At 32.7% G+C, this 97,304-nt stretch carries 79 protein-coding genes, 1 tRNA gene and 1 other RNA gene; 36 read left to right on the top strand and 45 right to left on the bottom strand.

Going from position 1 to position 97,304, the window contains the following annotated elements:
* A partial coding sequence (locus ACNQGJ_RS07940; protein WP_417980333.1) for a beta strand repeat-containing protein occupies positions 1–3,287 on the bottom strand: 3,287 nt, incomplete at its 3' end.
* A gap of 558 nt (positions 3,288–3,845) precedes the next feature.
* On the opposite strand from ACNQGJ_RS07940, the gene ACNQGJ_RS07935 reads away from it, so the two are divergent.
* From ACNQGJ_RS07935 to ACNQGJ_RS07920, 4 genes are all read left to right on the top strand, one after another.
* Positions 3,846–4,331, top strand: a complete 486-nt coding sequence (locus ACNQGJ_RS07935; protein WP_417971798.1) for a SixA phosphatase family protein — start codon at positions 3,846–3,848, stop codon at positions 4,329–4,331.
* The gene (ppk1, locus tag ACNQGJ_RS07930; protein WP_417971796.1) at positions 4,328–6,415 is read left to right on the top strand and encodes a polyphosphate kinase 1; all 2,088 of its coding nucleotides are present in this window, start codon (positions 4,328–4,330) and stop codon (positions 6,413–6,415) included. The genes ACNQGJ_RS07935 and ppk1 overlap by 4 nt, the downstream gene beginning before the upstream one ends.
* A 97-nt stretch (positions 6,416–6,512) precedes the next feature.
* Positions 6,513–7,403: a Ppx/GppA phosphatase family protein gene (locus tag ACNQGJ_RS07925; RefSeq protein WP_417971794.1), complete on the top strand. Its 891-nt coding sequence runs from the start codon at positions 6,513–6,515 to the stop codon at positions 7,401–7,403.
* Positions 7,390–7,992, top strand: a complete 603-nt coding sequence (locus ACNQGJ_RS07920) for a TMEM175 family protein (protein WP_417971792.1) — start codon at positions 7,390–7,392, stop codon at positions 7,990–7,992. Before ACNQGJ_RS07925 ends, ACNQGJ_RS07920 begins: the two co-directional genes overlap by 14 nt.
* 21 nt (positions 7,993–8,013) lie before the next feature.
* On the opposite strand, the gene ACNQGJ_RS07915 is transcribed toward ACNQGJ_RS07920, so the two are convergent.
* On the bottom strand, positions 8,014–8,430 hold the full coding sequence (locus tag ACNQGJ_RS07915; protein WP_417971790.1) for a DNA polymerase III subunit gamma/tau: 417 nt from the start codon (positions 8,428–8,430) through the stop codon (positions 8,014–8,016).
* 7 nt (positions 8,431–8,437) lie between these two features.
* On the opposite strand from ACNQGJ_RS07915, the gene ACNQGJ_RS07910 reads away from it, so the two are divergent.
* The gene (locus ACNQGJ_RS07910) at positions 8,438–8,569 is read left to right on the top strand and encodes a hypothetical protein (protein ID WP_417971788.1); all 132 of its coding nucleotides are present in this window, start codon (positions 8,438–8,440) and stop codon (positions 8,567–8,569) included.
* 97 nt (positions 8,570–8,666) lie between these two features.
* On the opposite strand, the gene dnaX is transcribed toward ACNQGJ_RS07910, so the two are convergent.
* From dnaX to ACNQGJ_RS07885, 5 genes are all read right to left on the bottom strand, one after another.
* The gene (dnaX, locus tag ACNQGJ_RS07905; RefSeq protein ID WP_417971913.1) at positions 8,667–9,752 is read right to left on the bottom strand and encodes a DNA polymerase III subunit gamma/tau; all 1,086 of its coding nucleotides are present in this window, start codon (positions 9,750–9,752) and stop codon (positions 8,667–8,669) included.
* Between the two features lie 120 nt (positions 9,753–9,872).
* Complete coding sequence (locus tag ACNQGJ_RS07900) at positions 9,873–10,943, bottom strand: DNA topoisomerase IB (protein ID WP_417971786.1); 1,071 nt, start codon at positions 10,941–10,943, stop codon at positions 9,873–9,875.
* An 11-nt stretch (positions 10,944–10,954) separates the two neighbouring features.
* Positions 10,955–11,266, bottom strand: a complete 312-nt coding sequence (locus tag ACNQGJ_RS07895) for a hypothetical protein (RefSeq protein WP_417971784.1) — start codon at positions 11,264–11,266, stop codon at positions 10,955–10,957.
* Positions 11,267–11,546: 280 nt separating this feature from the next.
* The gene (locus ACNQGJ_RS07890; protein WP_417971782.1) at positions 11,547–12,659 is read right to left on the bottom strand and encodes a class I SAM-dependent methyltransferase; all 1,113 of its coding nucleotides are present in this window, start codon (positions 12,657–12,659) and stop codon (positions 11,547–11,549) included.
* A 73-nt stretch (positions 12,660–12,732) separates the two neighbouring features.
* Positions 12,733–13,041 carry a hypothetical protein gene (locus ACNQGJ_RS07885; RefSeq protein WP_417971780.1) on the bottom strand — a complete coding sequence of 103 codons (309 nt, stop codon included), beginning with the start codon at positions 13,039–13,041 and terminating at the stop codon, positions 12,733–12,735.
* 121 nt (positions 13,042–13,162) lie between these two features.
* Between ACNQGJ_RS07885 and rnpB the strand changes: the two genes are divergently transcribed.
* An RNA gene (rnpB, locus tag ACNQGJ_RS07880) (RNase P RNA component class A) lies at positions 13,163–13,482 on the top strand.
* Positions 13,483–13,610: 128 nt separating this feature from the next.
* Positions 13,611–14,540 carry a ketopantoate reductase family protein gene (locus ACNQGJ_RS07875; RefSeq protein WP_417971778.1) on the top strand — a complete coding sequence of 310 codons (930 nt, stop codon included), beginning with the start codon at positions 13,611–13,613 and terminating at the stop codon, positions 14,538–14,540.
* 2 nt (positions 14,541–14,542) lie between these two features.
* Here the strand turns inward: ACNQGJ_RS07875 and ACNQGJ_RS07870 are convergent, their stop codons facing one another.
* Entirely contained in the window at positions 14,543–15,139 is a 597-nt protein-coding gene (locus ACNQGJ_RS07870) for an RsmD family RNA methyltransferase (protein WP_417971776.1), read from the bottom strand.
* Positions 15,136–15,942, bottom strand: coding sequence for a DUF3822 family protein (locus tag ACNQGJ_RS07865; RefSeq protein WP_417971774.1), 807 nt, complete (start codon positions 15,940–15,942; stop codon positions 15,136–15,138). Before ACNQGJ_RS07865 ends, ACNQGJ_RS07870 begins: the two co-directional genes overlap by 4 nt.
* A gap of 191 nt (positions 15,943–16,133) precedes the next feature.
* On the opposite strand from ACNQGJ_RS07865, the gene ACNQGJ_RS07860 reads away from it, so the two are divergent.
* Complete coding sequence (locus ACNQGJ_RS07860) at positions 16,134–17,555, top strand: ATP-dependent DNA helicase (RefSeq protein ID WP_417971772.1); 1,422 nt, start codon at positions 16,134–16,136, stop codon at positions 17,553–17,555.
* A 250-nt stretch (positions 17,556–17,805) separates the two neighbouring features.
* Here ACNQGJ_RS07860 and ACNQGJ_RS07855 read toward each other — a convergent pair whose 3' ends face one another.
* From ACNQGJ_RS07855 to ACNQGJ_RS07795, 13 genes are all read right to left on the bottom strand, one after another.
* On the bottom strand, positions 17,806–18,813 hold the full coding sequence (locus tag ACNQGJ_RS07855; protein WP_417971770.1) for a hypothetical protein: 1,008 nt from the start codon (positions 18,811–18,813) through the stop codon (positions 17,806–17,808).
* Between the two features lie 84 nt (positions 18,814–18,897).
* Positions 18,898–22,764, bottom strand: coding sequence for a fimbria/pilus outer membrane usher protein (locus ACNQGJ_RS07850; RefSeq protein WP_417971768.1), 3,867 nt, complete (start codon positions 22,762–22,764; stop codon positions 18,898–18,900).
* 141 nt (positions 22,765–22,905) lie between these two features.
* Complete coding sequence (locus tag ACNQGJ_RS07845; protein WP_417971766.1) at positions 22,906–23,718, bottom strand: fimbrial biogenesis chaperone; 813 nt, start codon at positions 23,716–23,718, stop codon at positions 22,906–22,908.
* Positions 23,719–23,792: 74 nt separating this feature from the next.
* Positions 23,793–24,272 (bottom strand): DUF4402 domain-containing protein, encoded by a 480-nt coding sequence (locus tag ACNQGJ_RS07840; protein ID WP_417971764.1) that lies wholly within the window; start codon positions 24,270–24,272, stop codon positions 23,793–23,795.
* A 111-nt stretch (positions 24,273–24,383) separates the two neighbouring features.
* Entirely contained in the window at positions 24,384–24,902 is a 519-nt protein-coding gene (locus ACNQGJ_RS07835; RefSeq protein ID WP_417971762.1) for a DUF4402 domain-containing protein, read from the bottom strand.
* Between the two features lie 955 nt (positions 24,903–25,857).
* Complete coding sequence (gene pgl / locus ACNQGJ_RS07830) at positions 25,858–26,571, bottom strand: 6-phosphogluconolactonase (RefSeq protein WP_417971760.1); 714 nt, start codon at positions 26,569–26,571, stop codon at positions 25,858–25,860.
* Positions 26,555–28,099, bottom strand: coding sequence for a glucose-6-phosphate dehydrogenase (gene zwf, locus ACNQGJ_RS07825; protein WP_417971758.1), 1,545 nt, complete (start codon positions 28,097–28,099; stop codon positions 26,555–26,557). Before zwf ends, pgl begins: the two co-directional genes overlap by 17 nt.
* Before the next feature lie 17 nt (positions 28,100–28,116).
* Positions 28,117–29,523, bottom strand: coding sequence for an NADP-dependent phosphogluconate dehydrogenase (gene gndA / locus ACNQGJ_RS07820; RefSeq protein WP_417971756.1), 1,407 nt, complete (start codon positions 29,521–29,523; stop codon positions 28,117–28,119).
* A gap of 71 nt (positions 29,524–29,594) precedes the next feature.
* Positions 29,595–30,236 (bottom strand): 3-hexulose-6-phosphate synthase, encoded by a 642-nt coding sequence (gene hxlA / locus ACNQGJ_RS07815; RefSeq protein ID WP_417971754.1) that lies wholly within the window; start codon positions 30,234–30,236, stop codon positions 29,595–29,597.
* 42 nt (positions 30,237–30,278) lie between these two features.
* Complete coding sequence (hxlB, locus tag ACNQGJ_RS07810; protein WP_417971752.1) at positions 30,279–30,845, bottom strand: 6-phospho-3-hexuloisomerase; 567 nt, start codon at positions 30,843–30,845, stop codon at positions 30,279–30,281.
* 264 nt (positions 30,846–31,109) lie between these two features.
* Complete coding sequence (locus ACNQGJ_RS07805; RefSeq protein WP_417971750.1) at positions 31,110–31,892, bottom strand: AraC family transcriptional regulator; 783 nt, start codon at positions 31,890–31,892, stop codon at positions 31,110–31,112.
* Positions 31,893–32,636: 744 nt separating this feature from the next.
* Complete coding sequence (locus ACNQGJ_RS07800; protein ID WP_417971748.1) at positions 32,637–33,059, bottom strand: response regulator; 423 nt, start codon at positions 33,057–33,059, stop codon at positions 32,637–32,639.
* 84 nt (positions 33,060–33,143) lie between these two features.
* A complete protein-coding gene (locus tag ACNQGJ_RS07795; RefSeq protein WP_417971746.1) occupies positions 33,144–33,905 on the bottom strand; it encodes a LytR/AlgR family response regulator transcription factor in 762 nt (253 codons plus the stop codon).
* A 657-nt stretch (positions 33,906–34,562) separates the two neighbouring features.
* Here ACNQGJ_RS07795 and kdsB point away from each other — a divergent pair.
* Positions 34,563–35,288 (top strand): 3-deoxy-manno-octulosonate cytidylyltransferase, encoded by a 726-nt coding sequence (gene kdsB / locus ACNQGJ_RS07790; RefSeq protein WP_417971744.1) that lies wholly within the window; start codon positions 34,563–34,565, stop codon positions 35,286–35,288.
* A 1-nt stretch (position 35,289) separates the two neighbouring features.
* Here the strand turns inward: kdsB and ACNQGJ_RS07785 are convergent, their stop codons facing one another.
* Positions 35,290–36,000 (bottom strand): potassium channel family protein, encoded by a 711-nt coding sequence (locus tag ACNQGJ_RS07785; protein ID WP_417971742.1) that lies wholly within the window; start codon positions 35,998–36,000, stop codon positions 35,290–35,292.
* 104 nt (positions 36,001–36,104) lie between these two features.
* Positions 36,105–36,770 (bottom strand): spermidine synthase, encoded by a 666-nt coding sequence (locus ACNQGJ_RS07780; protein WP_417971740.1) that lies wholly within the window; start codon positions 36,768–36,770, stop codon positions 36,105–36,107.
* Positions 36,771–36,830: 60 nt separating this feature from the next.
* On the opposite strand from ACNQGJ_RS07780, the gene ACNQGJ_RS07775 reads away from it, so the two are divergent.
* Positions 36,831–37,382 (top strand): 1-acyl-sn-glycerol-3-phosphate acyltransferase, encoded by a 552-nt coding sequence (locus ACNQGJ_RS07775; RefSeq protein ID WP_417971738.1) that lies wholly within the window; start codon positions 36,831–36,833, stop codon positions 37,380–37,382.
* A gap of 154 nt (positions 37,383–37,536) precedes the next feature.
* Here the strand turns inward: ACNQGJ_RS07775 and ACNQGJ_RS07770 are convergent, their stop codons facing one another.
* Positions 37,537–38,013, bottom strand: coding sequence for a helix-turn-helix domain-containing protein (locus ACNQGJ_RS07770; RefSeq protein WP_417971736.1), 477 nt, complete (start codon positions 38,011–38,013; stop codon positions 37,537–37,539).
* Between the two features lie 310 nt (positions 38,014–38,323).
* On the opposite strand from ACNQGJ_RS07770, the gene ACNQGJ_RS07765 reads away from it, so the two are divergent.
* The 4 genes from ACNQGJ_RS07765 (at position 38,324) to ACNQGJ_RS07750 (ending at position 43,239) form a co-directional block, all read left to right on the top strand.
* A complete protein-coding gene (locus ACNQGJ_RS07765) occupies positions 38,324–39,478 on the top strand; it encodes a M14 family metallopeptidase (protein ID WP_417971734.1) in 1,155 nt (384 codons plus the stop codon).
* Between the two features lie 76 nt (positions 39,479–39,554).
* Entirely contained in the window at positions 39,555–40,034 is a 480-nt protein-coding gene (locus ACNQGJ_RS07760; RefSeq protein ID WP_072943262.1) for an Lrp/AsnC family transcriptional regulator, read from the top strand.
* Between the two features lie 93 nt (positions 40,035–40,127).
* Positions 40,128–42,713: a phosphoenolpyruvate carboxylase gene (locus tag ACNQGJ_RS07755; protein WP_417971732.1), complete on the top strand. Its 2,586-nt coding sequence runs from the start codon at positions 40,128–40,130 to the stop codon at positions 42,711–42,713.
* A gap of 10 nt (positions 42,714–42,723) precedes the next feature.
* Positions 42,724–43,239, top strand: coding sequence for a DinB family protein (locus tag ACNQGJ_RS07750; protein WP_417971730.1), 516 nt, complete (start codon positions 42,724–42,726; stop codon positions 43,237–43,239).
* 1 nt (position 43,240) lies between these two features.
* Here the strand turns inward: ACNQGJ_RS07750 and ACNQGJ_RS07745 are convergent, their stop codons facing one another.
* The 6 genes from ACNQGJ_RS07745 to aroB all read right to left on the bottom strand — a co-directional run bounded on the left by ACNQGJ_RS07745 (position 43,241) and on the right by aroB (position 50,165).
* Positions 43,241–43,717, bottom strand: coding sequence for a DNA-deoxyinosine glycosylase (locus ACNQGJ_RS07745; protein ID WP_417971728.1), 477 nt, complete (start codon positions 43,715–43,717; stop codon positions 43,241–43,243).
* A 10-nt stretch (positions 43,718–43,727) separates the two neighbouring features.
* A complete protein-coding gene (recQ, locus tag ACNQGJ_RS07740) occupies positions 43,728–45,839 on the bottom strand; it encodes a DNA helicase RecQ (RefSeq protein WP_417971726.1) in 2,112 nt (703 codons plus the stop codon).
* Positions 45,840–45,924: 85 nt separating this feature from the next.
* Positions 45,925–46,332 (bottom strand): DNA primase, encoded by a 408-nt coding sequence (locus ACNQGJ_RS07735; RefSeq protein WP_417971724.1) that lies wholly within the window; start codon positions 46,330–46,332, stop codon positions 45,925–45,927.
* Positions 46,333–46,340: 8 nt separating this feature from the next.
* Entirely contained in the window at positions 46,341–47,312 is a 972-nt protein-coding gene (locus ACNQGJ_RS07730) for a deoxyhypusine synthase family protein (RefSeq protein WP_417971722.1), read from the bottom strand.
* Between the two features lie 93 nt (positions 47,313–47,405).
* The gene (locus tag ACNQGJ_RS07725) at positions 47,406–48,809 is read right to left on the bottom strand and encodes a type III PLP-dependent enzyme domain-containing protein (protein ID WP_417971720.1); all 1,404 of its coding nucleotides are present in this window, start codon (positions 48,807–48,809) and stop codon (positions 47,406–47,408) included.
* A 288-nt stretch (positions 48,810–49,097) separates the two neighbouring features.
* The gene (gene aroB / locus ACNQGJ_RS07720) at positions 49,098–50,165 is read right to left on the bottom strand and encodes a 3-dehydroquinate synthase (RefSeq protein WP_417971911.1); all 1,068 of its coding nucleotides are present in this window, start codon (positions 50,163–50,165) and stop codon (positions 49,098–49,100) included.
* A 92-nt stretch (positions 50,166–50,257) separates the two neighbouring features.
* On the opposite strand from aroB, the gene ACNQGJ_RS07715 reads away from it, so the two are divergent.
* Positions 50,258–51,427, top strand: coding sequence for a proline dehydrogenase family protein (locus tag ACNQGJ_RS07715; RefSeq protein ID WP_417971718.1), 1,170 nt, complete (start codon positions 50,258–50,260; stop codon positions 51,425–51,427).
* A gap of 157 nt (positions 51,428–51,584) precedes the next feature.
* Here the strand turns inward: ACNQGJ_RS07715 and ACNQGJ_RS07710 are convergent, their stop codons facing one another.
* Positions 51,585–53,372 carry an ABC transporter ATP-binding protein gene (locus ACNQGJ_RS07710; protein WP_417971716.1) on the bottom strand — a complete coding sequence of 596 codons (1,788 nt, stop codon included), beginning with the start codon at positions 53,370–53,372 and terminating at the stop codon, positions 51,585–51,587.
* Positions 53,373–53,583: 211 nt separating this feature from the next.
* Here ACNQGJ_RS07710 and ACNQGJ_RS07705 point away from each other — a divergent pair.
* Positions 53,584–53,661 (top strand) — tRNA-Val (locus ACNQGJ_RS07705).
* On the opposite strand, the gene ACNQGJ_RS07700 is transcribed toward ACNQGJ_RS07705, so the two are convergent.
* From ACNQGJ_RS07700 to ACNQGJ_RS07685, 4 genes are all read right to left on the bottom strand, one after another.
* Entirely contained in the window at positions 53,618–55,174 is a 1,557-nt protein-coding gene (locus ACNQGJ_RS07700; protein ID WP_417971909.1) for a recombinase family protein, read from the bottom strand. The two genes, ACNQGJ_RS07705 and ACNQGJ_RS07700, sit on opposite strands and share 44 nt — an antisense overlap.
* The gene (locus ACNQGJ_RS07695) at positions 55,062–55,340 is read right to left on the bottom strand and encodes a hypothetical protein (protein ID WP_417971714.1); all 279 of its coding nucleotides are present in this window, start codon (positions 55,338–55,340) and stop codon (positions 55,062–55,064) included. Before ACNQGJ_RS07695 ends, ACNQGJ_RS07700 begins: the two co-directional genes overlap by 113 nt.
* Before the next feature lie 130 nt (positions 55,341–55,470).
* On the bottom strand, positions 55,471–55,827 hold the full coding sequence (locus tag ACNQGJ_RS07690; RefSeq protein WP_417971712.1) for a hypothetical protein: 357 nt from the start codon (positions 55,825–55,827) through the stop codon (positions 55,471–55,473).
* A 45-nt stretch (positions 55,828–55,872) separates the two neighbouring features.
* Positions 55,873–57,492: a hypothetical protein gene (locus ACNQGJ_RS07685; RefSeq protein WP_417971710.1), complete on the bottom strand. Its 1,620-nt coding sequence runs from the start codon at positions 57,490–57,492 to the stop codon at positions 55,873–55,875.
* Between the two features lie 173 nt (positions 57,493–57,665).
* Here ACNQGJ_RS07685 and ACNQGJ_RS07680 point away from each other — a divergent pair, with 173 nt between their 5' ends.
* The 15 genes from ACNQGJ_RS07680 to ACNQGJ_RS07610 all read left to right on the top strand — a co-directional run bounded on the left by ACNQGJ_RS07680 (position 57,666) and on the right by ACNQGJ_RS07610 (position 75,370).
* A complete protein-coding gene (locus tag ACNQGJ_RS07680; RefSeq protein ID WP_417971708.1) occupies positions 57,666–58,073 on the top strand; it encodes a helix-turn-helix domain-containing protein in 408 nt (135 codons plus the stop codon).
* A gap of 130 nt (positions 58,074–58,203) precedes the next feature.
* Positions 58,204–58,461 carry a hypothetical protein gene (locus ACNQGJ_RS07675; protein WP_417971706.1) on the top strand — a complete coding sequence of 86 codons (258 nt, stop codon included), beginning with the start codon at positions 58,204–58,206 and terminating at the stop codon, positions 58,459–58,461.
* 680 nt (positions 58,462–59,141) lie between these two features.
* Positions 59,142–59,534 carry a plasmid mobilization protein gene (locus ACNQGJ_RS07670; RefSeq protein WP_417971704.1) on the top strand — a complete coding sequence of 131 codons (393 nt, stop codon included), beginning with the start codon at positions 59,142–59,144 and terminating at the stop codon, positions 59,532–59,534.
* Complete coding sequence (locus ACNQGJ_RS07665; RefSeq protein ID WP_417971702.1) at positions 59,519–60,757, top strand: relaxase/mobilization nuclease domain-containing protein; 1,239 nt, start codon at positions 59,519–59,521, stop codon at positions 60,755–60,757. Before ACNQGJ_RS07670 ends, ACNQGJ_RS07665 begins: the two co-directional genes overlap by 16 nt.
* A gap of 217 nt (positions 60,758–60,974) precedes the next feature.
* Complete coding sequence (locus tag ACNQGJ_RS07660; protein ID WP_417971700.1) at positions 60,975–61,502, top strand: hypothetical protein; 528 nt, start codon at positions 60,975–60,977, stop codon at positions 61,500–61,502.
* Complete coding sequence (locus ACNQGJ_RS07655) at positions 61,492–62,877, top strand: NUDIX hydrolase (protein WP_417971698.1); 1,386 nt, start codon at positions 61,492–61,494, stop codon at positions 62,875–62,877. Before ACNQGJ_RS07660 ends, ACNQGJ_RS07655 begins: the two co-directional genes overlap by 11 nt.
* A 37-nt stretch (positions 62,878–62,914) precedes the next feature.
* Positions 62,915–63,955, top strand: coding sequence for a nucleoid-associated protein (locus ACNQGJ_RS07650; protein WP_417971696.1), 1,041 nt, complete (start codon positions 62,915–62,917; stop codon positions 63,953–63,955).
* A complete protein-coding gene (locus ACNQGJ_RS07645; protein ID WP_417971694.1) occupies positions 63,955–64,935 on the top strand; it encodes a hypothetical protein in 981 nt (326 codons plus the stop codon). Before ACNQGJ_RS07650 ends, ACNQGJ_RS07645 begins: the two co-directional genes overlap by 1 nt.
* Positions 64,936–65,376: 441 nt before the next feature.
* The gene (locus ACNQGJ_RS07640; protein WP_417971692.1) at positions 65,377–65,514 is read left to right on the top strand and encodes a hypothetical protein; all 138 of its coding nucleotides are present in this window, start codon (positions 65,377–65,379) and stop codon (positions 65,512–65,514) included.
* 129 nt (positions 65,515–65,643) lie between these two features.
* Positions 65,644–68,091, top strand: a complete 2,448-nt coding sequence (hsdR, locus tag ACNQGJ_RS07635) for an EcoAI/FtnUII family type I restriction enzme subunit R (protein ID WP_417971690.1) — start codon at positions 65,644–65,646, stop codon at positions 68,089–68,091.
* Between the two features lie 74 nt (positions 68,092–68,165).
* Positions 68,166–69,263, top strand: a complete 1,098-nt coding sequence (locus tag ACNQGJ_RS07630; RefSeq protein WP_417971688.1) for a PDDEXK nuclease domain-containing protein — start codon at positions 68,166–68,168, stop codon at positions 69,261–69,263.
* A gap of 102 nt (positions 69,264–69,365) precedes the next feature.
* Positions 69,366–70,802 (top strand): class I SAM-dependent DNA methyltransferase, encoded by a 1,437-nt coding sequence (locus ACNQGJ_RS07625; protein ID WP_417971686.1) that lies wholly within the window; start codon positions 69,366–69,368, stop codon positions 70,800–70,802.
* Positions 70,803–70,807: 5 nt separating this feature from the next.
* Positions 70,808–72,718 carry a restriction endonuclease subunit S gene (locus ACNQGJ_RS07620; RefSeq protein WP_417971684.1) on the top strand — a complete coding sequence of 637 codons (1,911 nt, stop codon included), beginning with the start codon at positions 70,808–70,810 and terminating at the stop codon, positions 72,716–72,718.
* Positions 72,719–72,867: 149 nt separating this feature from the next.
* Complete coding sequence (locus tag ACNQGJ_RS07615) at positions 72,868–74,946, top strand: GNAT family N-acetyltransferase (RefSeq protein WP_417971682.1); 2,079 nt, start codon at positions 72,868–72,870, stop codon at positions 74,944–74,946.
* Positions 74,930–75,370 (top strand): ASCH domain-containing protein, encoded by a 441-nt coding sequence (locus ACNQGJ_RS07610; protein WP_417971680.1) that lies wholly within the window; start codon positions 74,930–74,932, stop codon positions 75,368–75,370. The genes ACNQGJ_RS07615 and ACNQGJ_RS07610 overlap by 17 nt, the downstream gene beginning before the upstream one ends.
* A gap of 367 nt (positions 75,371–75,737) precedes the next feature.
* On the opposite strand, the gene ACNQGJ_RS07605 is transcribed toward ACNQGJ_RS07610, so the two are convergent.
* Positions 75,738–77,468 carry a DUF262 domain-containing protein gene (locus tag ACNQGJ_RS07605; RefSeq protein ID WP_417971678.1) on the bottom strand — a complete coding sequence of 577 codons (1,731 nt, stop codon included), beginning with the start codon at positions 77,466–77,468 and terminating at the stop codon, positions 75,738–75,740.
* Positions 77,469–77,692: 224 nt separating this feature from the next.
* Positions 77,693–79,306: a hypothetical protein gene (locus tag ACNQGJ_RS07600; RefSeq protein WP_417971676.1), complete on the bottom strand. Its 1,614-nt coding sequence runs from the start codon at positions 79,304–79,306 to the stop codon at positions 77,693–77,695.
* Between the two features lie 1,009 nt (positions 79,307–80,315).
* Between ACNQGJ_RS07600 and lepB the strand changes: the two genes are divergently transcribed.
* The 4 genes from lepB (at position 80,316) to ACNQGJ_RS07580 (ending at position 87,429) form a co-directional block, all read left to right on the top strand.
* A complete protein-coding gene (gene lepB / locus ACNQGJ_RS07595) occupies positions 80,316–81,923 on the top strand; it encodes a signal peptidase I (RefSeq protein WP_417971674.1) in 1,608 nt (535 codons plus the stop codon).
* Positions 81,924–82,659: 736 nt separating this feature from the next.
* The gene (locus tag ACNQGJ_RS07590) at positions 82,660–83,364 is read left to right on the top strand and encodes a response regulator transcription factor (protein ID WP_417971672.1); all 705 of its coding nucleotides are present in this window, start codon (positions 82,660–82,662) and stop codon (positions 83,362–83,364) included.
* Positions 83,365–83,464: 100 nt separating this feature from the next.
* The gene (locus tag ACNQGJ_RS07585) at positions 83,465–85,795 is read left to right on the top strand and encodes an outer membrane beta-barrel protein (RefSeq protein ID WP_417971671.1); all 2,331 of its coding nucleotides are present in this window, start codon (positions 83,465–83,467) and stop codon (positions 85,793–85,795) included.
* Between the two features lie 344 nt (positions 85,796–86,139).
* Positions 86,140–87,429, top strand: a complete 1,290-nt coding sequence (locus ACNQGJ_RS07580; protein ID WP_417971669.1) for a TPR end-of-group domain-containing protein — start codon at positions 86,140–86,142, stop codon at positions 87,427–87,429.
* A 951-nt stretch (positions 87,430–88,380) separates the two neighbouring features.
* Here the strand turns inward: ACNQGJ_RS07580 and ACNQGJ_RS07575 are convergent.
* Positions 88,381–89,832 (bottom strand): FAD-dependent oxidoreductase, encoded by a 1,452-nt coding sequence (locus ACNQGJ_RS07575; RefSeq protein ID WP_417971667.1) that lies wholly within the window; start codon positions 89,830–89,832, stop codon positions 88,381–88,383.
* A 520-nt stretch (positions 89,833–90,352) separates the two neighbouring features.
* Here ACNQGJ_RS07575 and ACNQGJ_RS07570 point away from each other — a divergent pair.
* On the top strand, positions 90,353–91,372 hold the full coding sequence (locus tag ACNQGJ_RS07570; protein WP_417971665.1) for a serine hydrolase: 1,020 nt from the start codon (positions 90,353–90,355) through the stop codon (positions 91,370–91,372).
* On the opposite strand, the gene ACNQGJ_RS07565 is transcribed toward ACNQGJ_RS07570, so the two are convergent.
* The 6 genes from ACNQGJ_RS07565 to ACNQGJ_RS07540 all read right to left on the bottom strand — a co-directional run bounded on the left by ACNQGJ_RS07565 (position 91,369) and on the right by ACNQGJ_RS07540 (position 97,211).
* Entirely contained in the window at positions 91,369–92,301 is a 933-nt protein-coding gene (locus ACNQGJ_RS07565; protein WP_417971663.1) for a transglutaminase, read from the bottom strand. The genes ACNQGJ_RS07570 and ACNQGJ_RS07565 overlap by 4 nt on opposite strands.
* A 21-nt stretch (positions 92,302–92,322) precedes the next feature.
* The gene (locus tag ACNQGJ_RS07560; protein ID WP_417971661.1) at positions 92,323–93,174 is read right to left on the bottom strand and encodes a substrate-binding domain-containing protein; all 852 of its coding nucleotides are present in this window, start codon (positions 93,172–93,174) and stop codon (positions 92,323–92,325) included.
* A gap of 114 nt (positions 93,175–93,288) precedes the next feature.
* Positions 93,289–94,413 carry an SDR family oxidoreductase gene (locus ACNQGJ_RS07555; RefSeq protein WP_417971659.1) on the bottom strand — a complete coding sequence of 375 codons (1,125 nt, stop codon included), beginning with the start codon at positions 94,411–94,413 and terminating at the stop codon, positions 93,289–93,291.
* A gap of 427 nt (positions 94,414–94,840) precedes the next feature.
* On the bottom strand, positions 94,841–95,710 hold the full coding sequence (locus tag ACNQGJ_RS07550) for a nucleoside phosphorylase (RefSeq protein ID WP_417971657.1): 870 nt from the start codon (positions 95,708–95,710) through the stop codon (positions 94,841–94,843).
* Positions 95,711–95,783: 73 nt separating this feature from the next.
* Positions 95,784–96,113 (bottom strand): translation initiation factor, encoded by a 330-nt coding sequence (locus tag ACNQGJ_RS07545; RefSeq protein WP_417971655.1) that lies wholly within the window; start codon positions 96,111–96,113, stop codon positions 95,784–95,786.
* Between the two features lie 147 nt (positions 96,114–96,260).
* On the bottom strand, positions 96,261–97,211 hold the full coding sequence (locus ACNQGJ_RS07540; RefSeq protein ID WP_417971653.1) for an isopenicillin N synthase family dioxygenase: 951 nt from the start codon (positions 97,209–97,211) through the stop codon (positions 96,261–96,263).
* Positions 97,212–97,304: the final 93 nt, after the last annotated feature.

Here is a 97,304-nt window from a genome sequence, read left to right as displayed (position 1 = left end):
TCGGTATACCAAGTAATGGTACCACCTGTTGCAGTAGCCGTTAGCGTTTGAATAGGAGATGCTTGACAAACGGTCTGGTTTCCGCCAGAAGTTGGAGCCACCGGAGCCGCATTGATAGTCAATGTAACCGGAGTTCTTGTACTACTGGAACAAGTTCCATTATCAGCTTGTGCATAATAGGTTATGGTTCCCACCGCATTAAGGGTAGGATTTGTTACCAATGTTCCAGAAGTTGCATCGGTATACCAAGTAATGGTACCACCTGTTGCAGTAGCCGTTAGTGTTTGAATAGGAGATGTTTGACAAACGGTTTGGTTTCCGCCAGAAGTTGGAGCCACCGGAGTCGCATTGATAGTCAATGTAACGGGAGTTCTTGCAAGACAGGAACAAGTTCCGTTAGCAGTTTGTGCATAATAGGTTACCGTTCCCACTGCATTAAGGGTAGGATTTGTTACCAATGTTCCAGCAGTAGCATCGGTATACCAAGTAATGGTACCACCTGTTGCAGTAGCCGTTAGCGTTTGAATAGGAGATGCTTGACAAACGGTCTGGTTTCCGCCAGAAGTTGGAGCCACCGGAGCCGCATTGATAGTCAATGTAACCGGAGTTCTTGTACTACTGGAACAAGTTCCATTAGCAGCTTGTGCATAATAGGTTATGGTTCCCACCGCATTAAGTGTAGGATTTGTTACCAATGTTCCAGCAGTTGCATCGGTATACCAAGTAATGGTACCACCTATTGCAGTAGCCGTTAGCGTTTGAATAGGAGATGCTTGACAAACGGTCTGGTTTCCGCCAGAAGTTGGAGCCACCGGAGTCGCATTGATAGTTAATGTAACGGGAGTTCTTGCAAGACAGGAACAAGTTCCATTAGCAGTTTGTGCATAATAGGTTACCGTTCCCACCGCACTAAGGGTAGGATTTGTTACCAATGTTCCAGCAGTAGCGTCGGTATACCAAGTAATGGTACCACCTGTTGCAGTAGCCGTTAGCGTTTGAATAGGAGATGCTTGACAAACGGTCTGATCTCCACCAGAAGTTGGAGCCACCGGAGCCGCATTGATAGTCAATGTAACCGGAGTTCTTGTACTACTGAAACAAGTTCCATTAGCAGCTTGTGCATAATAGGTTACAGTTCCAACCACACTAAGGGTAGGATTTGTTACCAATGTTCCAGCAGTAGCGTCGGTATACCAAGTAATGGTACCACCTATTGCAGTAGCCGTTAGCGTTTGAATAGGAGATGCTTGACAAACGGTCTGGTTTCCGCCAGAAGTTGGAGCCACCGGAGTCGCATTGATAGTTAATGTAACTGGAGTTCTTGCAAGACAGGAACAAGTTCCATTAGCAGTTTGTGCATAATAGGTTACCGTTCCCACCGCACTAAGGGTAGGATTTGTTACCAATGTTCCAGCAGTAGCGTCGGTATACCAAGTAATGGTACCACCTGTTGCAGTAGCCGTTAGCGTTTGAATAGGAGATGCTTGACAAACGGTCTGATCTCCACCAGAAGTTGGAGCCACCGGAGCCGCATTGATAGTCAATGTAACCGGAGTTCTTGTACTACTGAAACAAGTTCCATTAGCAGCTTGTGCATAATAGGTTACCGTTCCCACCGCACTAAGGGTAGGATTTGTTACCAATGTTCCAGCAGTAGCGTCGGTATACCAAGTAATGGTACCACCTATTGCAGTAGCCGTTAGCGTTTGAATAGGAGATGCTTGACAAACGGTTTGGTTTCCACCAGAAGTTGGAGCCACCGGAGTCGCATTGATAGTTAATGTAACCGCAGTTCTTGAACTACTGGAACAAGTTCCATTATCAGCTTGTGCATAATAGGTTACCGTTCCCACCGCACTAAGGGTAGGATTTGTTACCAATGTTCCAGCAGTAGCATCGGTATACCAAGTAATGGTACCACCTGTTGCAGTAGCCGTTAACGTTTGAATAGGAGATGCTTGACAAACGGTCTGGTTTCCACCAGAAGTTGGAGCCACCGGAGCCGCATTGATAGTCAATGTAACCGGAGTTCTTGTACTACTGGAACAAGTTCCATTAGCAGCTTGTGCATAATAGGTTACGGTTCCCACAACACTAAGGGTAGGATTTGTTACCAATGTTCCAGCAGTTGCATCGGTATACCAAGTAATTGTACCACCGGTTGCAGTAGCCGTTAACGTTTGAATAGGAGATGCTTGACAAACGGTCTGGTTTCCACCAGACGTGGGAGCCACCGGTAATGATGCAGAAGCAATAGTAACACTGGTAGAAGCTGTACATAAATTAGAATCTTTTACCTCAATCGTATATGTTCCAAAAGGTAAGTTATTAACTGTCGCTGTGGACCCTATTAAAACATTTGATGAGTTTTTCCATGAATAAGTGTAAGACTCTGTTCCTCCAAAAGCAGTAACAGATACAGATCCGCTATTTTGACCACTACAATTTGCATTTGTGGAAGATCCTGATACAGTAAGCTCGGCAGGGCTGTTAATTAATAATGAATATGTATTGAAAATACCCTTAGAATCAGTGACTTTTAGTTTAGCAGTGTTGTTAGATGTAGTATATGTATAAATAGGATTTGCTATAGTAGAATCGATTGTGCCGTTATTATCAAAATCCCATGCATAAGTGTACGGTGCTGTTCCTCCATTTGTGGTTGAAGTAAAATTGACTGTATTGTTTGTACCAACCTTACAAGCTTTATAAGTATATTGAACAGCTAGAGGTGCGGCAAAAAAAGTAGTTGTGCCAAATTCGCATTGTGAATTAGAATAGGTTTGACAACTATAAGTAGAGTTTGCATTAAGTTGTGCGTCACCATTACCTGGTTTCCAAACCACCAATACATTTGTAAAAGACAAAGTTTGACCACAAACCCAATTTACTGGAACGGTTGTCAATTTAATTTTCCCGCCAAGGGTACCTTTTGTAGAGGCTAAAGTTCCAACATATGTGTTAATCTGCATAGGTGCACCATCGCCAATGGACAATGTAGCAAATACTCTTGCATTTGGAATGTCACTAGTTTGATTTTGGGTGTAATTCAACCATATAGTTACACTATATGTATCCACTCCAGCAATGCAAGTAGGATAAATATCCTGCAGAGGAGTTCCATCGTTAGTAGTTGCACTAAGGTAAACGTTTTTAGCATTTACATTGCCAGAAGAACAGGAATAATTACACGATCTTAAATCAGGATGTTGGGAATCAAATTGTGAATATATAGTACTAACAAACATAAATAAGGTCAGTAAAAAAAGGGTAGATTTTGTTTTCATACAATCAAATTTTAAAGTATTGTTTGTAATATAATTTTATTCTAAATCATAGTTTGTATTTCAATATTTATCTATAAAATAGTATCATTTTTTTTGGCTTGCTGAGTATTTAAAATGATATTTTTTTTATTTAAATGCTTGAATTTTAAGCTAATATAATTAGAAAGATTTAATAATATTTTTTTTTTCTATCAACTACCTAAATACTCGTTGAAACGACATTTTTTGTTAATAAATATTAAACAAAAACGGATGTTTACTAAGTTTTACAATAATTTTTTTATATTTTTTAACATTTTAATTCTAGATTATAATTTATTATTAACAATTAAAAAACAAGATAAAACTTAATAATTAAATTAAAAAAATATTTTACGGAAATGAAATATTTCACATTGAGTGTAAATAATTCTGTTTAATTTTTATAAAAAACAGTAATTGTAAAAAATATTATTCCTCATTTCGATCTAAATAAGCAATTGCATTTAAAATTTATTTTGTAATTTGTAAGGCTCAAATAAATTGATAAAATGCCATTGACAGATAAATATTGTTAGCATGAAAAATCTAATTTTAGTTCGGCATGCCAAATCAAGTTGGGAAGTTCCAATACGTGATAAAGATCGTGGTTTGACTTGCAAAGGAATGAAAGATGCTCATCTTGTTGCTGCTCAAGCAAAAGATTTTATACCAAAAACATATATTATTTGGGCTAGTTCTGCCAAAAGAGCAACAAACACAGCGTTAATTTTTGCTCAAAATTTAGCTTATCCAGTAGAAAGTATCATTTACAAAGACGATCTTTATACCTTTGATGAAAAAAAACTAGAGGAAAGTATTAAAGCGTGCAGTAATCTTTTCGAAAGTGTTATCGTTTTCGGACATAATGGTGCAATTACAAATTTTGTTAATAAATTTGGGGATGATTATATTGATAATATTCCTACAAGCGGTTTTGTGTTCATAAAATTAGATACCGATGATTGGAAAAAAATTAAAAAAGGTACAATAAAAAAAATAATATTCCCCAAAGATTTAAGATGAATAAAGTATTAGAATATAAATACATTGATAGAGAAAAAAGTTGGTTAGCCTTTAATGCCAGAGTACTTCAAGAAGCTGGTGATAATGCAGTTCCACTATTAGACAGACTACGGTTTTTAGGTATTTTTTCGAATAATTTAGATGAGTTTTTTAGAGTTCGTTTTGCAGCCATCAGACGTTTAAGTCTAACTGGAATAACTGGCGAAAAATATCTTGGAGGGATTTCTGCACAACAACTAGTAAAGGATATAACTGAAATTGTAATCCAACAACAGTCAGAAAGTTTAAGAATCTTAAATATTATCGAAGGTGAACTAGAGACTGAAAACATATTTATTATCACTGAAAATGATATTACTATCGAACAGGAAATCTTTTTGAAAGACTTTTTTATTCAAAAATTAAGTCCTGAATTAGTAACTATAATTTTAAATGATTTAGCCGAATTTCCTTTATTGAAAGATACTTCGGGGTACTTAGCCATTAAACTGGTTATGAATAAAAACGCTGAGGTGCGTTATGCCGTAATCGAAATCCCAAAAACAATTAACCGATTTGTTGTTTTACCATCAAATAATGAAAAGCATTTTGTCATACTTCTGGATGATGTCATAAGACATAATTTGAGCAGTATTTTCAATATTTTTGACTATGAAAGTATTTCTGCACACATGATAAAAATCACCAGAGATGCGCAGTTAGACATCGATAGTGATTTAAGCAAAAGTATGATCGAAAAAATATCATTGAGTGTTAAAGATCGTAGAATTGGAGAGCCAGTTCGTTTTATTTACGACCAATTGATAGAAGAAGATACCCTGCAATTTTTTCTTGATAAAATGAAAATCGTTTCTACGGACAGTATTATTCCTGGCGGTCGATACCACAACAGACGGGATTACATGAATTTTCCGAATCTGGGGCGATTTGATTTATTGTACAAAACCAATGACCCATTACCAATTCCAGGATTAAGTATGGAAGGGAGTATGTTGGAAAAAATTAGCGAAAGAGATTATTTGCTTAATGCTCCTTACCAATCCTTTTCCTATCTGACTAAGTTTTTGCGTGAAGCGGCATTAGACCCAAAAGTAACTTCGATTAAAATTACTTTATATCGATTGGCCAAAAATTCTCAAATCATTAGTTCACTGATAAATGCAGCCAAAAACGGAAAAAAAGTAACCGTTCAAATCGAATTGCAAGCGCGTTTTGATGAAGCTTCTAACATTTCGTATGCCGAACAAATGCAAACAGAAGGCATTGAATTAATCTTTGGAATAAAAGGACTAAAAGTACACAGTAAAATATGTGTTATTGAAAGAAATGAGAATAATAAAGTTAAACGATACGGCTTTATTTCGACAGGAAATTTCAATGAATCTACAGCTAAGGTCTACACCGATGTAACTCTTTTTACGAGTCATCAACAAATTCTGAAAGATATTGTGCGGATATTTGAGTTTTTTGATATCAATTACAGAGTGCACCGCTACAAACACCTCATTGTTTCACCGCATTATACCAGAAGCCGATTTATAAAATTGATTGACAGAGAGATTACGCATGCGTTAGCAGGCAGAAAAACACATATAAAGTTAAAGATGAATAGCTTATCTGATTTTGAAATGATCGATAAATTATACGAAGCCAGTAGAGCAGGAGTGAAAATTCAGCTCGAAGTGAGAGGAATTTGTTCACTAATACCTGGAATTTCAGGAATGAGTGATAATATCGAAGCAATAAGTATCGTAGATAATTATCTGGAACATTCCAGAATTTATATTTTTGGCAATGCAGGACAGACAGAAGTATACATTTCATCAGCTGATTTCATGACCAGAAATCTGGATGGTCGTGTAGAAGTGACCTGTCCAATATATGATCAGGAAATAAAAAATGAGTTAATCGATAACTTTGATATCGGTTGGAAAGGGAATGTCAAAGCTAGATTTCATTCTTATAAATTAGACAATAAATATAGAATTCGAAATCATAATCCTGTTTTTAGGGCACAATTAGAAACCTATAAATATTATCAAAGTAAAGTTGAATTAGAGTCAAAAACGGAAAAAATAGTATAATTATTTGTTCGAGTTGAGTTTAATATTTTTAATAATTTTTTGATTTAGAATTAATATACAAATTAATTGCTAAAAAAATAAACGAATCAAATCCAAAATGATTAAAATAAAAAAATATGCAGCAATCGATATTGGTTCTAATGCCATGCGTTTATTGATTGTAAATATTGTTGAGCAAAAGGGAAAGGAGCCACAGTTTAATAAGAGTTCATTAGTGCGTGTTCCAATTCGTCTAGGCCAAGATGCCTTTACTGTCGGTGAAATTTCAGAAGAAAACTTGGAACGAATGTGCGATGCTATGAAAGCTTTTCATCTTTTGATGAAAGTACATAAAGTGGAACGTTATATGGCTTTTGCAACTTCAGCCATGCGGGAAGCCTACAATGCTAAAGAAGTAGTGGCACTTATAAAGAAAAAAGCCGATATAAAAATTGAAATTATAGATGGTAAAAAAGAAGCAGCAATAATCGCCTCAACCGATTTACATCATTTATTAAAAACGGATCAAACCTATCTTTTTGTAGATGTTGGTGGTGGAAGCACTGAGTTTACATTATTTTCTAATGGTAAAATGATAAATTCAAGATCCTTCAAAGCAGGAACTGTACGTTTATTAAATAATATGGTATGTGACGTTGTATGGGATGAAATTGAAAAATGGATCAAAACAAATACTGAAGATTGTGACGAAGTCATTTTGATAGGCTCTGGCGGAAATATTAATAAGCTATTCAAGATGTCGGGGAAAATACAAGAAAAGCCATTGTCATATATTTATATGAATTCCCAATACGCTTTCTTGAATTCACTTTCGTATGAACAAAGGATTTCTGAATTAGGATTGAATCCGGATCGTGCAGATGTAATTATTCCTGCTACAAGAATTTATCTAAATGCTATGAAATGGAGTGGAGCAAGAAATATTTACGTTCCTAAAATTGGACTTTCTGACGGAATTGTAAAAGCAATGTATTATGGTAAGGTATAATACTTATATGAATAAAAACAGATTAGAAGCTTTTAGCGATGGTGTTTTGGCTATAGTAATTACTATTATGGTACTTGAAATAAAGGTTCCGGAAGGGGGAAATTTTAGTGATTTACAATTGCTTTTTCCTAAATTTATAAGCTATGTTTTAAGTTTTATTTACATAGGTATATATTGGAATAATCACCATCACATGTTGCAAAGTGTTACTAAAATTAATGGTAAAATCCTTTGGGCAAATCTTCATTTGTTATTTTGGTTGTCCTTAATTCCTGTTTCTTCGGGATGGATGGGGGAGCATAATTTTGCCAAAGATACCATTACATTGTATGGAATAATTCTTTTTTTCGCAGCAATAGCCTTTCGGTTACTTCAAAATATAATTATCGCTAGTGAAGCAGACAATTCACTATTGGAAAAAGCAGTGGGAAAAGATTTTAAAGGGAAAATTACTGATGCTTTGAACCTAAGTGCAATAGTTATTTCTTTTTTTTATGAATTAGTTGCCGTTTCAGTTTATATTATTGCGGCAATGATTTGGCTTATACCTGATAAAAGAATTGAAAAAGTTATCGATTTAAAAAAATAAAATAATTCTTATCCTTTAAGATTACGCCTCTAAATCTAATCCAAATGTTGTTCGTAAAAGTTCAATGTTTGGATTTATTTCATGAAGTCTGTTATATCGATCTTGATCATTAAAGCTTTTTTTACTTTCAATACTTTCATTCACAATAACTTGTATCGTAATATCATGATTGTGCAAATGACCTTTTAAATGTCCCAAAAGACCATTTAATTCATTTTCAAAATCTAGTTTAGAACCTTCATTTGGTAATTCAATTGATATTGAAGTTCCATTTAGTTTAGGATCGTTAATGAGTAATAACGACTCCATAATTTTATACCCTTTATCTCCTAAACGTTGAGCGTATTTGTTCCAATGCAATAACATTTCTGTTTCAGTAAAAGATTCTGTTGGCAATTGCGTCATTACTTTTACAATTTTTCTAGCACTTTCTTCCAATGCTTTTTTGGCACGAATACTAGATAATGAAAACGCAGAAACCTTTGGTTCGGTAGATTGCGGAAGTTCAATTTTTGCTGCAGGAGCTGTAACTGGAATTGCAGGAGCAGCAACGAAAGCTTCTGGTTCTTTTTCTTGAACTATTGCTACAACTGGATTTTTTATAGTACTTTCTACTTTGGTTTTTGAATTTTCTACAATGGAGTAATCATTCTTTTTGAAATAAGTAGGTGGAATTATAAATTGGTTAACTTTTTTTTTTCTCCATCATAAGTGATAGAGGCAAGTTGCATCAGACAAAGTTCAACAAGAAGTCGTTGATTTTGGCTCAGTTTATATTTTAAATCACAATCGTTTGCAATTTCAATTCCCTTCAATAAAAAGTCTGGACTACATTTTTGCGCTTGTACGCCGTACATTTGTTGCGCTTGTTCACCAACTTCTAATAATGACAAAGTAGCAGGTGTTTTAGATACTAATAAATCTCTGAAATGAGACGCTAATCCGGATACAAAATGATGTCCATCGAAACCTTTGGCAAGAATATCATTGAAAGCGATTAATATATCAGGAATTTTATTTTCCAAAATCAAATCGGTGATATTGATATAGGTTTCGTAATCCAACACATTTAAATTCTCAGTAACTGCCTGACGGGTTAAATTTTTCCCGCAAAAAGAAACGACTCTATCAAAAATAGACAAAGCATCACGCATTGCTCCATCTGCTTTTTGAGCAATAATATGCAGCGCGTCATCTTCAAAATTTACCCCTTGACTCGTGGCTACTTCGGCAAGATGTTCTTTAGCATCTCGTACAGTAATTCTTTTGAAATCAAATATCTGACAACGGGAAAGTATTGTTGGAATAATTTTATGTTTTTCGGTCGTTGCCAATATAAAAATGGCATGTTTTGGCGGTTCTTCCAATGTTTTCAGGAAAGCATTAAAAGCTGCCGAAGACAACATATGAACTTCATCAATAATGTATACTTTGTACTGTCCCGTTTGTGGAGGGATACGAACCTGATCAATTAAATTACGTATATCATCAACGGAATTGTTGGATGCAGCATCTAATTCGAAAACATTAAAAGCGAAATCTTCATTTGGATCATCATATCCGGGCTGATTTATTTTTCGAGCAAGAATACGGGCGCAAGTAGTTTTGCCAACTCCACGAGGTCCTGTAAACAGTAGTGCCGAAGCTAAGTGATTGCTTTCTATGGCATTCAATAATGTATTGGTAATGGCTTTTTGTCCTATAACATCTTTAAATGTTTGAGGACGATATTTACGAGCCGATACAACAAATTGTTCCATAGAAATGAATTGGTCCACAAATATAGGTTTTGGTGCGCCAAATAACAAGTTCCCATTAACAAAATTTAAATCCAATTTAATTGAGTACACTTCGATAAATTAAAACTCGACTTGCTAGATTTAACCTAAAACGGTTGCTATTGTTTCTTTATGGAGTAGTTTCAACAGTGCGTATTCCATCGGTAAAAAATTAGTATTATTTTTAGTGGATTTATACTGCCAGATAGAACCTTTTTCAAATGCGGCTATTACGGTAGGATGAACATAATATTTTTTACAAACAGTTCTAGTATTACCTAATTTCAAAGCAACTTCATCAATTACTTCAATTATTTTGCGTTTAGATTCCGTTTGACTTTCGGGTGGTTGTAATTGTTGAAAAGCGCTTAATGCATTGACAGTGCCTGACCAAACACGAAAATCTTTTGCAGTAAAATCTTGATTTGTTATGTTTTTTAAGTAGTTGTTTATATCTCCCGAACCAATAGTGTGATGATTTCCTACTGAATCGTAGTACTGAAATAGATCTTGCCCGGGAATATCTTTACATTTTTTTACTAATGCCGCTAATTTTTTACTAATTAATTTAATTTTATGCGTCACGCCTTTTTTACCAATAAATTCAAATTGAATTTGTGCATTTTTAAACTTTGCATGCCTATCTTGTAAAGTAGTTAATCCAAAAGATCCATATAATTTTTTGTAAGCTTCATTTCCTATCCGAATATTAGTGGTTTCAATCAATTTTATTACAAGCGCAATAACTTTTTCGTAAGGCAAATTTTTCTTTTTTAAATCATGTTCTACTTGTTTTCTAATCATAGGTAAGGCTAATGCAAAACTCTGAATGCGATAAAATTTAGATTGATTTCTGATTTTATTCCATTGTTCATGGTATCGGTATTGCTTCCTACCTTTAATATCAATACCCGTAGCCTGCAAGTGACCGTTTTCATAAGGTGAAATCCATACATTTTCCCATGCAGGAGGAACTACTAACTTCAAAATTCGCGTTAGAATTTCAGAGTCGGTAATAGAATTTTGATTTTCGTCACTGTACTGAAATGCATTGTTTTTTTTGATTCGAAAATAACCTTTGCTATAATTAACGCAATACCGCAAACGAACAGCTTTGGCTGTGCTTAACGGATCTCTTCCAATTTTTTCTAACTTTGACTCTAAACGGTTCATATTGCGGTATTTTATTCAGGACGATCTTCTCTCCCTTTTATAGTCAATTCATTCAGAACCATAGCGGCACTATTATCAGCAAATGCTGATAGTCCAGCTACAAAAACACCTTTTTCACCAGTGCTGGATTTTATACCAAAAACCGTTGCTTCATCACCGGGATCACTCGCGCCTTCATACCGGTACAAATGCACAATTTCGAAATCATCAGGACTGTCAATTATCCTTTTTTCCTGAATGTTAAAATCAATTGTAAATCCTTTTTCTTTTAATTCTTCTAATGCTTTAGAAACAGTCGCATAATGATACATTCGCTTATCCATAATATTTTTTTTAAGGTTAATTTTATTTAAAAGATAGTAAATTGACAACAAGTATGACTATTTATGCAATTAATGGTAAGTATTGTGAAATTTTAAACTCAAAATTATTCGCCTTGCCAAAACAAAAATTAATTTTTTTAATCATCAAAGACAACAATAAAAAATTTACTATTTGCAACTGTAGAAGCGAAAGATTTTCATCTTTGACAATGAAATCTCTTAAATTAGAAAGTTATTTTTGCTTTTTTACTGATTTTGTTTGTTGCTAATAATTTTATTATCAGTTACTGATGCTTGTTGATAAATTTAAAAACTTTAGACCAGACAACGGGTATTTCTGTACTTCTTTTTGTTGAATTAATACTTTAAATTTCATTCCCATATCCACTAATAACTTATAATTAATAAGTGCTTCATGGGTCGCCGACTGCAAACTGCTTTTATTCTTAATTAAAGCACTATTTTGATACTCTTTAATACCTAAACCTAATAAAAAATGGGACTGATTTACCATTCCACAACTTTCTATTCCGTACTGTGATCCCCATTGAGATAAAGCAGAAAAATTTATATGTGTTGTAATATCTTGTTCGCCAATAAATTGATACGGGTTTTCATTTTTTTGATGTTTGTGATAACACAATAGCGTGCCGCAACCCCTTCGATTATTGTACAGCTCACTGGACAACGACCCATAGTCTATTGTAATAATATATCCTTTTTGTAGTGAACGCGAAACTTCCTTTATCCAGGATATTGCCTGCAAATTGACTTCTGTGCGAAACCCTTTCGGCAGTTGTACTTTTAATGTTTTAAAATAATGAATCAGTTTTTTATTTGCCGGCTTTAAAATTTCTATAAAACCCTCCTTATAGTCTACAAATATTTCCATGAGTTCCTCCTCCATAAATACCTGATGTACAGAAAAATTATCAACTAATTCATTTGATAAAATACAGCCATTAATTTCAGGAATATCGTGAATTGAGTTGTACCAGCTGACTTTTTCTTTCAGATGTCGTTTTTCAATTTCGCGCATGCGGACACTTTTTTCAATAATACAATAGCTTAAGGTATCATATAAAGCACTATTGTTTTTGAGATAAGCTAAAATATCATGACATAACAAACCCGTTCCAGCGCCATATTCAATAATCTTAAAAGGTTGTTTTGCTAAGTTTAGCCACATCTCTTCAATTTGGCGGCCGATCATGGCACCAAAGTCAGCAGAGATGCAAGGGCTGGTGTAAAAATCTCCATCAGCTCCAATTTTAGTTTGTGTTGCGTTGTAATAGCCTAATTCAGGATGATACAGTGCCATTTCCATAAAATCGTGAAAAGATAGGGGACCTTCTTCTTTTATTCGCTGTATTATTAGTTCGGATAACTGCATTGCGATTAAATAAATATTTTTTCGATACTTTTAAAAAGGATTTTTACATTATTACAAAAGGAATAGCGCAAAATTAGAGTTTGCATTGTCCGTCGCCACCAATACATAATTTTTCCAAATAAATCGCAGCATCATCATCCGAATTAGCTGAAAATCCCGCCACAAAAACTCCTTTTATGTCTGAAGCTGAAGTTATGCCATAAACCACTGATTCTTCTGCTGGATCAGTATCTCCTTCGTAGCGATATACATGATTTACTTCATAATTATGGGGATTTGTTTTAATATCATTTTGATGAATATTAAAATCATAGGTAAACCCTTTTTCTTTTAAATCCTCTAAAGCTTCTAAAACTGTGGTATAATGATAGGATGGTTTCATAAATAACGAGAGATTAATTGTGAAAGATAAAGGTAACTAATTTATTATTAAGTCGTTGTAAAATGGTTGTCAAAGTAAATTGTGTAAAATAGAGATACAGAAAAAAATAGTGTAATTTTGCACCGCAGACCGCCTTATCGCCGTTTTGAGTAATTAAAAGGGAGGAAAGTCCGGACACCACAGGGAAGCATAGCGGGTAATACCCGTCGGTACCGATTTATCGGGATTAGGACAAGTGCAACAGAAAGTATGTACAGGTAATGCTGTAGTGAAAACAGGTAAACTCTATGCGGTGAAATATCAAGTATATCAGTATTTAAGGGCTTCTCGTCCGTTGCTGAAGGGTAGATAGCTTGAGCTTATGAGTAATTATAAGTCTAGATAAATGATAAGGCTCCGATTTATCGGGGACAGAATCCGGCTTATAGGTCTGCATTTTTTATTAAAATATTTAATAAAATAGGGATTGTGAAGTCTAAAAGAAAAACCATCAAGAAATTTAAGTTTAATTAAGTCCCACGGCTTAATTTTCTGAATTTCTTAATGGTTTAATTTTTTAAATAGAAGTTATGAGAACAAGAATAGGTATTTTAGGATTGGGCGGGGTAGGTGGTTACTTCGGAGGATTGTTAGCCAAAGCTTATTTTGAATCAGATATAATTGAAATCGTACTTATTGCTCGTGGTGAAACTCAAAAAGCAATAGCCAAAAATGGATTAAAAATCAGTACTGATGTTACTGAAATAACTGTTTTTCCCAGTTTGGTTTCAAATAATCCAGATGAAATAGGGAAACTCGATTATCTCATATGTGCGACTAAAACCTATGATATAGAAACCAGTTTTGAATCCATAAAACGCTGTATTGCTAAAAACACGGTAATCCTACCTTTATATAATGGTGTCGATGCCACGGAACGGATACAAAAAGAATTTCCTGAAAATGCCATTTTGCAAGGTTGTGTTTATATCGTTTCAATGATTGAATCGCCGGGGGTTATCAAGAAAATTGGTCCGTATGAAAAACTATTCTTCGGTTCTAAAAATGGTCCGTTTTCCAAATTAAATGAATTGCAATCCATCTTCAAAAATGCCAGTATCGAAAGTTATCTTGTTGCGAATATTGACGAAACGGTTTGGGAAAAGTTTATTTTTATTTCAGCATTGGCATCAGCGACTTCGTATTTGGACCAGAATATTGGTGGAATTTTAAATAATCCTGAAAATAAAGCAATTTATATTTCACTTTTAAATGAGGTTACCGCTGTCGCTTTCGCAAAAGGGTTACCGCTGCCCAATGATATTGTGGCTCAAACAGTTGTCAAATTAGAAAAAACACCAAAAGACGCCACTTCATCAATGCACAGAGATTTTTTGGCAGGGAGAAATACCGAAATAGTTTCCTTGACAAAATATGTGGTAAATGAAGGTTTTAAATATGGTGTTGAAACTCCCGTTTACAAAAAAATAGGGGAGAAGCTGTCTCAAAAACTGATCTGAAATTATTCTTCTTCACCATCGTTTTGATCGGATTCATTTTCAGAATCTTCTTTATCATCAGAATTAATTTCAAAAAAACTAAAAATAGAACCACCGTAACTTTTCTGGAATGAAAAGTGAATCATGTGATCTAGTTTGGTATATTTCGAATGTTCGATTACCATCATTCCTTCTTCATTAAGCAATTCTTTTTCGAAAACTAACAAGATAATTTTCTCAAAAGTTTTTTGATCCAAGGCATAAGGCGGATCTGCAAAAATAATATCGTAGGAAGTTTTACATCGTTCCAAATAGGTGAAAACATCACTTTTTGTGGCCGCAATATTAAAATCATATTCGGATGCAACTTGTTTGATGAATTTTACACAACCAAAATCACCATCAACAGAGGTTATCGGCGTGCTTCCTCTTGAGGCAAATTCGTAACTGATATTTCCGGTTCCGGCAAACAAATCTAATATTTTAAGTCCTTCAAAACTGAAATGATTGTTCAAAACATTGAATAATGCTTCTTTAGACATGTCAGTTGTGGGACGAACGGGAAGTCCTTTTGGTGGAAAAATGCGTCTTCCTTTGTATTTTCCTGAAATGATTCTCATGAGTTAAAAAGTATAAAATGATTTCTGTTTTCGGCCTCAGAAAAATAATTGTTCCATCGCAAATCTTCCACTTCGATAAGTGAAACGTTGCGAATGTATTTGTAAGCGATTTTGAAATAATCACTTTCGGCATCAATATTTCCGATTAATTCCAATGGAAAATTTTCGGGATTTAAGTTCAATTGTTCGGCAGTAAATAAAATGTAATATAAGAAATCATCGGGCGTATTGTAATCAAAAGAATTGAAAAGCAATAATTTTTGATTCTGAACCACAATGATTTCAAAATGACCGGTATTAATATGTACAAACATTTTTTTCTCATCCTTATTTTTGGATGCAACCAAAAGTTTCGAAACCAAAATGCTATTGGCATGTTTATAATCGAAAGCACCAAATTGGTCAATGAAAAAATTATTGATATTCACATACGGAATATAAACCGCATTCATTTGATAGTTTGGAATTTCATCAAAAGCAAAAAAATCGGTTTCAAAAACCTTGGTATTGTATTGCAAATAACTGCCTAAAAAGTTTTCATCGAATAACGGTTCAGGAACAAAAGTTGAAAGATTGTTATTGTGAATCACCAGAATCTCATCATAGGAATCGTTTAATTCCGGATGATCTCGGAAAGCATTGGCAAACAAATCTTCAATTTTTGTGGATTTATGAAACGTATCAAAATGTACTTCGTTGAATGAAGTTACCGTGTTGTTTAGCGTATCAAAACAACAAAAAGATAGTCCTGTCAAGGAAACTTGAATGGAAAGTTTTTTATATTTTTTTTCGGCTATGTTCATAATACTATTGCTTTTTTCAACAGCGCAAACTTACAAATTTAAAAATCAATAACAATTGCAATGGTAAAATTCAATTGCAATGACAATAGCAATAACAATGGCAAAAATCAATACCAGTAATTGAAAATTGAAATTGCTATTGACCTTGAAATTGAAAAAACATTCTTTACTTTGCAGTCAAATAATACGAAATGAATTCCTCCCTGTTTTATAGTCTTTTACAAAAAAAGTTCCCTTTTCAACCCACGTACAAACAGGATATTTTTTTTCAGAAAATAGCGATTTTTTTAACCGAAAGCGATAATAAAACCATCTTCGTATTAAAAGGATATGCGGGAACGGGGAAAACAACCGTGATTTCTACGATTGTAAATAGTTTATTGGACATCAATAAAAAATATGTTTTGCTGGCGCCAACAGGTCGTGCGGCAAAAGTGATTGCTAATTATTCAAACAAACCCGCGTTTACAATTCATAAAAAAATTTATTTCCCTAAAAAATCTTCCGGTGGTGGTGTTTCGTTTACATTGCAACAAAACAAACATAAAAATACCATTTTTATCGTCGATGAAGCTTCTATGATTTCGGATACGAATTCGGATTCTAAGCTGTATGAAAATGGTTCATTGCTTGATGATTTGATTTCGTATGTATATTCAGGAACTAATTGTAAAATGATTTTGCTAGGTGATACCGCTCAATTGCCTCCGGTGAATTTGGATATCAGTCCCGCGTTGGATATTCGTACTTTGAGAATGAATTATGATAAGGAAATTGAGCATATAGAGTTGGACGAAGTGATGCGTCAGGAAGAAAATTCTGGAATTTTGCATAATGCTACCGAGCTTCGGGAATTATTAAAAGATTCCTTCATAGATGAATTTAAATTTGATGTCAAGAAATTTAAAGATATTGTTCGTTTGACGGACGGTTACAATATTCAGGACGCCATTAATTCGGCCTACAGTAATTATAGTATTGAAGATACTGCTTTTATTGTTCGTTCCAATAAAAGAGCAAATCAATATAATGAGCAAATCAGAACCAAAATCCTCGATAAAGAAAGCGAACTTTCCACAGGCGATTTTTTGATGGTCGTAAAGAATAATTATTTCTGGTTGAAAGATTCTGATGAAGCTGGTTTTATTGCCAATGGTGATATTATTGAAATACTGGAAATTTTCAATATCAAAGAATTGTATGGTTTTAAGTTTGCCAAAGTAAAAATAAGGATGATTGATTATCCCAATCAAATTCCATTTGAAACGGTATTATTAATGGATACCATAAAAAGTGAATCGCCATCGTTAACCTATGAAGAATCAAATAGATTGTATCAAGAGGTGTTGAAAGATTACGAAGGTGAAACCAAATTCAAGCAATTCCAGAAAGTAAAAGCCAACGAATATTTCAATGGCTTGCAAGTGAAGTTTTCGTATGCAATTACGTGTCATAAATCACAGGGCGGACAATGGAATACGGTTTTTATCGAACAACCCTATTTACCGGATGGAATCAATAGAGATTACATTCGCTGGTTGTACACCGCAATGACCAGAGCAAAAAATAAATTATATTTGATAGGATTTAAGGATGAGAATTTTGTGGAGTAAAACGGAACAAAAAAGGTATCGAGAACCGTTTTTAATACTAATTTTCTAGTTCTCGATATAATTTTATGTCGAAAATCACTCGAACTGACGAAAATTTCCATCAAAAACTAATTACACCCAACGGGTTATGTTATGTTATGTTATGTTATGTTTTTTTAATGAGATTTTTGAGCCTTCTTACAATAAAATTGAATGCTAAATTATGACCTTTAATGTTGAAATTTTAGTTTAAAGCCGCTTGTTTTGACACTTATTTGGGATACAATACAAATTTTATTTGCTTAGCAAGGTCTCCATCATTATCGTTGCCAATGGTGAATCGGAAAGAATCTGAATTAGAACCCATGTTAAAATAATCCAATTGCGTGCGATCTAAAACTGCGCTGTAATTTCCGGGACGTAACCCAAGAAAACTAAAATGACCATCGGATTTTGAAACTAACGAGGTAATAAAAATAGTGTCATCATCATAAATATTTATTTTAATTCCTCCAAGTTCGTATAAATCACCATTCATCTTCAGGGAAACCTCCCCGGTAGCTTCTTGCAAATTCATCCTCACCTCATTGTAAAAAGGGACTATAAAAGCATTTTTAATTCCGCGATTCTGAAGGTCTCTTTTTATTTTTCTTATTTCTCCCAGCGTATAGGCTTCTCCCCAAGTGTATTTGTACAAACCTTCATGTTGATACATTTCAATTCCTTTTAATGCTTTAAATAACGAATTGGAAAAAGATTGTTTATGTTTTGAAGCCATTATCTGGATCTTGAAAACCAGGCCTTTTTGAGAAGCTATTTTATTGTCGTTAGATTTTTCATCAGACGTTTGCTTTTTATTGTCTTTTGTTTCTAGGATAAATTCCAATTTAGCCTCAACATTCCCATTAAGATTGCTTATTCTGAATTTTTGAACGAGTGCTGTTGGTATCATTTGTGCTTTATCCAATTGTTCACTGTCTAATTGGGCAGTATAATCTCCCGGCTTTAAACCCAGAAGTGTAAAAGTTCCGTCGGCCTCTGAAAGGGTGGAGGTAGTTTTAGTATTATTGGAGTCATAGATAAATACTCTTATGCCGGCAATTCCATCTAATTTTTTGCTTTTATAGAACACTACTCCGCTGATTTTACCGGAGTTAATTCTCTCATCGTTATAAAAAGGCACTACAAAAGCATTATGAAATCCCTGATAACGCAGCTTGTTTCGTATGTCGTTGGCTTCCGCTATCGATTTACTGGTACCCGTTGTGTATTTATACATTCCTTTATGTCTATACTCTTTAATGTCTTTAAGACCTTTGAAAATCGGATCAGATAATGCCTTTTTCTTTTTTGAAGCTAAAATCTAATTCTCGAAAACCAATCCGTCTTCAGGGCTATTTTCATATTGGTCTTCTATACTAGCATCAGTGACGGAAGCACTGGAATTGGCTTGGTCTAATTGTGATTTTTGAAAAGCGGCTTCCAACAGATCAGCAGCATTCTTTTTATTGATTGCTTCGGCTTCTTGTAAGCTTGTCCTCTTATTGTGATAAAAAGGCACTACAAAAGTCCCGAAGAACCCTTGGGAACGCAGTTTGTTTTTAATTTTGTTTGCTTTCTTTAGCGATTTACTGATCCCCACAGTGTATTTATATAATTTTTTATGCAGGTACTCTTTGATGCCTTTCAAACCTTTAAAAATTGGATCAGTTAATGCTAATTTCTTTTTTGAAGCCAAAAGTTGGGTCTTGAAAATTAATCCTTCTTCTGAACCGCTTTGATACTGTTCTGGCACACTTCCAGTGATAATGGGCGCGTATGGGATTGAAATCTCAGACTGTAATTCTTGAGGAACAGTTACTAACGGAACAATCAACTTCTTTTTAATAATTGTTGTGATTTCTTGGGCATCTATCCTTTTATTGTCATTAAAAGGTACGACAAAAGCACCAAAGAATCCATTGGAACGCAGCTTGTTTTTATTCTTGTTTGCTTCGGCCATCGATTTATTTGTGCCAATAGTATATTTGTACAATCCCTTATGCAGGTATTCTTTAACGTCCTTCAAACCTTTGAAAAAAGAATCAGATAGTACCACTTTCTTTTTGGAAGCTAAAAGCTGAGTCTTAAAAATTAATCCCTCTTCCAGAGTGCCTCCATATTGTTCTTCAATACTTGCATCACTAATGGAAGTGTTGGGGGGGGAGATCCCGGGTTGTATTTTTCGAGATGTGGCTGCTAGTTGAATAGCGGCGTTCCTTTTATCAATTGCTTTGGCTTCTTGCCTGCTAATCCTTTTGTGGTCATAAAAAGGAACTACAAAAGCATCGAGATAGCCTTCCGAACGTAATTTATTTTTAATTTTGTTGGCTTCACTGCGTGAGGTGCTAGAGCCCCAAATATATTTGTAAACACCGCGATGTTCATATTCAACCATTTCGTTCTTGTTTTTGAACCAAGGATGATTTAACGGAAGTTGTATTTTAGAGGACAGCAGTTGCACGCTATAAATGACTTCTTTGCCATATTCTATTTGATCAGTCACTATTTCAGAAACTGCAAGAACTACTGTTTCACTTGGATTATTAAACGAAATAGTTTCATCTGATTTTTCAGTTTTTACCTTATCCAACATAAATTCAATATTGTCCACAATGGCTCCATCTACTCCGTTGTTAATTTCAAAAAATACGTTAGCTGGTTCTGCCTTCATTTGTAATTTTTGCAATTGCAGCGAATCTATTTTTGCTGAATACCTGCCCGATTTTAAACCCAAATAACTAAAATAACCATCGGGTTCCGAAAGAATACTGGCGATTAATGTACCGTGTAAATCATAAATAGCGACTTTTAGGCCTCCAGTTCCCAGAAGTTGATTATTTTCTTTTCGATACACCATTCCGGAAACTTCTCCCACAACCACAACCGGAATTTCAATTATTTTTAATTGATTGGGATTTAGTGTACAATTTAAAGTTTTGTTATTTATGCGCCAAGCAATAGAATTAACTTTGTCGGTATTAAGTTCTACATAATTTTTAATATAGGGTTCTAATCCGGTTATAATGGTGGTGCCATCGGGATTAACCAGCTGACGGTCACCACCCATTACTATGATCTGAACTCCTTTTACCAGAGATTCTTTAGCCTCTTTTTTTCCATTTCCATTGATGTCTAAAAACGGAACGAATTTTACACTCGCTCTGCCCACACTTATTCGGTTATTAAAACGTACAAAATCAGCTTGGGGTTCAAAGATTAAGCTTGCGCTGGCAGATTGCGAAAAAGAAGCACTATTTTTATAAAAAATACTTGAAAATCCAGTATTGATATGATTGAAATTATGTGTAAAACTAATTTGAACACTACTGTTTTGATTCTTAAAATTATAATCTAAGGAGGCTTGAATATAGCCTTTTTTAAAAATTGGCTTTCTCAATTGTGTTTGCAATGTCGTCATGGCATTGGCATCATATCCATAGCGCAATTGGGGAACAAGGACAAATCTTTTAGGAAGTTGGAATGATGTAGAAATATTGCTGTAGACCAATGGTTTTTGATTTTTGGTAAAAAAGGCATTGGTCGTAAAATTAAAATTAAATCCAAATGAATTTCCCGAGAGTAGAAATTCAGAAGTGGTAAATTTAGTAGTACTAAATAGGTTTTGTTGAATGGTAAATCGGGAAGTTCCCGAAAAAAAAGAACTGTGATGCGGCATGGAAATACTTGCTTTCCGCATTTCGGAATAATTGAATCGAACGGCTTGTTGGTTCTTATCGTATTTGCTATAATCAAAGTCAAAACGAAGGTTTTTGGGTGTGGTATAATTCAAATTGAGATCATACAGCACTTTTGAATAGTAGCTTGCCGTAAGAAATAATTGAGACGAGAGTCGAAAGGAAGAATTCAAAAACGGGATGCTTTTATTCGATTCTAAAGAGGAAATGTATTCCAGTCCACCACCCAAAGTGACGTGATTAGAAAGCCCATAATTTACTTTTGCACTGGTAAAAATACTGCCTTTACTATCCTCAATAATCCCGGAACTAATCGTGTATTCTACCTCCTTTTTTGGAAGAAAAAGAGCGGGAACTAAGAATTGATTGCTAAAAAACTGCTCTTCGCCCCAAGGTCCATAATACCGTAGCGCAACTTCGGTACGACCGTACATTAAAGGAACGTTGAACGAAAAGAAACCGTTGGCATCTGCCTGGAGATAATCGATTAATACATTGTTGATGTAGAGTTCCACCGTCCAATTGGCTTGGGTATGATCGCTCAAGATATACGTACCAAAAGATTTTCTGATTTGGGTAGAGGCATTCGTGATCTGAGCTCCGATAATGGGAAACAAAATTGTCGCTTTGGAAGAAGCTGAAAATTTTCCTAAAGTGAACTGCTTAATATATTTGTTTTCATTGTTCACATAGCGCCATCGATAAAATTGGTTTTTGGCCACTATGGGTTGGTCGCTAGTGTAATTTAGCGAAGTAGTCAATTCACCTCCAGCTACAATGCCGCCTAAATTAAGGAGTAATCGTTCTGAATGACTTCCTTCGGATTGTTGTATGGTATTAACAGCCCAATTTGCGGTTCCAAAATGAAGTATCGGTTTGTCAAGTACGATAGTTGTATCCGCTTTAAATTCCATTTTCATTTTGTTGATGTTATCGCGCATTGCTAGCAATCGGGCTTCTCTAATGGCGGGAAGTTCGAGTTTTGAGACCATTTCAACGGATAAACTCCTAAAGCTAAAATTATTTTCTAGCCCAAATATTTGCATGAAATAGGAAGCTTTCAGGAACAAATTGGTTGGAGTTCGGATCAAATCGCCCGGTTTTAGACGGATCACCTGCTCTTTGTACGTAATTTGGTTAATAATTTCATTTATTTTGAAGTTGTTCTTCTGATTGATGAAAAAACCTTCTATCGTGCTGTAAGTAGCATTAGTGGTATTCTTAATCTTTAAAAAATCAAAAACATCGGGTACCGAAAGATACGCTTCCTCGCCACAGATAATTGTAGGCAGCTCGGTACTGCCAATGTATTTCACCTGAAGCGACACCAGCACTTCATCACAGTCAAGTTCTTGTGCGCTGACAGAAGAATGCAAACTTGCTAGTAGGATAATGAATAGACATAAAAGAGTGCCGGACTTGTGCGTAAACAATCCGAAAAAAGAAGTCCATTTGCTAAGTGGAATATGTTTTTTTTGGATACGCTTACCCATTATATTTTCTAACATGCAACATGCGGTCTTCATTAAAACAGGTGGTAGCAATTAAGTAATTCATTCCAAGAACAGCTATTGTGGGCAGTAAAATAAATAAACGTACCTTAAAGGAATACATGGGTTATGTATTTTAGAGTGTTATAAACGGAGGGTGACTTCAGCATATTTCATGCCTTTGTCTTGTGTGGAATAAATGACCTGAAGCTGGCCTTTGGTGTAATCTATGTTCGGGGTGGTATTGAGTTTTATTTTGGTTCTGCGTAAATTTCCCGGAGCGTACACGGCAAAACCTTTTACGGTGGCTGCGCTGGTGGTAATTCCATCGGATGAAATATGGTTGACCTGTATGTCGCCATAACAGGACGTATTACCGGTTCGATTAAAATATAGGGAAAGCGCAATTCCCTCTTCGGACTGTTGCACTGCCAAATTAGAAAGTGTCACCGTTGTGGTAGATTCTCCTATGGTAATGACATTAGCAATCGAAATTCCAAAAACAGGCGTTATACTGATGCTCAGGCCTTCAGGCTTATGGGCGGATTCTTCTTTCTCCAAAACCTTGGTTTTAGGCACGGCACGGAAATAAAGATGGGAACGGTATTCCCCTTGTTGCAGTTCATTGGTTTTGATCAGCTGTATTTTTACGGTTTGCGATTCATTGGGAGCAAGAGTAACGATGCGAGGATAAAACCGCAAATATGGAGACGCAAAACGCTGGTCGGTTTCTGGCTCTTCAACAGAAATAAATTTGCCGTCCTGATCCATTTTTATCTCGCTGTACGACAGTTTATAAGTGGCGGTGTCTTTCCCGATATTGGACAGGTTAATATTTTGTGTCCTGTTTTGGATGCCGTCAAAGGCGATGCGTTTTGGAAAAATCATCAAATCCCCTTGCGCCATTAACGGACCGGCAAAGGGTAACAACAATAGCAGTATAATTTTCTCTTTCATCGGAATTCATTTGTTATTTTAGTTTTTAATTTTAGTATTTAAAGGGGATAAAATGATAATATATTCCCGTACGACTAATTATATTGTACAGTCACTTCAAAACCGGCGGCATTGGTATAGGAACCTGCGGTTTGAGCACCTGAAACATGTAGCGTTGCGCCAACAAGAACAGTTTCTGTACCGGTTGTTAAATTTAAAGTACCGGTTGCAGAAGGTGTTCTGGTAAAAGCGTTAACAGTCATGGTTGCAGGACCAACTCCGGATTCATAAAGTGTAAAATCAGTAGGTAACGTAATTGCATAAGTATAACCAGGATCACCAGTTACGGTAAATTGCGCCGCGCTAACAGTTCCATTAATCGAGGGCAGCATTATCCCGCCTGTAGCAAATCTTGATCCTGAAGCAGATAATACCACTGTACCACCAACGGAGGAAGCCGCTATTGTACCAAAATTCATGTCTGTGTTTTTCGAAATGGAGATAGGAACCTGCGCCATTAAATAACTGACAAAGGGTAAAAAAAAAAGTAACAGCAGTAAAATTTTCTCTTTCATGGAGTCCTTGTTTCATTGATTCCGCCTTGGGTTTTGCTAGGAAAAGCAACAATAGTAAAAAACTAAAAAAAAGGTTGTTCCATTTTTGGAACAACCTTTTTTTTAAGATTACTAGTTGTAATTTACAGTAATAGCCAATGCAGTACCATTGGTATAATTACCAGATGCCTGATTTGCAACCAGGGTAATTGTTGCTCCAACTATCAGAGTTTGTGTTCCCAATGCTAATGCACCTGTGGTACTCGGACTGCTAACAAATGTTCCAACGGACATTGTTGCAGGGGTAGTGTCAGAGTTACTTACATTAAACGAAGCAGGCGGTAAAGTAATTGCATAGGTGAAATCAGTTTCTCCAGTAACTGTGAATGAAGCGGCTTTCACAGTTCCGTTTTGTGTTCCTAGTAGGATTGCAGCATCACCAGTACGCGCCCCTGAAGTAGAAAGAGCAATAGCCCCACCAGCTACAGTCGCTACTAAATTTCCGAAATTCATGTCTACAACTTTTGTAATTGTAATTGGCTTAATCACTCTTGCGCTAGTTGCTGCCGTAGTCGTAGCTGTGGACTGAGCGACAACCTTAGTAGTAAATGCAATCATTAGGATTGCAGTTAAAAGTGTAATTTTTTTCATTGTAAAATAATTTGGGGGTTAAAATTAAGAAGCAAGTGCAGGTTTTGCCCTAATCCTTAATCAGTTTAAATAATATGTTTCGTAAATGCAGCTGTGCTAATTACTCTGCAAAGATATTTAGTAAGTTTTTATTTGTAAAATGCGAAGTAACAACTGTTACTTACGGAGTCATAAGTGAAAAAAGAGGTATCGAAACTATTTTAGATAAAAACTGTTAAGAGCATGAATTTTAGTATTTACTTATTTTTTAACGCTATTAAAAAACATTAAAAATTTAATTTTAACTAAAACGTCTTGAATTTTCAATAATTTAGACTTTTTAATAAAAGTGTTGTTGCTGCGTTTTATTTTATTTGTTGGCCTTTAAGAAGTTACAAAAGGCCTTTAAATCCCATTTTTAAAAACAGAAAATTAAAATTATTTAGGTATAATTCAATCTAGAAATTCTTTTGTAATCTGTTTTTGTTGATAGGAAACCACATTTGGATCCCTGCAAACACGGGCAATAGACAGATCTTTAAAACAATAAATACTTTAGATTTATTGTTTACCGTCAACGGTCGTTTGTATAAATGGCGGAAAGAGTTCAAGGAGTTTGAACGATGTTTTATTTTTCATTCCGAAAGAGGTGTTCAGCAGACTAACAAAGTTTGTAAATGTCTGTGGGTTTTAATAAAAAAAATAGTGATATGAGCTTAGAGCGCATTATTAAGATAAGGCTGTCGCAGAGCGCTCTTTTAAATTAGCAAAAACGAAATTGATTTATGCAAACAAACTGACTTTTAAAGAACAAATAAAACTGGAAATCTTAAAACCCACCGCATTTTTGACACAATAAAAAAAGAAGATATTCTACCTTGAATGGTACGATTGCAGAAGAATTTAACAATTAAGTTAATTACAAAAACGTAGTTCAACTAAATGTGCAGCTTTTGTTTGTATATCCAAATTATTTTTACTTATTTATCGCAGCCTGATCGGTCAAGAACAACAATTTTCCATCTAAAGGTTTAATTAGTTGCATGGGGTATTTTTCGGGATTATAATCGCCATATAAAACTTCGTTTAATGCATGGGCTTTACTTTCTCCGAAAGTTATTACCACAATTTCCTTCGCTCTATTAATGAAAGACGCAGTTAGGGTTATTCGATACAGACTTTGCGACTCGAGATAATAAGCCGATACCCATTTATCATTTTCATGCAATACCACTTCACCTGGAAAAAGTGATGCGGTATGGCCATCATCTCCCATTCCTAATAAAATAAGGTCAAATTGTCCATTTGCTCCTGTAAAACTTTTAATCAATTTTTCATATTCCAAAGCATATTCCTCCGGTGAAAAACCTTCCTTATACATTGGAAATACGTTGCTTTTTGGTATGCCAACATGATTTAGCAGGTGCTCGAATGACATTTTCGCGTTACTGCGTGCATCATCAAGCGCCACCCAGCGTTCGTCACCCCAAAAAACAAAAACATTTTCCCAATCTATTTTGTCCTTGTATTGGGGTGTTGCCAAAAGCTTGTAAATTAATACAGGCGATGAACCGCCGGTAATCGCTACCAAAAAGCGACCCCGTTTCTGTATTGCATTTTGTGCCGCAGCTACAAACATATTGGCTGCGTGGGCTGTTATTTCTTCTTTAGTATTAAAGATACTTACCATCTGCTACTTCTTTTTTTTCTAATTCTACGTCATTAAGTGTGTTTGATGCCCATTCATGTCCCTGGCGGCCCAGTAATTCATTTGCTTCTTCAGGACCCCAGCCCCCGGCTTCATATTTATATAAACTTGAAAACGTATCGTTTTCCCAAGCTTCCTGAATGGTTGTTACTACATCCCATGCTTCTTCAACCTGATCTGAACGCATGAATAATGTAGGGTCTCCCAGCAAAGCATCCAATAATAATGTTTCATAAGCTTCAGGTGATTGTGTAGAGCATGAAAAATAATCAAAAACCATCTCTGCAGGTTTCAGCGAAAGGGACAGGCCAGGTTTTTTTGTCATAAACTGTAACCGAATATCCATTGCAGGCTGAATATTTATAATTAAGCGGTTTGGCATCATCCCTTCTTTTCCATAAGAAAAAGTAGAATGGGGTACGGGCTTAAACTGTATTACGATAGAGGATTGTTTTTCTTGCATTCTTTTACCCGTTCGAACGTAAAAGGGAACACCCTGCCAACGCCAGTTATCAAGGTAAAATTTCATAGCTACAAATGTTTCTGTATTAGAATTGGCCCCAACTCCCTTTTCTTGCAAATATCCAGGTACTGGTTTCCCTTTTATCGATCCCTTATCATACTGACCCCGCACCGTGTAATGTTTTACTTCTTCGGGAGTTATGCGGCGTATTGCTTTTAAAACGTCAGCTTTACGGTTTCTAATCTCATCTGCCTGTAATGAGTTGGGAGCTTCCATCGCTACCATGGTTAAAATTTGCATCAGGTGGTTTTGTATCATATCCCTTAATGCTCCGGCATCTTCATAAAAACCGCCACGGTCTTCAACCCCAACTTCTTCAGCAACAGTAATTTGGACAGAATCAATGAAGTTACGGTTCCAGAGCGGCTCAAACATCGAATTTCCAAAGCGGAACGCTAGGATGTTTTGCACTGTTTCTTTGCCCAAATAATGGTCTATTCGGTATATCTGTTCCTCTTTAAAAGTTTGTGACAATAGCTCATTTAGCAGCACTGCAGAACTTTTATTGTATCCAAAAGGTTTTTCAATAATAATACGGTCCTGTGCAGGATTAGCAGCGAGATCCATTTTCTTGATATTGTTTGTAATTGTTTCAATGAAAGATGGCGCTATTGACAAGTAAAAAAGTCTGTTGGCACGTTCCCCAAAAGACAAATCTATAGCGTCTAACTTTTGTTTCAGTAGCTGATATGATTCTTCTTGATCTATATCATTTTGCAAATAGGTGATATGAGAAGCAAATTGCTGATAGGCTTCTGTTGAAACTATTTTATTTCTGGAAAACGCAGTCAGGTTCTCCCTTACATGGTTTCTATATAATACATCGCTTCTCTCTGCTCTTCCTAGCGCTAAGATTTTAAACTTTTCCGGCATGCGACCATCAAGGTAGAGATTATAAAAGGCCGGAAAAAGCTTTCTTTTTGCTAAGTCGCCCGTTGCCCCAAAAACAAGAATGATGGTTGGCCTTATAGTATCGAGATTATTCATTTTATTCCATTTAAAATTTAGTCATTCCACTCTGTGTGGAATATACCGTTAGTATCAATGCGCTCATAAGTATGTGCCCCGAAGTAGTCACGCTGCGCTTGTATAAGATTGGTAGGAAGTTTTTCGGATCGGTAAGCATCAAAATAGGCTAAGGAATTCATTAATCCGGCAACAGGTATCCCTTTTTGAACTGCAAATTGCACCGTAGTCCTTATACTGGATTGATTCTCGTTTATCATCTTGGCGATAGTATCATCGAGCAGTATGTTTTTCAATTCACCATTCTTGGCATAAGCCTGTCTGAAATCTTCAAGTACTACAGAACGAATAATACATCCGCCGCGCCAAATTTTAGCTATTGTCTCAAGGTTCAGGTCATAGTTATACTCTTGTGAAGCTTTGGTTAATAATGCTAATCCTTGGGCATAGGTAATTAATATAGAAAAATGTAAAGCTCCTTTAAGTGCTTCTATAGTGGAAGGCAGGTCAGTGTTACTTTGTTCTGCATCCCAAACTAATTTCGCGGAAGCTTGAATTCTTTCCAGCTTATTTTTAGACATATTACGCATTGAAACGGCAGCGTCTATAGTAGGAAGCGGTACTTCTAAGTCCATGGCATTTTGGGAAGTCCATTTTCCGGTCCCTTTAGATTTTGCCCAATCGGATATTACATTTATTAGCTTTTGGCCGTCGGTATCTTTTTTCTTTAAAATATGTCCTGTAATTTCAATCAAGTAGGATTGAAGCTCGGTGTCATTCCAGTCTTCAAATACTTTTTGAATTGTAGTATCGTCTAGTCCGTACCCTCGTTTCATAAGATCGTATACTTCTGAAATAAGCTGCATAATACCGTATTCAATTCCGTTATGAGCCATTTTTACGTAGTTACCTGCAGATCCATTGCCTAAATATTCTACACAAGGTTCCCCATCTACTTTGGCTGCGATGGATTCAAAAATAGGTCGTAACCTTTCATAAGCTTCTTTATTACCGCCGGGCATAAGGCTCGGACCAAATCGGGCTCCTTTTTCGCCACCGGAGATACCCATTCCAAAAAAGTGGATCCCTTTGGCAGATAATTCTGTAAACCTGCGCTCGGTATCCGTAAAGTAGGTATTTCCACCGTCGATAAGAATGTCTCCTTTATCTAAGTAGGGCAGTAGGTTTTGAATGACAGTATCCACAGGCTTACCTGCAGGTACTAATACCATAATAGCCCTAGGTTGTTTAAGAAGTTCTACAAACTCTTTTACCTCTGTTGTGGCCTTAATTTGGTGTAGGGAATTTGCTTCCTGCGTCAGGGATAAAACTTTTTCTGTATCCAAATCCAAGCCTGCAACAGCATGTTTTTGGTCGGCCATATTTAAGAGCAGATTCCGACCCATTACCCCTAGGCCAACTATACCAAAATCGAATGTTTTCATAATTAGTTCTAAATTTATTAATACAAAAAAAGGCTGGAATTTACAAATAAATTCCAGCCTTAATTCATCAATTACGCTACGGTTACGCTATTTATAGCTTCCTTCAATGCTTTAGCAGCAGCAGCGGGGTCTTCAGCGCCATATATGGCACCACCTGCAACAGCTACATGTGCACCAGCGGCTACAACATCTTTTATTGTTTCGATGTTCACGCCACCTGCAACAGAATAGGGAACTTTTGCCAGTCTTCCTTCGCTTATAAGTGTTTGTACAGAGTATCCTGCTAATGTTTGTTCGTCAAGACCAGCATGTAACTCTACAAAAGCAACTCCAAAAGCAGTTACTTCTTGAGCTCTTTTTACTCTATTTTGTACTCCAATAGTATCAACTACTACCTTTTTACCATGTTTTTTTGCAGCTTCTACAGCTCCTTTTATGGTAGCATTATCTACAGCACCCATAACTGTTACCAGATCTGCACCTGCCATAAATGCGATCTCTGCCTCTAGGAAACCAGTATCGGCAATTTTCATGTCTGCAAAAATTAATTTGTCAGGAAAAGCGGCTTTCATTGCCGTTACCACTTTAAGGCCTTCCGATTTGATTAACGGTGTACCTAATTCTATAATATCTACGTAAGGTGCTACTTTGTGAGCTAGTTCTAATGCTGCTTCTGTAGTAAGTAAATCAATTGCGACTTGTAATTTTGTCATGTTCAAATGTATAAAAAAAATTAATAATATTAAAAAAAATCGTTATTCCAGGTTGGCGTGTTTGGGCCATAGCGCTTCTTTAGTCAAACCTGATTCTTGCCATAAGGTCATAAAAACACCTTCTAGGATAAATAATGTAAATTGTTCAAAAAGGCTGCCTGCATATTGCTTAGAGACGGAAACACCGAAGTCTGTTTTTGTCGCAGCATTTATTAGTATGATACTGTCTGCCAATTTTGCTAATTTGCTTTCTGCATCAGCAGTAATAGCGATAACGGTAGCTTGTTGACTCTTAGCTTTCTCCGCTGATGACAGTACTGAGGAAGTAGTTCCCGAACCTGACGCTAATAGTAGCAAATCTCCTTTTAGAATAGCAGGTGTATTTGTTTCTCCTACGATGAATACAGTATATCCTAAATGCATGAACCGCATGGCCGCCATTTTTAATGCAAGTCCGCTTCTTCCAGCCGCCATAACAAAAATTCGTTTGGCTACTTTAATTTCGTGAACCAAAACCTTTATCTGTTGGGGATCCATTTGATTTACTAATTGTCTATTTTCCTCTAAAATAGCAAGCAGATTATTGTTTGTCAATGTATTCGTGTTCATATTTTTTTATTTTTAAATAAGGCCATACGCTGATTATATCAGTCAAATTATTACAGCAATACGATTGGGTAATTTTGAGTGCTATTTTTTGCAGTAACTGCTTATTATAGGATACATTTATGTTTTCGATTCATATGTAGAATCAAACGAAATTAGTATCCTATTATCGCTATTTTGAAATAGCAGTTTGTATATATTTGAATAGTATCATTTACTGATGCAAAGATATATCAGTAGGGAGGGAGGGATGTTATATAAACAAGACTATGCGGTATAAATTTGCGCCAACCCGTTTTGAAGATCGGTTGGAGTTTCTTTTAATTTTGCTCTTACGAATTTATTAAGCGCAGATGGGGAACTAAACCCAAGATCAAATGCGATTTCTTTATGAGAGTGATCAGAAAACAATAGTTGTCTTTTAATTTCAATAAGAATGCGGTTATGGATTGCATTTATTGCGGTTTCGCCCGAATATTTTTTAGTCAGGGCATTGAGCTTTTTAGTGCTAATTGACAGTTTAAATGCATAATATTGTACGCTGCGCTCACTTTTATATTGGTGGTTCAAAAGTTTTTTAAAAGCAATATAAATATGTTGGTTTGGCCCTTGTGTGTCGTGATGCAAAACAGGATGTTGGCCGTGTATTGATTCTATAAGTCCTAAAAGAAAAATTTTGATATAAAAACGGGCCTGTTCTTTTTTAACAAGGCTTGGGGCGTTGTAAATATCTTGTATGTTCTTTATAATCGGAAGGACCTTTTTAAATTCTGGGTCAGAAAGTGCAGTGTTATTAAGGTGTACCGATAGATTAACATTATAAGCACTGAGTTCATTTTTCAATATATCCGAACAAAACAAAACTTCTTCAAATAATATAATTTTGCCAACCAAATCAGTACTCAGATTTGAAAAAAAGTGGATTTGATCCGGAAATATAATAGATATATTACCTGATTTCAATAAATATATTTTGTCTTCGATATGTACTTTAATATTTCCAGATTCGACAAGAATAATACAAAAATGATCTTTTTTATGTGGCTGCAAATAATCTTCAGTACTTTTAATACCGAGGTCAAAAACACGAAACGACAAATTTTCATCATCGGTTTTTTGAATATTTTTCTTGATCTCAAACCTCTTTAAGTCCATAGGATATTTTTTTATATAAGTGCTCAGCGCGCTCAAATCACCAACTCAAATCAATCAAGTTCATTAGGATATCAGGTGCAGTGATACTCGCAACGATAATTTATTAAATTCAATAACATTATTTTTCTGCACGTATTTCGTTACTATATTTATAATCAATGTTATACTTTCAGAAAAACAAAGTAGCAGTAAATTCAAGTAAAAAAGTAATTTACAAATATACACTTTTCTTAATTTTAAGAGAATAATTAAGTTTAAAATTAGGCCGAAACTAGATTTAGTACTGTTCTTAGGTCAGTAATTGGACTGCAGCCAAAAGTTTGGAAAAACAAGTAAAGTTGATCACTCAATACAAATGTAAATTGACGACCAGTTATGGAATAAATGTAACTGTTTTATATCTATACAATAAAAAATAAAAAAGAGAAAGCCGTAGGTACAAAGTGAACCAAGAGCGAGCATATTGGTAACGAATATTTAAAATTTGAATTGTATCGTATCTTTGTTTTTTAAAGTTTTAAAAAAACAGTAAAAAAGTTAAATTCAACTACAATAAATCTTGATTTTTAATAACTTAAACATTTGAAAAAGACCATATTTCAGCAATTTTTTATTCCATTCCGTAGTTTCAAAAACGGTTCAAAAAGAAAATTTTTCGGGTATAATTCGATCCAGGAATTCCTTTGTAATGGGTTTTTGTTGAAAAGAAACCACATTTGGATCTTTACAAGCCCGGGCAATATCGAGATCATCAATCGTGTTTGAAACAATAAATACTTTAGATTTATTTTTCACAATTAACGGCAGTTTGTCGTAAGCTTCTAGAAATTCAAAACCCGAAAAATGGGGCATGTATAAATCTATAAAAATTATCTCAGGCAACTGGCTATTGTTTTCCTGATTTTCTTTTAAATAAGCTAGCGCTCCGTTTGCAAGTGAAAATTCTACGACTTTTTTCCCGAAATTATTATGAAGAATTACTCGAGAGGAACAATAACGTTCGATGGGATTATCATCAATAATCATGACACTTTCGAATTTTGGTTCTAATTCGTTTTTCATGGTTTTAGCTTTTAAGTGCAAAGATAAGTGAAATATGTAGCATTAATACTATAAAATTAGGGCTACTATTTTAATTTGTAAATGTTATTCTGTGAGTTTAATAAATTTGTTAAAATCCTCTTGGCGTCTTTTGGCCACGGCCAGAAGTATACCATTAGGGAATTCGCAGAAATAACCTTCTTTTTTCGAAATTTTCACAATGTGACGCAGATTGACGATATATGAGTGGTGAATTCTAAAAAAATAGTTACGATCGAGAACCGCATTGTATTCGCCTAAATTTTTACTTGACATAATTTTCCTGCCGTTTAGCAGAAAAAAAACAGTATACCTTCCTTCAGCTTGGCAGTAAATAATATCCGCCATTGGAATGAGTTCAATTTTATCTAAGGAGGAAATGGCCACATAATCGTTTGACTGTTTTAAGGAGTTAATAACTTGTATGGCATTAATTTTTTGATTTTGATAAGATAGCTCCATTTTAGCTGTTTTGATTACTTTGTATACGGCTAAAATTAACGAATTAAAATCGACGGGTTTTAAAATAAAATCAATCGCGTTTTGTTTAAATGCTTTAGCAGCATCTTGTTTATTATCAGAAATGAAAACCAATTTAGGAATACTCAGTTCTAATTTATCCAGCATTGTAAAAAAAGTATCTTCTTTAAAGGAAATATCCAATAACACGAGATCTGGTTTTTGCAATTGTATACTATTAATTCCATCAACTATTGAGGTAGTTTCGTTTACTATTTTAAGAATCATAAAGTTTTCTTGTTCAAATTTTTTTATGATTTGTAAAGTGTCTTTTTCTTTCGTAATAATTATGGCATTAATTGGGGGCATGGGCATGTAATTTGGGGGTAATTTATCTTTTTAACGTCACGACTACTTTTACTTGTAAATCAAAGTATTTATTTTTAAGATAATAGAAACAAGATAAAATGATAATTTCTATTTCGAAAATAAAACAAAAAATAGCAATATCATGCAACAGTTTTTTAAAACATATAATAGTGAAAATCGAGATTTTTCAGGTATTAAATGTTGATAAAAAGTTTGTTTAATTAAAACAGGATATTTTTTTTACAATTAAATCTGGACTTAAGCATTTAGTCAGCCACATTTTTCTGTTCTCTATTTTAGATTTGTGCTGGTAAAAAGGATTAAGACCTGATAATTAGACAGTAGTGTTTTTGATATACTTGAAAGTAATTTTAAATTCATTAATTCGTATGGTTTTCAGGCAAGGTAGCATTGATTATTGATAAAAAGAACTATTTTTTGAAAGTATGTACTTTATTAATTATTTTTTATTTTGTGCATTTTAGTGACATTTAAAATAGTCACAGTTTTGGGATCATATTTAGTTTTTACGGATTTTTTTTACAAATAAAAATAAAAAAAGAATTGATTTTGGAATCAATGAACGAAGACCAAACGCATTTATTAGCAAAATAAAAAAATCATACTACCTTAGCGCTTTAGCAATTCCGTATAAAAATGAAAATAATAGCAGTTATTCCCGCCCGTTACGCTTCGACACGATTTCCAGCTAAACTGATGCAGGATTTGGGAGGTAAGACGGTCATTTTAAGAACTTATGAAGCCGCTGTAAACACGCAATTATTTGATGATGTTTTTGTGGTAACGGATTCGGATTTAATTTATAACGAAATCGTTTCTCACAATGGAAAAGCCATAAAAAGCATCAAAGAACACGAATCAGGAAGTGATCGAATTGCAGAAGCAGTCGAAAATCTGGACGTTGATATTGTGATTAATGTGCAGGGAGACGAGCCTTTTATTGATGCGGAACCTTTGGCAAAAATCATTGAAGTTTTCAGAAATGATGTGGACAAAAAAGTAGATTTGGCTTCCTTGATGCGTGAAATCACTTATGAAGACGACATTCATAATCCGAACAATGTAAAAGTAGTGGTGGACCAAAATAGATTTGCATTGTACTTTTCGCGTTCGGTAATTCCATATCCAAGAGAGAAAAATGTGGGCGTTCGGTACATGCAGCACATCGGGATTTACGCATTTAGAAAACAAGCTTTATTGGATTTTTACAGTTTACCGATGCAATCGTTGGAAGCATCCGAAAAACTAGAACAATTACGTTACCTGGAATTTGGAAAACGAATCAAGATGGTTGAGACCACACATGTTGGAATCGGAATTGACACCGCGGAAGATTTAGCAAAAGCGCGAAAAATGCTGTAATTTATTCCGGATTTTCATGATCAAAGTAGCCTTTAGTTTTTACTTTAGTGGAAAAAAAGTTTAAGAAAAGCACAATAAAAAACAAAAACAATAATGCTTGAGTAGTTACTAGAAATTTCCCGATTGTGGTAATAGGATAATAATCACCGTAACCAATAGATGAGGAAGTTACTATACTAAAGTAAACTGCATCAAACCAATGAAAGAAAGGTTTGTTCATGTAACGGTCAATTGAATAAAAAACGGCGTAAGCAAATGCAATTTCTAAATAATTAAAAAAAAGCAACAGCATAGATCTTTTGTAAGAACGTGGTTTTGAAAATAAATCAGAAGCAAAAATCAATGTTGGAATGTAAAAAACAGTTTCCAAAAAAACATAAATAAGAATCCAAATGATCCATTCATGGCTTTGCCAATGGTTTATTAAAATAAATATTGGAAAAATCACTTTAAGTAAAACATAGAAATCCAATGCTAAATCCTGATATTCAACTCCTTTTTTACTGGCCCAATATTTAATGTAGATCCCTGGGAAAAGTAATTGGGAGGAAGCAAGGATCAAACGCACTATTTTTTCAATTCCATTGTCTTCCTGATGATCATTATTCCAAATGGATTGAATATTTTGTATTCGTTTTTGAATGGGATTAAATTTTGGTTGAAAACCCTTTGATGTTTTCCCTAGAAGCAGTTTTTTTAAAATTTTTTTCATTCCATCACAAGTATTAAATAACGCTAGGTAAGAGTACAAAATAATTGCGTTGCTTGATACGATTGGATTGTAAATCTTCAAAAAGAACTTTTCCGGAGTGTTATTTAATTCAATTTTTCGATTAGAATCAACTCGTTATGAACTTCAACTCTAGGAATGGTTTTTATTTGAAATTGATTTTTGTAAAATTCAGAGACGTATTTTTTATTTCTTAAATTTTGGCTTTTGTTCAACAGCATTGTATTGAAAAGAATAAAACCATGACTTTTTAAAAGGGAGCAAATTCGATTAATAAAAAAAGTTTCAAAAAGAAAATTAGGCATTGTTGTATCTTGAAAAACATCAATAATAATTAAATCGTATTTAGTTTTAGTTTTTAATACAAATTCAAAGGCATCCTCAATAACAATTTCAAGATTTTTAACTTCATCTAATTTAAAATAGGTATTGGCTATCTTAATAATTTCTGGATCAATTTCAACTCCAGTAATTTTTCCTTTGTATTTTATTTCATGAACTAATGTCTTGATAACGCTTCCGCCGGCAACTCCCAAAACTAAAATATGATTCATTGGAACTATTTTTTCATAACCAATGTTTTTTAACCCTAATCTTAAAATGCGTTGTAAACTGCCATAAGAATAATTAGAATTTTCAGAATCTAGAACTAATTCGCCATTTGCCCAAGTTACTTCAATCGATTTGCTCAAAGAAGATTTTGTTTCATAAATTTTAATCGGAATTAAATAACTGAATATTTTTTTAATCATTAGAGCAGTTTTATTCAAAAATAAGATATAAATTATTTATTTTGTATGAAATAATAAAGAATGAAAAAACAATTTTATAAATGGATATTTTTCAGGCTCATGGGTTGGAAAATAGTTGGGACAATAAATGCAGATGTCAAAAAATGTGTCATGATGGTGATGCCTCACACGAGTGCGCATGATTTTTACTTGGGAATTTTTATCAGAGGAATAACAGGATTAGAAATGAATTGGGTTGGCAAAAAGGAATTATTCCGCTTTCCGTTCGGATTTTATTTTAAATATATGGGCGGAGAACCATTAGATCGTTCAGGAGGTTTGAACAAAGTCGATTCTATTGCGGCTATTTTTAAAAGAAAAGAAATTTTTCGTTTGGCTGTTGCTCCTGAGGGAACCCGTAAAAAAGTTACGGAATTAAAAACCGGATTTTATTATATTGCTTTGAAAGCAAAAGTTCCTATAATTCCTGTCACATTTGATTTTGGAAGAAAAGAAGTGAATATCGGAAATCCGATTTTGCCCACTGGCGATATCGAAAGTGATATGACTGTTTTAAAGAAACATTTTATAGGAGTAAAAGGTAAAATTCAGGAAAAAGGATACTCATTTTAACAAAAGTTAAATAGGGTAGAAACTGCAATTGCAGGTAATAAAGTGGTACTTCTAGAGCAAAGAATGGAATACAGCTTCAGGTGACCATAAAATTCCCTTTTAAAATTTTTATTTTGATCAACTCCAATTTAACAATCTGAAATTGGATTATTTTTTAATCAGGTAAATAACTTTTAAAAGTTCCATTTTTATAAAAAATTACAATCTTATCAATTTCGCTGGAATACGGTTCGTGGATGCTATTTTGATTTTCAATTTTTTTACTTTCCAATTCAGGAATTGTATTTGGGATTTTTATTTCCGAAAATAAATTTCCAGAAATCGTTTCGGTAGCAGACGGAGGTATACTATTTTGTCTGACAACGGGCGCGCCGCTGTTTTCTTTTTTATCAAATTGTTCCGAATTTTTTGGAAAGATTCCTTTTCCATTCAAAATCCAGTACAAATCTACATCGGGAAAAACCTCTACTATTTTAAGAATAAAATCCAAGCTAGGTTTGTTTCTTCCTGAAAGTAGGTGGGACAAACTAGAACGCTGTACGCTAATTTTATCCGCAAAAGATGAAGCATTTAAACTGTAGTAATCCAGTATAATTTCTAATCTTTTTATAAAATCCTCTATGTTTAACATTGTAAATAAATAATAAAATTAACTATTTACAAATGTAAATAAAATAAATTCAAAAACCAAAATTACAAGTGTAAATTGTATTTATCGTTATAATTAATAGGAAGTTTAACTTTTAGTAAAAACACTTAAGTTACTGATAATAAATTAATTGATTGTAATTTTATAATTTGGTAACAATTGTTAATTTTAGGGAGTGCGGTCACGGTAACTAAGCAGAAAGTGGTGTTTACATAACTAAAGTTTTTAGAATTCAAACGGTTTACAAATGTAAATATAAAGATGTTTACTTTTGTAAATCAAATAAAACAGCATGAATTTAGAGCAATTATTCAGTCTATATAAAGAAAAATCCATACACGGTCGTTATATTACGTTACAATCTATTGAGCCTTTATTTCAAAAATTAAACACTAATAATCAACTTAAAATTATTGGAAAATCAGTTCTTGAAAAATCTATCTATTCGTACCAAATCGGAGTAGGTAAAACTAGAATTTTTCTTTGGTCACAAATGCATGGGAATGAAAGTACCACGACAAAAGCATTATTTGACTTTTTAAATGTGTTGCAGAGTGGTTCTGAATTGGCACAACAACTATTGAATTCATTTACTTTTTACAGTATTCCAATGTTGAATCCGGATGGCGCCACATTATATACCAGAGAAAATGCTAATAAAGTGGATTTAAATCGTGATTCGCAAAATCTTACTCAGCCAGAAAGCAGACTTTTAAGAGCGGCTTTTGAGGATTTTAAGCCCGATTATTGTTTTAATCTTCATGATCAGCGCACTATTTTTGGCGTAAGTGATTCTGGAAAAACTGCTACATTGTCATTTTTAGCGCCCTCTTACAATGAAGAACGCGAAATAAATGACTCCAGATTGAAATCTATTAATTTGATTACGAGTATCAACGAAGTACTTCAGGAGTATTTACCAAATCAAATTGGTCGTTTTGATGACTCATTTAATATCAACTGTATTGGAGATACATTTCAATACTTGGGCGTGCCTACTTTATTATTTGAAGCGGGACATTTTTCAAATGACTATGAAAGAGAAGAAACGCGAAAATATGTTTTTATGGCATTAATTACTAGTTTTAAAATACTCAGCGAAAACGTTATAGTTAGCAACGGAATTAATAAATATTTGAATATTCCTCAAAATAAAGTCGTTTTTTATGATTTTATGTATAAAAACATCAAAATAAATTATGATGGTATCGAAATTATCACCAATTTTGCAGCACAATACAAAGAAGAGTTTATTGAAAATCAGATTTATTTTACGGCCTATTTTTCACAAATAGGAGATTTAGAAAATTATTTTGGTCATTGGGAATACGATGCTAAAGGCGCCGTATATACAGATGATTTTGATAATATTCCTAAATTGAATCAAAAAGCTGATTTTTATTTAAATAATAACATAAAAATTGTTAATGGAATGATAAAAATATAAAATTTTTGTCTTTTTGTTGTTTTTATGTATATTTTTATACTTTGTTATAGCAATTAATAATATTAATTTAAGAATTATGAGTAAATTTCGTTTAGATGAAGTAGATCACCAGATTTTAGATATGTTGATAGACAATACAAGAGTTCCATTTACGGATATTGCAAAAAAATTATTGATTTCGGCAGGAACAGTTCATGTTAGGGTAAAAAAAATGGAGGATGCAGGTATCATCATGGGTTCTTCGTTAGTTCTCGATTATGATAAATTAGGGTATTCTTTTATCGCATATGTTGGTGTTTTTCTAAACAATACCTCTCAAACAAAATTTGTTTTAGAGCGTATTAATGAAATTCCATTTGTGACGGTAGCATCTGTCACTACAGGAAAATTTAATATCTTCTGTAAAATTAGAGCAAAGGATACCAAACATGCTAAAGACGTTATTTTTATGATTGATGACATCGATGGAGTGTATAGAACTGAAACCATGATCTCACTTGAGGAAAGTATAAATGATAAAAAGCGGTTAATGCATACTATTTTTAAAAACATGTAATTAATCTTGAATACGCTATATGATAAATATAACCTCAAGTTAATTCTTGGGGTTTTTTTATGACAAACTAACTAAACCAACTACAGCTAAATTATGTACACACTACCTAAAATTGAACGTTTTAATCAAGACGTTCTCTCTAAATACCATATTTACAATAGTGTTTTTATCACATTGCCATTTCACTCGATAGATAATACGGGAGCTTTACTTCCTTTGTTTACAGATATTTGTGATACAGGATTTAAAAAGCAAGAAACTCCGAAAGAAATTTTTGATTTTTTTGCTAAAAGGTATTTACATGATCCTTCAGAAACAGAGAAAATTGATATAATGTTTCGTTTTATTCAATATATCGAACGCCAAATTGTTCTGTTTGATGCCATTGAAGATGCTGCTTTCCCGGTTGTTAACAATATGGAAGGAAGAGGTTCTTTAAGAGATATCAAGGAAAAATCAGATGCAAAAGACAAGAAAGAAGAATTAATTGATTTCCTGGAAGATTTTAATATAAGGACTGTTTTGACCGCGCATCCTACACAATTTTATCCTGGTGCTGTTCTCGGAATTATAAATGATTTGACAGAAGCTATTCGGAAAAATAACTTACTGGATATTAAGCAATTGTTGGCTCAATTAGGGAAAACACCTTTTATTCAAAACGAAAAACCAAATCCCTTTGACGAAGCTGTAAGTTTAATTTGGTACCTCGAAAATGTATTTTATCAAACGTCAGGCGAGATGGTGCAGTATTTGCAAAAGAACATTTTTAACGGCAATTCCATAAAGAATCCTTTGATTAAACTTGGATTTTGGCCTGGAGGCGACCGTGATGGGAATCCATTTGTGACTACTGAAATAACGCTGAAAGTAGCGGAACGTTTGCGAACCTCCATTTTAAAGTGTTATTATATAGAAATTCGAAATTTAAAAAGAAAATTAACATTCTCAGGTGTAGGCACTTTAGTGACTGAACTAGAACAAAGACTTTATAGATCGGTTTTTTATTCTAAAGGTGAAATTTTCATTACTTTGGACGAATTTAAATCACATTTAAATAAAATTAAACAAATAATTATCGACCAGCATCAATCGTTATATTTAGATGAATTGGACGCACTATTAATAAAAGTAAATTTATTTGGTTTTCATTTTGCATCTTTAGACATTCGTCAAAATAGTAAAATTCATGATACTGTGTTCAAAGATATAGTAGATTTTTATTTAAAAACGGATGCCTCTGTTTTTCCTGAAAATTACTTTGACTTAACAGAGAAAGAAAAGTTTATAATTCTATCAAATGTAAGTGGAAATCTCGATCCAAATGTTTTTGAAAATGAAATGACCCGTTTGACAATTGAATCCATTCAAGCGATTAAAACAATTCAAGAAAATAATGGAGAGTTTGGTGCAAACCGCTACATTATAAGTAATAATGAAAGTGCACTTAATGTAATGGAAACTTTTGCGTTATTCCGTTTGAGTAATTGGGAAAATCCATCTGTTGATATTATTCCGCTTTTCGAATCAATTGATGATTTGCATAACGCGCACGAAGTAATGGAGAAATTATATACTGATCCAGCTTATGCAAAACATTTAACGAATAGAAGCAATAAGCAAACGATAATGCTTGGTTTCTCTGACGGCACAAAAGATGGCGGGTATTTAATGGCGAATTGGAGTATTTACAAGGCCAAAGAAGAGCTTACTACTATTTCTAGAAAATATGGCGTAAAAGTGGTTTTCTTTGATGGTCGTGGTGGACCGCCAGCACGTGGAGGTGGTAAAACACATAAGTTCTACGCGTCGTTGGGGCCAAATATTGAAAACAACGAGATTCAAGTCACTGTGCAAGGACAAACGATTAGTTCTAATTTTGGAACTTTAGATTCATGTCGATATAATTTAGAGAATTTATTAAGTGCCGGCGTAACCAATCAAGTTTTTAATAAAGGTCAAAATAAATTAACAGCTGGCGAAAATGATATTTTAGATCAATTGGCAAGTTTAGGGTATGAAAAGTATTTGAGTTTTAAAAACCATCCTAAATTCATTCCTTACTTAGAGCAGATGAGTACGTTGAAATATTATGCTAAAACAAACATAGGAAGTCGTCCTTCTAAAAGAAGTAAATCAGAACACTTAGATTTCGCCGATTTACGAGCGATTCCTTTTGTAGGCTCGTGGAGTCAACTGAAACAAAACGTACCTGGATTTTTTGGTGTAGGTACAGCTTTAAAACATTTTGAAGATACAAATCAGTGGAATAAAGTTCAGGATCTATATGATAATTCGTTGTTCTTTAAAACCTTGTTAGAAAACAGTATGATGTCACTGGCTAAATCATTTTTTCCCCTGACAGCTTACATGAAAAAAGACCCACAATTTGGTGCTTTTTGGCAAATAATATATGACGAATTTTTAGAAACAAAAAGATTGCTTTTGAAAATTGCAGGTCATAAAGAGCTTATGGAAAACTATCCAGATGGTAAAGCATCTATACAAATAAGAGAACGTATAGTATTGCCATTGTTGACAATACAACAATATGCATTACTTCGTATTAACGAATTAAACAAAGAAAATAAACCAGATGAAGCGTTAATAAAAGTATACGAAAAAATTGTAACCCGTTCTCTTTTCGGAAATACTAATGCCAGTAGAAACTCTGCTTAAACGATAAAATATGAAGTCAACTCAATTACCCGAAAACGAATATGCATCTTTTTATGCTCCTTATATAAATGCTTTAGGAGAAGTAAATTTGATGGAAGAATTAGAAATTTCATTGCATGATTTTATCCGTTTTGTGCAAAATATTCCAATGGATAAGTTTGATTACAGATATGCGGAAGGGAAGTGGAATATCAAAGAGATTATTCAACATGTAATTGATACCGAGCGCATTTTTGCATATCGAGCATTGCGAATTTCTAGAAATGATGAAACGCCTTTACCAGGATTTGATGAGAATTATTATATTGCTAATACTGAAGCTGCCAATAGAAATATTCAGGATTTACTGACTGAATTTTCTGCTGTTCGACATTCGAATTTGTTTCTTTTTAAAAGTTTATCTGAACAACAATTAAAGAGGATTGGAATTGCTTCGAATGCAGCTGTATCCGTTCGTGCGATTGGTTTTATTATGATTGGACATCAAAAACACCATCAAAAAATTTTTCAAGAAAGATATTTATAGTTTAATCGAAACAAGTTGACCAAATTTTTAGCTTGTTTTCGAATGACATTGTATTTGCAGGACTAGTGGAAGGCATCTCATAATATAGGAAGCCTTCTATTTTTCCAAATTTCTTCAAAAAGTATCTATGACTTTCTTTTCCGTTAAAAATGATTGTCGTTATTCTGGGGAATTTTTTGAATAAGGTTTCAAAGTCATTTTCTTTTTGATTTTTGATGTGAATGTCCAAACTTCCTTTTCTTTCACAATTTTCTAAAACATCCCAAAGTCCAATATTATTTGTCTGGAGTAGCTGTATTTTTTCTTTGAAGATTTCAGATATTGGCAAATTACCTAAAAGTGTGTACATTATTTTCCAAAAATGATTTCTTTTGTGTGCATAATATTCTTGCTTTTCCAACGATGCGACACCAGGCATGGTTCCCAAAATCAAAATTTCGGTTTGGGAATTTATTATAGGACCGAAGGAATTAATCATAGTACGTTTTTTATAGTGTAGCGTTTTCTTTTTCTAATATAGCCAATGCTAAACGGATTTTTCCATAATCTATTTTTTCTTCAAAATAATCAAAATAAGGTTTTAAAGTAATTGGTGATTCTAGTTTTATTTGCGCTTCAGCGATTTGAGAAACTTCATCTTTTGAAATAAAAGATTTTAAATCAATAGCAACTCCATCAACATACAATTTTGCTAAATGCGACATAATGGTGCTCATGCCTAATTTTCTTTTTTGCGAAATTTCCGCGACAGAGAATCCGGTATTGTAGAGTTCCAATGTTTCTTTGTAAGTAGTGGCTTCTTTCTTTTTTCGGACAACTTTAGATTTTTGAAAATCAATTATCGCTTGGATAAAAGCATCGCCATATTTTTCCAGTTTTGCTTTTCCAACGCCATCGATTGCCAGTAATTCATGGTCACTCATAGGTCTTTCAGTTTCCATTTGACGCAAAGCCGCATCACTAAAAATTACATATGCAGGAACTGATTCCTCTTTGGAAATTTCGTAACGTAATTTTCTTAAGGTTTCAAAAAGAGAATTGGCAACAGCTTTACCTTTTGTTTCGTTGGCTTCTTGTTTCTCAACAGTAATTTTCTGAACCGTGGTTAGTTTTACTTTTTCTCCTTCAAATAAAACTTTTTTTGCTAGAGTCGTTAATCTGATTTTATTTTGTTGATGGAAAGCAATTTCACAATATCCTAAATTGATCAATTGTATCAAATATTGATTCCAATCATACCATGAAAGATCAACTCCAACGCCATACGTTTTTAAGTTCTGGTATTCTTTTTCATAGATATAAGCATTTTTCGAACCTCTCAAAAAATCAATGATTACTGGCAGTGGTTCAGTTTCCTGCAAACGAATAATTGCTGATAATGCTTTTTGAGCAATCACCGTTCCATCAAAAAATAAAGGTGGGTTTTTACAAATATCGCAATTCCCACAATTCTCTGTGACAAGTTCACCGAAATAAGAAAGCAATATCTTTCTTCGACAACTCAAGGCGTCTGCATATTGCTTCATCCGCTCTAATTTGGCCAGTTGCACTTCGGCATTTAAACCTTCGGAGGCAAATTTCTGCAATTGAATGACATCACCATAACTTTCAAATAGTACCGTTTCTGATGGCAAACCATCTCGGCCGGCGCGACCAATTTCTTGGTAATAGCCTTCGATATTTTTAGGTAAATTATAATGAATTACCCAACGTACATTTGATTTGTCAATTCCCATCCCAAAAGCAATGGTTGCACAAACCACTTTGCAATCATCATTAATGAATTCGTCTTGCGTTTTAGAGCGAATTTTAGTATCTAAACCGGCGTGGTAGGCTTTGGCACTTATGCCTGTTTTTTGCAATTTTTCAGCAAGTTCTTCCGTTGTTTTTCTGCTTAAGCAATAAATAATTCCAGATTCATTTGGTTTTTCTTGGATGAAATCTACAATTTGTTTGACTCTGTCCAAAGCGGGGCGCACTTCTAAACTCAAATTTTTGCGATCAAAAGATGCTACAAATAGTTTTGGATTTTTTAAATTTAATTGTTGGCTAATGTCCTTTCTTGTAGCTTTATCCGCTGTTGCTGTTAAAGCTAAAATTGGAGTGGAAGGGAAGCGGTTTTTAAGATATCCTAGGTTTGTATAAGCTGGTCGAAAATCATGTCCCCAAGATGAAATGCAATGTGCTTCATCAATTGCAATGAGGCTCACTCTTAAACTATTAAAAATATGATCTAGAAAAGATAAACTTTCAGGAGCGATGTAAACTAATTTAATTGCGTTAGATTTCAAACGGTCCATATAAAATTGGCGTTCGGCTTCAGTTTGGCTGCTGTTGATGTAACAAGCTTCAATTCCATTAGCTTTCAGACCATCAACTTGATCTTTCATTAAAGCAATTAAAGGGGAAATAACAATTGTAATTCCTGGGAAAATCAATGCAGGTAATTGAAAGCAAATTGATTTTCCTCCACCAGTTGGCATTATTGCTAATGTATCTTGCCCGGAAAGAATACAATTTATGATGTCTTCTTGATTGGGTCTGAATTTTTCAAAACCAAAGTTTTCCTTTAGTTTGGCGTGTAAAATTTCATGGGTCATTGTGGCGTATATTTAAGAGTCGAAAGTAATAAAAAAAGGAACTCGTGATGAGTTCCTTGTAAATGTATGCAGAAAATGGGATTATTTAATCCTCATCTTCTTCGTCATCATCTTCATTAGAATAGTCTTTTTCGTCTGAATCCTCATCATCCTCATCATCTCCGGAATCAGAATCTGGCTTATCGACAGCATCGTCATCGTCTTCATCATCAATATCATCATCAATATCAAGACCTTTTATTGGCTCAACAACATCGTCAATGATTATTTCATCATCTTCATCATAGTTTTCAATTCTATCAGCAAGTTTAGTGCTCACTTTAACTAAATAAGTAGTGTCATCAGTTCGTACTTCAACTGCTTCAACCAATTCATTTTTAGCGTTTCTAAAACTAATTATGTTTGAATCATCATAACCATCTGGGAATTTATCAACCAATAGGTTCAAAATTTCATTGGTAAGTTTCGCGTAATCTACAATTACTCTTTTCATAAAATATGCTATAAATCTAATAAATAAGCGAAAATTAAAGGAGCTACAATGGTAGCATCGGACTCAATAATGAACTTGGGTGTTTTAATGTCTAATTTACCCCACGTAATTTTTTCATTTGGTACCGCTCCAGAATACGAACCATAACTGGTTGTTGAATCTGAAATCTGACAGAAATAACTCCAAAACGGAATGTCATGCATTTCCATATCTTGGTACAACATTGGCACGACACATATTGGAAAATCTCCAGCAATACCACCGCCAATTTGAAAGAAACCTACACCGTTAGTACTGTTTTTTGGATACCAATCTGATAAGAAAACCATATATTCAATACCGGATTTCATTGTCGAAGCTTTCAAATCTCCTTTAATTACATACGATGCAAATATATTTCCCATAGTGCTATCTTCCCATCCAGGGACAATAATAGGTAAATTTTTCTCAGCAGCTGCATACATCCAACTGTCTTTTAGGTCAATTTCATAATATTCTTCAAGAACACCTGAAAGTAACATTTTGTACATAAATTCATGTGGGAAATATCTTTCGCCTTTGTCATCCGCATCTTTCCAGATTTTGTAAATATGCTTTTGCAGACGACGAAATGCTTCGTGCTCCGGAATACAAGTATCTGTAACACGATTTAAACCTCTTTCAAGCAAATCCCATTCGTCTTGAGGAGTCAAATCACGGTAATTAGGAACTCTTTCATAATGTGAATGAGCTACTAAATTCATGATGTCTTCTTCAAGATTTGCACCAGTACACGAGATAATATGAACTTTATCTTGGCGAATTATTTCGGAAAAAATCTTTCCAATCTCTGCTGTACTCATAGCTCCAGCCATGCTAACCATCATTTTTGCACCGTTGGCTAATTGTTGTTCGTAAGCCTTAGCTGCGTCAACTAAAGATGCAGAATTAAAATGCAAATAATGCTTTTCAATAAACTGACTGATTGGTCCTTTGTTCATTTTTTTTAATTTAAATACTTAAAAATCACTGTGTTAAAAATTATATTTCAAATTTAACGAATTTTTAAATTGACTAACTGAATTATTGTAAATTTATTTTTTCTTATCGTAACCTAATATTTTTAAGACGTCTTCTGAGGTTTGTTGTTCTGAAAATACTTCCGTTGCCAAAATACCATTTTCATCGCGATCAATTAAAATATGTTTGGGCTGTGGAATAAGACAGTGGTGCAAACCCCCGTAACCACCTATTGTTTCCTGGTAGGCTCCAGTGTTAAAAAAACCGATATATAATGGCTTTTCTTTGTTGTATTTTGGTAAATAAATTGCATTCATATTTTGCTCTGAATTGTAATAATCATCGCTGTCACAAGTCATTCCTCCCAATAAAACTCTTTCATAAGTTTCATTCCAACGGTTGACCGCCAACATAATGAAGCGCTTATTTATTGCCCAGGTATCAGGTAAGGTTGTGATAAAAGAGGAATCAATCATGTTCCATTTCTCTCTATCGTTTTGTTGTTTTTGATACAATATTTGGTATATAGCACCGCCACTTTCTCCTACTGTGAAGGATCCGAATTCAGTGAAAATATTTGGAACGTCAACCTCGGCTTCATCGCAGGCAATTTTGATCTGATTGATAATCTCGTCAATCATATATTGATAATCGTATTCAAATGCCAATGAGTTTTTTATAGGAAAACCACCGCCAATATTTAATCCGTCAAGTGTTGGGCACTCTTTTTTTAATGCAATATAAACTTTGATACATTTAACTAATTCATTCCAGTAATAGGCATTATCATTTATTCCAGTATTGATAAAAAAGTGCAACATTTTAAGTTCCAATTTTTTATTTTCCTGAATTTGCTTTTTGTAAAAATTGACAATGTTTTTATAGCCAATTCCTAATCTTGAAGTGTAAAACTCAAATTTAGGTTCTTCCTCGGCAGCAATACGAATTCCAATTTTGAATTTCCCTTTTATTTGTTCTTGTAATAGATCGAGCTCTTCATAATTATCAATAATTGGAATTGCATTTTTATGTCCATTATTTATTATTCGGGCAATATTTTCGATATACTGGTCTCTTTTGAAACCATTGCAGATCACATAGGTACTTTTATTAATTTTTCCGTTCGCCAATAAGTTCTCAACAATATTGATATCAAATGCAGATGACGTTTCAATGTGGATATTATTCTTAAAAGCTTCATTCATGATATATTCAAAATGAGAACTTTTAGTACAATAGCAGTAGTAATATTTTGCCTCATACTTATTTTTTTCCATTGATTTCCGAAACCAGCTTTTGGCTTTATTAATATTATTGGAAATTTGAGGTAAATAAGTAAACTTTAAAGGAGTACCATATTGCTCTACTAGTTTCATCAAATCAATGTTGTGAAACTGAAGATTATCTTTGCTTAAAGTAAATTCTTCTTGTGGAAAGTAATAGGTTTGATTTATTAAATCTGAATATTTTGTATTCATTATATTTTAGAATTATAGATTAGAATAGTGTAAAAAAAATTTAATCTAAAATTCAAACGCGAATATTTGCATAAACGATCTGAAGCTTCTCATTTTCTGCTTTCATGTATTGGAAAATATCAAAACTAAAGTTACCCTTAATAGAATAAAACCGTTTCAATATTCTTAAAAAAGAGATATTGTTTCGGGTTTTAGTAGAGCTATAATTTGGCTTATTTTGATTTTTTTTCATCGGTGTAAATGTAAAAAATATTATATACGCAATGCAATCCTTTTTATAAAAAATAATTAAGATTTATAATCTTGAAACGCTTCGAGAATTAATTCATTCTCAACCGATTGATTGATTTTTATTTTTCCGATACCATTTATCAATGCAAACTGTATATTTCCATACTCGTTTTTTTTGTCGTGGATGAGTAATTCCATGATTGGTTCAATGTCATTTTCATCAAAAATTATGGTATCGTATATAGACTTTATGCTTGATCTTATCTGAAAATACTCGTCTTGACTAATTAGATTTTTATGCAATGAAATATAACTTTCTAATATCATACCAGCAGCAATCGCATCTCCATGTAATAAAGTAGTTTTATTTTCATTTTCCAGAAAATAACTTTCGATGGCATGACCCAATGTGTGACCAAAATTCAATGATTTTCGGATATTTTTTTCTGTAGGATCTTGTAATACAATTTCATTTTTTATTTCGACCGAACGGTAAATCAACGCATCGAAGTCAGCAAAATCTATAGATTTTAAATCTAAAAATTGCTCCCAGTACTCTTTATCGTATATTAAACCGTGTTTGAGCATTTCAGCTAGGCCAGAACGCATTTCATTCTGTGGTACGGTATCAAGATATTGGGTATCTATAAGCACCATTATTGGAACATTAATAACGCCAATTTGGTTTTTTAAATTTCCTAAATCTACTCCGTTTTTCCCACCTACAGAAGCATCAACCATCGATAATAGCGTAGTAGGAATGTGAATAAAATCAACTCCACGCTTGAATGTTGAAGCAACAAACCCACCTAAATCAGTAACTACACCGCCACCAACATTAATAATTAGACTTTTTCTGTCAGCACCAAGTTCTGTCAACACATTCCAAATTTGAACGCAAGTCTCTATATTTTTATTTTTTTCGCCAGCGTCAAATTCAATGATTTCAATAGTAAGGTCAGTTTCTAAAAAAGGGAGAAATTTGGGAATGCAAAATTCATTGGTATTACTGTCAACAGTAATAAAAATTTTTGAATACTTATTTTCTTTCAAATGAAGGTTTAACGCTTCATATCCTTTTTCATTGAAATGAATCGGGTAACTATTGGCTTGAATTGATTGCATCATTAGTGATTAATTGGAATCGCAAAATAAGGCAATTTTTGCTAAATATTATTCAAAAGTCTGTCTATATTTGTACAAAAATTTAACAAATAATGGAAAAAATATTCAATAATACTCAAGTTGCCTTTTCATTAAAAAGTGATACCGAACTCGACAGAGCTTATTTTCTTTTCAAAATGATTGCTAATCAGCCTCTAGTTCGCATCGGAACTGCGGTAACTAATTTTGCTTTAAAAGCGAATCTTCCAGTTGAAGGTTTGATACGAGCTACTGTTTTTGACCATTTTTGTGGTGGAGTAAATGAAGTGGACTGTCTTTCTGTGGTTGATAAAATGTATACCAAAAGAGTTTCATCGGTTTTGGATTATTCGGTAGAGGGAAAAGAAGAGGAAGATCAGTTTGATGCTGCACTGGAAATGACTTTAAAAACCATTGAATTTGCCAAAGAACGAAAAGCGATTCCTTTTGCAGTTTTTAAACCAACTGGTTTTGGTCGTTTTGAACTGTATGAGAAAGTAGGAGAACAACAAACGTTGACTTCTGATGAACAAGCGGAGTGGAATAGAGTGGTGGAACGTTTTGATATAGTTTGTAAAGATGCTCATTCTAAAAATGTCGCGTTGCTTATAGATGCGGAAGAAAGTTGGATGCAAGATGCAGCAGATGATTTAGTGACCAAAATGATGCGTAAGTACAATAAAGAAAAAGCTATTGTTTTTAATACGTTGCAAATGTATCGTTGGGATCGTTTGGTTTATTTGAAAAAATTGCATGAACAGGCAAAAAATGAGGGATTCTTCATTGGTATGAAATTGGTTCGTGGGGCGTACTTGGAAAAAGAAAATGCGCGGGCAGAAGAAAAAGGATATCCATCGCCAATTTGTGCTTCAAAAGAAGCAACTGATGAAAATTATGATGCCGCAGTTCGCTATATGACTGATCATTTAGATATAATGTCTCTTTTTGTAGGAACACACAATGAGTTAAGTACCTATACTTTAATGGAATTGATGCACGAAAAAGGAATTAAAACTAACGATGAAAGAATCTGGTTCGGGCAATTGTACGGAATGAGTGATAATATCAGCTACAATCTAGCCGCTCATGAATATAATGTTGCTAAATATCTACCGTTTGGGCCTGTAAAAGATGTGATGCCATACTTGATTCGTCGCGCCGAAGAAAATACTTCTGTTGAAGGACAAACCAGCCGTGAATTAGAGATGATAAAAGCGGAACGCAACCGAAGAAAAGGAAAGTAGGCAAATAAAAATAGAACACCTATTTATTTCATAAAGACACGGATAAAAACTGATTTTAGTTGTATGAACAACAAGAAGAAATCAGTTTTTATCCGTGTTTTCGCTTTTGCGAATCCCGTAAGATTAGTGTCCAAAAAAATGATAAGGAACTTTAAATTTAAGAATGGCTAAATTGTAAATTACTTAAATTTTTATAAATACCATTTTCCAAAGCGATTAATTCCTGGTGGGTTCCTTGTTCCGAAATTTTACCTTTATCCAAAACTAAAATTTGGTCAGCACTTCGAATGGTCGAAAGACGATGCGCAATGATAATGCTGGTTCTTCCTTCCATCAGAATTTCTAAGGCTTCTTGAACTAGTTTTTCACTTTCACTATCTAATGATGATGTGGCTTCATCCAGAATCAAAATACTTGGATTTTTCAATAATGCTCTCGCAATTGCAATACGTTGTCGTTGTCCTCCGGAAAGCTTTATTCCTCTTTCACCTACAATCGTTTCAAATTTCTCTGGGAAAGTTTCGATAAAATTATAAGCATTGGCTTGTTTTGCGGATGTAATAATTTCTTCTTCGGTAGCATTTGGTTTTCCATATGCAATATTTTCTCTGATAGTTCCTCCAAATAATATAACATCTTGTGGTACAATACTCATGTTTCCACGTAAATTCTCTAAATCAAAAGCATAAATGTTTTTTCCATCTATTAATATTTCTCCTTCATCAATATTATAAAAGCGTAATAATAGGGAAGCTATCGTCGATTTTCCGGTTCCGCTAGGACCTACAATGGCAATTTTTTGACCAAAATTAGCCGTAAAACTGACGTCTTTCAATACTTTGATCTCTTTTCTGGAATGGTAACTAAATGCTACATTTTTGAATGTAACGTTTCCTTTCATTTTTTGGGTATCAACAGCATTTTGAACCGAATTAATTTTTTCCGGAGTTTCATCTAATAATTCAAAAACTCGTTCCGTTGCACCAATTGCTTTTTGAATTTGGGCATAAAGTTCAGCAATTCCTCCAAAAGAAGCTCCGACGAAAGTGGAATACAATACAAAAGAAATCAATTGTCCTACGCTCATTTCCCCGCTGATGCTCAATCGGACACCAAACCAAACCACGGCTACAATGGCTCCAAAGAGACAGAAAATAATAAATGAAGCAAAATAACCGCGGTATTTTCCGCCTTTTATAGCAATTGTAACAACTTCCTTTATTTTTCCGTTGTAACGGGCAATTTCGTACCATTCATTGGCGAAAGCCTTAACGATACTGATACCTTGCATAGTTTCTTCGACAATTACCTGACTTTCAGCTACTTTATCCTGAACATTTTTCGAGTATTTTCTAATAAATCTCCCGAAAATAACTGCGGCAACAGCAACAAGCGGTACTACGGATAACATCAACAACGTTAATTTAATACTTTCATTTGCTAATAAAAGCACACCGCCAATAATTAAAATAAATTGTCTTAAAAATTCTGCTATAGTGGATGTTAAGGTGTCTTGTATTTGGGTAATATCAGAACTGATTCGGCTATTTAATTCACCAACACGCTTTTGCGAAAAAAATGACATGGGTAACTTAACAAGATTACTATATAATGATAATCGAAGATTGGCTAAGGTATTTTCAGTAAAATTGACAAATAAATACAATCTAAAAAATGAAAATATAGATTGAAGAAATAGGATTACAATCAATCCTGCTGCAATCATATTAGCTTGGGAGTTATCTTTATTTTTCACGCAATCTATTAACATTCCCATTAATTTAGGAAAAGCAAGCGCAGTAGCCCCTGTAAATAATAAAAAAACTAATCCTACATAAAATTTCCAACGGTGACTTCCTGCATATCGAAATATTACAGTTGCTTTTTGAAGTGAAGTTGCAGTAATTTTTGATTTTGGTAAATCGTTTTCTTTGAACCTGGCCATTATCTATTGTTTATAGCGCAAATGTATGACTATAACGAATCAATACAAAAAAATACTACTAATTCATGCCTCACATAAAGCGCTATTGTAGAGGATAAAAGCAAATAAAGTCAATATTTTATTGATTTTTTTACGGATTTGCTTGCAGATACCATTTCTAGCTGTATATTTGCACTCGCAGTAAGGAAATGAAAATGACCGCATTGTTTTAGGGCGATTAGCTCAGCTGGTTCAGAGCACCTCGTTTACACCGAGGGGGTCGGGGGTTCGAACCCCTCATCGCCCACCATAAGAGACAAGTCAGAAATATTCTGATTTGTCTCTTTTTTATTTGAGTCTAACTGCTCATTAATCAAGTACATTAGCTGAACTGCTTCATTGATTCTTGTGGTTCGAAATCCAATTCCATCATATATCAAATTCTCAGGATATATTGAACCAATCAAATCTCTGCACGCCACAAATTCAGAATTATCGTAGATCGAATGAATCCTAAGCAAATTTTCAATTCCCTGATTAAGTAATTTTTCAATATCATCTTGATCAGTATCGATTCCTGAATATCTTGCTTGAAGCCTTGCTAATGTCTCTCCATAATCAGATTTTATATCTCTGTAGTCTGCTGAGTCAATTTGATTTGTCATTAGTAAATCTCGCGCCTTACTTAATCTGCCTTCATAATCCTTTATTTGCTTTAACAGCTGAGCCTTTTCATTTTGTCTTTCCTTTGTTTGTTCTTTATAAGCTTCTAGAATTATGATACTATAAACTTTTTTATATTGTCGTTTTGGAGCATATTTTAAAAGTTCCTTTATAAACATTTGATTTACATCATCCGCATTTGAGCGATAGGTACAACCTTTATAACAATGGTAATAGGCGTAATATTTATTGCGCCCTTTTGATTTGCTTCCAGACAATACTTTTCCACAAACTGGACATATTAAAAACCCTCTTAAAGGTAGTTCTAAGATAGTTTCAACTTTTGCACGAATTACTTTCTTTCTTCCGTCCACTACATCTTGAACTTTATAAAACAATTCCTCGCTGATAATTGCTTCATGCTGTCCATTGGCAAAATAGCTCTCTTCATCCTTATACTGAGGAACTTTTATTTTTCCGCAGTACAAAGGATTTCTAACTGCAAGCCAAAAGCTGTGCTTTCCTGTTTTTATGCCTTTTTTCCTTGCCAGTCGATGAATATCCTCAGTACTGAAAATACCTTTTGCAATTTCATTAAATGCCCAACGCATGATAGATGCCTCAGGCTCTTTAATTGCAATATATTTGCTGCCGTCTTCTTTTGATCTGTTTGCATATCCTATTGGAGCTTGACTGACATATCTTCCTTCTTTCTTTGCTCTACGCATACCATGAAAAACATTTAACGCCCTTCTATCATTTTCTACCTCTGGCACAGCTAAATAAAAGGCAAGCATCATTTTGTTTTCAGGAACAGATAAATCTAAAGGCTGTTCTATGGCTTGTGGCTCAACTCCAAGTTTTCTTAAGGTACTAATCATTTGATAAGCGTCTCCTGCATTTCTACTGAATCGATCCCATTTGGTAAATAAAAGTAAATCCGTTTTATTTTTAAATCTTTTTAAGTTAACCAATAATAATTTCCACTTTGGTCTTAGAAATGTTTTGGCAGAATGATCTTCATAAATAACATCCCGTACTGCAATGTTATTTATCTGGCAGTATTTTTTTAGTACTTCTTCTTGGTTTCTTTGTGAATATCCTTTGTCGGCTTGCTCGTCCGTACTCACTCTCACATAAAGGTCTGCTATTTGTTTCATTTTGCTGATTTAAAAAATTAGATACTGTTATACTCGCTAGTTTGCGCATAAATTCCAAGATTATCCTTGCTTGGTCAAGTGTCAGGTCTAAATTTTCTTCTTTGAACATTTTTAAAGCTTGTTCAGCTGTAAGTCTCCCTCTTTCATTTCTTTCATTGTTTTCCATTTGTCATCTCACTTCATTAAAAAAAGACCATTACTGGTCTTTTTTGTTCAACAATCATCTATCGCTATAAAGATAAGATCTTGATTTGTAATGATCATAAGTAAAATATATCTATGATGGCTATGGATTGTTATTCTTTTATAATATTTTCATCTTCATTTCTAGAATCTGCAGGAAACAATATTCTGATTTCATTTAGCAGCTCAAATTCATCACTTGGGAATAGTTGCAAAGCAATCCCCAATATTAAACCTACATCAATTGACTGATTTTTTATCGTAATGGGAACTTCAGCTCCATCTTGATCCAGAGCCACGATACATAATTTCAGTAGATTTCTAATAATCGAAGCGAGTTCATAATAATCACACACTCTTATCTTTAAGTTATAAATCTCGCTTTTATCTTCAACTGGCTTCAAAGTGTTGAGACAATTGGAGGTTAATCTTTTAATAGCCTTTAGCTTTTCAATTTCATCTTTTTCCATGATCTTATTTTTTTAAATCGGTTAATTTTATTGAATAACAATGTATCAGCCTTGCTCAAAGGGCAATAGTAATCTGCCTTCCATAACCAAATTGTGAAGTTCAGATATCAATTTCTCAACAATAACGTTCATCTGATCAACCTCCTCTTTGTTAAGCTTTGACAACTTATGATGAAGCATCATATGTCTATCCAGATAAGGAAAGAAATCAGTCCAGAACTGTTCTATTAAATAATTGTATTTTCTTATATCAGGATCTGCATAAATGCATAATTGCCACAATGTTTGATTTGACAAATAATTAGGCAGGTAGTAAGTCTTAATAAAAATATATGTTCTACAAAAGGACATAAAAAACAATGTAAAAAGGGAATCTAAACCTTGGTAGTTTTCTTTTGTATCATTAACTATTGTGTAAAATTGCAAGGCAATGTCCTTCGTCGGCTTATAATGAAAATGTAAATCAGCATGATAAGGATTGTGAGGTACCTCCCAATGAAATTCCGGAAGGTATTCGTTGGATGAATATGTCAAGTATTTGCCTTGTATAATTTTGGAAAAGAAACTTTGATGCTGATACAGATTAGTTTGTATCCAGTAACGGCTGTGGCTTAACAAAACGAAATCATATTTTTTTCCTATTTTGCTTTTTAGAAACTGAGTGATTAATTTTAATTTTTCATTGCTAGCACCCATAGCAATAAGCATCAGATAATAAGTCGTTTTTTCATGGTCAGTAATTTGATGATATAAGTAGATCTGTTCGACTTCAACCGAGTGCAATATGGTTTCTATTGCAACGCTGAGATTTACATCTTCAGGTTTGTCATCAATTTGAGATATAACATCGTGTCTTTCAAATAATCCTTTTTTTATCAATTTCTTTAATTCGTCAAACCGTTTTTTGATAAGACGATAGAGACTTTGTTCAGCAATTCCAACTGCTTGATACATTTCATTTTTATATATTGCCTCATCATCATTGATGGAAGCTTCTTTTGCTTTAACAAACAGATCAATAAGATAATATTTGCTGTGGCTGTTTCTTACGAAGTATTTTTGAATATCAGGAATGTACGCTATAAGGTTAGTAATCCTTTCATCTAGATTTAACGAAGCAGACCTATTTCCTGAATACAGTTCTTCTAAATACTCAAGATCATATTCTATCAATCTTGCATAAAATGTAAAAACACTGTTTGAAGAACCTTCTGAAATCAGATTTTGGACTTGAGACAAATGAAGATCGTGATCGTGATGAAAATGGTCTTCAAACAAATTAAACCTCTTCTTGTACTTCTTCCAATCCCTTTTAATGATAAGCGGATTTTCTAACTCTTTATTTTGGTAAATTATAGCAGACTCACGGCAGTAAAACGCAATGAACGGAGAACCTAAAGAATAGTGATGACGAAGTTTTGACGAGAAGATAAAAGCTATATTAATCTGAAAGTGTTCTTTAACTTTTCTTACCCATTTACTCTGCTGAAGTTTTTGAGCATCTATATTGCTTTCAATATTGATAATAAGAAAGCTATATCCCGAATACTTTTGTCTTGTAAAAAATATTTGAATGATAGTATGTTGATTAACTAATTGTCTCAGTATATTTTCTAAATACTCGTTTTCGAGTTTTGGAAATGAAAGTTTTTTTGAAGTTTTCATAATTTTGCTTTTTTAATTAATACTTATCCGAAAAATTGTATTTTTGTTTAAAACACATTGCAAGTAAACAATAGATTGTACCGTACCGAACTAAACGAAATTGTATCGTACTAATTCAAGCTTGTATTTTACCGATCTGAAAAAAATTAGAGAATTTTAAATATCTTTGAACTATGAGCACAGCAACAAAACCGAAACATATAGGCAGAAATATCAGCCGAATCAGAGAGCTTCGAGGAATGAAACAAGAAGCGTTGGCTATTGCAATTGGTATAAGCCAGCAGTCAGTTTCTAATATAGAAGCAAGCGAAACAATAGACGACGAAAAATTACAGTCAATTGCTGAAGTTCTTGGAGTTTCTGCTGAAGCAATTAAAAATTATAGTGATGAAGCCGTGTTTAATATTATCGGAAATACGTATCATAATACAAGTAGCGATAATTCAACTTTAATAGCTAGTTCAATGAACTATCAACCAACTTTTAATACCGTTGAAAAAATTATTGAATTATACGAGCGTTTAGTTCAAGCCGAAAAAGATAAGGTTGAGTATTTGGAAAAATTATTGAAGGCTAAATAAACCTTTTATAAAAGATATAATTAATTCCAAAAAGAGACCGTCATAAGTCTCTTTTTTGTTTGTATAATAGATAGTAAATCAAAAAAATCACGCAACATATTAGTATCGCGTATCAATAAAGAACAAACCGATGGATAAAACTATTAAGCTAAGAGTTAAAAAAGAAATTGATAATAGCAGTGAGCTTAAAGTTTTGAAATTAAAAGGCTCTCTAATTTCGAAAGGCTACACTGAAATTATTCATATTGCTGATGAAAATACAGAGTATTATCTCAACTCATTTTCCACTTCACCTGAGAATAAAAAAGAGGTTGAGCATTTTGTTTTAAACTATATTATAGACCATAATCTTGCCGACACCATTTCGTTACTTCATGAAAACAAATAAATGATTTTTGATTGCGGTAATTTTTTTCAAATCATGTTCAAAAACCTTCCTGAAAACAGTCAGAATTTTGCACATTAATTAAAATCTATTCATTTGAAAAAGTACGCTCCCTTATTCAAGATCTAATAATTATTTTAGGAACATTTTCTTCTGTATTGGAATAAGGGAGCGTACACTTTCAAAGACCTTTAAAATAAGTATTCTTAGAGCTTTACAATCTCCCAAAGACCTTAAAAATATCCCGATAAAAAATCACAAAAAGTACAACTAAGGTATTGGACATTCATCAACTGCGTGCCCATAATGTCACTGCTCATTCTTCGCAGTGTCACCCTTCGGGACTTATAGCACTCCGTTTGATGCATGTCCAATTTTGTATTGCTTTCTTTTTTTTCTTTTTCTTTTGAAAAATTTTTCAGCAGTCTGTCTGAATCAAAAACGAACATTTCCTCCTATTTATCGAAGACATTTCATAGGCAATATTTACCCATGATTGTTTATGTCAAACACTAGCTTTAAATTAGCTGTTAACCTTTAAAGAGCTGAAAGATTGCAACGTTCCTGCAATCGGCAAGATGAACGGTTGTTAAACAACCGGATCTTGCTGCCCCACACTCGGAACTCGTGGGCAGTGAAACTGAAAGGATAAAAGAGTTTGAAAACAATGAAAATGAAAGATGATGAAAAGAGAAAAATCAAACAGAACGCGAATAGTCGGCTTACGCTTTACACCCGAAGAGTATGCAAAAATTGAAAGTAGATTTAAAGCAAGTACCTCTCGAAAATTAAGTGACCATATTCGAAAACATTTATTCAATAAACCAATTATAACCACCTATAGGAATCAATCTTTAGATGATTTTATGGAAGAAACGATAGTAATTCGTAATCAGCTGAATGCTATTGGAAACAATGTTAATCAAGCTGTAAAAAAACTACACACTTTGCAAGAGATTCCTGAATTCAGGAACTGGATAATTAGCTATGACCTCGATAAAAAAATCCTTTTCAACAAAGTAGAAGAAATCAAAAAACACATTCAAAAAATTACGGACAAATGGTTACAATCATAAAAACAAGCCATTCAATCCGCAGTATTTTTAATTACAATGAAAACAAAGTTAAGGCTGGTGCAGCGGAGTGTATAGTAGCCGGAAACTACCCAGTCGATGTCGATAAAATGAATGATACCATAAAGCTAAACCGTTTTATAAAACGGATGGGATTAAACGAAAACGCAAAGCGGAACAGCGTGCATATTTCCCTAAATTTTGATCCGTCAGAAAATCATTCCAAAGAAAAACTAATAGCTATCGCCGATACTTATATGGAGAAAATCGGTTTCGGAAAACAACCTTATTTAGTATACCAACATCACGATGCAGGGCACCCTCATTTACATGTGATAACCATAAATATTGAAAGAGATGGCAAGCGGATTGACCTGCATCATTTAGGAATACGGAAATCTGAGCCGGCACGAAAAGAAATTGAAGAACTGTTTGAACTCGTTAAAGCAGAAGGAAGAAAAAAGAAAGAGGAATTTACATTGCAGCCTATTCCTGTTGGCAAGGTGCAGTATGGTCGAATTGAATCAAAGAAAGCCATGTCCAACGTTTTGAATGCAGTCCTGAATCAATACAAGTATGCGAGCCTTCCCGAACTTAATGCAGTACTAAAGCAGTATAATGTAATGGCTGACCGTGGTAGCGAAAATTCAAAAATATTTTTGGCTAAAGGACTTGTGTATCGAATTCTGGACGAACAAGGCAAGCCAATTGGTGTTCCAATTAAAGCAAGTGATTTTTATAGTAAACCAACTTTAAAATTTCTAGAGGAAAAATTTAAACGTAATGAAGTTAGAAGAATACCTAACAAAGCACGAGTAAAAAACACCATTGATATTGCACTGCTAAGAGAGCGAGCACTGTCGATAGACGAACTGGCAATATTACTGGAAAAAGAAGGTATTCATACTGTATTTAGAAAAAGTGCAGAAGGACTGCTTTATGGCATTACCTATGTTGACCATAAGACCAAAAGTGTTTTTAATGGCAGTAACTTGGGAAAACAATACAGTGCCAAAGCTATAGAAGAGCGTTGTTTATCGCACAAACAAACTGAAAAACAACAGGTAATAAATTTGAAAATTGATGATTCAAATTTTGAGTCACATAATAGTATCTCAAAATTAAAGGAAGGAATTGAAAATCTCACAAAACTGGAACAGATTTCTGATTATTTGCCTTATCAATTGAAAGGTAAAAGGAGGAAACGAAAAGGAAAGAGAACATAAAAATATTTAATATACGTAAATTCCTAAAAATAAATTCTTTTAATTATTTAGATTTAAAATAAAACCTAAATTAGCAATCAAAAACTAGATTTAATGTTTAGAAGATTTTTTATTTAAAATATTTGAAAATCAGCACTTTTCTTTTCTACTAGTGATTATTAATTGAGCATAATTTAAATATGCGAGAAATCTAAACTTTATATTTTATAAACAAATTATGAATCCAAAGAATGAATGGTTTAAACTTAGTAGAAAAAGTAGAATTTTTCTATACATCTATTTAACTTTATTATTATTATCGTCAACTGTATCAGCAGTAATAAATATTTATTTTAAATGTGAGATATTAGAACTAATAGGTATTGAAAAAATATCGATATTAGGTTGTCTAATTTTTTCGATGCTTGGAAGCAGTATCTTCTATATTAGGAAACTATACAAAGCTTGTATAAATCTTGATTTAGTAGAGCCTACTACTCCAGAAGACAAAATTAGGCAAATTGGAATTGTTTTCTATTATACACTTAGACCAATATTTTCAATCGGACTGGGGCTTTTACTTTTTATCTCATTTAAAATAGGCGTATCTGCGATGGTAAAATCACCAGAACTAAATGAAGGCTTTGTTAATTCATGTATGTTTTTTTCATTTTTTATAGGTTACTCATCTGGTGATGTAATCGATAAACTCGAAAAGGTTGGTAAAAATATAGTAAATAAAAGTTTTGAAACAAATGACAACTAATACTGTTACATACAAGAATTCAATCAAGGAACTAGAAGAAAAAGCTAAGCAATTAAAAAACTTAAAAGATAAGCATGGAACAAGGCGTCCTGTACTTATTGAATTTTGTGGTACTCCAAAATCAGGAAAGACAACTTCTATATCAGCGCTGAACATTTTCTTAAAAAGGAATGGTTTTAACACAGAGGTTATTCATGAAATGGCAGTTTATTGTCCAATAATGAATAAAACTCACCCACATTTTAATACATGGACATTATTTTCTTCACTTGCCGAACTTATAAGGCATTATTCCAATAACAATATTGATTTTATATTAGTAGACAGATCAATATTTGATGCTTTATGTTGGTTTGATTGGTTAAATAACTCAAATGAAGAATCACCCTACCTAGATGATAAAACTTTTCAATCATATGAAAATTTACTTATTGGCAGTAAACTTATATCAAGTTTATTTAGTTTAACTTTAGTTTTTAAAGCAGATCCTAAAGTCTGTATGAAAAGAGAGTTTTCTTTTCTCCTTACTGAAAAAGCAGGTTCAATAATGAATGAACATGTTTTATCTTCATTTAATAAATCAATAGATAATTGTCTGCTCAAGTATCATAGCAAATTTAACAAAATAGAACAATTTGATACTACTAACGAGGAAAGGCCTGAAGAAGTTAATAGAAGAGTTACCGAGCAGACTTTAGATTCTTTATTGAATCTTATAAAAGAAGATGTAGGTTATCTGTCTCAAAGTTTAAGTAAGAAATTAGTAGATGGAATAAATGATTTTTCATTATTAGAGAATGAAAAATTAGACTTTGACGATAGAGATTCAGTAGAAAAGACTGCTAATATTCAACCCATTCCAATCGCCGTTATTACTAATGAAGAGAAAACAAAAGTTTTAATAGTAAAAAAATCAGATAAGAAAGCTGAAAAAGGTTCGCCTGAAAGAAACAGATATTTATTGTATTTAGGTGGGCATGTACGTCAAGAAGATAAACACGATGATTATAACAGTTTGATAGAAATTTTCAGAAACACTCTTAATCGAGAAATTTTTGAGGAAATTGGAGAGTCAATTTACCCTAAAAAAGTAAAGCCTTTTTTAATATACAATACGGATAACCCGAAGAGTTGTAAACATCTTGCTATTTGTTTCACTATTGTTTTAAAAGATTTTGATTTTAAAAATTTTAAAATCGTCTCAGAAGAATTAGTAAAAAAATCAGGCACTTCAAAAAGTGGTCATGCATTGGATGTAAATGACATTACAAATAATTATGCTGACAATTTTGAACCTTGGAGCTTAGTTATATTGAAACATATTTTTGGACAGTCTCCTAAAAAGCATCAAATGGAGTTGTTTAGCAACAAATAACATTATCAATTAGATATTTAATAATAAATAAGAAAAGATGGCAATTACAATTGACACAGGAACTATACTAATTGAAAAAATAATTGTTCACAGTATTCCAAAACATAAAAAAGATGATTTCACTGAAAAGCCGCAATTGAGCGAACATGAAAGTTCTCTTCCCGATGACTTACGTATATTTTTTAAGGAAAAAGTTGTACAATCACTAGATAGTAATAAAGAATTGAGGGTCTGTTATGATGTCGACAGTGTTTCACCAATATCTACACATATAAATCAAATTATCAGCACTAATGGTAAAGATTTAATTTCTGAGTCAAAGGCAATGGCTGAATATTTGTACAAAATTCAAGATGGCCAGAATGCGTCAGGAATTTTAGTTATTATCTACGGAAAAATAAATGACAATGGCACTTGTATTATAATAAAGCTTGAACGAGATGAGGGAGCGCAATTAGAATTAGACCCGATCACAAAATCATTCAACATCAAAAATGTTAAAGATTTAATGTTAACGAAGAAGACTAAGATTTACAAAGTTGGATTGTTTATTGATAAGTCAAATTTTAATGTTAAATACGATGGAAGTACAGCGGATTTACAAATTGATCCAAAAAGCAAAAAAGTTGTTACTACGTGGTTCATTGAAAAATTTTTAGGTTGTATTCCAGTTCAAAATCCTAAAACAACTACAAAAAAATTTTATGATTATACAACAACCTACATTCAAGAAATTGACGATCCTATAAAAAAAGCTAAATACACACAAGATCTTAATTCTTACTTACAAAAAAATTCACATAATATAAGTGCAAGAGAATATGCTAATGACTATATGGAAACCGTAGACAAAGAAAAATATGGCCGATATCTAAAAGAAAAAGATTTTAGAATGTCCGAATTTCCAAAAGATCTTGATTACATAGAAGCCAAAATAAAAACTATTACAATGGTATTCACTAATGACATATCTATAATTGGTAAAAAAGGGACATTTGACAAAAATGTAAAATTAGAAAATCAGCAAGATGGAACTACTAAAGCTGAAATAATTTCGACAGTTAAAACGGTACGTTAATGAACGAAGTTCAAGAAATAGTTGATTTATGGAGTTTAGACAAGTCTAATTATGAGATTTTAGGCAAGATAGTTTATTCATTTATTCAAGAAAAGATTACTGATAATGAAATAATACCCGAAGTTCATTACAGGACTAAAGATCTAATAAGTATAATTAAAAAAGTAAAGAAAAAAAAAATTGAAAAAGAATACTCTTATAATCACCTAAATGATAAGCTAGGTATAAGAATAATTTGCAAGTTTCAAGAAGAAATGGAAATTATCGATAAATTTATAAAAGAAAATTTCATTGTTGTTAATACTGAATATAAGCATGAACAGCTTGATTTTAATAAACTTGATTACATTTCAAATCATTATGATTCAAAGATTAATTGTTTAAATGAAGAATTTAAAAGTCATACAGATTTTGAGCATTTGATTTTTGAAATTCAAGTCAGGACTCTCAATCAACATGCTTGGTCAAATACTTCTCATTCATTATCTTATAAGCAGGAAGCAAACATGCCTCTTAATCTAAAAAGAAAAGTATACCGTTTATTATCATTATATGAGCTTGCAGATGATGAATTTTCAAGCGTAAACCAAGCATTAAAAGACAATGAAAATGATCTAGTCTACAAACTACTCCGAAAGCTTGAAGGGAAGTTCTACAAACATGCAAAATTTGATTTTGACAGAGATATGTCTTTGAAAGATATTAAAGTAATTCTTAATTATCATAAGGACGAAGGTGAAAAGAGAAATTTAATTGAAAATATTGAAAATTTTATTTCTGATAATGAGAAGAAAATAATTAGCATTTTTAATACATATCGAGGTCGATTTCATGAAATTTTGCTATTGACACAACCAGAAATATTTATAATTTGGTACATGCTTCGAAATACACCATTCACCATTGAAGATAATTGGGATAATGACTTTGATATTGAAGACCTTAATCAAATAAAAACCCTTTGGGGAAATGATTTGTAAGCAATAATAGCTTTTTAAATCATGTTTATTTAAATGCTAACTTCTTCAAGTCATGTAAAAAAAGGTTCTTAAATAGTTCCGGTAGAGCCTAGATTCTATATAATAAATAACGGTCGATAAGGAGCTCGAATCCAGATAATTAAAACCCCCAGTTTTTAAATTAAAATTCACTGCACTCAATTTCTTTAAATCCTCAAAAAAATATTTCGAGGATTGTTCAGAAAGACTCCCAATCCTGCGCTTAATCCAATTTCTTTCTTTTACAATCCGTTGCTTTTTACTATGTTTGTAGATTGGGGGTGATTTAATCCATTGCTATATTGTAAGGGCTAATTAACAATAAATGGTTTCTCATTTTTGAATGCATTACTTTCGAAATCCATTAAGAATTATTTTTTTTTTAGGATGACTATAGAATGAAATAACAAGACGGTAAACAAAATGTCGTACCACTGTCACGACATTTTAACCAAAAAATATGATCACAATTTCGAAAAAAAGAACTTCGCCGAAAGCAGCAGAGAACAAATCGAATTGCTTGAAATGCACAAAGACGGAAGAATGGTAGCCGAATATTAGACATACCCTCCTCCCAAAAAAATAATTTGAAGAAAAAATATTTGCTTTTAATCGAAGCTAAAAAAAGAATAGAACGAAAAAAATTGTTATAAAAAGCATGTTAGTTATTTAAAACTAAAATGAAATCAAATGAGTAAAAAGGATTTATCAGAAAGAGACATCTGCACAAAATTTATAACACCTGCTTTACAAAAAGCAGGTTGGGACTTGCATAAGCAGATTTTAGAAGAGGTATTCTTTACTGATGGTAAAATCTATGTTAGAGGAAAATTAACAGCTAGAGGTGAACGCAAACGAGCTGATTATATTCTTTATTACCAAGATAATCCTGTGGCTGTAATTGAAGCTAAAGATAACAAACATTCTATTCGTTCTGGAATTCAACAAGCTTTAGGGTATGCTACAATTTTAGATATTCCATGTGTTTTTAGTAGTAATGGTGATGGCTTTTTATTTCACGATAGAACCGTAAGTAACACAAACATCGAAACAGAAATCTCTTTAGATGAATTCCCTTCTCCAGAAGACTTATGGGATAAATACAAACAATACAAAAATATAGCTACTTCCGAAGGTGAAAAAATTGCCTTGCAAAAATACTTTTCAGATGGTTCAGGCAGAAAACCAAGATATTACCAACAAATAGCAGTAAACCGAACCGTGGAAGCTATTGCAAATGGTCAGAATAGAATCATACTGGTAATGGCAACTGGTACAGGAAAAACTTATACAGCTTTCCAAATTATATATCGTTTGTGGAAATCAAGATCCAAAAAGAGAATTCTGTTTTTGGCAGACCGAACTGCACTTATTGACCAAACCCGAAAAGGCGACTTCAAACATTTCAAAGATAAAATGACTATCATTAAAAAGAAAGTCTTGTCAAATGGAAATGGAAAAGACGAATTGGTCAGTAACAAGAAAAGAGGAATTGACACTTCTGACAAAGCCTATGAAGTCTTTCTTGGATTATATCAAGGATTAACAAATAATGAACCGGGAATTGAAGATGCCTATAAAGATTTTTCTCCTGATTTTTTTGATTTAATAGTCATTGATGAGTGTCACCGTGGTAGTGCAAATGAAGACAGTACTTGGAGAGAAATACTGACCTATTTCAATAAAGCAACCCATATTGGACTAACAGCAACACCAAGAGAAACTAAAGAAACTAGTAATACAGAATATTTTGGAGAACCAGTTTATACCTATTCGCTAAAACAAGGAATTGATGATGGCTTTTTGGCTCCATACAAAGTAATTAGAATAGCTTTGAATATCGATGCAGAAGGATATCGACCACAGCAAGGAAAAACGGATAAGGAAGGAAAAGAAATTGAAGACCGTATCTACAATCGTAAAGACTTTGATAGAAAACTGGTAATTGATGAACGTACAGATATTATAGCTCAAAAAGTAACAGAATACCTCAAAGGGTTAGACCGTTTTGCGAAGACCATAGTTTTTTGTGTGGATATTGACCATGCTGAACGTATGCGAAATGCAATTGCCAAACACAATGCCGATTTAGTTACTGAAAATTATAAATATGTAATGCAAATTACGGGTGATAATGAAGAAGGTAAAAGGGAATTGGACAATTTTATAAATCCGGAAGAAAAATATCCGGTGATTGCAACCACTTCCGAATTAATGACTACTGGTGTCGATGCGCAAACGTGCAAAGTTATTGTGTTGGACGCCAACATAAATTCCATGACCAAGTTCAAACAAATTGTCGGACGTGGAACGCGTATTAATGAAGAATTTGACAAACTGTATTTCACAATTTTAGATTTTAGGAACGCTACAGATAATTTTGCCGACCCAGCTTTTGACGGTGACCCTTTACGAGTGAAACCAATTACTGAAGAAACGGATTTGACTACCATTATTGACGAAGAAGATAACGAAACTACTCCGATAATTGATGATATAACAGGTGCAGAGATTATAATTGCAAAACCCGAAATTAGAAACCCGGTTAACGAGCCCGATACAGAATATGTAAAAAGAGAAAAGCAATACATTAATGGCGTTAATGTTTCGATTTTGGTAAGTAGAGAATTATTTTTTGATTCCAATGGAAAACCAATAACCATTAGCTTAAAAGACCATACGAAAGAAATCATAAATGGTAAATATGCTTCATTAGAGGATTTCCTACTGACTTGGAACAAAGCCGATAAAAAAGAAGCCATTATAAAAGAATTGCAGGAACAAGGTATTATGGTTGAAGCCTTGTATGAAGCCGTTGACAAGCAAATCGATTTGTTCGATTTAATTTGTCATGTAGCCTACGACCAACCACCATTAACCAGAAAGGAAAGAGCCAATAATGTAAAAAAACGAAACTACTTTTCTAAGTATGGTGAACAAGCACGTAAGGTTATGGAAACGCTATTAGATAAATATGCAGATGAAGGCGTTGTAAATATTGAAAGCATTGATGTTTTAAGAGTAAAACCATTTGATGATTTTGGTTCGCCCTTAGAAATAATTAAGGAGTTTGGCAGCAAACGCAACTATTTGGCAGCCGTTAAGGAACTGGAAATAGAACTTTATAGAAAAGCGTAGACTTAATATCGCATAACAGTGGTATTATAAATATATTTTCAAAAGAATTTAAAAAACTTGAAATCAAGAATAGCATGAACTTTGAACAATTAATTCAGCAAATAGAAACCGTACATATTGAAACGCAAAAAATTGCTATCCAACAGGTAAATAGTTTCTTAACTATCCGAAATATCTTAATTGGATTTTATATTGTAGAATTTGAACAAAACGGTTTAGATCGAGCTGATTATGGAGCAAATACAGTTAAGTTAATTGCTCAAAGATTGAAACATATTAAAGGGATTTCGGTTCCGCAATTGTACCGATTTAGAGACTTATACAATACCTATCCGCAGATTTTATCGACAGTGTTGATAAAATTAGAAGGCTCAACTATTATTGATGAAAACATTTTCTCGACACTGTCGAGAAAATTCGATTTGGCAAAAGAAAATGAACTTTCGTTTGACCCCGAACTGCTATTAACCCGCCTAAGTTTTTCGCATTTTGTAGAATTATTAAACGCTGACAACCAATTAAAACGTTCATTTTATGAGGTACAAGCCGTTAAAAATAATTGGAGTGCCAGAGAGTTAGGCAGAGCTATGAATACCATGTTGTTTGAAAGGACAGGTTTGTCCAAAGACAAAGAGCAAGTACTAAAAAACTTTAAAACCGACACTGTTTTTTCGGTTGATGAAGTGGTTAAAAATCCTTATTTCCTAGAATTTATTGGACTTGAAGAAAAGCACACCTATAGCGAAACCCAATTAGAAACCGCTATTATCAATCATTTACAAGATTTTTTGACGGAATTGGGTCGAGGGTTTTGCTTTGAAGCAAGACAAAAAAGAATCACATTTGACAATAAACACTTTAAAATCGACTTAGTTTTTTATCATCGAATACTAAAATGCCACGTGCTAATTGATTTGAAAATTGGAACTTTTGACCACGCCGATGCCGGACAAATGAATGTGTATCTAAACTATTTTCGAAAAAATGAAATGACCGAGGGAGACAATCCGCCAATAGGAATAATTTTGTGTGCCAATAAAAACGAAGCTCTCGTAGAGTATGCCACAACAGGATTAACCAACGAAATTTTTGTATCGAAATACCAAGTACAATTGCCAAGCAAAGAAGTATTAGAAACATTCATCAAAAATGAATTAAAGAACAATGCATAACTTTGAAATAAAAGCAGTGTAATACTGAAACAGCTTGTTTCTGTATTAGTACTAAATTAATACAACTCGGAAATTATTAAAATAAAAAGAAATAAAATAAAAATGTCCAACATATCCTCCATACTAAAAAGCATACAAAACATAATGTGGCAAGATACCGGACTAAACGGTGATGCCCAACGAATAGAACAGTTAGGCTGGATGCTTTTCCTGAAAATTTTCTCAGACAAAGACAAAGAACTCGAAATACTAGATGACAATTACACCTCTCCAATTCCTGATTTGTTTCATTGGGTAAACGAAAAAGGCAATTGGGCCGGCGACGACGAGGGTATGACAGGTGATGAATTATTAGAATTTGTTGACAGACAATTATTTCCTGCACTTCGCAATATAGATGTGAGCACAGGCAACCGCCGAGCATTAATTGTACGTGAGGTTTTTGAAGGCAACAACAACTATATGAAGAATGGTATCAACATTCGTAAGGTATTGAACAAGCTCAACGAGATGGACTTTAACATTGCGAAAGACCGTCACGCCTTTGGGGAATTGTATGAAAGTATCTTGAAAGGCTTGCAAAGTGCGGGTAAGAGTGGTGAATTTTATACCCCTCGCGCCATTACTTCGTTTATTACCGAAATGATTAACCCACAACTGGGTGAAAAGATATTAGACCCCGCTTGCGGAACAGGCGGTTATTTGACTTGTGCCATTGAGCATTTGAAAAAACAGGCAAACAGTGTAGAAGAAAGCAAAAGTATACAAGAAAACATTATGGGTTGGGAGTACAAACCGCTACCGTACTTGTTGGCGACTACCAACCTGATTTTACACGATATGGAAGTGCCTAACATTCGTTTTGGCGATGCCTTAGACCAACCATTAAGCAACTTTACCGAAAAACATAGAGTAAATGCAATTTTGGCAAATCCCCCTTTTGGTGGTATTGTAGCCAACAATAACGAAACCAACTTCCCTCAAAATTTCCGTACCAAAGAAAGTGCCGATTTATTTTTGATTTTAATGATACACTTATTAAAACAAGGCGGTCGTGCTGGTATCGTTTTGCCCGATGGTTCATTGACTGGCGATGGAGTAAAACAAAGAGTGCGACAAAAACTATTGGAAGATTGCAACTTACACACGATTATACGCTTGCCTAACTCTGTGTTCCAGCCGTATGCAACCGTAGCAACCAACTTATTGTTTTTCACCAAAGGAACGCCTACCAAAGAAGTTTGGTATTACGAGCATAAATTACCCGAAGGACAAAAAGCATACAACAAAACCAAACCAATACAAGCCAAAGAATTTAACCCCATAAAAACATGGTGGACAGACCGCAAGGAAAGTGATATTGCTTGGAAAGTGCCAATACAAATCATCATAGACCGCAATTATGATTTGGATATAAAAAACCCAACCAAACAAGAAGAAGCCCACGAATACAATAGTGTGGAATTGATGGAATTGTTGCATACTTCTTTTGATAAAAGCAATGCGTTGTTGGAACAATTAAAAGAAGCAGCGAAATGAGTTTAATGAGAATTGATGATTTATTTCATTTTGAAAAAGGAAGCTTACAAAGTTCAAAATGTACTGCAGGTGAATTTGACTTTATTACTGCTTCATCTGAATGGAAAACACATAACGAATACACGCATAACTGCGAAGCATTAATATTTGCGGCAGCTGCTTCTGGTTCACTAGGAAGAACGCATTATGTAAATGGAAAATTCATTTCAAGTGATTTATGTTTTATAATTACTGCGAAAGACCCTAAAAACTTACCGATTGATTTGAAGTTCTACCATATGATTTTTAATGAATTTAAAGATGATATTGTAAAAAACACCAAAGCAGGAACTTCTAAAGAAGCAATTGGTTTAAAAGCATTCGGTAATTATAAGCTTCCCTATTTTGAAATTGATAAACAAATTGAAACTAAAGTTCAGTTTGTAAATATGCAGTATTCAAAAGTTGAATTAAACTCTGAACTCACCCACCAACTCGATTTAATCAAGCAACTGCGTCAGGCATTTTTACGGGAAGCTATGCAAGGAAAGTTGATTAAAAGCACCAATACCAACGAAACTGGACAACAACTCCTAGCAAAAATAAAAGCCGAAAAAGCCAAGCTTATTGCCGAGAAAAAACTCAAAAAAGAAAAAGAGTTTCCGCCAATTAATGAAGAAGAAATTCCTTTTGAAATTCCTGAACATTGGGTTTGGTGTAGGTTGGGAGAAGTGACTACACAAATTTTTGATGGACCATTTGGCTCACATTTGAAAACTGCTGATTACACAAATTCTGGAGTTCAAGTAATCCGTTTAGGAAATCTTGGCGAAATGAGTTTTAAGTATGAGAAAGAAAGTTTCATAAGCGAAGAAAAATATGAGACAATTAAGCAACATACTATATATGAAGGAGATCTTATTATTGGTTCTTTTTTAGCCGATGGGGTGAAATGTATTGCTTTGCCTCAATTAAAATATAAAGCCATAGCAAAAGCTGATTGTTTCACAATAAGGATTAGACATGAAATGTTGAGCAACAAGTTTGTAATGTTCTTACTTAGTTCAAGTCCGATGTTTATCGAATTATCAAAGTTATTAAGAGGGATGACAAGATTAAGGATTAACACTACTCAATTAAAACAACTGCCTGTGCCATTACCACCACTCCATGAACAAGAGCAAATCGTAGCCAAGTTAGAGGGATTAATGGCGTTTTGTGATGGATTGGAGCAAAGTATCAAGGAAAGTCAACGGTATAATGAAATGTTGTTGCAACAGGTTTTAAGAGAGGCGTTGCAACCTAAGGAAGAAACAAAAAAGATTACTTTAGAAAGTAGAAAAATAGAACAACCTTTAAAAACGATACTTGCGGGTCATATTATTAATTTAAATAATACCACAGATTTTGGAAGAGTTAAATTTCAAAAATTATTGTACTTAACGGAATATTGCTGTAAAATAGATTTTGATTCAAACTATATTAAAAAGGCTGCTGGACCATATGATGATGAATTGATTAAAAAAATCGAAGTAGATTTTGCCAGATTACGTTTTTATAATGTTGTTCAAGATAAAACCGAGACCAAGAGAGTACGTTATACAGCATTACCTGGGGCAAAAGAAATGGAAAATTTATTTTTAGAAAATTATCCGGATGAGTCTTTAAAAATTAATAATCTTTTAATGAATTTAAGACCATTAAGTTGGCGTGAATGCGAAGTTGTAGCCACTATTTATGCGGTTTGGAATAATAGAATTATAAAAAGTGAACCAGTTACCGATGATTTGCTTTACAATGATTTCATGGCTTGGGATGCACAAAAAATTAAATATAAAGACATATTCTATAAGAAGTTGTTTTGGATGAAAGAAGAAAATATTATTGCCGATGGTTGGGGTAAATATGTTGATAAGCCAAACATAAAAATGTCTTAATGAATTAATTTCAAAGGAAAACAAAATGGATATAATTACTGGAAAAGCTGTTGAACGCTATTTTGACTTAAACAAAGCATTGATGCATTTTCATGATTTGTTTAATAATTAGGTAGGAAACAATGCTAATAAATGACAATAAATAGTGGATGGAAATTAAAGTTATAGATTCTAATGACCCAATTTTAAAGGGGGTTGTAGCTCTTGGTAAAAAGAATGGAAATACATTGGGACATTTTCCCGAGGGAGCTTTTATTGATCATGCTAAGAAAAAATGTATAATAGCAGCGGTTGAAAAAGATCAACTACTGGGATACATATTATTTAGAATTACTCAATCAAAAGGAATTGTTTCCATTGCTCATTTATGTGTTGATTCAGAATGTAGAAATAAGGGAATTGCAAAAAAATTACTTGATGCTGTAAAAGCGAAATACCAATATATTTTTAGAGGAATAGCCTTAAGTTGTAGAACCGATTATATCGAAGCATCTCGTTTCTACGAAAAAAACGGCTTCATAGCAGCAAGTAAAGGAAGAAGCAGAAGCAAAGAAGAAAAATATCTTGTAAGATGGTTTTATGATTTTGGAAATCAAGATTTATTTTCTGCAATTCATGTCTCAGATTCTAAGTTTAACGTTTTACTCGATGCTAATATTCTAATTAAGCTTAGAGACATTAAAGATGACGAAATTAATGAAATACAAGCCCTAAATGCAGACTGGCTTGTTGATGAAGTAGATTATTTTTATGCTCAAGAAATGCTTAATGAAATAAATAGAGATTCTGATAAAGCAAGAGCAGATAGCACTCGAAAATTTATCAGTAAGTATAAAGACGCTAGATTTATTCCGGAGGAAAAAAATGTGATCTATGGAGAATTAGAAAAATTCCTTTCTGGCAAATCTGCTAATGACATTTCTGATAAAAATCAATTGTCTGAATGTATCACCTCAGGTATTGACTGTTTCATTACTACCGACAAAGAAATTTTAAGTGCTTCGGATGAAGTACATGAACTTTATTCTGTAAGAGTACTCACTCCTTCCGAATTTATATTACATATCGACCAATTAAAAAATAAAGATAATTACAATTCGGTAAGACTTGCTGGTGCAAACTATGAAACAAAATCTATAGAGTCATCAGATATTAATCAGTTGGCAGGTTTATTTATTTCAAAAGAACTTGATGAAAAGAAACATGAATTAAGTGACAAGATTAATAGTGTAATTGGTAATTTTAAAAATTCATACATCAGAATTGTTAAGGACAGTCGGACTGAGTATATTGGTTTTGTGGCGGGGACATTCACAAATGAGGTGTTTTCAATTACAGTTTTAAGAACTAAAAAAAATAAAATAGCCAATATTCTATTTTATCAATTGTTAACGGATATCATGAATCATGCGTCCGAAAATGGACTGAGTAAAATTATTATTGATGATAAATATTTAACGGATGCTCAAATTCAAATAATAGAAAGGTTTGACTTTGAAAAAAAAGATCTGGGTTTCAATAAAATATTAATAAACGGTATAATTGATACATCACAGTTAATTACCCACGAAACAATAATTTCTAATAATATTGATATATCATCTATAACAGAAAAAATAAACTCTCTAGATGATGAGGAAGATAAGAAGATTCTTAAATTTCGATTAGAAAGACAATGGTGGCCACTTAAATTAAAAGATTTGGAAATTCCGACTTACATAATACCTATTAAAAGTTATTGGTCAAGTCAACTTTTTGATTTTCATCAGGCGGATCAGTCCTTATTTGGAGCTAAGGCCGAGTTAGTTTGGCATAGAGAAAATATTTATTACAGAAACGTGATGCCTGTATCGGAAAAATATCCGGCTCGCATTCTTTGGTATGTAAGTTCCGAAAAAAGGACAACAACTGGCAGAGATAAAGGTATTGTTGCATGCTCTTATTTAGATGAAGTTACAATTGCACCTGCCAAAAGTCTATTTCAGCGTTTTAAAAACTTTGGAATATATGAATGGAAAGATGTTTATGATTTAGCAAAGAAAGATTCAGATAAAGAAATTAAAGCTATTAAGTTCAGCGACACAGAAGTTTTTAAAAACAAAATTGGTTTAAATAAGATTACTCAAATATTAAACGAAAACGGCAGGAAGAAAAATACATTCACTTCTCCTCTGGAAGTATCAAAAGAAATATTTAATAAGATTTATGAAATTGGAAAAGAATTATAAAAAAGAAAGAATACTATTTATTTCAATAAAACCAGAATTTGTAGAAAAAATATTTAATGGAACAAAGACAATTGAACTAAGAAAGTCTGCTCCTAAAATTAAAAATAATGATTTAATAATAATATACAGCACAAGTCCTGTCATGTCTGTAATAGGAACATGTAGAGTTAGTGATATTATTTCGGTAAATCCAGAAGAGTTATGGAATAACTACAATGATAAGATGGGAATAGATAAAAAAAGATATTGTGATTATTTTGAAGAAAAAGATGTTGCTGTTGGGATTTTTTTAAAAGATGTAAAAAAAATAGATAAAGTTATTCCTCTTTCAAAATTACGTGCAAATTTTCATAATTTTCATCCTCCACAAACTTATCGATATTTCGATGAACTAAGCTATAATAAATTAATACAGATTTTTTGAGTTTGCACAAAATAAAGTTTATTCTCTTCCAATGATTTCATTTCCAAAATAAAATTTAGGAAAATCCAATAAATTATAAAACAAAACTCTAAAACTACACTCCTTAAAAGATTGTAGTTTTAGAGTTTTATAATATATATATCAACTTCAATCATGAAAACAATAAAGAAATATTGGATCTTATAAATAAAACAATCAAAGCCGAAAAAGATTCGGGATTAGACGAACCAAACAATTGGAAACAAATGATCTCGAAAAACTTTTTTTAAAATAGTCATTTTATTAATCCTAATTGTTTTGCTATATCTTTTTTGTATTTAGCAAACGGTTCATTTTTTTTATCATCATTAAATATTGAGGTTGCTTATTAGTTTAAAATTTCTTTTAGTTTAGCCACTAATAATATTTTTCTAGCTGAAATATACTGAGTGAAGTTTGATAATTCTAAAATTATGTTTTGTGGTATAATGTGGTTATCCATGAATCTTTTTAGGTCAGAATTTTTAGTTTCTTTTTCGATCCAATCTTTCAAACTCATAGCGTTTTTTGACATATTTTCATTAGCATCTAACATTTGTAAGTTGAGAATAGAATTGTATACTCTCCATCCATAGATTTCTTTTTCTTTATCAGTAATGCCGTTATATATGGTAGCTGGGTGTAAATGGTCTTGATGAAAATTATTGTTCTTATAGTCCATGTCAGGATATAGAAGGGCTAATATTGGGAAGCTATATTGTGAATCTTTTTGTGTCAATAATAATTCTTCAATATAATCATCTCCAATGTCTATGAACTTTTTTATATCCTTATTTATTTCTGCTGACGGAAATTGATTGACTGTTTCAAGTTTTAATTTTTCAATATCAACTGTAAATGCTTTTCTTGATTGAGACAATACAGTATCCGTCTGTCCGCCAAAAGTTCTTCTTACTAAAATTGTAAGCAACCACTTTTTAATTATTTCTCTATCTTCTTTATAAATCGTTTTTGTTGAAAAGTCGACAAAAATATTTTTATGATAGATGTAGTAAAGAATTGGAAGTGTAGCGTTATTTGTTGTAAGTGTATAGTCAGTTAAACCAAATGTTTTTAGCAAATCATACAAACTCAAAATTGAATTGCGGATATTTTCCCAATTCGATTCGATGTTGTTAATAAAATCGTTTTTGAAACTTGTGATTTTGAAACGAACATCTTTGTGGTATAGATATAGAAAAGATTTTAAGATGTAGTCTTTGTCTATATTGAACCCCTTAGCTCGAATTCCGTCAACTAAGTCATTGATTTCAGTTCTAGCATCTTTTTGTTTCCAACTTGCAATTGACATTAAAATATCAGAGAAGCTAAGAGTTGTTCCGCCAGAATTTATGCGAACAAATATGTTTACCGCTTTATCCGGGTTTTGTTCGTCTTCTTCATAGTAATTTATGTTTAAGCCTGTATGGATTACTCTCTCTAATTGCTTTACTAATTTTTTTGATTCTCTTGAAAGTAAATGCTCATCCGCAAAATCATCTAAGCTATCGTTTTTATACAACTTCAATACAGTTCCAACTTTGAACCATTTTTCTTCATCATTGTCTATGTAGATATCTTGTTCTTGAGTAACTGCTTTGTCTAAAAAAAGGAATTTATATTTTCGGTCACTTTCATCTTCTGTGTATTCAGAAGATATGTTTAAATATAAGTGCCTTGTTGGATAACTCCATTCACTATATGCGTACGCTCTCCTATATTCTTTGTAAGCATAGCTGCCACATAACCCAATATATAATGCTGTTAAGCGTTGTTGTCCATCAAGTATTGCGTGAAAATCATTTACGCCGTTTGTAGCAATTGTGTCGTTATGAATTTTGTGATATTCAATATATTTTTTTAAGAATTGATAAAATCTGAAATCTGCTTTTGTGCTTTCTTTTACTTTCCAAAAAAGCATTGAACTAATAGGATATCCTTGCATTAAGGAATCAAAAAGTTGTTCTATTTGAGCTGGTTTCCAAACGAACTCACGTTGAAAAGCAGGTAATAAAAATTCGTTTCTGTTGATTCTTTCAATTGCTTGATGAATCGTAATTGGTGTTTGAAATCCTGCCATTTTAAATTTTTCGTTGTATTATTTGATAATATATGTTCGCGTTTCTATTTCGTTTTGTAATAGTCGAGTGTATTGTTGGGGATATCCACTAACGTTCCGGTAATACAGCAGGTTTGCAACTTACGAACACGTGTGCTCCCGGCTAAATGAAAATACGGTAAAAAAAAGGTAATTCAATTAAATTTGCAAATTGCTTGAGACGTGTGTTGGCGGCTGCCTCTTGTTTACGGTTTTCTAAAATATGGATGTGAAAACTTTTTCTGATTATAATTTAATTCAATTAATTTATAATTTCCTGATACAAAATTAGAAATTTGATTTAACGTTATTGCTTTATAATTACCATTAAACATATAAAAAGATGGTGTGTTAATAAAGAAAACACCTACTACATCAAAATCTGATATTTCTAAAGTTGATAAATTATTAGTAATTTTTAAATGTTCTTGTAAGACAATTTTATTTTCCTCAATCCACTTAACTTTTCTTTCTAATTGAGGTTCATATGTTCTGAAGAAGTTTGAGTAATCACTTCTATATCCAACTGCCTCATATCTTGCTTTATTATATTTTGAATCAGCGACAAAAATAGTTTTAAGATTGATATTTACGACTATGTAATCAATTTCTCCAGCTAATTCATTATCTATTCTAATATTAATTTTATTAGGTTGCTTAAAGGTTTTTATATTTCTGGAATATAAAAGATTCTGTTGAATTAAGATAGCTTCGATTTTATCTTCTAAAATTTTATCATGTGTATTTCCCTTTCTGCTTATAAATTTCATCATTCCTTTATTCCGTAACCAATCATTTGGAATAGTATTCCAATTTATTGCGTTGGTTGCAAGAACATATATGCTTTCTACGAATTTTTCTCTACCAACTAATGCTCTATCGACGCCCTCTATATTGTAAATAAGAATTGGTCTATACATATATCTTTCAGTGGAATATGGTTTTCTAACAACGTCTTTTAAAGACATTTTGTTTTTTCTTGATATTGATAGTCCATTATAAAAACTTTCAGCTAAAAAGTCACTTATAGGAAAATGGTTTTTTAAATTTAAAGGAAGTACATAAGGTTCTATTGTTTGAAATGGAGAAGTTGCATTGTGAAACTTTTTTATTTCAAAAATTATTTGACCCGCAATATTATAATCTATTTCAAAGCATTGATTTATTGCTTGTTTTAGTTCTTCAATTGCATTTTCATCAAATACTGCTTTTTCGTAATCTTCGGACAAAGTTGGAAAAAGATTTTTATAAGCGATTCCGTAGTGGTGCTGCCAACTAAATTGCAATAAATTATTTTCATCAAAATTAATCTCTCTAGATTCATTAATCATTTTGTGATATGCAATTAAATCTGCAAATTCATAAATCCAAGTACCGATATGTAAAAGCTTTTGTAATTTTTCATCCATTTCGAAAACTTCTTTTCCTTCAGGAAATTTTCCCCAACCAAGATTAATGTCGCATCCTTGTTCAAGAATTAATTTAAGAATTCTTCGATATCGAGCAAATTCACTTTCCGAAATTTGATTTAGGCTATAACCAGCAGAAATTTTAACAAATAATTTAATTGATTCTTCATGTAAATAAAATATATACAAAAAGAAGGGTAATAAAGTTTCGGAGTTGATAATTTCTTTGAATTCATTAACCAGAAAATTAAAACAATCAAAAAGGATTAATTCTACATCTTCATGTTTAGAAAACTTTGAATTTTCATGTTTTTGAATTATATGGGACGATAATTTTTGCCAATAAATTTCACGTAGCTTTTCATGCTCATATGTAATTACTAAAATTTTATCTATATAAATTCTCGCCATAATCTATTATTATATTTTCTTTTTTGTAGTATTTACTGAGGTTGACGCCAACTTACATATAGGTCTGATAAATTGACACTTATATACCAAAAATTGGATTTCTTTGTCTGACAAGCGTGATTTTTATCTAATTCCAAATATATAATAATTATCTTATAAATCATCATAAGGATTTTTAGTAGTTGAATGCTTCATGTACCTTAGCATACTATAATTAAAAATAATCGGTTACTAATTGAATATTCAAACTAAGAATATACGTAAATTTTGATAGCTTTTCTCTTAATTAATTCTTCATTATTTATTAGCACATCCAAGTTGGATATACAAAGTTAGCGTGGATATAGAGTTTAAGAATAAAATTGAATATTTTCGTTAACTTTATAAAATTGATGAGAGCTGACTTAATTTTCTCAAATCATCTAAAAAAAGGTTCGAAAATTGTCCCGACAGGGTCTCTAATTTACTTTATTTTTTTATTGACCAAAATTGGATTTGAACCAAATTAATTTGATTTACAACTTACTCAATTTCTTCAAACCCTGCATAAAATGGTTCGTAAACAGTACCGTATGGACCACCATAATTTACAAACCTCCAAAGTCATTTGATTTTGGAGGTTTTTTTTGGTTCGAAAATTATTATTGAATTTATTTTGAATCTGACATCGTCCTTATTTGCTGGAATTATTGTTTCGAACGCCTTATGGTCTATAAATAAGATTGTTTGGAGTTGATGTTTTTTTTGGATGCTTAAATTTTCTATAAAATTATGTTTTGTCATAAATCTATGATTGTCATAATTACAGGAAAGTTTATACCATAACTTTATTTTTGAGATAAAAGAAAAAAAAACACACAATCAGCAAAACTAAAGTAAGTAGAATTTTCATTCGTTTTTTATTTTACTATTGTGTAACAAATTATGTGAAAAACTACTTATACTATATCAGTATAGGTTTTTCTTTATTAATTTTTTTTATAAAAAATAACTATTAAAACACAAAAATATGATTTTATCAGAATGGCTCGTTTTTATTTTAATCATGCAAATTATTCATGGATTATCTACTTGGAAACTTTATGTAAAAGCGGGAAAAAAGCCTTTAGAATCATTTATACCGATTTATAATTTAGTAATTCTAATGAAAATTATAAATCGACCACGTTGGTGGTTTTTTTTACTTTTTATTCCTGTTATTAATCTTATAATGATTCCTGTAGTTTGGGTAGAAACTATTAGAAGTTTTGGAAAAAACTCCAGACTGGATACTGCATTGGTTTTGCTAACGTTAGGATTCTATATTACTTTTTTAAACTATACTTCTGAAAAGCTAGCATATATTGAGAATAGAGATTTACAGCCGAAAACTAAAACGGAAGATACTGTAAGTTCTCTTCTATTCGCTATTATTGTTGCTACATTGGTCCATACGTACATTATACAACCATTTACGATTCCAACTTCATCATTAGAAAAGACATTGTTAATTGGAGATTATTTATTTGTAAGTAAAATTAATTTTGGGGCAAGAACCCCAATGACTGCAGTTGCATTGCCTATGGTGCATGATTCAATTCCTTTTTCAGGTGTAAAATCTTATTTATTTAATGATGATGTTACAAAAAAAGAAACGTCAATATTAAACAAGTTTCAATTACCCTATTTTAGATTCCCTTCGATTGAAACGATTAAACGCAATGAAATTGTAGTATTTAATCAACCCGCAGATACTTTATTGGATATGGATAATTTTAGACCAACAAGAAATTATTACAAACCGATTGACAAAAAAACAAATTTAGTAAAACGCTGTGTTGGAATACCCGGAGATTCTTTGGAAATTCGTGAAGGAAATATTTATATAAATGGAAAGGCAACCAAATTGCCCGAAAGTGCAAAACCTCAATATAACTTTTTTGTAAATACTCAAGGTGTAAATATGGATCAAAATTCCCTTGTAAACTTGTATGGAGCTAGGGAAGGTTTGAAGAATGGAAATGGAGATTTTGCGCTTACAAATAATGGAGAGTATCTATTGACATTAACAGATAAAGAAGCAGCTACGATTGCGAATAATCCAGTAGTTAAAGGAGTTAAAAAATATTTATTACCAAAGGGAGAAGATGGAGATGTATTTCCTCATGTTTCTTCTTTGGGTTGGAATGTAGACAATTTTGGACCTATTTATATTCCTAAAAAAGGGAAGACTATTAAATTAGAAATAAAAACACTTCCTTTTTATAAACGCATTATACAAGAATATGAAAATAATAGTTTAAAAGTTAATGGCCATGAAATTGTAATAAATGGAAAAATTTGCACTAGTTATACTTTTAAGCAAGATTATTACTGGATGATGGGAGATAACCGTCAAAACTCTTTAGATGCAAGATTTTGGGGATATGTTCCTTTTGATCATATATTAGGCAAACCAGTATTTATTTGGTTTAGTTGGGATAAAGATGGTAGTGGTTTTAACAAAGTAAGATGGAATCGTGTTTTTTCTGTAGTAAATGGAAAGGGTGAACCTAAGTCTTATTTATTGCATTTATTATTACTAATAGTTCTTTACACCGCAGCTAATAAAATATTAAAGAAAAAGAAAACAGAATAAGTTCATTATATGTTTATAATTGAAATACTTTTTTATTAGATGATGAATAGTTCAATTTGTGCTTCAGATAATATATTGATTTTAATAATTGTTGTAAAAAAATTTATGAAAAATGCATAATATTTAGAATTAAAGTGTTTAAAAAATGGTAATTATTTTTTAAACAAAGTTTCTTCAAATCCTGTAAAAAATGGTTCGTTAACAGTCCCGTACGGACCACTATAAAAAATTAAAAGCCTGAAAATATAGATTTTTAGGCTTTTTTGATGGTTCGAAAATCCTTATTATATTTTTTTTATTTTTACAAAGTCAGTGTTCATAGGCAATGTTGGTTGGAACTTCGTCAAGGACCTTCAATTTCCAACCCTAAGATTTTGTTAAATTATAGAGTGGTATTATGCCCCTTAATCATAACTCTACTTTTTGTTTTCACATCCATAACGTTACATAAATGCAATAATAAAGCTAATTTTGAAGCTTTTTAATGTCTTATTTTATTGCTTCAAATCCAATTGCTTTTTTATAAAAAAAATAAAATTGTAATCAAAATCGCCTATATTTACCCTGCAATTAAGCACAAAACACATCAAACGGAAATTTTTAGACGAACTGACGTTGGGTGTTTTTTTGACCTATGCTGAAATAAGTCTTTTTTTAACTTAATACATTTGTGGATAAATGCTAAATAAAATTGACGTTATAGCAAATTTTTCAAATTAAAAATTTTTAGATAAAAATGAAAAAATATATTTTCCTGTTATTGATTATGACCTTTAAATTATTTGGGCAAAATGATATTAAAATTATACCAACAAAAAAACTATCGCCTTCAGAAATTTATAACAAAGAACATAATTTTATTGACCAAGAAAAACATAAATTTAAAAAATTTAAAAAACAAATAAAGGCTACTACAACAGAAGATTATTTAGAAAAAATTAGAGCCTACTCAAAAGATTCTTTAAAAACTCTAGCAATAAAACTTCTAAGTGTAAAAGAATTAAATAAAAAAAAATTACTTCAAAAAGATATTACACTAAATTCAGAATATTATATTCGTTTACTTGATGAATTGAAAAATAGTGAAATAAATAATCTTGAATATTTTTTCCTAGAAAGAGAGTTGAATAGTTACTATTTGATTAATTTAAAGAAAAAACAAGCTTTAAGCATAATCGCAAATATCATCTTTGGAATAGTTATATTAGTTCTTACCTATATTATTTACTCAAATAAGTCTCAAAAAAGATTGACCATTATTGAAGATCTAAGTAATCAAGAAATAAAGATAAAAAAACACATAATAGATGGTAAAAGCAATAAAGAAATTGCAGAAGAGCTATTTATTAGTTTAAACACTGTTAAAACACATATCTCTAATATTTATAACAAGTTAAATGTTTCTAATAGAAAAGAATTAATTAATAAATTTCAAAAATAGTACTAGTACTAGTACTTAAATCATACGGTAAAAAAAGCACTTTGACGAGTGTTTTTTTTTTATTTGTAAAAGTATTAATTAAAAACACTATTAAATTAAAATGCTTAAAAAATATTATTCATTCGCATTATTCTTCTTCTGTTTAATTGGATTTTCACAAAATAATTTCACTTTAAAAGTAGAACTTACAGGTGCAGGAAATGAAATTATAAAAGAAGGCAATGCATATCTATTTGATGCAGAAACAAATCAAATTATTAAAACAGAATTTATTGTAGATGGACAATTGTTTTTTACTTCATTAAAAGAAGGAAAATATAATATTCAAATTTATTGCGAAGAATATGAAGATATTGATCAAAAAATCACTTTGAATCAAAATTTAAACCTAAAATTAGTTTTATCTAAAATCATTTTTACTGAATTAAACGAAATCATTTTAAAGAGTAAAAAAAAGACTTTTACTAATTCAAACGGAAATATTAAAGTAGATATTGCTAATACAATTTTTAAAGCTATACCAAATCCAGTGGATTTGCTATCAAAACTTCCAGGTATACAAATAAGTGGGAACAAAGAAAGCATATCAATTGTTGGGAAAGGAAATCCATTAATTTATATAGATAATCAAAAGGTTGGAATGAATGATTTGAATGCTTTATTCGTGGAGGATATAAAAACTATAGAAATTATAAAAAATCCTTCATCGAAATATGAAGCTGAAGGAAAAGCAGTGATTTTGATTACAAGAAAGTTAAGTAAAAAAGAAGGATTTGAAACTAACATATCTGAAGTTGCTTCTTTAAAAAAAAGATTTAATAATTATTTGGGAATAAATTCAAGTTTTAAAAAGAATAAAACAGAAATAAAAACTAATTTTAGTTATAATCAACTAAGTCCTTGGGAAAGTATTGGGAATAATTTTGAAATTTCAAATAACAATATAACGTCAGATTTTATTGCCGAATCTTATACAAAAAGATGTCAATTTATTCTTGGAGGTGGCATTTATCATCAAATAAATGAAGATGATTATTTATCATTTAATATGAGTGGAAAAATTCAAAAAGACAATGACAAAAACACAACTAATTCTTTCATTTACCAAAACAATATTCAAAATAACATTGAAACGTTTAATAACAATGATGAAAACAGAAATTTTTTAAATTCGTTTGTAAATTACAACAAAAAAATAAAGAGTTTAGACGCAAAATTATTTACTGGTTTTCAATTCTCCAGTTTTGATCAAAAATCAAATAGCGTAATCCAAAACAATTATGATAACACTCAATTTGACTTAACACAAAACAGAAAGCAAAAATTTAATGTGAATGTATTTTCAGGTAGAACAGATTTAGAGAAATTATTTAAAAATGAAATGAAATGGGAAATTGGGGCATTATATTTATCAGCAGAAGCAAATACAAATTTTGAGCTTATAGATTTTATTTCAAATAATAATGAACTTACAAATTATAATTTTAAAGAGAAAAATATAACAGGCTATACTCAATTATCGGGGAAAATTAAAAAATTAAATTATTTGTTTGGTATAAGAACAGAAAACACAAATATTAAAGGAAAATTTAAGATTGACGATAATTTATTGATTGATAAAAATTATACTAATTTTTTTCCTAAATTTCAACTTGATATACCAATAGATAGTATAAAAACTATAAGTCTTAATTATGCAAAAAGTATTTCAAGACCCAATTATTCATCAACAAGCCAAATTTCAATTTATACAAATCCTTTTTTAGTATTTTCAAGAAATATCAATTTAAACCCAACAATATCAGATGAAATTTCCGGGACTTTTCAGTATAAAAATAAATCTGTAAAGCTAAATTTCTTTCAAAGTAAAGATCCAGAATATTTTGCATTTTCGTATGATTCTTCTATAAATTTGATTTCATTTAACTCTATTAATTATGCTAGAGAGTCTGGCGTTAATTTAGAATTTACTTTACCATTTAAACAAAAATTTTGGACTTCTACAAACAATTTTAATTTTATCCTAAACAAAATTGAAGATAAATCTGCTGTTTTTAATGAGTCAAAACCATATTTATACTATTATTCAAATCACATTTTTGAATTACCAAAAAAATTTGATTTTTCTGTTACAGGTTGGGGTTTTACAGAACGAAATGAAGGAGTTTTTAAAAGAAACTCATTATTCATAATGGATTTAGCATTATCTATAACATTGTTTAAAAATTTTGATTGTACCTTAAGCTTTAATGATGTTTTTAGAAAAATGAATTTTAATGAAAACTTCACAATAAATGATATAGCTTCAAAAGGAATATATTATACTGATACAAGAGAAATATCATTTTCAATAAATTATAAATTTGGAAGGATTAAAGATTCAAATTATCAAGAAAGAAAAATTGACGAAAATTCCAATAGAATTAGATAAAAACAACACACAATAGGTAGGGATATGCTGCGTTCGCCACGACGAACCAACAATGAATTGAAAATCACCGAATACTAAAATAAATATAAACCAATGAAGTATACCTGTGTTGAACGGAATCGATGTGATTCTGCAACTATAGAGTATTCGAAATGATTGTTGAGAGATACAGAAGAGGATTTATAATACTCTTTTTTGGAGAGTAGGTTCACTTGGTTTTCTTATGTTTTCGCTAACCTTAGTAAACTTCGTCTAAATTTACCTTATAACTAAACACAAACACATCAAACGGAAGTTTTTACACGAACTGACGTTGGGTGATATTTTACCACGAAAAAATAAAAATGAAAAAAATAACGTTATTAGCATTATTTGCTACAATTTTCACTTCTTACAGTCAAAATTACAAAGATTTAATTAAAAAAGCAGATTCATCCTATAATGCAAAATCATATGACTTATCAAATGATTTCTATAAAAAAGCATTTAAAATTGAAGCTAAAAACTCCAATGATTTATATAACGGAGCTTGTGCATCTGCCCTAGCAAATGAAAAAGAAAACGCATTTTTTTATTTAAAATTATCAATTAATAACGGCTGGACATATCTTGAACAATTAAAAACAGATAATGACTTAGAAAGTTTACATTCTGAAACGGAATGGCCAAAATTAATTGAAAAACTAAAGAAAAAAAATGATAAAGAACTAGACACTATTTTCAATGTAGGCAAACAAGTCGATAGAATGTCGGTTTCTAAAACGGACCCTTCAGGATTATACATAAATGATGGAAATTCAACAGAACTTTTTTATTACAAGTTTATGCCCAAAAATGCAATAAAAGGAGTGTTGGTTATTTTACCTTCTGGTGGTGAAATTATTGAAAACACATTAAGACAAATATCACTGTATAAAATTGCAGTAGAAAAAGGAATTATGGTAATTGTTCCTTCGATAAATTGGAGTTCTTATAATCGGGATGCAGAATTCAATATGTTAGATAAAATATTTAGTGAAATTGTTGAAAATCACAAAGTAGCAAAAAGCAAATTTATTATTGGAGGTCTTTCAAATGGCGCAATGATTTCATTAACTTATGCAGAAAGAGCCAGTAAAAACCCTGAAAAACATTACTTAATTCCAAAAGGGATTTTTGCGTTAGACGCTCCTCTAGATGAAGCAAGGTTTTATAAATATTGTGAAAGAGAAATTAAAAGAAATATCGTGCAGGCAGGAGTTAATGAAGCAAGACTTATAAAAAATAATTGGGACAAGATTTATGGCGGCTCTCCTGATCAATTTCCAGAGAAATATATTGAGAATTCTATTTATTCCTATGGAGCAAAAGAAGGTGGCAATGCAAAATATTTAAAAGAAATACCTCTTTTAATGTTTACTGATATGGATATAGATTGGCTAATAAACGAAAGACATCGCGATTTATATGATTGGAACGGTATTGATATCATTTCGATGATTAATCAATTAAAGATATTGGGTAATGAAAATGCTAAAGTAATTGTTAGTCAAGGAAAAGGATTTAGATTAGACGGCACAAAAAATCCACATTCTTGGTCGATTATGAATTCTGAAGTGTGTTTAAATTGGATCTTGGAGACACTTGATAACTAAAAAAAATCACCCAATCGCTAATTTGAGATAGTGGGGTTTTGGTGGAATTACCGTTTCGCATCACGTTTTCGTCAAACCGAAAAATCTCGTCTTCGTCAGTTGCAAACTGGACCTTCTAACAAAAATTAGAGACAAACTCAAAAAGGAATTATTCTAAAATGAATTGTTCAAAATTTTTAAATCGTTCAATAAAAGGTTCTAATTCTGTACCGTCAGGGCCACCAATTTTCAACAAACCTGCAAAGTCATTGATTTTGGAGACTTTTTTATGGTTCTAAAAAAGAACTTAATTTCATATCTTTCCGTGAACTCCCATGTATACTGAAATAAAGCATTCGTAGTTCTTAAGGGTCACTACAGTAGTAAAACGACACAAATAAATACTCTAAATTATTAAAAAAAGTATCTGACAAATAAAAAGTCTTTTGGTAGTTTTTAGCTAAAAAACAATATAATTGATAGAGATAAAAGCAAAAAAACTTTGCCAATATAATCATAAATAGGTGTCTATACGAAGGTTTATTTCGCCTATTTACTTATGAGTCATTCTCGCGCGAAACTTAGAAAATATTCTATCAAAATAGACAAAATATGGAAGACATCAATAAAATCAAAATTATACATGAAATTAAGAACAGATTTAGTGTTGACAACACAATACTTGTAAAATTTATGTATAATGGAAAATCTCGCCTCTTTTATACATACCACACATTCTATGAGAATTCATTAAAAAAACATTCTATTTAATTCCAAGTTTCTTCAAATCCTGCATAAAATGGTTCGTAAACAGTTCCGTATGGACCACAAAAAACTCCATTAGAAATAATGGAGTTTTTTTATGCAAAATAAATTAGCTAAAAAGTACGCAAGTCTATGAAAATTTAAAACAAGTCTTTGTGAGCGTTACGTTTTTCTTTCATTTCAAACTTTGTGGTTACCATTGATTTTTTACTTATTCTTCAAACACCGACCCCTCGGCGCATTACCTACATGAAGTACAGTCTCAGAATGTAGAAATTGTGCGGCAACTGCTGAATCTTTCACTTTTACAGCGGTGCGTTCTAACATTTCCGCTTCAAACTTAGTTAGGACACTTTCCCTTATTCCAGCTTTTCTCCATTGTGATAAAGGTCGGCATCCGCTTGATATTCCTCGAGCCAACGAGAGCGCATCCAGCAGTGCTTGGTTTGCACCTTGTCCTTTGAATGGACTCATTGGGTGAGCTGCATCGCCAATCAGCGTCACTGGACCGCCTTTTTGCAGCCATTCTGACTGAAGTAAATCTCGGTCATATACAGGATAGCCAGAAATGTGGACTTCGTGAGTTGCCTCTAAAATCTGCGGAATGGGATCATGCCACTGCGTTCTGCGACAGGCTTCTTCCTTGAGCGCTTGTCGTCCTTGAGCGCTTAAAGCCTTCGCTTCTTCCTCGGGCATTGGGAAACTAAGTTGCCACATCACAGAGTCTGCGGTATAAGGCATTATGTAGATCCGCTCATTGCCGTTGGCGGTTTGAAATACAGTGGCCGAATCCAGTAAAGAACTGTTACTATCTGCGAGAGCACTCAAAGGACAAATACCCAATATTACAATGCAACCTAGGTATCGTAATGGGGTACTATCTTCACCAATCAGCAACTTGCGCACCGAACTGCGAATGCCATCGGCTCCAACCACGAGATCCGCTTTGCAGCTTTTCATCTTTCCATCCACTTGAAAGTGTAACTCAACACTTTCATCTTCACATTTGTTAAAATCTATTAACTGGTGTCCCCATTGTACCGCATCATGTCCGCCGAGTTGCTCAAGTAGTGATAATCGCAACGATTGTCGTGCGATATGTACATTAGAATGTTTCGCTGACGTTTTCGTTACTGACTGCATCCACTTTCTCATTCCCCATTCCCCAATTACTTTTCCTTCAGTAGTATGAACCAAGTGTCTTGTTGAAATCACTCCATCTTCTAATGAAAAAATACCAAATCCCTCAATCGCTTTGCTAGCTTGCTGCAAAGTGAGTCCATAGCCCTGAGATCTGTCATCGAAGTTGCTGTCCCGCTCAAATAAGGTAAAAGGGATCTTGCGGTGAAAACAAGCCACAGCCAAAGCCACTCCGCTTATACCGCCGCCTATAATAGCAACGTGTGGGTAATTTTCTTTATCCGTTATTGGAGGACTGGCAGAATGAACTAACCCGCAACCACAACAGTTCAAGCAGAAGTAAAGATGGCCTTTCGGTTGAACAGGAGCTGTTCCTCTTCCTTCATTTTTATTAAATTGATCTAATGCAAGTTGGTAGTGGAGTCGTACTTTCTTGCTGAGTCCTCGACTTTTTTTACCGCGTCCCTGACATTCGAGACAAAACATCCAGCTTGCTTCTTCATTTTCCAATTCTTTCACTTCCTATTTTATTTAAACTTTCTCTTGGTTCAACTTCATAATAAAAACTTCATTGAAATAACTGATGCTGGTTTTTTTATTAATGCAATTATTATTATTCCTTCTATGGAATTCTACATGAGAAATTTACATTTTTCAATGTTTTGTCGCTTATGGCAATTTCGTAATTTTTTGGCAAGCAAAACTACTTTTTTCAACTTAAAATAAAAAAGATTGCTCTTTGCTATTATTTTGAAATTTTATTTAAATCCTAGGAAAAATTGGTTGACTAAGAATTCATTCTGCAACCTAAGAAAATTCTCATTCATTTTGAGGAGTTTTTTTACTTACTATTTTGATTATTTTACGAAAAAGATAGTAACTTGCTTCTGTATTATTTTAAATAAACTAGGGAACTATGAAAAAAACCATACAATTTCTCAATATACTGTTGATCTTCTTCATAGTCGGGTGCTCTTCATTTAACAAAAATATTCTCCGGGAAACTTTAAGATCCCAAAAAGAAAAAATAAGAAGCGTAATGGAAAAACCAGAGGAGTTTGAACTTCAGATTATCTATACGGAAATAATACGTGATGACAATCATCAGGTAAAATTCAAAGACTACACCTATAATCTGAATGCTAAAAACTATTTTTATCCCGCTAGTACCGTAAAATTACCAATCGCTGTTTTAGCGTTGGAGAAATTGAATAGCATAAGAAAAACTTCAATAAATTCAGAATTTTCAATTGAAGGTACTATAGATAAATTTAAATTTTCGGAAGAAATTTCAAAAGTTTTTGCTGTCAGCGACAATGATGCCAGTAACCGCTTACTAGAATTTGTGGGTTTTGATTATTTGAATAAAAGTATGACTGACAAAGGTCTACAAGATTTCAAAGTTATCCATCGACTATCTACTCCGGATTCTGGAAACCCGATTACTAAAGGTATTATACTCTATAAAGATGATAATTCAGTAGTAGAAATTCCTTCCGTAATTAGTAAACCCAGAGCGCAGTTGCAATTAGAAAAAATGAAAAAGGGAATTGGATACATGAAAGATGATAAATTGATAAGTACTCCATTTGACTTTTCGGGTAAGAATTATTATTCATTAAAATCGTTACATAACACTATGAAAAGAATTGTTTTTCCTGAGGCCTTTAAAGAAAACCAACGCTTTCATTTAAGTAAAAATGACAGAGAATTTATTCTATTTTCTCTTCAGAATTTACCAAAAAATGCGGGATATGATCCAGTAGAGTTTTACGATGGCTTTGGTAAGTTTTTCATGTTTGGAGATACCAAAAGTCCTATGCCAGAAAACATAAAAATTTATAATAAAGTAGGAGATGCTTACGGAACGCTTATAGACTGTGCCTATATAGTCGATGAAAAAAATAAAATTGAGTTTATGGTTTCGACTACAATTTTAGTGAACAAAGATGGAATTTTTAATGATGATACGTACGAATACGAAGAAATTGGTCTTCCTTTTTTGGCAGAATTAGGCAGGCAACTTTATGATAAAAATTTAAAAAAGAAATCCAACTAATCCAATGTCAAAGCTCCTAAAATTTCTTCAGACATGAAAGGTCCTCCAGGATATTTGGCGGTGTAATCGAGATTCAACCATATTTGACCGCGCTCGTCCACGTGATAATGAAGTTTGTTTTCATTGCTTTCATTTACAAATAGTACGTTTTTAATTAGAAAATTGACTTTTTCTAAATCAGTCAGAGATCCTATCAATATTTCTGGATAAATATGTCCGGTAGTATGGATTAATCTGGGAGTTCCACCAATAGACTTAATCGTAGCAGCCATTAATATTGAATGATCGTCACAATCCCCTGAAAAATAAAGCAGCGATTCCGTGGCTGTAGCGATATAATCACGCGCTTTTGGATCGCTTACATAATTCCATCGGCTATTTATTTCCTTGAAAACTGCAAAGCATTGAATTATGGTTCTATAATCTGAATATCCTTTTATGTCTTTAAAATGTTTTGAAGTTGCCATAATCGCAAAATTCCTGATTTTAGGATTTTGATATTCTATAGCATTGATAATTTTTGATTTATTGGGAAACGGAAGCAACTTTGCAATAATAATATCTTGTGGATATGGATTGTCAGACATGGTGTACATAATTGAATTGTAATCTTCAAAAACGCTGTTAAAGCCATAGTTTCCAATAGTAGAACCGTAAACTAAAACCAAGAAATATAGAATGATGCAAAATAGAATAATCGTTCTCAAGAAACGAAGGATGATCTGAATAACAACAATCATCACCAAAAATAAAACTACTCTGTCAATGTTCAAAAACCAATTAGGATTGATTAAATTTTGATGGACAATAATAAAGAGCGGAATAGCAATTAATATATTCAGGATAAAAATTATAACGTCATCCCAAGGTTTTTTGACCCGGAATCGCTGTTGTATACCCTTAAAATTAATTTCTTTTATTTTTATCATAGTAAAAATAAAAACAGTAATCTAGACTGTTTTCACAATATCCTCAAAAGTACCTTTTTTATCTATAATTTTAAGTTGAAAAAGTTGATTTTGAACTTTGTTTAACATTTCAGTTGATAATGGATTTTGTGACCAATCAGTTAATGACAACCATTCTTGAATATCTTCTGTTTTTTGATGATAATTTAAAGCCAACGTTTTGTCAATACTGGGAATATCTTTAAATTCTTGTGTAGTTTGATTAATAATTGCTAGAATTTTTGAAATAATGGCTGGATTGTTTTCCAAAACTTCCTCACGAACCGCAATTACAAAACAATGCCAAGGTGTTGGGCAATCAGCAATTCTTCTAAAAATGCCTTTGTCAACTAGTGGTTTAGTCATAAAACGTTCCCACATAAAATAATCAGCGGTTCCATTCGTCAAGGCTTCAACAGCACCATCAATAGTATTTACGATTTCAAACTGAAGAGTATCTGTTTTCCAACCCTGATTATCGGCGTTGACATACGCCATTAATTGCGAACCGGAACCCAATCTGGAAATAGCCACTTTTTTATTTTCTAAATCAGATAATGTCCTATAATTGGAGTTTGCAGCTACGTGAATTCCCCAAATTAAAGGGCTTTCTACATAAATTTGAACAATTTTACTCGGGTTTCCACCAACGATATCTTTCACAATTCCTTCGGTTAGGATTACGGCAATATCTGTCTCTCCATCACGAAGCATTTGACACATTTTTCCAGTTCCTTCTGGAACATCAGTCCATTGTAAATCGATATTTTCTTTTTCGAAATCTCCGTTTTCTATGGCTAAATGCCAAGGAAGATTGAAATGTTCCGGAACTCCGGCTATTTTTATAGTTGTCATTTTTTGATTTTTATTGTTAATCGATTTACCTAGCCCTGATGGAAAACGGAAATCCTATTGTGCCGGGGTTCGGCGCAATAGATTATAGTGTACAGCAGGAAATAGCTCCTAAAATCACACATTAATATCTTTGAAATTATTCAATCTCGCATACCGAATCATATTGGTGAACGCCTCTTGATCCAGTTTTGGTATTTCTAGAATGGAGTTCAATAAAGTGGTATCATATTCATTGGCAGCTGTAGTGAAATATGGGTTTAAATGCTTTCCAATACTTTCATAATACAATTTTTCGATTGTATTTTTATATTTAAAATCTAACGAATTTTGTATCAAAGTGAAATTAGTATAGCCAACTTCTTTCATAATTACCCGCAATCCGTTTACCATATTGAAACTTTTATCATGTACAATATTAAGCTGTTCAATATCGTCTCTTTCGAATGTATTTACTATCACTTTCGCCACATAATCAACAGGAATAATGTTCAAAACAGTGTCTTGATTGACAATAAAACGCACATTTTCTTGCTCGCCTTTTCGCTGGGAAGTAAAATGAAAGAATTTAGCCAAAAGATAAAAAACCATATATTTTGAAATAAAATAAGGATTTTCTGTTCCTAACATTTTGCCTCCAATCACACTTGGACGCAGAATTTGGAACGGTAAACCAATATTTTTACATTCCTGGGCTATAAAATTTTCCGAGTGAAATTTAGCATTCTCGTACGCATTGCGATGCTCTGGTTTAAATCCTAAACTATGAAAATCATTGTCAATTAATCCTTTTCGGTTTCCAGATGAAAAAGCAGTTCCGATGTAAATAAACTTTTTTATGAAAGGATGAAATAAGTGGAAAAGGGATTTTGTGATTTTCGTATTTTCGTCAAAAATCTTTTCGCGCTGTTCTTCATCGGTAGATAAATTCACAAATCCAGCGGAATGAATGAAATAAGCATCGTTTATTTTGCTTGAAAAAGTGTCCTGAATGACAGCCAAATCAACATCGATGATTTCAATGTATTCGTGCAGTTTTGCTATGCCTTTGTCTTTTATAATTTTAGGCGTATAACTGCTGGATAAAAGTTCGTTTATTCGATCTAAAGCGGAGTTTTTACCTTTATTTCGTGCAATAATAAAGAGTTTTCCATCAATTTTAGTGTTGATGAAAAGCTCCAGAATTTCATACATAATATGAGATCCCAAAACTCCTGTTGCACCTGTAAGTATTATTTTCATTATCGTTTTTGTTGTAAAAGCAAAGGTAGTTTTAAATACTAAAAGTTTAAGATTTAAAGTTGCAAGTCAAACACATTAAAATAAATTGAAGTTTAAACCACATAGATTCATAGTGTTTATTGTTGTAAAAATAAATTTGGACGGAAATAAGAGTTCACAATAGAAAAAAAAGCATTGGCTTTTTTTCTATGCCACCTAAATTTCGATTGTTCGGAACAGACTTAAATCGAAAATTAAATTCTATGTTTCTATGTGGTTCAATTTTTAATGCGTTTAACCTGTTTAAAGTTGCCCTAAACTTCTGCATTCAAAAATCGTTAATCAGTATTCAAAAAGTTTTCAAGTTTCAAAACTAACTGTTGAATCACGATGTATAAATTTTCTCCTTCGTAATTTTATCGAAAGCAATTCTTAATGATCCCATTTTCTAATTTTTCACCAATTTATCTAATGTATACCCAATCAATTCATCAACGGCTTTGTATGGATCTTCACTAAATGTTCCCGAAGCCCGATTGGCAATTATCGCGTTTAATGACAATGCATTATGTCCTAAAAGCGCCGAAAGTCCATAAATCGCTGCGGTTTCCATTTCTAAATTTGTGAGTTGGTTGTCACCAAATGTAAAATTATCCATTTTAGAATTCAACGCTTGATCTTGAATATTTAAACGCAATACGCGTCCTTGTGGACCATAAAAACCACCAGCAGTTGCGGTAATTCCTTTGTGCATTTTGTCGCTCTCGATCATTTTTTCCAATTTTTCGGAACAAGCAATCACGTAAGGTTTTCCTTTTCGTAAATCCCAGTTGGTATGTTTTACGAAGGCGTCTTCAATTTCAAGATTCGAAACTTCGTCAATCAAATAGGAGCGGAGCATGTTATCTAAACCTAAACCAAATTTTGACATCACAAAACTATCCACAGGAATATTCGCTTGCAACGAACCCGAAGTTCCAATTCGAATGATATTCAATGAGGTAAGATTTTCTTTTGGTTGACGGGTTTCCAAATCAATATTGACCAAAGCATCTAATTCATTCATGACAATATCAATATTGTCAGGTCCTATTCCTGTTGACATTACCGTAATTCGCTTGCCTTTGAAAATCCCGGTTTGGGTTTTGAATTCTCTTTTTTGTGTCGAAAATTCGATGCTGTCAAAAAATTGTGTGATTTTCTCCACGCGATTTTGATCTCCTACAAAGATGATATCGTGTGCAATATGTTCCGGTTTTAAATTCAAATGGTATACGCTTCCGTCTGGATTTAATATTAATTCTGATGATTGTATCATTTATTTTTTTGTTTGATGTTTAAGGTTTAAAGTTGCTCAACTGAATACTAATAACGGACCACTGACCACTTTTCTAACCTCCAACACGTTTTACTTTAAATCCTTTTTCTTTTAAAATAGTCATTATTTTATCGCGATAATCACCTTGAATGATAATAGAATCATCTTTAAAAGTTCCACCAACACTCAATTTGGTTTTGATTTCCTTGGCAAGAATTTTAAAATCCTCGTCGGTACCTTCGTAGCCTTCAATTATAGTGGTCGCTTTTCCTTTTCGTTTTTCGAATTTACAAATCATAGGTTCTTTTTGAACATATAATTCATATGCCACTTCTTCAATAGATTCTTCGGGCGATGGTTCGTGATCCGGAAAAAGGTTTTTTAGTTGGTCTTGTAAGTCCATTTTTTAAAAATTAATTGATTATTAAACCATTAAAAAGTTAAGAAAATTAAGTATTTAATGCTCTTAATAGACCTTAATTTCTTAATGGTAAAAAAACAAAAAGACATCAAGCGAACTCGATGTCTTCCTTGAATTATAAATTAAGAATTATTTTTTGATTAACCCTAAATCAACTAAACGTTCGTGTAAATACGCTCCTGCAGTTATATCTTCGAATTTTTTTGGATGATCCGCATCAATACAGTTTTCCAAACAATCTAATTTCATATCACTCACTGGATGCATAAAAAACGGAATAGAATAGCGGGATGTTCCCCACAATTCTCTTGGCGGGTTTACCACTTGATGAATTGTAGATTTCAATTTGTTATTTGTATGACGTGATAACATATCACCCACATTGATTACTAATTCGTCCGATTCAGCAATGGCATCAATCCATTCTCCATCGTGCTTTTGCACTTGCAATCCTTTTCCTTGAGCTCCCATCAGTAAAGTAATCAAATTGATATCTCCGTGAGCCGCAGCACGAATGGCGTTTGCGGGTTCAGACGTGATTGGTGGGTAATGAATAGGACGTAAGATTGAATTTCCGTCTTTTGCATATTTGTCAAAATAAAATTCATCTAAACCAAGGTGCAAAGCCAAAGCTCTTAAAACATAAACGCCAGTTTTTTCCAGCATTTGGTAGGCTTCTTTTCCTGCAACATTAAAACGAGGTAATTCTTTAACTTCAACATTTTTAGGGTATTCAGCGGCATATTTAGAATCTTCAGATACATACTGTCCGAAATGCCAGAATTCTTTTAAATCGCCTTCTTTTCTACCTTTGGCATGTTCTGTTCCAAAAGAAATGTACCCTCTTTGTCCGCCAATTCCCGGGATTTCATAACTGTGTTTTGTTTCTAAAGGTAAAGCGAAAAAATTTTTGATTTCACCATACAATTCAGCAACTAACTGGTCGTCTAAAAAATGCCCTTTGAGTGCTACGAAGCCAATATCTTCAAAAGCACTTCCGATTTCATTTACAAATTTTTGTTTACGTTTCGGGTCGTCCGAAAGGAAATCACGCAAGTCAACACTAGGAATGTTTTGCATACTTTTAAATGTTATTTAATAACTTGCAAGGCCTAAAACCTTGCAGTTACAAATGTAAAGAATAATTTCATATCTTAATTTTAAACTTACGAG

Origin of the sequence: Flavobacterium cryophilum, from assembly GCF_048286555.1 — a bacterium.
GTDB lineage: Bacteria > Bacteroidota > Bacteroidia > Flavobacteriales > Flavobacteriaceae > Flavobacterium.
This window is presented reverse-complemented; position numbering and strand designations above follow the sequence as displayed.

Coding starts and splice junctions, on each gene's coding strand:
- gndA (WP_417971756.1), bottom strand. CDS start 29,523: ATGAAAACATTCGATTTTGGTATAGTTGGCCTAGGGGTAATGGGTCGG.
- ACNQGJ_RS07555 (WP_417971659.1), bottom strand. CDS start 94,413: ATGAAAATAATACTTACAGGTGCAACAGGAGTTTTGGGATCTCATATT.
- ACNQGJ_RS07775 (WP_417971738.1), top strand. CDS start 36,831: ATGAAAAAACAATTTTATAAATGGATATTTTTCAGGCTCATGGGTTGG.
- ACNQGJ_RS07675 (WP_417971706.1), top strand. CDS start 58,204: ATGGATAAAACTATTAAGCTAAGAGTTAAAAAAGAAATTGATAATAGC.
- ppk1 (WP_417971796.1), top strand. CDS start 4,328: ATGAATAAAGTATTAGAATATAAATACATTGATAGAGAAAAAAGTTGG.
- ACNQGJ_RS07780 (WP_417971740.1), bottom strand. CDS start 36,770: ATGATTAAAAAAATATTCAGTTATTTAATTCCGATTAAAATTTATGAA.
- ACNQGJ_RS07885 (WP_417971780.1), bottom strand. CDS start 13,041: ATGAAACCATCCTATCATTATACCACAGTTTTAGAAGCTTTAGAGGAT.
- ACNQGJ_RS07870 (WP_417971776.1), bottom strand. CDS start 15,139: ATGAGAATCATTTCAGGAAAATACAAAGGAAGACGCATTTTTCCACCA.
- ACNQGJ_RS07770 (WP_417971736.1), bottom strand. CDS start 38,013: ATGTTAAACATAGAGGATTTTATAAAAAGATTAGAAATTATACTGGAT.
- ACNQGJ_RS07655 (WP_417971698.1), top strand. CDS start 61,492: ATGACAACTAATACTGTTACATACAAGAATTCAATCAAGGAACTAGAA.
- ACNQGJ_RS07715 (WP_417971718.1), top strand. CDS start 50,258: ATGGAAAAAATATTCAATAATACTCAAGTTGCCTTTTCATTAAAAAGT.
- ACNQGJ_RS07600 (WP_417971676.1), bottom strand. CDS start 79,306: ATGGCGAGAATTTATATAGATAAAATTTTAGTAATTACATATGAGCAT.
- ACNQGJ_RS07565 (WP_417971663.1), bottom strand. CDS start 92,301: ATGATAAAAATAAAAGAAATTAATTTTAAGGGTATACAACAGCGATTC.
- kdsB (WP_417971744.1), top strand. CDS start 34,563: ATGAAAATAATAGCAGTTATTCCCGCCCGTTACGCTTCGACACGATTT.
- ACNQGJ_RS07685 (WP_417971710.1), bottom strand. CDS start 57,492: ATGAAAACTTCAAAAAAACTTTCATTTCCAAAACTCGAAAACGAGTAT.
- aroB (WP_417971911.1), bottom strand. CDS start 50,165: ATGCAATCAATTCAAGCCAATAGTTACCCGATTCATTTCAATGAAAAA.
- ACNQGJ_RS07560 (WP_417971661.1), bottom strand. CDS start 93,174: ATGACAACTATAAAAATAGCCGGAGTTCCGGAACATTTCAATCTTCCT.
- ACNQGJ_RS07745 (WP_417971728.1), bottom strand. CDS start 43,717: ATGATTAATTCCTTCGGTCCTATAATAAATTCCCAAACCGAAATTTTG.
- ACNQGJ_RS07660 (WP_417971700.1), top strand. CDS start 60,975: ATGAATCCAAAGAATGAATGGTTTAAACTTAGTAGAAAAAGTAGAATT.
- ACNQGJ_RS07670 (WP_417971704.1), top strand. CDS start 59,142: ATGAAAAGAGAAAAATCAAACAGAACGCGAATAGTCGGCTTACGCTTT.
- ACNQGJ_RS07935 (WP_417971798.1), top strand. CDS start 3,846: ATGAAAAATCTAATTTTAGTTCGGCATGCCAAATCAAGTTGGGAAGTT.
- ACNQGJ_RS07700 (WP_417971909.1), bottom strand. CDS start 55,174: ATGAAACAAATAGCAGACCTTTATGTGAGAGTGAGTACGGACGAGCAA.
- ACNQGJ_RS07550 (WP_417971657.1), bottom strand. CDS start 95,710: ATGATACAATCATCAGAATTAATATTAAATCCAGACGGAAGCGTATAC.
- recQ (WP_417971726.1), bottom strand. CDS start 45,839: ATGACCCATGAAATTTTACACGCCAAACTAAAGGAAAACTTTGGTTTT.
- hsdR (WP_417971690.1), top strand. CDS start 65,644: ATGAGTAAAAAGGATTTATCAGAAAGAGACATCTGCACAAAATTTATA.
- ACNQGJ_RS07570 (WP_417971665.1), top strand. CDS start 90,353: ATGGAAAAACCAGAGGAGTTTGAACTTCAGATTATCTATACGGAAATA.
- ACNQGJ_RS07800 (WP_417971748.1), bottom strand. CDS start 33,059: ATGAAAAACGAATTAGAACCAAAATTCGAAAGTGTCATGATTATTGAT.
- ACNQGJ_RS07850 (WP_417971768.1), bottom strand. CDS start 22,764: ATGGGTAAGCGTATCCAAAAAAAACATATTCCACTTAGCAAATGGACT.
- ACNQGJ_RS07860 (WP_417971772.1), top strand. CDS start 16,134: ATGAATTCCTCCCTGTTTTATAGTCTTTTACAAAAAAAGTTCCCTTTT.
- hxlB (WP_417971752.1), bottom strand. CDS start 30,845: ATGAACACGAATACATTGACAAACAATAATCTGCTTGCTATTTTAGAG.
- ACNQGJ_RS07875 (WP_417971778.1), top strand. CDS start 13,611: ATGAGAACAAGAATAGGTATTTTAGGATTGGGCGGGGTAGGTGGTTAC.
- ACNQGJ_RS07605 (WP_417971678.1), bottom strand. CDS start 77,468: ATGGCAGGATTTCAAACACCAATTACGATTCATCAAGCAATTGAAAGA.
- ACNQGJ_RS07890 (WP_417971782.1), bottom strand. CDS start 12,659: ATGCAGTTATCCGAACTAATAATACAGCGAATAAAAGAAGAAGGTCCC.
- ACNQGJ_RS07750 (WP_417971730.1), top strand. CDS start 42,724: ATGAAGTCAACTCAATTACCCGAAAACGAATATGCATCTTTTTATGCT.
- ACNQGJ_RS07900 (WP_417971786.1), bottom strand. CDS start 10,943: ATGAACCGTTTAGAGTCAAAGTTAGAAAAAATTGGAAGAGATCCGTTA.
- ACNQGJ_RS07620 (WP_417971684.1), top strand. CDS start 70,808: ATGAGAATTGATGATTTATTTCATTTTGAAAAAGGAAGCTTACAAAGT.
- ACNQGJ_RS07640 (WP_417971692.1), top strand. CDS start 65,377: ATGTCGTACCACTGTCACGACATTTTAACCAAAAAATATGATCACAAT.
- lepB (WP_417971674.1), top strand. CDS start 80,316: ATGATTTTATCAGAATGGCTCGTTTTTATTTTAATCATGCAAATTATT.
- ACNQGJ_RS07585 (WP_417971671.1), top strand. CDS start 83,465: ATGCTTAAAAAATATTATTCATTCGCATTATTCTTCTTCTGTTTAATT.
- ACNQGJ_RS07865 (WP_417971774.1), bottom strand. CDS start 15,942: ATGAACATAGCCGAAAAAAAATATAAAAAACTTTCCATTCAAGTTTCC.
- ACNQGJ_RS07925 (WP_417971794.1), top strand. CDS start 6,513: ATGATTAAAATAAAAAAATATGCAGCAATCGATATTGGTTCTAATGCC.
- ACNQGJ_RS07725 (WP_417971720.1), bottom strand. CDS start 48,809: ATGAATACAAAATATTCAGATTTAATAAATCAAACCTATTACTTTCCA.
- hxlA (WP_417971754.1), bottom strand. CDS start 30,236: ATGACAAAATTACAAGTCGCAATTGATTTACTTACTACAGAAGCAGCA.
- ACNQGJ_RS07920 (WP_417971792.1), top strand. CDS start 7,390: ATGGTAAGGTATAATACTTATATGAATAAAAACAGATTAGAAGCTTTT.
- ACNQGJ_RS07545 (WP_417971655.1), bottom strand. CDS start 96,113: ATGGACTTACAAGACCAACTAAAAAACCTTTTTCCGGATCACGAACCA.
- ACNQGJ_RS07630 (WP_417971688.1), top strand. CDS start 68,166: ATGAACTTTGAACAATTAATTCAGCAAATAGAAACCGTACATATTGAA.
- ACNQGJ_RS07645 (WP_417971694.1), top strand. CDS start 63,955: ATGAACGAAGTTCAAGAAATAGTTGATTTATGGAGTTTAGACAAGTCT.
- ACNQGJ_RS07785 (WP_417971742.1), bottom strand. CDS start 36,000: ATGAAAAAAATTTTAAAAAAACTGCTTCTAGGGAAAACATCAAAGGGT.
- ACNQGJ_RS07835 (WP_417971762.1), bottom strand. CDS start 24,902: ATGAAAAAAATTACACTTTTAACTGCAATCCTAATGATTGCATTTACT.
- ACNQGJ_RS07625 (WP_417971686.1), top strand. CDS start 69,366: ATGTCCAACATATCCTCCATACTAAAAAGCATACAAAACATAATGTGG.
- ACNQGJ_RS07735 (WP_417971724.1), bottom strand. CDS start 46,332: ATGAAAAGAGTAATTGTAGATTACGCGAAACTTACCAATGAAATTTTG.
- ACNQGJ_RS07710 (WP_417971716.1), bottom strand. CDS start 53,372: ATGGCCAGGTTCAAAGAAAACGATTTACCAAAATCAAAAATTACTGCA.
- pgl (WP_417971760.1), bottom strand. CDS start 26,571: ATGGTAAGTATCTTTAATACTAAAGAAGAAATAACAGCCCACGCAGCC.
- ACNQGJ_RS07845 (WP_417971766.1), bottom strand. CDS start 23,718: ATGAAAGAGAAAATTATACTGCTATTGTTGTTACCCTTTGCCGGTCCG.
- ACNQGJ_RS07540 (WP_417971653.1), bottom strand. CDS start 97,211: ATGCAAAACATTCCTAGTGTTGACTTGCGTGATTTCCTTTCGGACGAC.
- dnaX (WP_417971913.1), bottom strand. CDS start 9,752: ATGGAACAATTTGTTGTATCGGCTCGTAAATATCGTCCTCAAACATTT.
- ACNQGJ_RS07615 (WP_417971682.1), top strand. CDS start 72,868: ATGGAAATTAAAGTTATAGATTCTAATGACCCAATTTTAAAGGGGGTT.
- ACNQGJ_RS07840 (WP_417971764.1), bottom strand. CDS start 24,272: ATGAAAGAGAAAATTTTACTGCTGTTACTTTTTTTTTTACCCTTTGTC.
- ACNQGJ_RS07680 (WP_417971708.1), top strand. CDS start 57,666: ATGAGCACAGCAACAAAACCGAAACATATAGGCAGAAATATCAGCCGA.
- ACNQGJ_RS07765 (WP_417971734.1), top strand. CDS start 38,324: ATGAATTTAGAGCAATTATTCAGTCTATATAAAGAAAAATCCATACAC.
- ACNQGJ_RS07760 (WP_072943262.1), top strand. CDS start 39,555: ATGAGTAAATTTCGTTTAGATGAAGTAGATCACCAGATTTTAGATATG.
- ACNQGJ_RS07590 (WP_417971672.1), top strand. CDS start 82,660: ATGAAAAAATATATTTTCCTGTTATTGATTATGACCTTTAAATTATTT.
- ACNQGJ_RS07580 (WP_417971669.1), top strand. CDS start 86,140: ATGAAAAAAATAACGTTATTAGCATTATTTGCTACAATTTTCACTTCT.
- ACNQGJ_RS07690 (WP_417971712.1), bottom strand. CDS start 55,827: ATGGAAAAAGATGAAATTGAAAAGCTAAAGGCTATTAAAAGATTAACC.
- ACNQGJ_RS07695 (WP_417971714.1), bottom strand. CDS start 55,340: ATGGAAAACAATGAAAGAAATGAAAGAGGGAGACTTACAGCTGAACAA.
- ACNQGJ_RS07855 (WP_417971770.1), bottom strand. CDS start 18,813: ATGTATAAATACACAACGGGTACCAGTAAATCGATAGCGGAAGCCAAC.
- ACNQGJ_RS07755 (WP_417971732.1), top strand. CDS start 40,128: ATGTACACACTACCTAAAATTGAACGTTTTAATCAAGACGTTCTCTCT.
- ACNQGJ_RS07895 (WP_417971784.1), bottom strand. CDS start 11,266: ATGGATAAGCGAATGTATCATTATGCGACTGTTTCTAAAGCATTAGAA.
- ACNQGJ_RS07665 (WP_417971702.1), top strand. CDS start 59,519: ATGGTTACAATCATAAAAACAAGCCATTCAATCCGCAGTATTTTTAAT.
- ACNQGJ_RS07730 (WP_417971722.1), bottom strand. CDS start 47,312: ATGAACAAAGGACCAATCAGTCAGTTTATTGAAAAGCATTATTTGCAT.
- zwf (WP_417971758.1), bottom strand. CDS start 28,099: ATGAATAATCTCGATACTATAAGGCCAACCATCATTCTTGTTTTTGGG.
- ACNQGJ_RS07795 (WP_417971746.1), bottom strand. CDS start 33,905: ATGCCCCCAATTAATGCCATAATTATTACGAAAGAAAAAGACACTTTA.
- ACNQGJ_RS07650 (WP_417971696.1), top strand. CDS start 62,915: ATGGCAATTACAATTGACACAGGAACTATACTAATTGAAAAAATAATT.